The organism is Corynebacterium sp. 32222D000AT (assembly GCF_053546955.1).
The window spans coordinates 56,219-147,497 of the sequence record NZ_JBPPVW010000006.1 but is presented as its reverse complement, the minus strand read 5'-3'; the positions used below and the strand labels follow the sequence as shown (position 1 = coordinate 147,497).

The window sequence follows — 91,279 nt, the reverse complement described above, 5'->3', positions numbered from 1 at the left end:
GGGCAGGGCGGACAGGCGCCGGCCACCCAGACCGCCGAGCCCACGGCCACCCAGACCGAGACGGTAGAGCCCACGGCGGCCACCGAGACGGGTGACACGGGCCGAGGTGATACCTAGACTCGGGGTATGTCACAGAACTACCGCGTTCAGAATCCCAAGACCGACGAAATCGAGCAGACCTTCGAGTTCGCCACCGATGCCGCCATCGGGCAGGCGATCACCGACTCGACCGACGCCTTCCAGCACTGGCGCCAGACCAGCTTCGATGAGCGCGCGAAGGTCCTCAAGAACGCCGCGAACCTGCTGCGCGAGCGCGCGCCGGAGCTCGCCGAAATCGCCGCGACCGAGATGGGCAAGGAGCTGGGCTCCGGCATCGGCGAGGTGAAGTACTCCGCCAAGATCCTGGACTACTACGCCGACAACGGCGCCGCGTTCGCCCAGGACGAAAAGATCCCGCACAGCGGCGGCACCGCCATCATGCGCCGCCTGCCGGTGGGCCCGCTGCTCGGCGTCATGCCGTGGAACTTCCCGTACTACCAGGTCGCCCGGTTCGCCGCGCCGAACCTGATGGTGGGCAACACGATCCTGCTCAAGCACGCCGAAATCTGCCCGCGCTCCTCGGCGGCGTTCGCCCAGATCCTCACCGAGGCCGGGCTGCCCGAGGGCGCGTTCATTAACCTCTACGCCACCCACGACCAGGTCTCGACGATCATCGCCGACCCGCGGGTACGCGGGGTCTCCCTGACCGGCTCGGAGCGCGCCGGCTCGGCCGTGGCCGCGCAGGCCGGCAAGGCGCTGAAGAAGTGCGTGCTGGAGCTGGGCGGCACCGACGCCTACATCGTGCTGGACGCCGCCGACATCCCGGCCGCCGCCCGCCAGGCCTGGGACAAGCGCCTGGCGAACACCGGCCAGGCCTGCACCTCGAACAAGCGCATCATCGTCCTAGACGACATCTACGATGACTTCGTGGCGGAGATGGTGCGCATCGCGAAGCAGTACGAGCCTGGCGACCCGTTGGACGGGGCCGAGGGCAAGTACTACCCGCTGTCCTCGCGCGCGGCGGCCGAGACCCTGGACCAGCAGGTCAAGGAGGCCGTGGAGGCCGGCGCCACGCTGCACGTCGGCGGCGAGCTGGCCGAGGTCGGCGCCTACTACTCCCCGGCGGTGCTCACGGACGTGCCGGTCGGCTCGGAGTCCTACTACACCGAGTTTTTCGGGCCGGTGGCCGAAATCTACCGCGTCGGCAGCGAGGAGGAGGCCATCGCGCTGGCCAACGACTCCCGCTACGGCCTGGGCGGGGCCGTCTTCTCCGCGGACGAGGAGCGCGCCAAGCACGTGGCCTCCCAGATCGAGACCGGCATGATTCACGTCAACATCCCGCAGGCCTCGGCCCCGGAGCTGCCCTTCGGCGGGATCAAGAATTCCGGCTACGGGCGCGAGCTCTCGCCGCTGGCCATGGACGAGTTTGTCAACAAGCAAACCTTCTACGTGAATGAAAAGGAATAAATTCTAAGGTTGCGAAGTTTGCTCCCACATGGAGTCTTCGAATCTTTTCGCGCCCCTGGAACTCGGGCGCCACACCCTGTCCAACCGCATCACGATGGCCGCCATGACCCGCCAGCGCGCTGGGCGCAGCGGCGTGCCGACCGAGCTGCACACGCAGTACCACGCGCAGCGGGCATCGCTGGGGCTCATCGTGACCGAGGGGGTCTTCCCGTCGCTGGACTCGCGCGCCTTCCCCGGCCAGGCCGGCATCACTAACGATGCCCAGCAGGCCGGCTGGCAGCACGTCGCCGAGGCCGTCCACGCCGCCGACGGCGTGATGTTTATGCAGGTCATGCACGGCGGCCGCGTCTGCCACCCGAACCTGACCGAGGGGGCGGATCCGGTGGCCCCGTCCGCGATTTGCTCCGGCACCCAGATCCACACCTTCGACGGCAAGCAGGACGCGCTGACCCCGCGGGAGCTGGAGGCCGCGGAGCTGGAGCGCATCGTGGGCGATTTCCGGGCGGCGGCGCGCCGGGCTGTCGATGCCGGCGTCGACGGAATCGAGATCCACAACGCCAACGGCTACCTGCTGCACGAGTTCCTGGCGCCGTCGTCCAACCAGCGCACGGATGATTTCGGCGGCAGCGTGGAGGGCCGGTTGCGCTTCCCGCTGGCCGTCGCCCGGGCAGTCGTCGAGGAGATCGGCGCAGACCGCGTCGGCGTGCGCATTTCCCCGGAGCACAACGTGCAGGGCGTTATTGAAGACGATCGCGCGGACGTGGCGGAGGTCTACGGCCGCTTCGTCGACGAGCTGGCCGAGCTCGAGGTGGCCTACGTGTCCATCCTGCACGGCGACCCGGCCGACGAGCTGGTCGCCGACTTGGCTGGGCGCACCCGCCGCAACGGGCGCACGCGCGTGCTGATGAACAACGGGTTCGCCCAGCTGACCGAGCTGCCCGACGCCGAGGCCATGCAGCGGCTCGACTACGTCGATGCCGTCTCGGTGGGGCGCGAAATCATCGGCAACCCGGACATCGTGCGCCGCTGGAAGGAAGGATTGGCGCTCAACACCCCGGAGCAGGCCACCTTCTACGCCGACGGCGCCCACGGGTACACGGATTACCCCTTCGCAGACTAGCGCGTGCGGCGTGATCCGCCGCGGCTGACTCTGACGCATGGCAGGCGCATGACATCGGTCACGATCCGCTGTCCCAGCCTGCCGGCGGGCTTCCCAGGAGATAGGATAAGTTGCATTTTTATTCAGCTTATTTTCTGGGAAAGGACGCATTATGCGCACACAGCGTGGGGCAGTGGTGGCTGCCGTCATGGCCGCCACCCTGGCGGCGGGGGCCGGGCAGGCGGCTGGGGCATCGGCAGCGCCGTATGAGACCTCGGTGGACGATAGCTTCGGCATCAACGACCCGACCTGCCAGCCGACCGGCGAGGTGGACGAGCCCGTCGTGCTGCTCCACGGCACCTCGGACAACGCCAGCAACTGGGAGAGCCTCATCCCGCAGCTGCAGGACGCCGGCATGTGCGTGTGGGCCTTCGACTACGGCGCCGACGACGTCACCCTGCAAAACGCCATCCCGTCCCTGAAGGCTATCGGGGACCTAGACGCCTCCGGCCGGGAGGTCGCCGAGCAGATCCGCTACGTACGCCAGGCCACCGGCGCCGAGAAGATCAACCTCGTCGGGCACAGCCAGGGCGGGATGCACACCAAGACTTATGAGCAGATCTACGGCGACGAGGCATCGGTGGCGCGGGTGGTGGCCATCGGCGGCAATTACCACGGCACCACGCTGGGCGGGGCGCTGGACTTCCTCGGGCCGATTATCACCGCGGTGCCGAACCTGGCGCGCTTTCTGGCCTCCACGGCCGCGATTCAGCAGGTGATTGGCTCGCCGTTTATCGAAAAGCTCAACGCCCTGCCGGATTCCACCGCGGGCGTGAAATACACCTCGATTTACTCGCCGGCGGACAAGACGGTGACTCCGAACAGCTCGTCGCAGCTGGAGGCCGTTGCGGGCGCGGACGTCGTCAACGTCGACCTGGGCGAAACCTGTGGTACGACGCCGGAGCACGCGCAGCTGCCGCGCGACGAATCCGCCCGGGCGCTCATCCTGTGGGGCCTGCAGCGCGCCGACGGCGAGCAGCCCGATGCCGCTGCCTGCAGCGCATAAGCTTCAGCAGCCGGGCGACGGTACGCTGGGAAGGCATGAGTCTGCGTGAACATCTTGACCAGTGGCCCGTCGACAACGTTGCGGCGCAGGTGCTGCGCGGCGGCGAGGTCGTTGATGTGGTAGGGGATACTTCCCGGCGGTATCCGGTGGCGTCGGTGACCAAGCTCGTCGTCGCCTACGGGGTGATGCTCGCCGTCGAGGAGGGCGCAGTCGAGCTCGACCAGGCCGCCGGGCCGGAAGGCTCGACGCTGCGCCACCTGCTCGCGCACGCCTCCGGGGTGGGCTTTGACTCCCGCGAGCCGCAGAAGCCGGTGGGCGAGCGGCGCATCTATTCCTCAGCCGGCTACGAGTGGGCGGCCGAGACCGTAGGCGCGGCGGCGGAGATGGATTTCGCCGACTACCTGCGCGAGGGAGTGCTCGAGCCGCTGGGCATGCACGATACCGCGCTGGAGGGCTCGGCCGGGCACGGGCTGGTTTCTACCGTCGATGACCTGGCCGCCTTCGCGCGCGAGGTGCTCACCCCACAGCTGTTGGACCCGTCGTCCGTGGAGGAGATGCGGACGGTCCAGTTTCCGGAGCTGCGCGGCATCGTGCCCGGCTACGGGATGCACAAGCCCTGCCCGTGGGGTCTGGGCTTCGAGCTGCGGGGGACCAAGGACCCGCACTGGACCGGCGCGAACATGCCGAAGGAGACCGCCGGGCACTTCGGGATGTCGGGCACCTACCTCTGGGTGGCGGGAGAACACGCTATGGTGGCGCTGACCGACCGCGACTTCGGCGACTGGGCCAAGCCGCTGTGGGCCGAGACCAACGCGGCGATCTACGCCGAGCTGACCGGACAGCGGAACTAGACGCCGGGCGGACCGTGGGGCCGCGAAGCTGTGCCCTGAGGCCGGAGCCTGAACCCCGCGCCGGAAAGCGAGCCCAGAAGCTCGAGCCCCGCGGCGGGGACCCCGTGCCGGAGCCCCCGCAACCTGTGGGGTTCAAGTTGTACTTGAGGTTGAGTAAACGGGGGATTGAAGTAGTGGTTTAGAGTTGCTGATGTGACGGGTGTGAGGGGAGACTAAGTCAGGTAACGCATTCGAGTTCGTTGGGGAAGACGATGCTCGTCTTGCGCCACTAAACGACGCCCCGGTTGCGCGTTTCTGGCAGGAGGTTCCGCTGAGAAATTCCGCTAGGTGGTTCCGCGGGGATTTCCGGTAGGAGATTCCGCAGGGATTCCGCGAGGGATTTCCACCTGCCAGCGCGCAGCTTTTTGCACCCGGCATAGCGCAGCGGTGCGGGCGCGGCACGGCCTATCCGTGCCGGGGAGGGCGTCGGTGGCGGGGCTACTCCGCGGAGGAGATTCGGCTTTGAGTACATGCGTAACACCCACCGGCATCGCCGCATCTTCGGCGGATGCCACTACTTGGCCGGCCGGCCCCATCGGGGTCGCGCCGCGAACGGCCGCGACGTTGACTACGGTCCTGCGGATTTCGGGCATGCCCGTGCGCCTGCGGCCCGTGGTCGAGGACCTGATGGCGCGCGTCATCGAGTCCGAGTCCGAATTCGTCGTGCCCGGCGACGACCCCTTGACCGCCCAGTGGTGCACCCGCTGGCACAAGGACTACCCCGGCGACAATATCGTCGCGCTGGCCGCCGGCCGAGCCACTGGCACGCCCTGCGGGGTCGGCTGCCGGCAGGTGCTGACTGGCACCCGCGCGGAGCTGGTGGCCTTCGCCGCGGAGATGAGCCAGCTGGCGCGCGCTCACGGCTTTAGCGCGCAGCTAGAAGGGTTCGAGGACGTTTCCGGCTAGGTCGGCGACCGAGTCCTTGACCGCGGTGGGGCGGAAGGGATAGCGGGTGATTTCGGCATCGTCAGTAATGCCGGAACGCACCAACACGGTGCGCAGGCCCGCCTCGATGCCGGCCTTGACGTCGGTATCCATGCGATCGCCTACCATGACGGTGTCTTCCGAGTGGGCGCCGATGTGGTTGAGCGCCGAGCGCATCATCACCGGGTTTGGCTTGCCGACGTAGTAGGGCTCGCGGCCCGTGGCCGTCGTGATCAGCGCGGCGACCGAACCCGTGGCCGGCAGCACGCCCTGCGGGGCGGGCCCGGTCACGTCCGGGTTGGTGGCGATGAACCGGGAGCCGCCCCGGATCAGGTTGATGGCGGTGGTGATCGCCTCGAAAGAATAGGTGCGGGTCTCGCCCAGCACGACGAACTCGGGGTCCGCGTCGGTGAGGATCCAGCCGGCCTCGTGCAGGGCGGTGGTCAGCCCGGACTCGCCGATGACATAAGCGGTGCCGTCCTTGACCTGCGTGGACAGGAAGGTCGCGGTCGCGGTCGCCGAGGTCCAGATGCGCTCCGGCGGGATGCGCAGGCCCGTATTCGCCAGCCGCGCGGACAGGTCCCGCGGCGTGGACATGGAGTTGTTCGTCAGCACCATGAACTCGATGCCGTTGTCGTAGAGGGCCTGCAGAAAGCGGTCGGCGCCAGGGACCATCTCGCCTTCGCGGATGAGCACGCCGTCCATGTCAGACAGGTAAGAAATCATCGGTGTTGCTCCACATAGTTCACGAAATCGCCGACGGTCGAAAAGCCCAGCACGGTCTCTTCGTCGAGTCGGACCTTGAATTTTTCTTCGGCCTTGACGGTCAGCTCGATCATCGTCAGCGAGCGCAGGTCGACGTCCGTCAGCGGCTTATCGCGCTCGATGTCGTCGGCATCCACCCCCGTGACCGATTCGATGAGCTGGCACAGCTCGCCGTAGGTGTCGCCCGCCGGGGAAGAAGACTCCTCGGCCGGGCCGGAGGAAAAGTGCGCCTGAAGTTGCGCGGTGAGATCGTTGGCCATGGGACCTAGTCTAGTAGGTTAAACGCGGCGGTTCGGATAGGATATTTAGTCGACATGAGAAGGAGATACCAGGCCGAGATCATCGCTCGCAGTTGGGGCAAGCGGTTCCTGCCGTCCGGCCGCCGGCAGCTGCGCAAAGCCTACGAGCAACTGCACGATCACCGCACGGCGCCGGGGCTTACCCACCTGCTAGCGGAGGGGACCAGCACGGGCAACGGCATCGATATCGCCTGGTATGAGGCAGGCGCTGACGATGCCGACGTCACCGTCGTCTTCATCCACGGCTACACCCTGGCCGCCGAGAGCTTCTACGAGCAGGTCGACTACCTGCGCGAGCACTACCCGCGGGTCAAAAGCCTCCTGGTCGACCTGCGCGGGCACGGCCAGTCCGCCACGGTGCCCAGCGAGGACTGCTCGATTAGCTCGGCGGCCGACGACGTGCTCGCCGTCGTGCGCGAGCGCGCCCCGCAGGGCCGGCTGGTCATCGTCGGGCACTCCCTGGGCGGGATGGTCGCGCTCAACCTGATCCGGCGCTGCGACGAGAAGACCTACGGGCGCATCGATAGCGCATTGCTGGTCTCGACCTCCATGCGCCGCTTCTCCGCGCGCGGGGTGGCCCTGGTGCTGAACTCGGCGCTGATGCACGGGCTGTACAAGGCCTGCAACCGCCTGCCGGAGAAGATGAACATCATGCGCTACGAGGTCGCCCAGTTCGCCGCGCCCGTGCTGGCGCTGCTGGCGGCGGGATTCCCGCGGATGGAGCGCATCCAATTCCACGCCGCGATGCTGTTGGATACCCCGCTGGATTCCTTCGTCGGCTTCTTCGACGACCTGCTGGAGCACCGCGAATTCGCCGCGCAGCAGCGGCTGTCCGGCCTGCCGGGCACCGTCGTCGTCGGCGAGCTGGACATCGTGACCCCGCGCAGCCAGTCCGAGGTCATCCTGAACCACTGGCCGCAGGCCGACCTCGAGGTCGTGGACGAGTCCGGGCACATGGTCATCCTGGAAGAGCCGGAGAAGGTCGCCGAGTGCTTAGGCCGCCTCCTCGACGCCCATAGCGACTGCTAGCCTTTTACCTTTAGGCAGCACGAAGCCCCACCTCCTGCAGCGCGTTGAGGCGCTAGGAAGTGGGGCTTTGTTGGCGGTTTACTCGCTCGGGGTGGTGCTAGTCGGGTCGTCCAGCTTGAGGTCGCTGGCGGCCTTCTTCACCACGTCGCGGTCAACCTTGCCGTCGCGGGCCAGGCCCTCCAGGACAGCGACGACGATGGACTCGGCGTCGGTGTTGAAGTAGCGGCGTGCGGCCTCGCGGGTATCGGAGAAACCGAAGCCGTCCGCGCCCAGCACGATGTAGGTGCCCGGCACGTAGGGGCGAATCTGCTCCTGCAGGTCCGTGGCGAAGTCGGACACGCCGACGAACGGGCCCTCGTGGTCCTTGAGCTGCTTGGTGGCGAAAGCCTCGGTCGGCTCGCTGCCGGTGCGCAGGGCCTCCTGGTTGCGGCGGGCGCCATCGCGAGCCAGCTCGGACCAGGAGGTCACGGAGAACAGCTTGGCCTTGACGTCGTAGTCGCGGGCCAGGATCTCCTGGGCGCGCAGCGCCTCGTGCACGCCCACGCCGGAAGCCAGGATGTTGGCCGGCAGGGAGCCGTCCTCGGCGGTGTTGTAGTGGTAGATACCGCCGTGCAGGCCCTCGACGTCCAGGTCCTCCGGAGCGGCCGGCTGGTGGACCGGCTCGTTGTAGACGGTGAGGTAGTAGATGACGTTTTCGCCCTCGCCCTCGCCGTACATGCGCTCGATGCCGCGGTGGACCAGGTGGGCCACCTCGAAGCTGAACGCCGGATCGTAGGAGATGATGGCCGGGTTGGTCGAGGCCAGGATCGGGGAGTGGCCGTCCATGTGCTGCAGGCCCTCACCAGTCAGGGTGGTGCGGCCGGCGGTCGCACCGATGAGGAAGCCTCGGCCCATCTGGTCGGCGACGGCCCAGAAGGCGTCGCCAGTGCGCTGGAAGCCGAACATCGAGTAGAAGATGTACAGCGGGATCATCGGCTCACCCTGGGTGGCGTACGAGGTCGCCGCCGCGGTGAAGCTGGCGGACGCGCCGGCCTCGGAGATGCCCTCGTGCAGGATCTGGCCGTCGGTGGCCTCGCGGTAGGACAGCATCAGGTCGTGGTCCACCGGCACGTAGTTCTGGCCGCGCGGGTTCCAGATCTTCAGCGTCGGGAACCAGGAGTCCATGCCGAAGGTGCGGGCCTCGTCCGGGATGATCGGCACGACGCGCTTGCCCAGCTCCTTGTCGCGCATGAGCTCCTTGAAGGTACGCACCAGCGCCATGGTGGTGGCCACCTCCTGCTTGCCGGAGCCCTTCATCACGGACCGCAGCTTGGACAGCTCCGGCACCTTCAGCGGGGTGTAGTCCACGCGGCGCTCCGGCAGGAAGCCACCGAGCTCCTTGCGGCGCTCCAGCATGTATTTGACCTCCGGGGCGTCGTTGCCCGGGTGGAAGTACGGCGGCAGGTACGGATCCTTTTCCAGCTCCTCGTCGGAGATCGGGATGTCCTGCTTGTCGCGGAAGAGCTTCAGATCCTCCAGCGTCAGCTTCTTCATCTGGTGGGTGGCGTTGCGGCCTTCGAAGTTGTGGCCCAGGCCGTAGCCCTTAATGGTGTGGGCCAGGATGACGGTCGGCTTGCCGGTGCCGTGGTTGTCCAGCGCCTGCGCGTAGGCGGCGTAGATCTTGCGGTAGTCGTGGCCGCCGCGGCGCAGGGACCAGATCTCGTCGTCGGAGAGATCCTCGACCAGCTTCAGTGTGCGCTCGTCGCGGCCGAAGAAGTGCTCGCGGACGTAGGCGCCATCGTTAGCCTTGAAGGTCTGGTAGTCGCCGTCGGAGGTGGTGTTCATGACGTTGACCAGGGCGCCATCCTTGTCGGCCTCGAGCAGCTTGTCCCAGCCGCGGCCCCAGATGACCTTGATGACGGACCAGCCGGCGCCGCGGAAGAAGGACTCCAGCTCCTGGATGATCTGGGTGTTGCCGCGGACCGGGCCGTCCAGGCGCTGCAGGTTGCAGTTGACCACGAAGGTCAGGTTGTCCAGCTCGTAGAGCGAGGCCATCTGCAGCAGGCCGCGGGACTCGGGCTCGTCCATCTCGCCGTCGCCCAGGAAGGCCCAGACGTGCTGCTTGGAGGTGTCCTTGATGCCGCGCTGCTCCAGGTACTTGTTGAAGCGAGCCTGGTAGATGGCGTTGGCCGGGCCCAGACCCATGGACACGGTCGGGAACTCCCAGAACCAGGGCATCAGGCGCGGGTGCGGGTAGGAAGGCAGGCCCTCGCCCTTGCCGCGGGAGACCTCCTGGCGGAAGCCGTCCAGGTCCTCCTCGGACAGGCGGCCTTCCAGGTAGGCGCGGGCGTACATGCCCGGCGATGCGTGGCCTTGGAAGAAGATCTGGTCGCCGCCGGACGGATCATCCTTGCCCTTGAAGAAGTGGTTCAGGCCGACCTCGTAGAGCGGGGCCGCGCCAGCGTAGGTGGAGATGTGGCCGCCCACGCCGATGCCCGGGCGCTGCGCGCGGTGCACCATGATGGCGGCGTTCCAGCGGATCCAGCGGCGGTAGCGCTTCTCCAGCTCCTCGTCGCCCGGGAACTCCGGCTCCAGCGAGGTCGGGATGGTGTTGACGAAGTCCGTCGAGGTCAGCGCGGGCAGCTGCACGCGCTTAGCGGTGGCGCGCTCCAACAGGCGGAGCATGAGGTAGCGGGCGCGTTCCGGATCGGAAGAGTCCAGCAGGCCGTCGAGGGACTGCATCCACTCGCGGGTTTCTTCCGGGTCCTTATCGTGCAGGTAAGACGCGACGCCGTCGCGAATCAGCGGGAAGTTGGAGTCCCCCTGCAGGGCGTCCTTTTCAGCCATTAAAAGCCTCCTGAAGTAAGTTAAGCACTTTGCCGTCCAGAATACGCGCTTTATCTCCGCGCGCGCGGGCCGGGCCGTTGCAAATCCCGCCGCACCAAATATTTGCCGCGCTGTGCAGTGGGAATGGCGAAACTGTGAAGCCTGTTAAGTTCCGCGCTGGGAAGAGTGGGAAGCCGCAACTAGGGCACAATTAGGGCGACAGTGAGAAAACTGCAGTATTAAGCGGTAGAGTGCTACCTGACACAGCCTGGTGAAGCGCCAGGACCCTACACACACAGGAGGACAATTTCAGTGGCGGACGCTGCGGGCGTAACCAACGACCATGCTGACTACGCGAAGATGCTGGGCATCGACAAAGGCATGGTTGCCCTAGAGCTCGGATGGGACGAGGATTGCGATCCGGCAATCTCGGAATCCGTCGAAGACGTCATCGGGGAAGACTTCCTCGAAGAAGAAAATGACGAACTGTGTGACGCCGTCGTGCTGTGGTGGCGCGACGGCGACGGGGACCTGGTCGACGGCCTGGTGGACTCGCTGCGCCCGCTGGGCGAGGGTGGGGTCATCTGGCTGCTGACCCCGGGCGCCGGCAAGCCGGGCACCGTCGCCCCAGGCGAAATCTCCGAGTCCGCCCAGCAGGCCGGCTTGGTCCAGACCAAGGCCGAGCGCCTGGGTGACTGGCAGGGCAGCTGCCTGGTCGGCCGCGGCTACACCAAGAAATAAGGCCGCCCCGCCAGCTGGCGGGGTCAATTTGCGCTAGCTCGCGGCGGCGGGCTAGTCTTTGTAAAGCGCTTTTCGCGCATTGCGGCTTTAGCTCAGCTGGAAGAGCAATTGGTTTACACCCAATAGGTCACAGGTTCGAGCCCTGTAGGCCGCACAGAAAACAACGCCCTCCCGAACCCGGGAGGGCGTTGTTCGCGTCTGTGGGGCGGTGCCGGAACCGCGCTAGAAGCGTTCCTTGTTCCGCTTCGCGAACTTCGAGTAGAAGTCCGGCTTGGAGTCGCCGTAGCGGGCGCGCATGCGGCGCTCGTGGGCTTCGGCAGCGGCCTCGGCCTTCGAATCCGCGGTCTCCGGCTCGGCAGCTGCGGCCGACCCAGTGGCCGAGCCGGCGGCGGGGGCAGCGTGTTCCTCGGCGGCGTCGAGCTGGGCCATCTCGGCCTCCTCGTCGCGGACGCGGCGCCGCTCGCGGATTTCGGCCCAGACGAAATAGCCCAGGCCCAGCGGGGCCATGATGCCGAAGGCAATCCACTGGAAGCCGTAGGACAGGTGGTTGCCGCGGTCCATCTGCGGGATCGGGATGGGGTTGAGCACGCCCGGCTGATCTTCGGTCAGTTGGACGTAGTCGGCGCCGAGGTCGGCATCGATAAGCTCGCCGACCTGGGGCGGGTTGATGGAATAGACCTGGGGGTAGCCGTCGCGCTCGACGGGGGCGGAGGAATGCTCGGCCTCGTGCTGGCGGACCATGCCCACGACCTCCTGCGGGCCGCTAGGGGCGGGGGCGATCTCGGGCACGGCGTTGGCCTCACCGGCCGGGACCCAGCCGCGGTTGACCAAGATGGTCTGGCCGCCGTCGGTGCGGAAGGGGACCAGGGACTGGTAGGAAGGCCCGGAGGCTACCGGCCGCAGGCGCACCAGCACCTCGTCGTCGGGTATGTAGCGCCCGCGCAGGATAACGCGCGACCATTCCTCGCCGCCGGCGATGGCGCCGTTTTCGTCCAGGATCTCGTCGGCGGGGACGGGGTCCTTCTCGTAGGCGGCGGTGATGTGCTCGTTGCGCTCGACGATGTCGTCGTCCTTGCCCAGCTGCCAGGGTGCTAGCACCGTGAAGGCCAGGTAGGAAAACACGATCACGAACAGCAGCAGGAAAACCCAGCTGGGCTTGAGGAAAGTCTTCCACCACGACGTCTGCTGCCGCGCGCGCACCGGCTCGCTGTCCGGTGCAGTCTGCTTAGTCCGAGTACCCACAGATACCCAGTCTAGTCACGGGCATGGTCGCGAATCCAAGCCATGAGCCCGTCGGCGGCGGCCTCGATGGCCTGGCGGGTGCGGGCGAAATCCTCCTCGTCGCCGTAGAAGGGATCGGCCACCGAGGAATCCGGGGCGGACTCCGGGTCGAAATCGCGCAGCAGCACGACCTTGTCCGGGTCCGGCGCCTGCTGGCGCAGGGTCTCCCGGTGCCCGGTATCCAGGGCGACGATGAGATCGGCGTCCAGGTCCTCGGCGGAGAGCTGGCTGGCGCGGTGGGAGCTGCCGTCGTAGCCGCCGCGGCGCAGCTCGGCGATGGCGCGCTTGTCGGCGCCCTGGCCGACGTGCCAGCCGCCGAGGCCGCAGGAGGTGATGCGGGCGGCATCGTCAAGCCCGGCGGACTCCACGGAGTCGTGGATGATGACCTCGGCCATGGGGGAGCGGCAGATATTGCCCGTGCAGACGAAGACGATGTGGAGGCGGGGATCAGTCTCAGAAACAACCATCAGCGGGGAATTCTCACCTTTAGCTCGATTTGCGGGGGCTGCTTACACAACCGTAGAACGCAGTTAGGATATACCGTTAGGACCTGCCAACGCTAAAGGAGCATAAAAAGTATGACCACTACGGCCACCGTGGGAGAAGTCTGCCACCACCTGGATTCGGCCTACCCGCCGGCGCTGGCGGAAAAATGGGATGCCGTCGGGCTAGTCTGCGGCGACCCGGACGCGCCGGTGAGCAAGGTGGCCTTCGCGCTGGATTGCACGCTCGAGGTTGCCCAGGCGGCTGTCGATGCCGGCGCGCAGCTGCTCGTCGTCCACCACCCGCTGCTGCTGCGCGGGGTGACCTCGGTGGCCGCGAACACGCCGAAGGGCAAGGTCGTCCACACCCTGCTCAGCGGGGGCGTGGCCCTGTATGCCGCCCACACCAACGCCGACTCCGCCCGCCCCGGCGTCAACGACAAGCTGGCCGAACTGGTCGGCATTGAACCCGGCCGGCCCATCGTGGTCAAGGACCCAGACGTCATGGACAAGTGGGGCGTGCACGTGCCGGCCGGCGATGCCGACCGCGTCAAGGAGGCCCTCTTTGCCGCCGGGGCGGGCCAGATTGGCAACTACCGCGCCTGCTCCTTCGACATCGCCGGCACCGGCCAGTTCGAGCCCCTGCCGGGGGCCAACCCCACCGAAGGCGAGGTCGGCACCCTCCACCGCGGGGCCGAAACCCGCGTCGAGTTCGTCGCGCCTTCGTCCCGGCGCCGCGCCATCCAGGCCGCGCTTATCGATGCCCACCCCTACGAGGTCCCGGCCTTCGACGTCGTCGAGTCCGCCAAACCGGCGGACCTGGAACAGGCCTGCGGCCTGGGGCGGGTCGGCCGCCTGCCGGAGCCGATGACGCTGCGGGAGTTTACCCAGCAGGTGGCCAACGCCCTGCCGGAGACCGTCTGGGGCGTGCGCGCGGCCGGGGATCCGGACCAGCTCGTCCAGACCGTGGCCGTGAGCTCCGGTGCCGGCGATAGCTTCCTGGACCAGGCGGCTAAACTAGGCGTCGACGTTTACGTGACCTCGGATCTGCGGCACCACCCCGTCGACGAGCACCTGCGCGCCGGCGGCCCCGCGGTCATCGACACCGCGCACTGGGCCAGCGAGTTCCCTTGGACTTACCAGGCCCGCGACTTGGTCGCCGAGAAGACCGGGCTAGACTGCGAAGTCCTAAAAATTCGCACCGACCCGTGGACCGTGTCGCTACATTCGGAAGGAGAATAAAGGACATGAAGCTGCAACCAGAAAGCCAAGCCGTGCTGCTGAAGCTGGCCAACCTGCAGCGCGCCGTCGATTTTGGCGCCGAGGAGCGCCAGAGCCCGGAGCAGGAGGAGCTGGCCACCGCCGAGCGCGAGTACGCCCGCCTGGTGGATTCCGCCGGGTCCGCCCAGATGGCCGTGGACGATATGGAAAATGAGATCCTGCGCATCCAGGCCGACGAGCGCAAGCTGCGCGCCCGCGAGCGCGACGACCGCAAGCAGCTGTCCGCCGAGCTGGAGCCGGACAAGCGCCGCGACCTGGAGCATGACCGCTACGCGGCGAAGTCGCGCATCGCCGACTTGATGAGCGAGCTGCAGGAAGCCCACAACGAGATCCACGCCCTGCGCAACAACCGCGACTCGCAGGGAGCGCAGCGCGACGAGGCCGCCCGCAAGCTCGAGGTCGCCCGCCGCGCCGCCGAGGCCGCCCAGGCCGCGACCGCCAACCAGCCGGACCCGCGCGTCGAAATCGAGCAGCTGCGCGGTCAGCTGCCGGGCGAGGCGCTGCGGATCTTCGACGACCAGCGCGCCGAAAACAACGTCGGCGCCGCCGAGTTCAAGGCGCAGAAGTCCTGCGGCGGCTGCTTCATCGTGCTCCCGCCGGCGGACCAGTCCGCGGTGCGCAACGCGCCGGCCGACGAGGTCCCGCAGTGCCCCGAGTGCGGCACCTACCTCATCCGGCAGTCCTAGGCGGAAGCGCGCATGAAGGTAATCATCTACGCCGACGGCGGATCCCGCGGCAACCCCGGGGTGGCCGGCTCCGGCACGGTGGTCTACGCCGCCGACGGGCGCGAGGTGCTGCGCACCATCGCCTACGTGGTTGGCACGCAGTCCACGAATAACGTCGCCGAGTACAACGGCCTGCTGCGCGGGCTCGAGGCCGCCCAGGAGCTGGGCGCCAGCGAGATCGAGTTCTACATGGACTCCAAGCTCGTCGTCGAGCAAATGAACGGGCGCTGGAAAATCAAGCACCCCGACATGCAGAAGCTGGCCATGCAGGCCCACAAGCTGGTGGCCGGCCTGGAGGACTTCCAGCTGGCCTGGGTCCCGCGCGCCAAGAACAAGGTCGCCGACGCCCTGTCCAACGACGCCATGGACGCGGCGGCCGCGGGGCATGCGGTCGGCATCGTCGGCGGCAGCGGGGACGGCGCCGAGGACGGCATCAAGGGCGGCATCGAGGGCGATGCGAGTACGGATGACGACGCCGCGGGCACGACCGAGCACGGCGGGCCGGCGCCCAGGGACTGGCTGGGCGAGCGCGGGGAAACCACCCGCCTGGTGCTGCTGCGCCACGGGCAAACCAAGATGTCGGCGCTGCGGCAATACTCCGGGCACTCCAACCCGCCGCTGACCGAGCTGGGCCGCCGCCAGGCTCTGGCCGCCGCGCAGGCCCTGGCCAGCCGCTTCGGTACGGGCGAGGACTGCCAGGTCTCGGCCGTGGTGGCCTCCCCGCTGGGCCGGTGCCAGGAAACCGCGCGGGCCGTCGGCGAGGTCCTAGGCCTCGACGTGGACACCGACGACGGGCTCATCGAGCTCGACTTCGGCGCCTGGGAGAAGCTGACCTTCAGCGAGGCCCATGAGCGCGACCCGCAGCTGCACGCTAAGTGGCTGAAAGACACCGCGGTGGCCACCCCGGGCGGGGAATCCCTCCAGCAGCTGCACCGACGGGTGCGCCAGGCGCGGGAGAAACTCGTTAAGCGTTACGCGGGCAAGACCATCGTGCTGGTCAGCCACGTCAACCCGATCAAGTCGTTGGTCGCGCAGGGCCTGGGCGGCGGGCCCAGCCTGTTCGAGCGTTTCTTCCTGGACCTTGCCTCGCTGTCCGAGGCGGAGTTCTGGGACGACGGCGCGCTGGTGCGCTGCGTCAACGACGCCGGCCACCTAGCCGGGCTGGGCGCGGAGCACAGCTAATTTTCCCGCCCGCCCGCGCGCGGACTAAACTGAAGCGCGCGAATGAGTCGGCCGGGTAAACGCGGCAAATGAACCGCCCCACGCGTGGGGGCAGGCAGGCGCCGAGGAAAGTCCGGACTCCACAGAGCACGGTGGTTGCTAACAGCAACCCGGGGCAACCCGCGGGCAAGTGCAACAGAAAGTAGACCGCCTGGAGCAATCCAGGTAAGGGTGAAACGGTGCGTTAAGAGCGCACCAGCACCCCAGGTGACTGGGGTGGCTGGGTAAACCCCACCGGGAGCAAGGCATCACGGCCTGCCTTTTTAGGCAGGCCCGATCAGGTGTTTGAGGGCTGCTCGCCCGAGCCTGAAGGTAGCTGCTTGAGGCGGCCAGCAATGGTCGACCCAGATGGATGTTTACCACGCCGGGGACGGGCAACCGCCCCGCGCGGACAGAATCCGGCTCATAGGCCGGCTCATTCGCCCCATGCTTTTTAATCTCCCGTTGCTCGCACCAGCGCGCGAGAGTGGGGCGCCTGTGGAACAATGAGGCGGTATGAAGCTGTATGCTGCGCCGCTGGACTTTGGTAACGTCGCCGCGGAATTCCAGGTCTCGCGCGACTTCGACGAGCACGTCAACGACCAGGCCCGCGCGGCGGTCGATCAGTTCGCCGCCAGCCGCCGGGACGCCCGCGACCTGCCGCTCGTCACCATCGACCCGCCGGGATCCAAGGACCTAGACCAGGCCGTCTACATCACCAGCGGGACCGCGGGAGGCTACCGCGTCTACTACGCCATCGCCGACGTCGGCGCCTGGCTGGGCGGGACCGGCGAGGAAGCACCCGCGGCCGTGCACGCCGAGTCGATGGCCCGCGGGCAGACCATCTACCTGCCGGATGCGCCGGCCCGCCTGCACCCGGCCGTGCTCTCCGAGGATCGCGCCTCGCTGCTGGAAGGCGTGGACCGGCCGGCGGTGCTTTTTAGCTTCGACTTGGATACTGACGGGGAGGTCACGGACTTTTTCGTCGAGCGCGCCCTCGTTCGCTCTCGGGCGCGGCTGGACTACGACGGCGTCCACGAGGACTTGGTGCACGGGCGGATGAACTCCGCCATTCGCCTGCTGCCGGAGGTCGGCCAGCTGCGGCAGGCCTCCGCACTGCGGCGCGAGGCGATTTCCCTGCGCATCCCTTCGCAGCGGGTGGTGGAAGACGCGGAGGGGCGCTTCGAGCTGGAGATCGAGCCGCGCCACGAGGTCATGGACTACAACTCCGAGATCTCCCTGATGGCGGGCATGTGCGCGGGCCAACTCATGCACAGCCACGGCGTGGGCTTCCTGCGCACCTTGCCAGGTGCCAGCCCCGAGGCCGAGGAGGAGTTCCGCGCCGAGGCCCGCGCCCTAGGCTTCGAACTGGGGGAGCAGAGCATCTCCGAGTTTCTGCGCGGGGTGGACGCCAGCTCGCCGCGCGGGATGGCGGTCATGCGCGAGGGTCTCCGGCTGCTGCGCGGGGCGGACTACGCCCTGCTGGGGCGTGATGAGGGGCAGATCCACGCGGGCATCGGTGGCTATTACGCGCACGTGACCGCGCCCCTGCGCCGGCTCATCGATCGCTTCGGGCTGGAGGTGTGCCTGGCTATCTGCGCCGGCACCGAGATCCCCGAGTGGGTGAAAGCGGACGGGGAGGAGGCCGTGGCATCGATGCGCCGCAGTTCCCAGCTGGCCTCCCAGGTGGACAAGGCCTGCTTGCAGCTGACCGAGGCCACCGTCCTGGAACCCTGGGTGGGCACGAATTTTTCGGCGGTGGTGCTCTCCAGCAACGCCGAGCGCGAGACCGCCCGCCTCTTGGTCAACGAGCCGCCGGTCATCGGGCAGTGCGTGGGCGCGCCCGCTGTGGGCAGCGAAACCTCGGTTTCCCTGGTTACCGCGGAGCCGGCAGAGCGCGCGGTGAAATTCGCCTGGCCGGCCGACTAAAACGGCCGACTAAAACGGCCGATTAGGCGGCGGGTTCGCCGGGGTTGACCGGAACGACGAGCAGGCCGTCGTCGGCCAGATCCTGAGAGAAGTTCTGCGCGCGCTCGGCGGAAACGTAGGCGATCACCGAGTTGGCCACCCCGGCCGCGGCCGCCCGCGCTGCCACCGCGCCGCGGGCCGTGACCAGCTCGGCGACTTCGGCGGCCACCGGCAGGTGGTAGATACTGCCCAGGGCCGACTGCGACTGGTGGATTAGCGGCAGCAAGTCGGCGCCGCGGCGAGACCGCAGCGAGCGCGCGATGCCCAGGGCGCGGTCGGTCTCGGCGGCGTAGAAACCGAGCCAGCTGGCGGCATCGGCGTGCTCGGGGTGGTCCTGTTCCGGGTGCACCTCGTGGACCGCATCCAGCCAGTCCAGCACGCGCGAGGACGCGTCCGGCAGCAGGCGCAGGCTGTCCGTGCCGAAGGCGTGGCAGGCGTTGTCAACGAAGCGCTGGCGGATGCGCAGATCCACCCCGATCTGCGGATCCGGGCTCGAGTCCGGGACCGCGACGACGAAGGCGTGCAGCTTGTCGCCCAGCGGGTGCGGGGCCTGGGTCACCGAACCGTCGGCGTAGTCGATGATGGAGACCTGCCGGCCGTTGCCGCGCAGGGCTGCCGTGTGGCGGGCGCGCAGTGCCGGCAGGGCCGCGAAGGAATCGACGGCCTGGGAGCAGACCTCGGCCAGGCGGGCGCGCAGCGGGGCATCGTGGGGATCCTCGTTGCCGCCCAGCATGGCTAGGGCCACGGCGACATCGGCGGCCGCCAGCCCACCCAGGCCGGAATAGGTCGGGATGTCCGTGACCACGGTGATGTCCACGCCGGTGGTCTCGCGGGAGAGCAACTGCCGGGAGACCATCGTGCTAACCACGCCGCCGAAGCGCTCGGCCAGCCCCCCCGTCGGGAACGGCGGCGGGACCGGCTGCCCGGACTCGTCGACGCTGGGCTGCTGTGCCGCGGCCAGTTGGGACAGGGTGTCGAGCGTCGTCGATTCCTCGCGCACCTGGGGCTCGCCGGGCCCGTCGACGCGGTAGGTCACGGTGATGGTCGAATCCTCGCGCGGGCTGACGGCCGCCGCGGCGCGCAGATCGGAAAGCCCCGCGGCAACGATGCCCCCGTAGTGGTCAACGTGCTCACCGATGAGCAACCAGGTTGCCGGCGCGCTGGCCACGTGGGCGGCTTCTACGCCCACGCGTTGGTGGTGGGCGGCGCGGGCTTTATCGACAACGTGGTCGGTCGGGGCGGGCCAAAATGGCATTGCGGGGGATACTCCTTCATTCACGGTCGCACTCGCTCGCCGTCGCATCGATGGGGATTGGGCGCCGGCGCACGAGAAGTCCTAACAGAAACATTCTAGCGGCGCGGACAAGAACCGATGGGTACTGTGGGATACCGCGGGCGATAACCCGCGCTAAATCGCTTAATAAACCCCGTCAAACAAGGAGGCTTAGACCATGGCCGAGCAGGATTCGCAATGGTATTTCAACCCGTCCACCGGTGAGGTTACCCAGGGCCCGCAGGATTCCTGGGACAACCGGATGGGGCCGTACTCGTCTGAGGAAGAGGCCCGCAACGCGCTGAAGACCGCGGCGGAGCGCAACGCCGCGGCCGATGAAGCCGAGGAAGTAGAAGACGACTGGGGCAAGCCCGCCCAGTGGGACAAGTAACCTACTTCAGCTTCTTCTTCAGCGGCTTGAATGCCGACTTAGTCTGATCGAAGGACTCGGAGTAGTCCTCCAGCGCCTCCAGACCAATCTGGCGCTCGCGCTGGTACAGCAGCCCGTAGCCGAAGGTGTCTTCACCCCGGCTGCGGGCTGCTTGCGCGAGCTCTAGCAGCTTGTCGCGGGAGGTCACCGAGTCCTGGAAGTCGCCCAGTACCGACTGCATCTGCTTGCAGGCCTTGTACAGGCGCTTGGTCTTGAGCTTGGTCGCCGAGCCGGCGGCCTCAGCGGCGTAGCGCAGCTTCTTGGCGGCCTTGCGCATGTCGTGGAAGTAGTCTTCGCGCTCGTGCAGGCTGAGCTCGTCATTATCCCAGTTGATGATCGCCTTTTCGTGGCGCTTGACCAGCTTGCGGTAGGCCTTGGCCAGGTGCCGCGCCATGACGGTTTCCATGTCCTCGGGCTCAGCCGGTTCTGGCCGCTGCGGCTTTTCGGTCTCTGCCTCGGCGGGCACAGACTCAGCGGCTTCTGCGGGCGCTGTCTCCGCGCCGTCGGCCGGAGCCGGGGCATCGGTCGTGCTTGCCGGTGCCGGGGCTGCCTCGGTCTCGGTCTCCGACGCGGTTTCGGCCTGCGGCTCGGTCTCTGCCGGCTGGGCCTCCACGACGGGCGGGTGGGCCAGCAGCTGGTCTAGGTCATCGAGCAGCTCGAGGTAGCGGTCGGAGTTGAGCGCGCCGATGACGCGCCGGTGGGCGCGGCGGTAGGCGGTGCCCATGTCGTGGGCGATGTGCCGGCGGGTGTTGTCGTCCAGGGTGTTGGAGTCTTCCTCCTCCAGCAGGGACTGCCAGCGTTCCTCGACGACCTCGGCGTCGCGGGCAACGCCCAACATGGCGGCCAGTTCCTTGAGGTTGGCCTCGATCTTTTCGATCTCCGGGCCGGCCACGATCCCGTGGAAGGTCTGCAGGTGGCTGCGCAGCTCGCGGGTGGCCACGCGCATCTGGTGGACGGAATCCCACTCGTCGGCGCGGACCTTCGGGTCGTATTCGACCAGCTTGTCGCGGTTGGCCTGCAGGGCCTCGACGACGGCCGCCGCCGGGGAATCTTCCTCCACGTCCGGGGTGCGCAGGGCCGGGGGAAGCGGGGCCTGGTCCTTGGAGCGGCCGAGGGCGGACGACAGCTTCGACGGGGAGGCGGACACCCGGGCCCCGGCGCCGATGAGCAGGGAAGTAGCAGAGCGGATGATCTCGCTGCCGCGGTCGGTGCCGGCGGTTTCTGCGGCCAGCTCCAGCTCCCATTCGCGCCAGGTGGACTGCTGGCCGCTGGGCAGGAAACTCCAGGCGGTGACGTGGTCGTCGCAGAACTCGGCGACCGGGCGGCCGTCGTCGCCCAGCAGCAGGGTCTCGGTCCGGTTGTTATCAACCTGGGCGATGGGGGAGACCGGGTGGTTGCGCACGATGGCGCGGACATGGCTGAGCAGTTCTGCCGGGACGCGGTATTCGCCGTCGACGGGCTCACCGAGCTCGGCGCGGACCTCGGTGCGGCCGGTCGAGCCGGGCAGCTTGATGTGCCAGCCGTCGTCCTTGCCGCCGGTGCGGCGCCGCAGGGTGATCTTGTTGCGGGTCAGCCGCAGGTCTTCGGTGTCGTAGTAGATGGCGGATAGGGACTGTTCGGTGGATTCCCCATACCCGGCGACGTGGGCCAAGCGCGTCAGATCCGGGGTGGGGGTGGATTCCGCGACTGCGAACTTCGCCTCGATCTCGAGGAAACTGCTGGTTGCCATGGGTGCCCTTTCCTTGTAAAGACTGCTGTGCCTATTAGCTGCGATCATACCCGGCTGAATATTTATGCGTGCCGGGGCCATCACCCGCCGGCGCGGAATCCGGAAAGCGTCGGCAGCCGGTGGGCCCGCCTCTGGCCCCACGATGGGGTTAGGCGCTCAGCGCACGCTGGTGGGGCGCCAGACCGGAGGAGTCGCCGCCCAGGTGGGAGCGCTCCGCGGCGCTGGCCCCGGCGCCGGCTCCCAGCGGGTTGTTCATCGACAGGCTCGACTGGTTGGTGTGCGGGTAGACCTGCTCGAGGGCCTCCTGAGCCGCGGCCATGCGCTCAGCCAGGACGGGCAGGAGGCCGTCGCCGTCCGCGTCCCCGTCGGCGCTGGCCGCACCGGCGCGGTTGGCCTCCTCGAGGAGCTCGGAGATGCGCGCGGCATAGGACAGTCGGAAGCTGCGGCGGTAGGAGGCGGTCTGGCTGAAGTACTTGGCCATTTCGGCGTCCGCGCCGTTGCGCATGTGCCAGTCGCACTGGCGGTTGAGGTTGGCAAACAGGTCCGCGGTGTGTGCGCAGTCGTCGGGAGCGCCCACCAGCACGGCCAGGCCGCGCTTGTCCACCAGCAAGGCGGTCACCGAGTTCGCCGCGGCGATAACGCTGAGCAGCACGGCCTGGTAAGCCACCCAGGGCGCGTGCAGGTGCACGCGGTGGGCAATACAGGCGGTGGCCTGGTCGGCGCCGGCGGAGGCCTCCGCCAGGCGGTATTCCTGGCGCAGTTGCTGCGCCTTGGCGATGAGGGTTTCGGCCTCGTCCAAAAACTCGGTGGACTCGGCCTTGCGCAGCAGGGCCTCCACCTTGCCGGCGGCCTTGCGCTGCGCCGACGTCATGGCGGCCTCGGCGGCCTGAGAAGGATCCAGAAGCTCCCAGTCGGGCAGGCTGGGCAGGGACTTGAAATCCTCAAAGAGTTGGTCGATGGCCTCATCCGGGACGGTGGGATCGGTCGGCGGCCCGATGGTCAACCAGGCGTGCCGGAGCGCCGGGCTGGCTACGTGCGCCGGGATACGGGCGGCGGCGTAAAAGACCATCTGGTGGGTATAGGGCCCACAGATGTGGATGAGGTCCTCCGGCCGCCAGCCGGCGCGGGCGACAAGGATGAGGAAATCGGCTAATTGCTCAAGGCGGCGGTGGTAGCTAAAACGCATGGGGCTAAAGGTTCCTTTCGTCTAAACGGTAGTGAGTGCGTTGGGTGCTGTGGTGGCCTTATCCGACCACGCCGGGCGTGGGGCATCGGCGGCAGCTTCCCCTGCTTGCTACCCCCGCTTACTGACCGCAGGCGGGCAATGTGACCACCCTGCAATGGCCCACCGGACTGGTCCGCGACAAAGCCCACTACGGCCGGGCCGGCCTACTAAGGTGGAATCCATGAACAGCCAACATGAATTCGTGCTGCGTACCGTCGAAGAGCGGGACATCCGGTTTATCCGCCTGTGGTTCACCGATATCCTGGGCGCGCTCAAGTCCGTGGTGATGAGCCCGTCCGAGCTGGAATCCGCCTTCGAGGAGGGCGTGGGCTTCGACGGATCCTCCGTGGAAGGTTTTTCGCGCATCTCCGAATCGGACACGATCGCGCTGCCGGACCCGTCGACGTTCCAGATCATGCCCTTCGACCGCGACGAGCCGGAGCTGCAGTCCGCGCGGATGTTCTGCGACATCGCCCAGCCCGATGGGCAGCCGTCGATGGTGGACCCGCGCCACATCCTGCGCCGGCAGGTCACCGCGGCGGCCAACGAGGGCTTTACCTGCATGGCCTCGCCGGAAATCGAGTTTTACCTGCTGCAGCAGCGCCCCGAGGCAGAAGACCTGCTGCCCACCGACAACGGCGGCTATTTCGACCAGGCCACCCAGGACGCCGCCCCGCGCTTCCGCCGCCAGGCCATGCTCTACCTGGAGGAACTCGGCATCGCCACGGAGTTTAGCCACCATGAGACCGCGCCGGGCCAGCAGGAGATCGACCTGCGGCACGCGGACGTTATCACCATGGCGGATTCCATCATGACCTTCCGCTACGTCATCAAGAAGGTCGCCGCCGACCTGGGCGTGCGCGGCACCTTCATGCCTAAGCCCTTCGAGGAATACTCCGGCTCCGGCATGCACACCCACCTGTCCCTGTTTGAGGGCGAGTCCAACGCCTTCCACGACCCGGATGATGAGTTTTCGCTGTCGACGACGGCCAAGCAGTTCATCGCCGGCATCCTGGAGCACGCCAACGAGATGTCCGCGGTGACCAACCAGTGGGTCAACTCCTATAAGCGCCTGATGTTCGGCTCGGAGGCCCCGGGCTCGGCGACCTGGGGCGTGTCCAACCGCTCCGCGCTGGTCCGCGTGCCGACCTACCGGCTGACCAAGGAGGAGTCGCGCCGGGTGGAGATCCGCTCGGTGGATTCCGCGATGAACCCCTACCTGGGCTACGCCGTGCTGCTGGCCGCCGGGCTCAAGGGCATCCGGGAGGGCTACGAGATGGGAGATCCGGCCGAGGACGACGTGCACCAGCTCACCCGCCGGGAGCGCCGGGCGATGGGATATAAGGACCTGCCCATGTCGCTGGACCAGGCGCTGCGCCACCTGGAAAAGTCCGACTTCATGGCCGAGGTCATGGGCGAGCACGTCTTCGAGTTCTTCCTGCGCTCGAAGTGGGATGAGTGGCACGCCTACCAGCGCCAGATCACCTCCTTCGAGCTGCGCCACAACCTGAACTACTAAGCCTTTACCGACCCAAGCGAAAGGGGCAATTGACTGTGCGCGCGACGGTACCTTCCCCGGCCACCCTGGGGCTGACCCGGGAGAGCGCGGCCGCCGACCTGGAGTGGCTGGGCTGGAACAACGCCGAATCCACCGAGCTGCTCTGGTGCCTGGCCGCGGCCGGGGACCCGGATCTGGCGCTCAACACGGTGATGCGCCTCTACCAGGGCCTGGATGATTCCGGCCGCGAGCTGGATCAGCAGATGCGCACCAACGAGGCGCTGCGGGTGCGGCTGCTGGCGCTTCTGGGGGCATCGACGGCGCTGGGCGATCACCTGGCCGCCGAGCCGGAGCTGTGGCGCCAGCTGGCCGAGCCTTTGCCGGAGCCAGACGAGATGCTCGCGCAGCTTCTGGGCGCGGTCGATGCCCGCCCCGCGCAGTTCGCCGCCGAACTCGACCGGCCGGACACGGCGAGTGCGCAGCTGACCACCCCGGGCAGCTACGTTGCGGGCACGACGGGCCAGGACGCCACGCGGGCGCTGAAGTCGACCTACCGGACGCTGATGATGCGCGTGGCCAGCCACGACCTGGCGGGCACGTTCTATTCGCGCAAGGGGCAGTCGAGCCCGCAGCCGCGCATCGAATACTCCACGGTTACCCGGCTGACCACGGCGCTGGCGGACGCGGGGTTGACCGCGGCGCTGGCGGTGGCCACGGCGACGGTCTATGGCGAGGACCCGCTCGATAGCCAGCTGGCCGTCATCGCGATGGGCAAGTGCGGGGCCGGGGAGCTCAACTACATCTCCGACGTCGACGTCATCTTCGTGGCCGAGCCCTTGAGCGAGGAAGACGACGCCCGGCTGGGCAAGGCGACGCGGGTGGCCTCGAAGTTCATCCAGATTGGCACCAAGTGCTTCTTCGAGGTGGACGCCAACCTCCGCCCGGAGGGCAAGTCCGGGGCCCTGGTGCGCACGCTGGACTCGCACGTGAAGTACTACCAGCGCTGGGCGCACACCTGGGAGTTCCAGGCGCTGCTCAAGGCCCGCCCCCAGACCGGCTACCTGCCGTTGGGCCAGGACTACCTGGACAAAATCGGGCCGATGGTCTGGTCGGCCTCCCAGCGCGAGTCCTTCGTGGAAGACGTGCAGGCCATGCGTCGCCGGGTGCTCGACAACGTGCCCGAGGACCTGCGCACCCGGGAGCTTAAGCTGGGTGCGGGCGGCCTGCGGGACGTGGAGTTTGCCATCCAGCTGCTCCAGCTGGTCCACGGCCGCTCCGACGAGAGCCTGCGCGTGCTGTCTACCGTCGACGCCTTGGCCGCCCTGGTCAGCGCCGGCTACGTCGGCCGCGAGGACGGCAACCAGCTCATCGAGGCCTATGAATTCCTGCGGCTGCTCGAGCACCGCCTGCAGCTGGAGCGTTTCCGCCGCACCCACACCATGCCACCCAACGATGACGCGGACGCGTGGAAGTGGCTGGCCAAGATCTCCGGGTTCACGCCCACGGGCCAGCGTTCTGCCGCCCAGATGATGGCGGCGACGCTGCGCACCATCCGCCACCGGATTTCGCAGCTGCATTCGCGCCTGTTCTACCGCCCGCTGCTGCACTCGGTGGTCTCCATGAGCTCCGCGGAGCTTAAATTGTCGCCGGAGGCCGCGAAGCTGCAGCTGGCCGCCCTGGGCTATAACTACCCGGACCGCGCCTTCGAGCACCTGACCTCGCTGGCGGCGGGCAGCTCCCGCAAGGCCAAGATCCAGGCGATTTTGCTGCCGACGCTGATGGAGTGGCTGTCTGGCACCGCCGATCCGGACATGGGCCTGCTCAACTACCGCAAGCTGTCGGAGGCGGCCTTTGACCGCACCTGGTTTTTGCGGATGCTGCGGGACGAGGGCATCGTCGGCCAGCGGCTGATGAAGATCCTGGGCACCTCGCCGTACACCGCGGATCTCATCATCGCCGCGCCGGATACCGTCAAGTTGCTCTCCGACGGCGCCGCCGGGCCGAAGCTCATGGACGCCCAGCCGGAGCAGGCCTTCAAGGCGCTGGTCAACTCCACCAAGCGGCACGCCGACCCGGACAAGGCGGTGGCCGTGGCGCGTTCGCTGCGGCGGGTGGAGCTCGCCCGCATCGCCGCCGCGGACCTGCTGGGATTTATGCCGGTCGAGCAGGTCTGCCGGGACCTGTCCCTGGTCTGGGACGCGGTGCTGGAAGCCGCCCTGCGCGCCGAGATCCGCGCCTGGCTGCGCGCTCAGGAGGAAGCGGCAGCCGAAACCGCCGAGGCACCCGCCGGCACTGAGAACACTGAAAACGCTGACGATGCCGACGCTGCGCCGGCCGCGCAGCCGGTGAGCCCGCCGGCGCGAATCGCCGTTATCGGCATGGGCCGGCTGGGCGGCATGGAGCTGGGCTTCGGCTCGGACGCGGACGTGATGATAGTGGCCGAGCCCGCGCCGGGCGCGGACGAGACCGCCGCCATCAAGTGGGCAATCGGGATCGTGGACAAGATGCGGCGCCGCCTGTCCAAGCCCTCGGGCGATCCGCCCCTGGAGGTCGACCTGGGCCTGCGCCCGGAGGGCCGGTCCGGGGCGGTGGTGCGCACCATCGCCTCCTACGAGCGCTATTACGACCAGTGGGGCGAGCCCTGGGAGATGCAGGCGCTGCTGCGCGCGGCCTTCGTGGCCGGCGACAAGGACGTCGGGGAGAAATTCCTGGAGGTCATCGACCGCTTCCGGTACCCCAGTGAGGGCGTGAGCCAGTCCACCATCCGCGCTATCCGGCGGATGAAGGCCCGCGTGGACAACGAGCGCCTGCCGCGCGGGGCGGACCGCAACACCCACACCAAGCTGGGCCGCGGCGCGCTGACCGATATCGAGTGGACGGTCCAGCTGCTGACCATGATGCACGCGCACGAGTTCGCCCAGCTCCACGACCCGTCGACGCTGCGGGGACTCGACGCGCTGGAGGAGTGCGAGGTGCTTGACGCCGAGCAGGTGGCCAGCCTGAGGGAGGCGTGGCTGATGGCTACCGATGCCCGCAACGCCCTGGTCTTGGTCCGCGGCAAGCGCGTGGACCAGCTCCCGCAGCCGGGCCCGCAGCTGGCCCAGGTGGCCGGCGCGGCCGGCTGGGCGCCCGAGGACAACCAGGAATTCCTGGAGGCCTACCTAAAGCTGACCCGGCACGCCCGCCGCGTGGTCGACGAGGTCTTCTGGGGCGAGGCCGAATCCTTCGAGCACGATTAGCAGGCGGCGGCCTCCCCTTAGGGGGTCGCCCGGATTTCGCCCTGATTTTGCTGGCAAAGTCGGCTTTTGCCTAGGCAAGCCGAGTTAGTCTTCCTAGACCGGGAGGTGCCGTCCACGGTGGCTGGCCCCATATACGGCCCCACCGCGGACGCGGCACCAACGCGAACTAAACCCACCACCAGCGGACCTAGAGTAGAGGAGAAAAATAATGGCACTGCGGATTTCTTTGGATCTTTCGGCGGCTACCTTTCGCGACTTAAGCGGATTTATGGACTCGGCGCGCGCGGCTGGCGCGGGCGCGGATACGGAGCTGAAGGTAGAAGACGACAAGCTCATCATCAGCATCGAGGGACCTGCCGGGCACAACCGTCCCGAGGCGCCGCACCAGGTGGTCGACGAAGACGGCCGCGGCGTCGACGAGCGCAAGCCCAACTTCGGCCCGGTGGGCGAGCAGGCCATCCGCAGCGTGATCGATATCTTGAGCGGCCGGCAGGAGCCGCCGCGCCGCGGTGATAGCTTCGGGCACTTCTAGGCGCTAGAATTCCCGAGAGTTCAGCACTAGTATTTGTTCATTCGATTCTCTATTAGTTCAGGCAAGGGGCCAGCATGGCAGGCACAGAACCCACCTCGCCTTCGCACCACACCCCGGCGGAGCAGCCGGCGGGGACCGCGCAGGCGGTGCGCGGGCCGGCGGACGGGCATCGTCAGCAGTGGGTCGTCGCCGGGGCCGTGGCCGTCCTGGCCCTGATCTTCGCGCTGGTGGCGGTCTGGTTTATGTGGCCGCTGAACACCACGCACCAAGGCCGCACGGTCGGCGACGCCGCCTCCCTGGCCACCGGGCCGGAGACCACCGCCCCGGACGAGGAAGAGGAAGAGCCGCGCCCGGGCTACCGCCTGGTCGAGCTGGCCGAGGCACTGGGTATCCCGGAGGCCGCCATGCCCAAGCAGGCCTTCGAGGCGGGCGATAGCCGGGAGCAATCCCGCGAGGAGCTCGAGGCGGTCATGGACACCGCCGTCAGTGAGGGCCGCCTGAGCGAGGACGAGGCTGAGGCAGTGCTCAAGGCCTTCGACGAGGGGCTCATCGAGGGGCAGTCCGGCCCGCTGGTGGCCAGCAACGACGACCAGTAGCGCGGGGCCGGGCAACCGGCAGCGAGATGGCAGGAACCGGCCACCGCCCACACAGACGCGACGCTTATTCTTTCCCTTAGAAGATAACGGAAAGGTAACGTTTATGTCCTGTTCTTACACCGCCCGCCGGCGCTGGCAGACCCTCGGGATGCTGGCAATCGCACTGGGAGTGCCGATTTTAGGCGGCGTGGCCATGGCGGCCACGGTCAACGATTTCGTGGTGGCCGGGGCCGGAGCAGCCGAGACGTACCTGCCGTTTACCAGTAGGGTAGGGCTGCACCCGGCCAGCGCCTTGCCCCCTGGCAGCGCCGAGACTGGGCTGGTTGAACGGATAGCCGATGCGCTGCCTGCCCGGCTGCGCGAGCTCTACTAGGGAAGGTCGTGGCCCGACATGCTGACAACGGTGGCGTTCCGGCCCTTTGAGCAGCGCCGGCACCGCGCGAGTAGCGCCTACGTGTGGGAGCTGCCGATAACCCGTTACCTGCAGGAGTTCGGCAAAATTGACTTTCGCAGCCCGGTGACGTTCTTCGCCGGCGAAAACGGCGCCGGCAAGTCCACGCTGCTGGAGGCCATCGCCCTGAGCGCCGGTTTCAGCGGGCGGGGCGGCCCGCTGCTGCCCGAGGGGGTCAAGGGGACCAACACGGAGTCGGAGCTGTCCCACTGGCTGGCCCTGCGCTTCGATGAGGCGGTGCTGCGCGGGTACTACCTGCGCAACGAGACCCATTTTGACCTGCTGCGCGACGAGTCCGAGCGGGCCGCCAGGCGCAACAACCTCAGCCGGGGCGTGGACCTGATGAAGCGATCCCACGGCGAATCTGTCTTCGATATCCTCGGCGAATACGTCGACGGCCGCGGGCTCTACCTCATGGACGAGCCGGAGGCGGGCCTGTCGGTCATCCACCAGATGGCGCTGCTCGCCGAGATCGACCAGGCTGTCCAGCGCGGCGCCCAGTTCCTCATCGCCACGCATTCACCCATCCTGCTGGGCGTGCCCGGGGCGCAGATCTTCCAGTTCGACGACTTCGGCCTGCAGGACGTGGCCTACCGTGAGACCGACGCGTACCGGGCCACCCAGGAATTCATCGCGGAACCGGAAGCGGTCGCGGAATTTTTGACCCGCCCGGAGCTAGACGAAGAGGACAGCTGAAAAGACCCGGAAGCGGTTATTCCGGCAGGCGGGTGATGCGGATGCGCGGGCCGGGCTCGTCTTCGCCGCGGCGGAGCCAGCGGGTAAACAGGATGCCAGTGACGCCGACGGACCACACCGCCAGAATGGCCCAGGCGGCGTAGCGGAAATCGCCCCACTCGTAGGCCGCGCCCTGGGAATGGGAGTCCAGCAGGAAGGCGAAGGACTGCGCGCCCAGCATGCCGGCGATGAAGCCGCCCATATTGCCCAGGCCGGTGGCGGTGGCCACCACGTCGCGGCCCAGGTGCTCGCGGACTAGGTCGAAGCCGTAGTTCGCGGACGGGCAGCAGAGGGCGATGATGAAGGCGAAGCCTAGGGCCGCGGCCAAGCCGCGCGGTTCCGAAGTGGAAAAGAACCACGCCCAGAACAGCACGTGGAGGGTGGAAAAGCCGACGGCGATCAGGTCGCGGGCGTTGCCCGTGCGCGCGGAGATCTTGCCGTGCAGCGGGCCGATGAGCACGAGGAAGACGGAGTTGATGGTCAGCACCAGGCCGGCGGAGGCCTCCGACAGGCCCATGCCGAGCGTCATCAGGGGCACGCCCCACATCATCACCACGACGATCTGGAAGAACATGTTGGAGTAGTGGATGAAAAACGCCTGCCAGGCCACCGGGGAGGTCACCACGGATTTCAGGCGCTGGGGGATGGACAGCGCCTGGGAGTTGGGCTGGACCTCGACGACCTTTTCCTCGTAGACGCCGGCCTTCTCCGGGGAGTCGGCCACCGCGACGGCCGCGGCCAGCGCGATGATAATGCCCACCGCGCCCAGGCTGACAAACGCCGCCGTCCAGCCGGTGGCCCCCAGCAACCAGAGGAAAGGTACCGCGGAGAGGAACTGGCCCAGCTGGCCCAGGGAACCGGTGACCTGCGTGAGCATCGGCGTGCGGTGCAGCGGGAACCAGTAGGGCAAAATGCGCATGACCGACAGGAACGCGGTCGCGTCCCCGCCGCCGATGAGCACGCGGGCGCCGATGGCCACCCAGTAATTAGTGGTAAAGCCCAGGATGACTTGGCCGATCCCCATCACCACCGCGCCGACGACCAGCATGTTGCGCGGCCCGAAGCGGTCGATGGCAATGCCAGTGGGGATCTGGGCCAGGGCGTAGACGCCGACCTGGACGGAGGTGAACACCGCGATCCGGGAGGCGTCGACCCCGAAGCGCTCGATGGCGTCGACGCCGGCCACGCCGAAGGAGGTGCGCCCGGTAATCGCCACGATGTAGACCAACACCGCGGCCACCCAGACATACAGCGCCTTGGTGGTGATGACTTCCCGCGGGTTGGGGCGGTGATTCTCAGGAGTCGACATGGCCGCTTAGTTTACTACCGCGCGAATTTTTGTCGACTGGGGACCGACGGGCACGGCGCCGCGGCGGGCCCCGGCAAGGGAAGGGATAAAAGGGGCCCCGAGCACGCCCGGAACCGCTAGACTTAGCCGCGTGGATTATATTTCGACGCGTGATGTGGACCAGGTTCCGGCCAAATTTACCGATATTCTGCTGGGCGGGCTCGCCCCGGATGGCGGTCTCTACCTCCCGGAGCATTACCCGCAGCTGGATGATGAGCTGCTGACCAGCTGGCGCACCCTATCCGATAAGAAGGGCTACGCCGTGGTCGCCGCCGAGGTCTTGAAGCTGTATATCGACGATATTGACCCGGCAGACCTGGAGCAGATCGCCGCGCGCGCTTATACCTACCCGAAGTTTGCTTCCGAGGAGATCGTGCCCGTCACCGAGCTGGGCGACGGCCTTTTTATCGGCCACCTGTCGGAGGGCCCGACGGCCGCCTTCAAGGACATGGCCATGCAGCTGCTCGGTGAGCTCTTCGAATTCGAGCTGGCGCGCCGGGAAGAAACGCTGAATATTCTGGGCGCGACCTCCGGGGACACCGGCTCCTCGGCGGAATACGCCATGCGCGGCCGCCCCGGCATCCGGGTATTCATGCTGACCCCGGCCGGGCGCATGACCCCGTTCCAGCAGGCGCAGATGTTCGGACTGGATGACCCGAATATCTTCAACATCGCGCTGGACGGCGTCTTCGACGACTGCCAGGACGTGGTCAAGGCCGTCTCCGCGGACGCCCAGTTCAAGCGCGACTACCGGATCGGCGCGGTCAACTCCATCAACTGGGCCCGGCTGCTGGCCCAGGTGGTCTACTACGTCTCCTGCTGGCTGCGGGTGACCGACAACAACCAGCAGAAGGTCTCCTTCTCCGTGCCCACGGGCAACTTCGGCGACATCTGCGCCGGCCACATCGCCCGCCAGATGGGCCTGCCCATCGACACCCTGGTGGTGGCGACCAACGAGAACGACGTGCTGGACGAGTTCTTCCGCACGGGCAACTACCGCCCGCGCCCGGCCGCGGAGACCTTCAAGACCTCCTCGCCGTCGATGGATATTTCCCGCGCCTCTAACTTCGAGCGCTTCGTCTTCGACCTGACCGGCCGGGACGCCGCCCAGGTGGCCGACTGGTTCGGCACGAAGGTCAAGGAGGGCGGCTTCTCCGTGTCCCCGGAGCTTTTGGAAGACGCCCGGGAGGGGTTCGGCTTCACCTCCGCCAGCTCCACGCACGCGGACCGGCTGGCCACCATCGCGGACGTCGACGAGCGCTACGGGGTGCTCATCGATCCGCACACCGCCGACGGCGTCAAGGCCGCCCGCGCGGCCCAAGAGGCCGGCGTGGATACCCCGATCATCTGCCTGGAGACGGCCCTGCCGGTCAAGTTCGCCGACACCATCCGGGAGGCCACCGGCCGGGAGCCGGAGGTGCCCGAGCGTTTTGCCGGTATCCTGGAGGCGGAACGTACCGTGGCGGACTTGCCGAACGATGCCGCCGCGGTCAAGGACTACATCACCCGCTCGATTGACACCACGGAGGTCTAACAATGGCACAGGAACAGTTCGCTGGGCCCGAGTACCACACGGAATTCGATCCGGAGAAGTTCCTGCGTGACCTGCGGGCCCAAGCGGCCGAGGAAGAGGACGAGACCACCCCGGACGATGGTGCTTCGCAGAGCTAGCCGCGGGGTCCTCGCGGCCGCCGCGGTGGTGGCGCTGTCCAGCGCGTGCAGCCTGCCGGTAGAAGACCCGCTGGAGGAGACCAGCCAGCGCACCGCGCCCGCGACGGATCTGGGCGCGGCGGCGGAGCAGACCAAGCTCCCGCCGCGCGAAGACGAGATCCTTACCCCACAGTTCGCGCCCGTGCCGCCGGGCGCGGCCATCCACCTGTCCGCGCAGACGCCGCAGCCGGGGGAGTATTTCAGCTATCAGCTGTGTAGCGTCGCCTACTCCTTCAGCCTGCCGGACGGCCGGTCCTTTGCCGTGACGGCATCGCACTGCGGCAAGGTCGGCGACCAGGTGTGGGCCGCGGATGAGTACGGCGAGTTTTCCTACCCCGCGGAGCCGGTGGGCCAGGTGGTCTACTCGGATTTTTACGCCGCGGACACCCACCACCTGGACGTGGCCTTTATCGAACTCAACGAGGCGGGAACCTCGGGTCAGATTCCCTTCCACACCGCCGAGTCCTTGGAGACCAATATCGCCACGCAGCTGGCGCAGCTGCCGGACCAGGCCTGCAAGCTGGGCGGATCCACCCACAAGACCTGCGGGGAGGTGACCCACCTACCGGAGCTGAGCAAGCTCAATGCCGACGGCGAGCAGCTCGAATCCGAGTCCGCGCGCGCCCGCATGTGTGCGCGCACGGGCGACTCGGGCGGGCCCGTCTACGCCGAGCGCGACGGCCGGCCTGTCATCATCGGCTTGGTCTCCGGCACCACCGAGCGCATGGACGGCGGCACGACGTGCGAGGACTACCCGGACATGGAGCTCTCCTTCACCCCGGCGGTGGAGGTCCAGCGGTTGGCCGACGGGCTGTGGGGCGAGGTAGCCCGCGCCGACGCCGGCACCCCTTAAGGTCGCTGCGTGCCGTAGGCTAGGGGTATGGCAACCCCGGATTTCATTGTGTCCCTGCGTGAAAAGATCGGCCACGACCAGCTCTTCCTGCCCGCCGTGACCGCCATCATCGTGCGCGGCGTGCCGGAGGGCGCGCCTCTGTGGGAGGTACCCACCGTGCTGTTGGCGCGCCGGGCGGATAACGATAAGTGGGCCCCGGTGGCCGGCATCGCCGAGCCGGGCGAGGAGATCAGCACCACCGCCATTCGGGAGGTCGCCGAGGAAGTCGGCCTGGAGGCCCGCGTCGAGGCCCTCCTGGGCGTCGGCCAGGTCGGCCCCGTGGAATACGGCAACGGCGACAAGTGCCTGTTCATGGACACCACCCTGCGGCTCAGCGTGCCTGACGATGCCGTCCCGCACCTCGCCGACGACGAAAACACCGAGGTCGGCTGGTTCTCCGTGGCGCAGCTGCCGCAGTCGCTCACCGCCCGCCATCGGATGGTCATTGCGGACGCGGTCGCGCAAATGAAGCACCCCGCCGGCTTCCGCCCCCGGATCGGCTACGCTAAGCGCAACTAGGTGGCCCGATAAGCTCCCGCAGTTGCTCGGGGCTGTCGGCGAAGGCGAAGCTATCGATGCCGTTGTCGACCTCTTCGCGGCCATGGATTCGCCCGCAGACGACGATGTCGACCGCCCCGCGCGCCGGGGTGACCAGCAGCCGGCCGCGGGCAGCCAGCGCGTAGAACAGGCCGGCATCGCCCGCGCCCCACGCCCAGGCCGTCGCGTAGACGTCGCGGGCGCCGTCCCCCAGCCAGGACGTCTCCAGCACCAGCCCTGGGCGGGTCAGGTAAATCCCGCCGCGCTCCAAGGGCCCCAGCACCTGCCGCACCGCCGCCACGTCGGCGGTCTCCAGGGCGACGAAGGTGAGGGGGTTGGACATGGAAACGAACCTAGCACGACCGTGGAATACTAAGGTGGTGGCTTTGGCGTCAATCACGGCCGGCCGTTGGATACAGCAAAGCCGGCGCCCACGAGGGACGCCGGCTGGGGGCAGGAAAGCCTGCGGAAGGCTAGGGGACTAGCAGTCGAAGTACATTTCGTACTCGAGCGGGGTCGGGCGCAGGCGGGCCGGGGTGATTTCCTCGTCTTCCTTGAGCTTGATGTAGGACTCGATGAGGTCCTCGGTGAAGACGTCGCCCTCGGTCAGGAAGTCCATGTCGTTGCGCAGGGCCTCCAGGGAGGCCTCCAGGGAGGTCGGGGCCTGCGGGATGGAGGCGGCCTCCTCCGGCGGGAGCTCGTAGAGGTCCTTGTCGACCGGGGCGTGCGGCTCCAGGCGGTTCTTCACGCCGTCGATGCCGGCCAACATCATGGCAGCAAAGCCCAGGTACGGGTTGCCGGACGGGTCCGGGGCGCGGAACTCGATGCGCTTGGCCTTCGGGTTGGAACCGGTAATCGGGATGCGGATGGCCGCAGAACGGTTACGCTGCGAGTAGACCAGGTTGATGGGGGCCTCGAAGCCCGGCACCAGGCGGTGGTAGGAGTTCAGCGTCGGGTTGGTAAAGGCCAGGACCGCGCCAGCGTGGTGCAGGATGCCGCCGATGTAATAGCGGGCGGTATCGGACAGGCCGCCGTAGCCGGACTCGTCGTGGAAGAGCGGGGTGCCGTCCTTCCACAGGGACATGTGGGCGTGCATGCCGGAGCCGTTGTCGCCGGCCAGCGGCTTGGGCATGAAGGTAGCGGTCTTGCCGTAGGCTGCGGCGGTGTTCTTGATGATGTACTTGAAGGACTGGACATCGTCAGCCGCGTGCAGCATGGAGTTGAAGCGGTAGTTGATCTCGTTCTGACCGCCGGTGCCGACCTCGTGGTGGAAGCGCTCGACGTCGAAGCCGGCGTCCTGCAGGTTGCGGACCATGGCGTCGCGGACTTCGCCGGTCTTGTCGTACGGCGCGGTGGGGAAGTAGCCGCCCTTCACGCGGGTCTTGTAGCCGGTGTTCGGGGTGCCGTCGATGTTGGTCTCAGCGCTGCGGTTCCACCAGCCCTCGTCGGAGTCGACCTTGAAGAAACCCTCGTGGACGTCGGTGGAATAGCGCACCGAGTCGAAGATGTAGAACTCGGCCTCCGCGCCGAAGAAGCAGGTGTCAGCGATGCCAGTGGAGTTCAGGTACTCCTCGGCCTTGCGGGCGATGTTACGCGGGTCGCGGGTGAAGGGCTCGAGGGTGAACGGGTCGTGCACGAAGCACTTGATGTTCAGGGTCTTCTCGGTGCGGAACGGGTCGATCATGGCCGAGGACGGATCCGGCAGCAGGGTCATGTCGGATTCGTCGATGGAGGTGAACCCGCGGATGGAAGAGCCGTCGAAGGCTAGGCCCTCGGCGGCGGTGTCCTCGTCGAACTCGGAGGCGGGGATGCTGAAGTGGTGCTCGATGCCCGGGACATCGGTAAAGCGGATATCGACAAAGCGGACGTCTTCGTCCTGAATAAACTTTACGATGTCCTGAACGGTCTCGAAAGCCATGGTCATGCTCCTGAAAATTTTGAGATAAAAATGGGCTCTAGGTAAAGATTTTACGCGCTGCCCAAAGACATTTGAGGAATTGCCTTACCACTTTAACAAATCACCTATTGCGCGATAGATTTCGGTATTTCTGGGCGTGGCTTTCCTTCCCCGGTGTGCCCCCGCTAGATTAGTGGCTATGGCTGACAAGAAAACGTGGCTGGACGGCCCGAGCATCCCTGGTGAGTATGATTCCGCCGAGGCGGTTTCCCGGTGGCCCGGGGAGCTACTGGGCCTGCCGAAAAGCGGCTCGGGCGCGCAGGCCTCGGTCATGCGCCGCGCGGGCGGGGTGCTGATCGACTGGGTCATTAGCATGGTCCTGGCCATCATCATCACCCAGTTCACCGACGCCCTCGGTGCGGCTGCCGCGCTGGGGTATGGCATCTGGATCATCCTGGGCATCGTCTGCGGCTGGCTTTTTGCCCGTACCCCCGGCATGGCGGCGCTGGGCATGGGCGTGGCCCGCGTCGACGCTCCTGGCACCCGCGTGGGCTTCTGGCGCGCGGCCGTGCGCACGCTGCTCACGGCCGTCTTCTTCCCGGCCGCCATGGTCGACGCCGACGGGCGCGGCATGCACGACCGCGGTACCGGCACCACGGTCATCATGGCTTAATTTTTTTAGCCTGGCGTACCAAAACGGCGCCCGCCTCCCTTCCCGAGATAGTTCGGGGCCGGAGGCGGGCGCCGTTTTTATCTGGCGCGGGGACCTTATTTCTTCTTGCGGCCGGCGGCGCGGCGCATGCGGCGGTTCATGCCGGACATGTTGCGGGCCTGCTGGGGCATCGGGCCCTTGGGCACGCCCGGCATCTGGCCCGGCAGGGAATCCATGGCCTCGATGCGGCGGGCGTTGGCGTAGACCTCGTTCTTGTTGTAGTTACGCGGCAGGCGCATGATGTGGCTGCGCAGCTTGGCCAGCGGCACTTCGCCCTCGCCTTCACCGACGTAGACCTCGTAGACCGGCACGCCGGCGGCGAGCTTATCGATGCGCTTTTTCAGCTGCCCCACGGTCGCGGCCAGGCGCTTCTTGTCGCCCTCGCAGACCAGCACGACGCCCGGGTTACCGATGACGCGGTGGACCAGGTCCTGGTGGCGGGTCACCGCGATGCCCTGCTCGACCTTCCAGACGATGCCGACGGTGTTGCGCAGCTGGTTCTCCAGCGCGTAGCCGGCCACGCCCTTCTGGTCTTCGACCTTTTTGTACATGTCGCGCTCGAGGCGGCGGGTGAAGATGAACATGGCCAGCAGCACACCCAGCGCCAAGCCGATGGGCAGCATGAACCACTGCCCGTTGAAGAGCATGCCGATGAGGAAGAAGAGCAGGCCCAGGCCCAGGAAGGCCAGCAGCATCAGCGGGATAAGCGCCTTATCCTGCTTGCGCTGCATCTGGAACGCCTGCCACATCTGGCGGCGCGTCTGCTTGCCCTTTTCGCGCTTGGCTTTCTTCTCTGCCTTCTTAGCGGCCTTGAGATCGGCCTTAGTATTTCCCTGTGCCATGCCCTCTACTCTAAAGGGTTGTGCCCACAAACTGGAAACGGGGCCGCGCTTTCGCGCGGCCCCGCAACGGTTAGAAGTCAGCTAAAAGGTAGACAGGTGAGTACCTGGCGGTGGCTTAGCTCTTGACGCGAGCGGTCACCGGGGTCTCCTCGGACGGGCCGTACTTGTCCAGCAGCGTGGAGGCCTCCTGGGCGGTCGCGCCCTTCGAGGTCTCGGCCAGGTGGGACAGGTGGGCGGGCAGCTCGCGGCCGCGGGCCTCCATGGCCTGCACGTACAGGCGGCCGGCGCGGTAGGAGGAGCGGACCAGCGGGCCGGACATGACGCCGCCGAAGCCCAGGGACTTGGCCAGCTTCGAGTGGGAGACGAACTCCTCCGGGCGGACCCAGCGCTCGATGGGGTGGAAGCGCGGGCCGGGGCGCAGGTACTGCGTAATCGTGATGATGTCGCAGCCGGCCGAACGCAGGTCGCGCAGCGCCTCCTCGATCTCCTCGGCGGTCTCGCCCATGCCGAGGATGAGGTTGGACTTAGTGATCAGCCCGTAGTCGTGCGCCTGGCGGATGACATCCAAGGAGCGCTCGTAGCGGAAGGCCGGGCGGATGCGGCGGAAGATGCGCGGGACCGTCTCCAGGTTGTGGGCGAAGACCTCCGGCTCGGCCTCGAAGACCTCCTGCAACAGGTCCGGCTTGCCGGAGAAGTCCGGGGTGAGGTTTTCCACGCCGGTGTGCGGGTTCAGCTCGTGGATCTTGCGCACCACCTCGGCGTAGAGCCATGCGCCCTCGTCCGGCAGGTCGTCGCGGGTCACGCCGGTGATGGTGGTGTAGTTCAGGTCCATCTCCCGGATGTTCTCTGCCACGCGGCGCGGCTCGTCGGTATCCAGGGCGTCCGGCTTGCCGGTCTTGATATCGCAGAAATCGCAGCGGCGAGTGCAGGAGTCGCCGCCGATGAGGAAGGTGGCCTCGCGGGATTCCCAGCACTCATGAATGTTGGGGCAGCCGGCCTCCTGGCAGACCGTGTGCAGGGAGGCGCCGGCGACGCGGTTGCGCATATCTTCGTAGCCAGGGCCGGTGCGCACCTGGTTACGGATCCATCGGGGTTTCTGCTCGATCGGAGATTCCGCATTCTTTTTCTCGATGCGTAGCAGCTTCCGTCCTTCAGGCTTAATAGTCACGTTGTCTACCCTACGTTGTTGAGTTGGCGAAGTGGAAAATGTCCGGTCTTCCGGGGCATCCGGCACGCCGGGATGCCTCAGTCACAACCACTAAAGCGGTGTGATCATTCCTGGCCGGCGGCCGGGGTCGTTCGTTCGGGGGTGGCGGCCTGCTGCCGGGCGCGCCGGCGCGCCTCGTTGGCCAGCTTGGTCGGATCCGGCGCGGAACCGAAGGTGTGGTCGGCGACGACGAGGCGGCCCGAGAGGGCATCGTCAAGCGCGCTCAGCAGCGGCTCCGTGGCTTCCTCCAGGCCGACGTGGCGGCCGAGCTCGAGGGACAGGGTGGTCACGTCGGCGTCGTCGATGCCGCAGGCCACGATGTGCTCGTAGAACTCGAGGGTGTTGCAGCAGTTCAACGCCAGGCCGTGCATGGTCACCCCGCGGGTAATCCGGATGCCCAGCGCGGCGATCTTGCGGTCGCGGTGCGGGGCCTGCGGGTCCTTCGGCTGCGTGGTGGACGGCACCCAGACCCCGGAGCGGCCGTCGATGCGCCCGGCGGTGGTGACCCCCATCTGGCGCACGGTCTGGATGGTGGCTTCTTCCAGCCGGCGGACGTAGTCGACCACGTCGACGGGTTCGGCCAGGCGGATGATGGGGTAGACCACGAGCTGGCCTTCCCCGTGCCAGGTAATCCGGCCGCCGCGGTCGACGGTGATGACGGGCTGGCCGTTATCCGGCATGTCGGATTCCATGGTGCGCTTACCGGCCGTGTAGACGCTGGGGTGTTCGACCACCAGCACCGTGTCCCCGATATCGCCGCGGGCGCGTTGCTTGGCCAGGTCGGCCTGCAGGTCCCAGGCTTCCTGGTAGTCCATCCGGCCCAGGTGGCGGATGTCCAAAGGCGCGTTGTCGGCGCGAATGGAGCGGTCGGCGGGGAAGAAAGGATCGCGCGGTGCAGTCATAGATACCCATTGTAATTCGCTTGGCCCGGCAGTCCACGGGCGGCTGCCCAACTGGGTATACAAAAGCGCCCCCAGCAAGCGGTAACGCCACCGTGTAAATCCACAGGCGGGTTACCGGCCTTGCCGGGGGGCGGGCGCTGTACGGGGCCAGCGCGTCGGTTCTAGATGCCGTTGGCGGCGGCGTAGTCGGCGGCGGTCATCAGCTCGCCGGCCTCGGAGACCTCGACCTCGAAGAGCCAGCCTTCGCCGAAGGGATCGTTGTTGATGACGGAGTAGTCATCGTGCACGCCCTCGTTCACGGCGGTCACGGTGCCGGTGACCGGAGCAAACAGGTCGGAGACGGACTTGGTGGACTCGACCTCACCGCAGGAGTCGCCTGCGGTGATGGAGTCGCCGACGGCCGGCAGCTCGGCGAAGACGACCTCGCCCAGGCGCTCAGTGGCGACCGAGGTGATGCCCACGCGGACGGTCTTGCCCACGACGTCGTCCGGAGCGGCAGCCAGCCACTCGTGGTCCTCGGAGTAGGAGTAGTTATCAGGCAGGTTGGCCATGGGTAAAAGTCCTTTCTGAAAGGATCGGGCGTTATCGGGCTTTATTTTAGAACGGTTTTACTTGTCCCGCTTGTAAAACGGCAAGGCCGTTACGGTAAACGGGTAGCGCTTGCCGCGGATGTCGACCTCCACCTCGGCGCCGGGCTCGAGACCTGCGGAGGTATCCAGCAGCGCGAGGGCGACCGGGTGGCCCAGCGTCGGGGAGGGCTGGCCGGAGGTCACGGTGCCCACGTGGGTCTCGCCCACGTAGACCTCGGCGCCGGAGCGGGCCGCGCGGCGCTGGGAGGACTCCAGGCCGGTGATGACCTGCTGCGGGCCCTCAGCGGCGCGCGCACGCATGGTCTCCGCGCCCACGAAGTCCGCTTCCTTCTTGGCGAAGGCACGGGACATGCCGGCCTCGACCGGGGTGATGTCGCGGGAGAGCTCGTTGCCGTAGAGCGGCATGCCGGCCTCCAAGCGCAGGGAGTCGCGCGCGGCCAGGCCGCAGGGCTTGAGGCCGTATTCCTCGCCGGCGCACAGCAGCTCGTTCCACAGCTCCGGGGCGTCCGCGTTGTAGACGATGAGCTCGAAGCCGTCCTCGCCGGTGTAGCCGGTGCGGGCGATGATGGCGAACTTGCGGGCCACCTTGCCCATGGTGGCGGCGTAGTAGCCCAGCTCGTAGACGGCGTCCTGCTTGTTGTCCTCGACCAGCGGGACGAGGATCTCGGCGGCCTTCGGGCCCTGGACGGCGATCATCGCCACGTCCTGGGACTCGTTCTTGAGCTGCACGTCGAAGCCTTCCGAGCGCTCCTGGAAGGCCTCCCAGACCACCTGGGTGTTGCCGGCGTTCGGCACCACCAGGAACTTCTCCTCCTCGAAGCGGTAGGAGATGAGGTCATCGATGATCCCGCCGTCTTCGGCGGCGACCATGGAGTACTTGGCCTTGCCCACCTTGACGGTCTCCAGGTTGGAGATGAGCGCGTAGGTCAGGAACTTGGCCGCATCCGGGCCGGTGACCCAGATTTCGCCCATGTGCGACAGGTCGAACAGGCCGGCGGCCTCGCGCACGGCGCGGTGCTCGTCCAGCTCGTTGGCGTACTTCAGAGGCATGTTCCACGGCCCGAAGGCGGTGAAGCTGGCGCCGAGCTTTTCGTGCTCAGCGTGCAGCGGGGAATTGCGTAGATCGGACATTTAGCTCTCCTTTTCGTTGGTCATCTCGAAAGCCTCCGGCGGCGGGCAGGAGCAGACGAGGTTGCGGTCGCCGTAGGCTTCGTCCAGGCGGCGGACCGGGGCGAAGTACTTGCCGCGGCGCAGCGAGTCCACCGGCCAGGCGGCCTGCTCGCGGGTGAAGGCGTAGTCCCAGTCGTTGCTGGACACGGATAGCGCGGTGAATGGGGCGTGGGCGATGACGGAGTCGTCGTAGGCGACCTTGCCGTCGATGATCTCCTGGATCTCGGCGCGGATGGTGCGCATGGCCTCGATGAAGCGATCCAGCTCGCCCTTGTCCTCGGACTCGGTCGGCTCGACCATCAGGGTGCCGGCGACCGGGAAGGCCAGGGTGGGGGCGTGGAAGCCGAAGTCGATGAGGCGCTTGGCCACATCCGCGGCGGTCACGCCGGACTGGTCGGTCAGCTCGCGCAGGTCCAGGATGCACTCGTGCGCGACCAGGCCGGCGTTGCCGGTGTAGAGGATCGGGAAGGAATCGTGCAGCTCGTGGGCCAGGTAGTTCGCGCCCAAGATAGCGTGCGCGGAGGCCTGTTGCAGGCCCTGGGAACCAGCCATGGCGAGGTAGGCCCAGGAAATCGGCAGCACGCCGGCAGAGCCGTACTGGCTGGCCGTGATCGGCACGCCCTCGCCGACCGGGGTGGCCTCGGAGGCGTCGTGGGCCGGGTCGGCGGCGTTGGACGGCAGGAACGGGATCAGGTGCTCGGCCACGGCGACCGGGCCGATGCCCGGGCCGCCACCGCCGTGCGGGATGGTGAAGGTCTTGTGCAGGTTCAGGTGGCTGACGTCGCCGCCGAACTGTCCCGGCTGGGCCCAGCCAGTCAGCGCGTTCATGTTCGCGCCGTCGATGTAGACCTGGCCGCCGGCGGCGTGGATCTTGTCGCAGACCTCGCGGACCTCCGGGTCGAAGACGCCGTGGGTGGACGGGTAGGTGATCATGATGCCGGCGATGTGTTCGCCGTGCTGCTCGATCTTCTTGTCCAGATCGGCCAGGTCAATCGAGCCGTCGTCGGCGGTCTTGACCACGCTCACGCGCAGGTTGGCCAGGGTCGCGGAGGCGGCGTTGGTGCCGTGGGCAGACGCCGGAATCAGCACGACGTCGCGGCCGTTGTCGCCGTTGGCCACGTGGTAGCGCCGGATGGCCAGCAGGCCGGCCAGCTCGCCCTGCGAGCCCGCGTTCGGCTGGATGGAGACCTTGGCGTAGCCGGTGATCGCGGCCAGCCAGTCCTCGGTCTGGGCGATGAGCTCGCGCCAGCCGGCGGTGGTCTCCTCCGGGGCATACGGGTGGATACCCGCGAACTCAGGCCAGGAGATGGGCTCCATCGCAGCGGTCGGGTTCAACTTCATGGTGCACGAGCCCAGCGGGATCATGCTGCGGTCCAGTGCCAGGTCCTTGTCCGCCAGCTCGCGCAGGTAGCGCATCATCTGGGTCTCGGAGTGCAGGGAGTTGAAGATCTCATGCTCCAGGAAAGGGGTGGAGCGCTGGAGGGCTTCCGGCAGGGCAAAAGGCTCGGTGTCCGCGACCTCGCCGCCGAAGGCCTGCACGAGGCCTTCCACGTCGGCATCGGTAGCGGATTCGCCGAAGGAGACCGAGACCTTGTCGCTGCCGATGGCGCGGACCAGGTAGCCGGCCTCCTGCAGGGAGGACTTGATGGCGGCCGCGTCGACGCCGGTCACGGTGACGGTGTCGAAGAAGTCCTCGGCGGCCAGATCCAGGCCCTCGCCCTTGACGGCGGCGGCGAAGGTGGAGGCCAGGCCGTGCACGCGCTTGGCGATGGCCTTTAGGCCGTGCGGGCCGTGGTAGACCGCGTACATGGACGCGACGTTGGCCAGCAGCGCCTGGGCGGTGCAGATATTGGAGGTAGCGCGCTCGCGGCGGATGTGCTGCTCGCGGGTCTGCAGGGCCAGGCGGTAGGCCGGGCGGCCCTCGGCGTCCTTGGACACGCCCACGATGCGGCCGGGGATCTGGCGCTTGAGCTTGTCGGTGACGGAGATGAACGCCGCGTGCGGGCCGCCGAAGAACAGCGGCACGCCGAAGCGCTGGGAGCTACCAGTGACGATGTCGGCGCCCAGCTCGCCCGGGGCCTCCAGCAGCGTCAGGGAGAGCGGATCGGCGACCACGGCGGCCAGGGCACCGCGGGAGTGGGCCTCCTCGATGACCGCGCGCGGGTCGAAGATATCGCCCTCGGTGCCGGTGTAGGCCACGACCACGCCGACGATGTCCTCGCCGGCCAGGCCGTCAGTCAGGTCCGCGACGAGGACCTCGAGCTCGATGGCGCGGGCGCGCTCAGCGGCGACGTTGAGCACCTGCGGGTGGAGGCGCTCGTCTAGGACCACGCGGCGGCCCTTCTTGACCGCGCGGGACATCAGCCCGACCGCCTCGGCCACGGCGGAGGCCTCGTCCAGCAGGGAGGCGTTCGCAATCGGCAGGCCGGTCAGGTCCTGGATCATGGTCTGGAAGTTAAGGAGCGCTTCCAGGCGACCCTGCGAAATCTCCGGCTGGTACGGGGTATAAGCGGTGTACCACCCCGCGTCCTCTAAGAGGCCGCGGCGGATGACCGGCGGGGTGATGGTGTCGCTGTAGCCCTGACCGTAGAAGGACTTCAGCAGGTGGTTCTTGCCAGCCAGCTCGCGCAGGCGTTCCTGGGCGTCGTACTCGCTGAGCGGGGCCGGCAGGCCCGGCAGCTCCGGCCGCTCGTCGGCCCGAATCTTGGTCGGAATAGCGGCGTCGACCAAGTCTTCAACGGTGGAATAACCCACCGCCTCCAGCATCCTAGATTGTTCGGTGGCATCTGGCCCGAGGTGACGGGAGATGAATTCCATTAGCGTTACTCCTTGATTGGGTAGGCAAAACGGCCATACGGAACACCAGTATATTGTTCTGCGCCACACGCCCGGGTCGTTTTTACCCCCAACCCGAGCGCATTAATTACGCCCCGCTGCGGGGCGGGGGGCGTCGGCCCCGCGTGCGGGGTTAGTGACATCTCCAACTGGGCCGAAAAACTGTGACCACATTCGGCCCGGGAGGGGGTTACGGGGGTAGTCGGGGAAAGACGAAGCCCCCGTCTCCTTTTCCTTAAAGTCATAGGAAAAGTCAACGGGGGCTCGGGCCGGCCCGGGAAGGCCGGCAGCTCAAGGCCGTGTCTTAGAGAGCCAGGTCGGACTCGAAGTCCGCGGTCTCCAGGCGGTCCTTGATGGTGGTGATGAAGCGACCAGCGTCAGCACCGTCAACCACCTGGTGGTCGTAGGTGAACGGCAGGTAGCACATCTGGCGGATGGCGATGGCGTCCTGGCCGTCGTCGTTGACCACTACCGGGCGCTTGGTGATGGCCGCGGTACCCAGGATGCCAGCCTGCGGCGGAACCAGGATCGGGGTGTCCAGCAGGGCGCCCTCGGAGCCGATGTTGGTCACGGTGAAGGTAGCACCGGTCAGGTCGTTCGGCTTCAGCTTGTTGTTGCGGGCCTTGTCAGCCAGCTCGGCGATGGCCTGGGCGATCTCCGGCAGGGTCTTGTCCTGCGCCTTGTGGATGACCGGGGTGAGCAGGCCGCGCGGGGTGTCCACGGCGATGGCCACGTTCACGTCCGCGTGGTAGGTCATCTCCTTGGTCTCCGGGTTGTAGGAGGCGTTGACGTTCGGGTGGGAAACCAGCGCCTCGACGGTGGCCTTCACGATGAACGGCAGGTAGGACAGGTTGGCGCCGTACTTGTCGATGAACGCCTGCTTGTTCTTCTTGCGCATGTCGGCTACCGCGGTGACGTCGACTTCCTGGACGTGGGTCAGCTGCGCGGAAATCTGCAGCGCCTCGACCATCTTGGAGGCGGTGATCTCGCGGATGCGGTTGACCTTCTGGGTGGTGCCGATGAGCTCTTGCTTCTCCGGATCCACGGACTTGGTGGACCAGTTGGCGCGCCCGCCGGACTTGCCGGAGGCAGCCTTGTCGGAGCCGGACTTCGGGGCCTCGCCCTCGCCGGCAGCGGCCAGCACGTCCTGCTTGCGGATGCGGCCGCCGACGCCGGTGCCTTCCACGGAGTTCAGGTCAACGCCGTGCTTGTCAGCCAGCTTGCGCACCAGCGGGGTCACGTACGGGACGTTGTCGCCGTTGTTGACCTTCGCGGAGGTGTTCTTAGCGGAGGACTCGTCCTTCTTCGGGGCCTCGTCCTTCTTCTCCTCCTTGGAGGAGGACTCCTCGGCCTTTTCTTCCTTCTTCGGCTCTTCTTCCTTTTCCTCTTCCTTGGCCTCAGTCTTGGAGTCGGAGTCAGAGTCGGAGTCGTCGGACTTGGCCGGGGCGGAGCCGTCGCCGATGCGGGCGATGACTTCGCCGACCTCGATGGTGTCGTCTTCGTCGGCCAGGATTTCCTGCAGGGTGCCGGCGACCGGGGACGGGATTTCGGTGTCGACCTTGTCGGTGGAGACCTCGAGCAGCGGCTCGTCGACCTCGACGGTGTCGCCGACGGATTTCAGCCACTGGGTGATGGTGCCCTCGGTGACGGACTCGCCCAGCTCCGGCATCTCAACGTCGGTGGCATCCCCGGAAGCGCCGGAATCCTTGGAGGAGGACTCCTCGGCCTTTTCTTCCTTCTTCGGCTCTTCTTCCTTCTCCTCTTCCTTGGCCTCAGCCTTGGAGTCGGAGTCAGAGTCGGAGTCGTCGGACTTGGCCGGGGCGGAGCCGTCGCCGATGCGGGCGATGACTTCGCCGACCTCGATGGTGTCGTCTTCGTCGGCCAGGATTTCCTGCAGGGTGCCGGCGACCGGGGACGGGATTTCGGTGTCGACCTTGTCGGTGGAGACCTCGAGCAGCGGCTCGTCGACCTCGACGGTGTCGCCGACGGACTTCAGCCACTGGGTGATGGTGCCCTCGGTGACGGACTCGCCCAGCTCCGGCATCTCAACGTCGGTGGCATCCCCGGAGCCGCCGGACTGCTTGTCGGAGGAGGACTCCTCGGACTTGGACTCTTCTTCCTTGGACTCAGCCTCAGCCTCGGCCTCGTCCTGCTCCGCCTCGGCGGAGTCGTCCTGGGACTCGCCGGAGTCCGCGGACTCGCCCTCGTCGCCGATGGTGGCGATGACCTCGCCGACCTCGATGGTGTCGTCCTCGTCGGCCTTAATCTCCAGGAGGGTACCCGCAACCGGGGAAGGGATTTCGGTATCGACCTTGTCGGTGGAGACCTCGAGCAACGGCTCGTCGACCTCGACGGTGTCGCCCACAGACTTGAGCCACTGAGTAATAGTGCCTTCAGTTACGGATTCGCCCAGTTCGGGCATCTCAACGGAGTGCGCCATGAGAATTAAGACTCCTCGAAAGTTGGAAATAACAAACCTTTTGTCAACAGCCTACCGGTTCGGTCAATTCGTCGCGCATTATCTCACCCCTAATCCGGTGTTTCGCCCCACAGGCTGACCAGACAAGGTGTGAGTTACCAGGAAACTGTCTACACCACTAGGATAGTGTGCCGTGTTCAACCCTTTCCGCCGACGTCGCTCGAAGTCCCCGCTGAAGCCGCCCCGCGCCCCCGGGGAAACCATCCGTGAGCAGGACGCACGCGACCTGCAGGACTGGGCGCGCCCCCGCGGCTGGGTCGAGGCCTTCGTGGAACCGGAGACCATCGTCAACGAAATGTCGGTGGTCGTCGTCGACGAGGGCGGCGACTTCATCCGGCGGCGCATCGGGGGCCCGAAGGGAATCGACGCCGTGGCGCGGCTGCTGGACTGCCCGGTCTACGACGTCGAGGAGACCGGTTACCCCGAGCGGATGCGCCGCAAAATGGAGCGCGACCGCATCCTGCGCAAGCGGGAAGAACAAAAAATTCGCCGCGCCCGGTTCGAGCGCGGCGAAAATCCGGATTCTTAAGGATTAATCCTCGGTGTCGTTGGTCTCTTCATTGGCCCCGGCGGGCTCCGGGGCATCGGTGCTGCCCGCGCCGGCGACCTGCTCCAGCACGGCGATGATGGTGCGGGTCGGCACGCCGGTGGCGCGCTTGGGGGTGTAGCCGCGGGCGCCGTCGCCGTTCCAGGCCGGGCCGGCGACGTCGATGTGGGCCCAGTCGATGCCCTCGCCGACGAAGTGCTCCAGGTAGGTGCCGGCGAACTGCATGCCGCCTTCGCGCTGGGCGTTGATGTTGCGGATGTCGGCGTTATCCGACTTCAGCGACTCGTTGTGCTCTTCCAGCAGCGGCACGGCCCAGGCGTTTTCGCCCACGCGGCGGCCGATGTTCGCGACCTCGTCGCGGAATTCCTCCGTGCCCATGACGCCGGCGGTGCGCTTGCCCAGCGCGACCATCTGGGCGCCGGTCAGGGTGGCGGTGTCGATGAGGTAGTCCGGCTTGTCCTCGCTGGCGCGCGCGATGGCGTCGGCCAGCACCAGGCGGCCCTCCGCGTCGGTGTTGAGGACCTCGGAGGTGGTGCCGCCGTAGTGGGTGATGACATCGCCCGGGCGGGTGGCGGAACCAGACGGCATGTTCTCAGCCAGCGGGATGGTCGCGGTGACCGCGACGTCCAGCTTGAGGTAGGCCGCGGCCAGGGTAGCGGCGGCCACGGCGGCCGAACCGCCCATGTCCATGATCATGTCCCACATGCCAGCGCCCGGCTTGAGAGAAATGCCGCCGGTGTCGAAGGTGATGCCCTTGCCGACCAGCGCGACGTGGCGCTTGGCCTTGGACGGCTTCCAGGAAAGGCGCACCAGCCGCGGCGGGCGGACCGAGCCCTGGCCCACGGACAGGATGCCGCCGAAGCCTTCCTTCTTCAGCTGCTTCTCGTCGAGCACCTCGACGCCCAGGCCGGCGGCGGTGGCGTGGGAGGACAGGATGTCCGCGTAGACGGACGGGTAGAGCTCGTTGGACGGGCAGTTGACCAAGTCGCGGGCGAAGACGGTGGCCTGGGCGATGGCGCGGGCTGCGTTGAACTCGTTCTTGGTAGCCGCGTCCTTCTTATCCTGCAGGAGGAAGGAGACGGTCGCCGGCTTCTTATCGGCCGGCAGCTTGTCGGAGCGCAGCCCCCGGTGCACGTAGCCGCCCAGGATGGTGCCCTCGACGGCAGCGGCCAGGCCGAACTCGTGCAGGGTATTGCCCACCTTGTTCAGGCCCTGGGCGGCGCGGGCGGCGCAGCCGGCGGCTCGGCGCAGGGTCTCATCATCCAACTGTTCGGCCTCGCCGAGGCCGACCGCCACGATGGAGTCGGTGCCGACTTCCTCCGGGGCCGGGATGCGGTGGACCGAACCGGCCTTGCCGGTGGCGCCGACGGCCAGCAGCTGGTCGAGGACGGTGCGCAGGGCGTCGCCGTCAAGCGCTGCGGAGGCCGGGACCTCCACGCCGTCGTCGCTGGCGAAAATGCCGATGATAAGGGCCTGTGCCTTCTCCGGAAGCTTCTTGGCGAGCTTCACGGCCGGGACTACGCCGGCGCCCGGGATCTCGATTGGGGACTTCTTCTTAGCCACGGTTGTCATCCTCCTGTTGTAAGCAGTCAATGGTGTACCTAATTTCAGGTTATGGCCCCACTGTAGCGGCCGGCGACCCAGGCCGGGGAAGGTTTGCCCCATCGTTTTCCTATCAGGTGGGACAGAAAGTGGGGGAGTGGGGTCCTCACCCGCGGGCAGGGACGCAGCACACGCGACGGATGGCGGGCGGCCGCAAAATTCGGTAATAAAACCGGTTGGGTGACCGAAAGGCGGAGTAGAGTGTGGACATGACTTTGCTTGATTACACCGTAACCCGTACCGACCAGCCGACCAGTCCGGAAAAGATTGCCGAGATCCTCGACAACCCGGGGTTCGGCCGTTACTTCACCGACCACATGGTCACCATCGACTGGAACGAGGAAGAAGGCTGGCACGACGCCCAGGTGCGCCCCTTCGGCCCCCTGGAGATGTCGCCGGCCTCCAACGTCTTCCACTACGGCCAGGCCATCTTCGAGGGCATCAAGGCCTACCGCCAGCCGGATGGCACCGTGGCCACCTTCCGCCCGGAGCAGAACGCCGAGCGCATGATCCACTCCGCCGAGCGCTTGGCGATGCCGCCGCTGCCCGCCGAGGAATTCACCAACTCCCTGGCCCAGTTGGTCGCCGTCGATAAGGACTGGGTTCCGGCCGCCGGCGGGGAAGACTCGCTCTACCTGCGCCCGTTCATGATCTCCACGGAGGTCTCCCTGGGCGTTCACCCGGCCAAGTCCTACCGCTATATCGTCATCGCCTCCCCGGCCGGGGCCTATTTCACCGGCGGCGTGAAGCCGGTTTCGGTCTGGCTGTCTACCGACTACGTCCGCGCCGCCCCCGGCGGCACCGGTGCGGCGAAGTTCGCCGGCAACTACGCGGGCTCGCTGTTGGCCCAGGCCCAGGCCGATGAGAAGGGCTGCGACCAAGTCGTCTGGCTGGACGCGCTGGAGCGCAAGTACATCGAGGAGATGGGCGGGATGAACCTGATGTTCGTCTACGGCAGCGGCGACGACGCCAAGATCGTCACCCCGGCGCTGTCGGGCTCCCTGCTGCCCGGCATCACCCGTGATTCCCTGCTGCAGGTCGCCCGCGACGCCGGCTACGAGGTCGAGGAGCGCCGCATCTCCGCCGAGGAGTGGCACCAGGACGTCGACAGTGGCGAGATGACCGAGTCCTTCGCTTGTGGTACCGCCGCCGTTATCACCCCGGTCGGCCGCGTGCTGGGCAAGGACCTGGACTTCACCATCAACGGCAACGAGCCGGGCGAGGTCACCATGGCGCTGCGCAAGCAGCTCACCGACATCCAGCGCGGCAGCCAGCCCGACACCCACGGGTGGCTGCACACGCTGGTCTAGTCGCCCAGTGCCGTGGAGACAAGCTCCACGGCTGAATTGATAAGCGGCAGGGCAGACAGGGCCCCGAGGCCCTGGCCCGCCGCGACCGCCAGATCCAGCCAGGGCTCGTGCCCGAGATCGGCCACGGCCCGGTCAAAGGCCGGGGTGGCGGTGGAGGTCGCGACGAAGACCCACTCCTGGGTGCCGGGGCGCAGGCGCTCGGCTAGCATGGCCGCGGCCGCGCCGAAGGAGCCGTCGATGAGCACCGGAGTGCGGCGCGCGGCCGACTGCGCGATGAAGGCGACCTCCGCTGCAAACGCCGGCGAACCCAGCACGCGGATAAGCTCGGCCGGCTCGTCGGCGAGCCCGCGGCTGCGGAACATCGCGTCGCGTACGACGGTGACCTGTTGTTTCCACCGCTCCGTCGGGACCTGGGCGCCGCGCGGGACGATCGCCACCGGCTCGGTGCCGGTCACGCGGCCCACAATTGCCGCGGCTACGGTGCTGTTGCCGACGCCGATATCGGCCGGGATCACCAAGTCGTCGCCCTCGTCCGCGCTGGCGTCGGCGGCCTTGATACCGATGTCGAAGGCCTGGGCGGTCAGCTCGGCGTCCATCGCGTCGGCGCTATCAATCGGGGCGGAGGTGCCTGCTTGGATTAGCCGCACGCGGGCAGCGGCGCGCTGGGCCAAAAGCTCAATCGGCCCGGTGTGCGCGGACAGCTGCTCGACCGCGTCGTGGGTGTGGTCAGCTGGCCACTGCGAGACCGGCGCGTCCGCGCTGGCGATGCCGTTGTCGCCGGCGAAGACCACGACCCGCGGCCGGGCCACCGGCTGGGGCAGGACGCGCTGCAGGCAGCCGGCCAGCCAGACCACCGGCAGGGACATCCGCCCCAGGGCGGCGGACTGCGGATTCAGGGCAATCTTGGCCGCGAGCTCGCGCTTTTCAGCCGCGCCGATGCCGGCCGCGCTATCCGCCTGCAACTCCACCATGACTAGGCCAGAGCCTCGCCCGGCTTGACCCGCGGGCGCGGCACGCGCCACTTACGCGGCTGGGTAGCCCGCCCCACCGCGTAGCTGCCCAGGCTGAAGCCGGTAGCGGTGGTGCCGGGGAACTTCATCCGCACCGCGTTGTTGACGCGGCGGCCGTGCAGGATAGCCAGGACAGCGAAGAGCAGGATGAAGACCATGCCCACGGCGGATACCGCCGGGGAGATGCTCGGGACAAACGTGCCGACGAACATGAACAACAGCAGGGCGAGGGCACCGGGCATCGTGAAGCGCAGCGGGCTGTTGGCGACATCGACGACATCGCGGGCATAAGCCCGCTCCTTGCCGCGGTCGCGGGCCGGCAGGTAGCGTTCGTCGCCGGCGGCCATGCGCTCCTGGGTCTCGCGGTTGCGCTTGCGCTGCTCCTCGCGCTCCTTGGCCTTGTAGTCCTTCCATTCTTCCTTGGACATGGACTTCTTCAGCTCTTTGCGGTTCTGGTGCGCCTGCGCAGTAGACATGCGGTGCGGATCGCGGATAACGCCCTTGGCGATCTCCTGCTCCGCGCGCTTCGGCGTCGGCCGGCCCTTCGGCGGGGTGTAGCCCTTCGGGTAGCTCTTAGCCTCCTGGGCGGCCGAGTCCTTGCCGGCGTGCGCGGCCGACTGGTCGGCGGTGTCCGCTGCAGCGGCGTCCTGATTGTCTTTTTGCCACGGTAGTTTCACAACACCCAAGGTTACAAGGTTGCTTGTCCAAAGTGGAATAAGGCCCGCGCCCGTGCGGTTGAAGATGAATACAAGCCATAATCCCACCGCCTGGCACGTCAGCCTTTCTTGACGGTAGTGAGGCGAGTAGGGTGGTGGGGAGCACTAAATCCGACGCAACGTCGAACAATCAAGTCGAACAAGGAGTATTTATGACCGCCCCAGCATCTGCTACTGGCGTCATCCTGACTGAGGCCGCCGCCGCTAAGGCGAAGGCTCTGCTCGATCAGGAAGGCCGCGACGATTTGTCCCTGCGTATTGCTGTCCAGCCGGGCGGCTGCGCCGGCCTGCGCTACCAGCTGTACTTCGATGACCGCACCCTGGATGGCGACAAGGTCGACCAGGTCGGCGGCGTTAACCTCGTCGTGGACAAGATGTCCGTGCCGTACCTGACTGGCGCCAAGATCGACTTCGCCGACACCATCGAGCAGCAGGGCTTCACTATCGACAACCCGAACGCCGGCGGTTCCTGCGCCTGCGGTGATTCCTTCAACTAAATAGCCGTTGGTGGCGAGCCAAACAGTTCGCCGCAACGCATAAAAGCTTTGGGCTCGGCCCTCCTTCCGTAGGAGGGGCCGAGCCCAAAGCTTTAGGTTTCTTTAGCGGCGGACCTTAGTCGGCGTTAGAGCTTGACCGGGTAGTCGCGCTGTTCGATCTGCGGATCGATGCGGTCTTCGACGAAGATGCCGTGCCAGATCATGAACGACAGCACGGTCCACAGGCGGCGGGAGTGGTCGCTGACCCCGTCGCGGTGCTCCTTGAGCATCTCTAGGACGGCCTTCTTGTTGAAGATGTCCTCGGTCTGCGAGGCGTTGATCTGATCCTGGGCCCAACCGTAGAGCTCGTCGCCGGCCAGCCAGTGGCGCATAGGCACCGGGAAGCCCAGCTTCTTGCGGTGCAGCACGTGCGGCGGCACGATCTGCTCCAGCGCCTTGCGCAGCGCGTACTTGGTGGTCCCGTGGGCGATCTTCAGATCGTGCGGGATGGTCTCGGCGACCTTGAAGACCTCCTTGTCCAGGAAGGGCACGCGCAGCTCCAGGGAGTTGGCCATGTTCATCTTGTCCGCCTTGACCAGGATGTCGCCGCGCATCCAGGTAAACAGGTCCAGGTGCTGCATCCGGGCGACCGGATCGAAGTCCTGGGACTGGGCGTAGATCGGGGCGGTGACCTCCCGGTGGTCCCACTCGCGGCGAGCCCACGGCAGGACGCGCTGGAGCTGCTCGAAGTTAAAGGAGCGGGCGTTGCCGTAGTAGCGCTCCTCCATGGTCATCGAGCCGCGGTTGAGCAGGGACTTGCCCTTCATGCCCTCCGGCAGGACGCGGGAGAGCTGGCCCAGCCCGCGGCGCAGGGGAGAGGGGATCTTCTCAAACGGTGCGAGGGAGAGCGGTTCCTTATATATGGTGTAGCCGCCGAAGAGCTCGTCGGCGCCCTCACCGGAGAGCACCACCTTGACGTGCTTGCGGGCCTCCTGGGCCACGAAGTACAGCGGGACCAGCGAGGGGTCTGCGACCGGGTTGTCCAGGTACCACATGATCTTCGGCACGGCGTCGGCGTACTCCTCCGGGGAGACGATCTTGACGATGTGCTCGACGCCGATGGCCTCGGCGGACTCGGCTGCGACGTCGACCTCGGAGTAGCCCTCGCGCTCAAAGCCGGTGGTGAAGGTGAGCAGGTTCTCGTTGTGGCGCTTGGCTAGGGCGGCGATCGCCGTGGAGTCGATGCCGCCGGAGAGGAAGGAACCGACCGTGACGTCCGCGCGCATGTGCTTTTCGACGGAATCCTCCAGGGCGCGGGCGATGCGGTCGAACAGCTGCTGCTCGTCGCCCTTGGCGACCTTTTGCACCGGGAAGGTGGGGCGGAAGTAGCGGTCAGAGACGACCTCGCCGCCCGGCTTCAGGGTCACGGTGCAGCCGGATTCGACGCGGCGGATATTGGCGTGCAGGGACTCCGGCTCCGGCACGTACTGCAGGTCGACGTAGTGCTCGATGGCGCGCTTATCAAGGCTCAGGTCTAGACCGATGGTCTCGGCCATCGCCAGGATGGACTTCATTTCGGAAGCGAAGACGGTGCCCGCCTCGGTGGTGGCGTAGTACAGCGGCTTGATGCCGAACTGGTCCCGGGCGGCGAACATGGTCTTGGTCTGGGTGTCCCAGATGACGATGCCGAACATGCCGCGCAGGTGGTTGACCACGTCCGCGCCCCAGTGGTGGTAGCCGACGACGATGGGCTCGCCGTCGCCTTCCGTATTAAACGTGTAGCCGGCGGCCTGTAGCTCCTCGCGCAGCTCCAGGTAGTTGTAGATCTCGCCGTTGAAGGTCAGGGCGTAGCGGTCCGGGGCATCGGCCGGGCCCCAGCGCAGCGGCTGGTGGGAGTGCTCCAGGTCGATGATGGACAGGCGGTTGAACCCGAAGACGGCGTCGTCGTCGTGCCAGGTTCCGGCCGCGTCTGGACCGCGGTGGCGCATACAGGGCAGTCCGTCCTCAACGGCTTGGACGTAGTCCGTGGCGTTGTGATTCGCGGCTAGCAAACTCAAAAGTCCGCACATACGGGTCTCGCTCCTTGCAAAGAAAGTTTCTGAACAACTTGGCATTTTACGGGTCGCGGCCCGCAGATAGCTATTGGCGCTCCGAGGTAGCGGCTGCCGGCTGGCTGTGGGCGGCCTGTGGACGGTGGCTGGCCGCGCCGCCCGGCGGGGTAGAGGGAAAGCTTCCACCTTTAGGGGCGAACTTTCGGATGATAGCCCGCCCGCGCGTCTGTGAATTGGGTAACAGGCGAGAAATCGCAGTTAAAGGGCATAATCCACGGCAGAGGCCGATGACCATGTAACATAATCGGCCGTTACGGTCGCGGGCCAAGGGGTCCGTGCGACTGTTCTTGGGATTCGGCTAAGAAATGCGAGCTGGATCCACTATCCTAAACAGATAGGAATGCTCTGAGAGCGTTTAAGAAGTTTGTGTGGACAGAAAGGCAGAACACACGTGGGACAGCGTAATAAGCGCAACCTAGCCCGAAAGGCTGGTCTGGCGGGCGCACTGGCACTGGGTGGCAGTGCTCTCGCAGCCTGTGATGTGCAGGCTCCCGAGGCTGTAAACAAGGTCCTGGGATTCGGCTGGCCGCGGGGCATTACCCCGGAGGCAGAAGCAATGTACAACTTCTGGATCTGGGTCTGGGTTGCTGCGTGGACTATCGGTATCATCATGTGGGGCCTGTTCCTGGTGGCCATCTTCCGGTGGAGCGCCAAGCGGGCCAAGAAGCAGGGTAAGGGCGAGTTCCCGAAGCAGCTGCAGTACAACGTCCCGCTGGAGTTGGTGCTGACGGTTGTCCCGATCATCATCATTACGGCCCTGTTCTTCTTCACGGTTCAGACCCAGCAGAAGGTCACCGCCCTGGATAAGGACCCGAAGGTGACCGTGGACGTGACCGCTTACCAGTGGAACTGGAAGTTCGGCTACGCCGCCGTTGACGGCGAGCTGGCTGGCGGCCAGGACTACGACGGCACCGACGAGGAAAGCAACCGTCTGGCGGAAGAGTCCGCTATCGACCCGGAGGGCACCGAGAACGCTAACCCGATTCACGGCAAGTCCAAGGGCGACATCTCCTACCTGAACTTCAACGAGATTGAGACCGTCGGTACCACCGAAGAGGTTCCGGTTCTGGTCCTGCCGACCAACACCGCGATTGAGTTCCGCCTGGCCTCCGGCGACGTGTCGCATGGTTTCTGGATTCCGGAATTCCTGTTCAAGCGCGACGTGTACGCACACCCGGAGAACAACCAGCAGGAGCGCGCTTTCCAGGTGGAGAGCATCGATAAGGAAGGCGCCTTCGTTGGCCGTTGTGCTGAGATGTGCGGTACCTACCACGCGATGATGAACTTCGAGCTGCGTGCCGTTTCCCCGGAGAAGTTCGAGGAGTACATGCAGTACCGCATGGACAACCCGGACGCTCCGAACTCTGAGGCCCTGGCGCACATCGGTGAAGCTCCGTATGCCACCTCGACCCAGCCGTTCAACTCGCAGCGCGACACCCAGGATGGCGACAACTACGTTGACGCCAACGACAAGGCACAGGCATAAGGAGATATTGAACCATGCGTGTAGGTGCAAAAGTCTTTTACGGGATCTTCACATACCTGTTGATCTCCGAAATCGTCTACATCTTCGCCGTCAACTTCGTTAAGGACGACGGCTACCGCCACGGCCCCGAGTGGGCAGGCATGGTCGCCATGGCCCTCGCGGCCCTGCTGGCCCTGATGCTCGCGGTCTACATCCAGTTCACCGATGCCCGCTCCGACGTCCTCCCGGAGGACTGGGAAGAGGCGGAGACCGAGGATTCCGCCGGCATCCTGGGCTTCTTCTCCCCGAGCTCCATCTGGCCGTTCATGATGACCATGGCCATCGCAGTCCTGGGTCTGGGCATCATCTTCATGTACTACTGGATGATCGTTCTGGGCGCCATCATGCTGGTGTGGGCTACCACCAAGCTCTCGCTGCAGTACGGCCTGCCGAAGGAAAAGCACTAGCTTTCAACTGCGCGCCGTAATCGCCCCGCAGCTTCTTAGACGACAAGGCCCCGGGCCTTCCTGAAAAGGGAGGTTCGGGGCCTTCGTCGTATCCAGTTCCAAAAAGTTCCCGCAGTATCCGAAAAACTTTCCCGAGCCGGCGAAAAGCCTGGGATTTGCCGTCGATACCGCGGGGCGGGTGGGGCCTATCAACCGGTTGACGGCGTTAAAACCCCTTGTTATAGCGATTTTCAGCTGGGGGTAATACGAAAGTTGCAAGCCTGCGGTTTTGCCGCCCGGGAAACGTGAATTATCTCTCATCCGCATTTCGGCGAAAATGGTTGCAAGCCGCGCGGGTATCCATCTCGCGAAATATTGGTCGCCTCTAAGCCTGTGGGGGCGGCGGGGAATAAGGGTGGTGACCTGCGGGGATGGCGAGTTTTTGGAAAGTAGTGGCCGGCGAACATGGGGCGGTTAGGCAGGATTGCGGCCGGATTCTGTGTTTTTGCTGACGAAGCCCGGAAAAATTCATAGCGAAAGCGGGGGGAACTAGATGAATTCGGGTCGAGAAACGGCCATACTAATAGGCGTGACGAGCGCAGTTTCTAATCAAGGTATGGCAGCACCACGTGTTGCCGCGCTGAACCGACCCAATATGGTCAGCGTGGGCACCATCGTGTTCCTGTCGCAGGAGTTAATGTTCTTCGCCGGACTGTTCGCGATGTGGTTCACATCCCGAGCTAACGGTCAGGAAGGCGATTGGGCGGAGCACACCGCCCACATCAACGTGCCTATGGGCTTCCTCATTACGGGCGTCCTGGTGCTTTCCTCCGTGACCTCGCAGTTCGGTGTCTTCGCCGCAGAAAGGGGTGACGTATTCAAGCTTCGGCTCTGGTACTCGGTGACCATCCTCCTGGGCGTTTTGTTCCTGGGCATTATGGCCTTCGAGTGGTACGAGCTGATTCACCACGGTGTTACCGTCCAGGCGAGCGTGTTCGGTTCGGTCTTCTACATTCTGACCGGCTTCCACGCGGCCCACGTGACCGGTGGCCTGTTGAGCTTCGTGGTGATTTTGCTTCGCATTGCTAAGTCCAAGTTCACGCCGGCCCAGGCAACCGCTGCAATGGCGGTGTCTTACTACTGGCACTTTGTGGACGTCGTGTGGATCGGCGTTTTCGTCGTTATCTACCTCGTCCAGTAGGCCGTAGATAGCCGAGTCATCTCGGTCTACAGCCATTCATTTCCGGACACCAGTAACACAAAAGGAAAATGATGGATACCAATCCCAACAACAACGCTTCACCGGTGGGGGAGACCACCCCGGCGGCTGCGGCGAAGAAGACTCGCCGCCGGCGCAAGATGAAGCGCACCCTCGCGGGCGCTTTCGCGCTGACCGTCGGTCTGACGGGTGCTGGCGTTCTGGCCACCGCCCTGACGCCGGACGCTCAGGTCGCCACCGCCCAGAAGGATGACCAAGCCCTGATCCAGGAAGGCAAGGACATCTACGATGTCGCTTGTATCACCTGCCACGGTGCCAACCTGCAGGGCGTCGAGAAGCGCGGCCCGTCGCTCATCGGCGTCGGTGCCGGCTCGGTCTACTTCCAGGTTCACTCCGGCCGTATGCCGATGATGTCTAACGATGCCCAGGCGGAGCGCAAGACCCCGCGCTACACCGAGCAGCAGACCCTGGCCCTGGCTGCCTACGTTGCGGCCAACGGTGGGGGACCGGACATCGTCTACAAAGAAGACGGCACGATTGCTATGGAGTCCCTGCGCGGCGCCAACTACAACGGCCAGATTCAGGCCGAGGACGTCGCCAAGGGTTCTGAGCTGTTCCGCATGAACTGCGCTTCCTGCCACAACTTCACCGGCCAGGGTGGCGCACTGTCCTCCGGTAAGTACGCACCGGCCCTGGATCCCGCCAACGAGCAGGAGATCTACCAGGCCATGCTGACCGGCCCGCAGAACATGCCGAAGTTCTCCGATCGCCAGCTGACCGCTGACGAGAAGAAGGACATCATCGCCTACATCAAGTCTGCTAACGAGACCCCGTCTCCGGCAGGCTGGGACCTGGGCGGTCTCGGCCCGGTCTCTGAAGGCCTGGCAATGTGGATTATCGGCATCACCGCGCTGTGCGCGGCCGCTATGTGGATGGGATCGCGCTCATGAGCAACGTAAATCACAACTACACCGACGCTCAGCTGAAGGGCATGAGCAACGACGAGCTCGCTGCCCTCGGTACTGAGCTGGACGACGTCACCGTCGCTTTCCGTAAGGAACGCTTCCCGGTTGAGGGTGACCCGGCTGAGAAGCGCGCGGCCACCGGCATTGGTATCTGGCTGACGATTTCCATCATCTCGGCCATCGCCTTTTTGGGCGTGTACCTGTTCTGGCCGTGGCAGTTCAAGACCCTGGGTGAAGACGGCCTCATCTGGCACACTCTCTACACCCCGCTGCTGGGTCTGTTCTCCGGTCTGGCAATCATCTGCCTGGGCGTCGCTATTATTCAGTACGTCAAGAAGATCATTCCGGAAGAGATTTCGGTCCAGCGTCGCCACGACGGTCCTTCCGACGAGGTTGACCGCCGCACCCTGACCGCCCTGCTGAACGACTCGTGGAAGACCTCCACCCTGGGTCGCCGCAAGACCCTGATGGGCCTGCTCGGCGGCGCCGGCGTCCTCTTCGGCCTGTCGGTCATCGCCCCGCTGGGCGGCGCCATCAAGAACCCGTGGAAGGTTCGTCACGAGATGAACTACATGGGTGACGGCACCCTGTGGACCTCGGGTTGGACCCTGCACGAGAAGGGCGTCAAGCTCTACCTCGCTCGTGACACCAGCACCATCGCTGAGATGCACGAGGGTGAGTCCGGCAGCCACTACACCACGAAGGGCCTGGCGCGCCTGGTCCGCGTCCGTCCGGAGGACCTGGCTGCCGGCGGTATGGAGACCGTGTTCCCGTTGGCTGAGTCCGACGTCAACGACGGCGACCTGTACGATCCGCAGAAGGATGTCTACGAAAACCACATGCACTCGATCCACGGCAACCGCAACGCGGTCATGCTGATTCGCCTGCGCCACGCAGACGCACAGCGCGCCATCGAGCGCAAGGGTCAGGAAGACTTCCACCACGGTGACTACTACGCCTTCTCCAAGATTTGTACTCACATCGGTTGCCCGACCTCGCTGTACGAGGCTCAGACCAACCGAATCCTGTGCCCGTGCCACCAGTCGCAGTTCGACGCCCTGGAGTACGGCAAGCCGGTCTTCGGCCCGGCCGCCCGTGCTCTGCCGCAGCTGCCGATCACCGTGGACGAAGACGGCTACCTCGTCGCGCAGGGTAACTTCATTGAGCCTGTCGGCCCGGCATTCTGGGAGCGTAAGTCATAATGAGCAATAAACTCGCTGAAATCGGTAACAACATTGATTCGCGGTACACTGCCTCCGGCATGATCCGCACTCAGATCAACAAGGTCTTCCCGACCCACTGGTCCTTCATGCTGGGCGAAATGGCGCTGTACAGCTTCATCATCCTGCTGCTGACCGGTATTTACCTGGCGCTGTTCTTCGACCCGTCGATCAGCAAGGTCATCTACGACGGCGCCTACACCCCGCTCAACGGCGTGGAGATGTCGCGTGCTTACGCGACGGCCCTGGACCTGTCCTTCGAGGTACGCGGCGGCCTCTTCGTCCGCCAGATGCACCACTGGGCAGCCCTGATGTTCATGATGTCCATGGTCGCGCACATGCTGCGCATCTTCTTCACCGGTGCGTTCCGCCGCCCGCGTGAGGCAAACTGGATCATCGGCTGCGCGCTGATTCTGCTGGGCATGGTCGAGGGCTTCCTCGGCTACTCCCTGCCGGACGACCTGCTCTCCGGCGTTGGTCTGCGCATTATGTCCGCCATCATCCTGGGCCTGCCGATCATCGGTACCTGGTTGCACTGGGCCATCTTCGACGGCGACTTCCCGTCCGACCTGATGCTGGATCGTTTCTACATCCTGCACGTCCTGGTCATCCCGGGCATCATCCTGGGCCTGATTGCCGCCCACCTCATCCTGGTCTGGTACCAGAAGCACACCCAGTTCCCGGGGCCGGGCCGCGCCGAGAACAACGTCGTTGGCGTCCGCATCATGCCGGTCTTCGCCACCAAGGCGATTGGCATGGGCCTGATGGTTGCCGGCGTCTTGGCTCTGATGTCTGGTCTGCTGACCATTAACGCCATCTGGAACCTGGGGCCGTACAACCCGTCGCAGGTCTCCGCTGGTTCCCAGCCGGATATCTACATGCTGTGGACTGACGGTGTCGCTCGTATTATGCCGGCCTGGGAGCTCTACCTGGGCAGCTACACCATCCCGAGCGCCTTCTGGGTAGCCCTGCTCTGTGGCCTGATGGTCGTCCTGCTGTTCGCCTACCCGTTCATCGAGAAGAAGATGACCGGCGACGACGCCCACCACAACCTGCTGCAGCGTCCGCGCGACGTTCCGGTCCGCTCCGGCATCGGTGCCATGGCCATCACCTTCTTCCTGCTGGTGACCATGTCCGGTGGTAACGACCACGTCGCTCACTTCTTCCAGATCTCGCTGAACGCGATGACCTGGCTGGGCCGTATCGGCCTGCTGGTCCTGCCGCCGCTGGCTTACGTCATCACCTACAAGATTTGCGTGAGCCTGCAGCGCTCCGACCGCGAGGTCTTGGAGCACGGCATCGAGACCGGTGTCATCAAGCAGCTGCCGAACGGTGCCTTCATCGAGGTTCACCAGCCGCTGGGCCCGGTCGACGAGCACGGCCACGCCGTCCCGCTCAAGTACGCCGGCGCCAAGGTCCCGAAGCAGCTCAACGAGCTGGGCCTGGCCGACGCCGAGACCCAGGGCATCTTCTCCTCCGACGAAGAGGGTGTGGTCAAGCGTGTGCACCAGCACCACGCTGACAACGCCGCCGAGGAAGCGGAGATGTTCCGCCGCCTCAACGAGGCCAACCGTCGCGACGACGAGGAGAACGGCCGCTACTAACAGCTGGCCATCCTTTAACTAGCGCTCACGAAGCCCGCCGCTCCCACTGGGAGTCCGGCGGGCTTTTGTTATGCCACCGGCTAACGATGCCCCCGCGCCCGCAGCCCCCACGGAGTCAACAGTCCTCCCGATGCGCACGGTGCCCACGGGCGCCACTGTGCCCGTCTTGGGCGCCGGGGGAGCGGCCAGCGGCCGCGGGGCCCGCCGCTGCGGCGTATCACGCACTGTGGCAGCCCCACCGCCGTCTCTCTTGCGCCAGGAGCGCGTGGGCTCGGTAGGGCTCGTATACGCCTTCCTATATAGATCCGTATATAGAAGAATGGTCGCGCGGTGGTGGAGTGGTGGGCGGCGGGGTAGAGGCGGCGCAGGGGAGCGCAGTAGCTACTGGGCTGTCTCCTTTTATATTGGAGACTTTGGGGAGCCGTGGTGCCGGAGTGAACGGTGAGGCGCGGTATTGCACCTTCGGTGGGCCGGTTTTGGGCCTGGGGAGGCCCTCTAAGGGGCCTAAAATTCGGAAAAATTCGCCGAAATTTGGGTGTGTGATTAAGCTAACAATTAAAAAGTGTCCTGATCGCCTTCATGTGGTCGGGAAGAACTTGCTGAGAATTGGGGGTGTTGCGTGATTTTGGTGTTGCCGCTGGTCATGGTATTCTTGTTCGGGTCGCTTGGCGTTGAGGGGTGCGCGCCGGAGTGAGAAAACCTGAGAGCGTCTCAGTCCGATAAACGGGGTATAACGAAACGGTTACAACGCGACACGCTTTGGTCAATTAGACATCTTTCGTGATTGTTTCGTAACCTATTCGAGACACAGCGTTGCTCACCGAGCAGCCAGTCCCGAACTAAAGAATTTTTCAAGCGCCGTATCTGGCCGCTCCCACGAAGAGGGTTGTGGCCGAACGGAGGCCGGCGGTGTCACCACTGCCGGCCGACGAACGTTAGGCCCGTCCCCTGGGCCAGAGCCTTGCCGATGTAGAAGGAAACTCGGCAGGGTAGGCGCTAAACAAGATTTGGAGTTTATTTTCGTGGCTAAGCACCGTCGTCAGACCGCAACCATGACCCGTCGTATCGCGACCACCGCCGTAGTGGCTGCATCCGCTACCGTCGCCGTCCCGGGCGTTGCGAACGCTACCGAGGTAGTTATCCCGAACACCAACTACTCTTTCGATGTCCAGGGCCTGGACCAGATCCCGAACATTGAGAAGGTTCCGAACATCCAGACCTACGTCCCGTCCCTGGGCGAGGCTCAGAACGTCAACTACAACGCCGCTGCACAGGTTGCTCCGGCACCGGCTAAGTCCGAGGGCCAGAAGGTCGTCGACGCGGCTCGCTCCGTCATCGGCGCACCGTACGGCTGGGGCGCTGCCGGCCCGAACTCCTTCGACTGCTCCGGCCTGACCTCCTGGGCCTACGGACAGGTTGGCAAGTCCATCCCGCGTACCTCCCAGGCGCAGGCCGCCCAGGGCACCCCGGTCGCCCTGGACCAGCTGCAGCCGGGCGACATCGTTGCCTACTACGGTGGCGCTTCCCACGTCGGTATCTACACCGGCAACGGCACCATCATCGATGCCCTGAACTCCGGCACCCCGGTTCAGGAGCGTCCGCTGGACTACATGCCGATCCACTCGGCCGTCCGTTTCTAGGACTTTCCGCAGCCCCTCAAGGGCTCGCCCCGATCCGCGCTAGCGGGTCGGGGTTTTCTCTTTAATCACACCCGTTTCAAGTTCGCCAGTTTCCCGCCTGAGGTGGGAAAACAACTTCGCGTCCGACTGGTAAACACCCGCGGGATGCTCTATAGTTCATTAAGTTAGTTCACTCGTTTTTTAACACTGAAGAAAGAGTCCTCGTGCTTGAATATTCTGCGCGGCGCACCCGTTCCATGCGCCGCATCTCCGGCGGCTGGTTGGCTGCCACCACGGCCGTTGTTCTGGGCGCAGCGGCACTGAACCCCGTAGCGGGCGCGCAGGAGACCGACGGCGCGGAGCAGCCCGCCGTCGCTCCGGCTGGCGACGACGTTGATTCTCTGCTGCACGAGATGGGCGAGGTCGCGCAGAAGGTCTCCGCGAAGAGCGAAAAGGTCAAGGAGGCCGAGGACAAGCTCGCCGAGGCGGAGAAGGACACGCAGCGCTCGGCGGAGCACGCCCGCCACGCTCAGGAAGAGGCAGACGCTGCCGATGCCGCCGTTAACGACCAGCGCGGCAACGTCAACGACATCGCCAAGTCGCGCTACCGCGGCGTGAACATGGACCGCTTCACCGCCACCTTGGCCAGCGGCGACCCCCAGGCCGCCGTGGAGCGCCTCGGCTACCTGGGCGCTATTTCCCGCGACGCCCAGCGCAACCTCGAGACCATGTCGACCAACGCGGACGCCGCCAAGTCCAAGCGGGACGCCGCCGACGCCGCCGTCAAGGAGGCAGAGCGCAAGACCCGCGAGCTGCAGGAGCAGAAGGACCGCCTCGTCCGCGAGCAGGAGGAGCTGGAGAAGCAGAAGGCCTCCATCGAGGAGCGCGTCGACGCGCTGTCCGGCGAGGACCGCGCCCGCTGGGAGGCCCAGTTTGGCGGCTCTTCGTTGTCGCCGGAGGACATCGCCGGCCTGTCCGGCAAGGGCGGCGACGCCGTGGCCGCGGCCCTGTCGAAGATCGGCAGCCCCTACGGCTGGGGCGCCGCCGGCCCCACCGAGTTCGACTGCTCCGGCCTGATGTTCTGGGCCTACCAGCAAAAGGGCGTGAGCATCCCGCGTACCTCCCAGGCGCAGATCGCCGGTGGCACCAGCGTGAGCATCAACGACCTGCAGCCGGGCGATATCGTCGGCTACTACCCGGGCGTTACCCACGTCGGCATGTACATCGGCGACGGCCAGGTGGTCCACGCCTCGACCTACGGCGTGCCGGTCCAGGTCGTGCCGGTCGACTCCATGCCCATCCAGGGCGCTTCCCGTTACTAAACGCGCGCGGGCTATAGGTACAGTTGGTGCCTATGGTCCGCGTTTTGCTTGTTACCAATGATTTCCCGCCCACCATCGGCGGGATCCAGTCCTACCTGCGGGATTTCCTCGGCACCCTGCCCCCGGACCAGGTCATGGTCTTCGCCTCGACCCAAAACGCCGACGATGCCGCCTCCTACGACCGCGACCTGCCCTACCGGGTAGTGCGCTGGCCCCGCCGGGTCATGCTGCCCACGCCGGCGACGGCGCGCGCCATGCAGGAGATCATCCGCCGCGAGGGCATCGACACGGTCTGGTTCGGCGCCGCCGCCCCGCTCGGGCTCCTCGGCAAGGCCGCCCGGGCTGCCGGCGCCACCCGCGTCATCGTCACCACCCACGGCCACGAGGTCGGCTGGTCGATGCTCCCCGGCGCCCGCCAGGCCCTCCGCCTCATCGGCGCCTCGGCCACGGCCGCGACCTATATCTCTGGCTACACCCTGCGCCGCCTGCGCCCGGCCTTCGGCTCCCAGCTGGACTGGGTACACCTGCCCTCGGCCGTCAACACGGACGATTTCCACCCCGTGGACGCCGCGGCGGCCACCGCCGCCCGCCGCCGCTACGGGCTGCGGGAGGATGGCCCCGTCGTCGTCTGTATTTCCCGCCTGGTCCCGCGCAAGGGCCAGGACCAGCTCATCCGCGCCTTCGGCCGGCTCCAGCACAACCACCCGGACGCCCAGCTGCTCATCGTTGGCCGCGGCCGCTACCGCGCCAGCCTCGAGACGCTGGCCGGCATCTACTTCCTGGACACCCACTTCGCCGAGGCTGCCGATACCGCCGACCTGAACGCCGCCTTGGCCGCCGCCGATATCTTCGCCATGCCGGCCCGCACCCGCGGTGGCGGGCTCGACGTGGAGGGGCTGGGCATCGTCTACCTCGAGGCTCAGGCAGCTGGCCTGCCCGTCATCGCCGGCGACTCCGGCGGCGCGCCGGAGACCGTCACGCAAGACACGGGCATCGTCGTGCGCGGGTCGAGCGTGGATGAGCTGACCCGCGCCCTGGATGCTTTGTTGTCAGATCCCCAGTGCCGGCAGGAGATGGGCCGGGCCGGGCGCGCATACGTGCAGCAGGAATGGACCTGGGCGGTCATGGGCGCCCGTCTGCGCGGCCTCCTTCGATGTGACCGCTAAGGGGGAGGGGGTATATCCTAGACTGCATGTCGAAAGCCTTCCCCACCCCCTCGTCTGCAGAGATGGAGTCCTCGCAGCCGTTGACTATCGGCATGGATATTGGGGGCACCAACCTGCGCGCCGGCGTGATTACCACCGACGGGCAGCTCATCGATAGCGTCAGCGTCCCCACCCCCAGTACCGCAGAGGCACTCGAGGACGCGCTTGTCGATGCCGTCCGCCGCCTCCAGGGCACCTACCGCATCCAGGCCGTGGGGCTGGCCGTGGCCGGGTTTATCGACCCGGACTGTGAGGTGGTGCGCTTCGCGCCGCACTTGCCGTGGCGCAACGCCCCCGTCCGCCGGCGGGTGGAGGAGCGCCTGGGCCTGCCGGTGCGGCTTGAGCACGACGCGAACTCCGCGGCCTGGGGCGAGTGGCGCTTCGGGGCCGGGCAGCACGCCCGCGACTGGGTGTTTTTCTCCGTGGGCACCGGGATCGGCGCGACGCTGATGACGCAAGAGACCATCTACCGCGGCGCTTTTGGCACCGCCCCGGAATTCGGCCACCTCGTGGTCGTGCCGGGCGGGCGCCAGTGCTCGTGCGGTAAGCGCGGCTGCCTGGAGCGCTACGCCTCGGGTACCGCGCTGACCGACACCGCCAACGAGCTGCGCCCGAACTATTCCACCACGCTGCCGGCCAACCCCTCCGGCGAGGAGATCGCCGACGCCGCCCGCGCGGGCGACGCCCTGGGGATCGCCGTCATGGAGGACCTGGGCAGCTGGCTCGGCCAGGGCCTGTCGATCGTGACCGACGTCCTCGACCCGGAGCTCATCGTGCTGGGCGGGGGAGTCAGCAAGGACGCTGATCTCTACCTCGACACGGCGCGCGAGTTCATGGCCCGCGACATCGTCGGCGCGGGGCACCGCCCCGTGGCGGAGGTCGTTACCGCCAGCCTGGGATCGGCAGCAGGTATGATCGGGGTGGGAGATTTGGCCCTGCGCCAGGCAGACATGGTTCACGAGGAAAGTTAGACGATGCACAATAAATGGTATTGGGCCTTTAAGAATATTTTCTTCGGCCCGGCGCTGCGGCTATGGAACCGACCCTGGTCGCGCGGCATGGACAACATCCCGGCCACCGGGTCCGCCATCTTGGCGTCCACCCACCAAGCCGTGATGGATTCCTTCTACTTTCCGCTGCTGTGCCCGCGGCAGATTATCTTTCTCGCCAAATCGGAATACTTCACCACGCCCGGGCTGGTCGGCCGCGTGCAGAAGTGGTTCTTCAGCTCGGTGGGGCAGGTGCCCATCGAGCGCAACGCCGAGTCCGCTAGCGCGGGCATGCTAATTTCTGCCAAGCGGATCCTCGGCAACGGCGACCTGTTTGGCATCTACCCGGAGGGCACGCGCTCGCCGGACGGCCGCGTGTACAAGGGGCGCACCGGCATGGCCCGGGTGGCCATGGCCACCGGCGAGCCGGTTATCCCGATCGGCATGATCGGCAGCCGCGACGCCAACCCCATCGGCACATGGATCCCGCGGCCCAAGCGCGTCGGCATGGTGGTGGGCGAGCCCATCGACCCCATCGCCTGGGCCCGGGATAACGACCTGGACCCCGAGTCCCACGAGGCCGCCCGCGCCTTCACCGACTTCATCATGCACCGCCTGGCGGAGATGGTGGACCAGCCCTACGTCGACGTCTACGCCTCCGAGGTCAAGGAATCCCTGGCCGCCGGAAACGGCTACCCGGAGGGCGCGGAGCCTTCGTCGCCGCAGTCGGGGGTGGCTTAGAAGTTTTGCCTTCTTCCGCCGCCTCCCAAAGGCTGGCCTGGCCCGATGTCGCGAAGGGGCTCTCGATCATCGGCGTGGTGGTACTGCATATCTCCATCAGCGTCCCGGATGCCCACCTGACCTGGCTCTTTACCGCAAACACCTGGCTGGACCCGCTGCGTATGCCGCTGTTTTTCTTGGTCAGCGGCTACTTTTCGAAAAAGATCTTCCACTACAGCCTGTGGGAGCTGTTCAGCCGTCGCCTCTGGTTTTTCATCGTGCCCTATTGCATCTGGGTACCCGTCGAGCTGTGGACCAACAGCGTCCACTACGCAATAGTCTTCGGCGACGAGCCGCGCACCTTCGCCGACTACGCCAGCTCCCTGGTGCTAGGCCACAACATGGGTTGGTTCCTACACGCGCTGGTGCTGTTTAACCTCTACCTGTGGGCGGTTCGCCGCCTGCCGCGCTGGGCCGCCATTGCTGGCTCGCTTATTCCCATCCTCTTTTTGGGCTGGCACGAGGAGGTCTACTTCGTAGGCAAGGCGCTGATGTACCTGCCCATCTTCGTCATCGGCGCGTTCTGCCGCCAGTGGATCACCGCCTTCGCCGAGCTCATCGATGCCCCCTTAAGCCACGCCTTCACCGCCCGCGTGCGCCCACCCAAGTACGCGGTTCTCAAGGCCATCGCGCCGTTGCTCGGCAGCGCCGGCGGCTTCGTGGCTGGCTACAGCCTGGTCCGCTGGTGGAATGGCATCAAGGACTCGGACATCGTGGTGGATTGGTACCTACCCGGGGCCGAGTGGCTCGGCGGGGCGGAGCTGTGGTCGCTGGTGCGTCTAGGCCAGCACCTGCTGATGTTCCCGGCCGCCATCGCGGGCGCGGTCCTGTTGTCCTACGTTCCGGGTGTATCCCACCTCTTGCGCTTTACCGGGCGGCACACGCTGCCGGTCTACCTGGGCCACCCCATCGCACTGACCCTGGGCTTCGGGCTGCTGACCGCTTACCACCCGGTCGAGATCATGATCGACGGCGCGTGGCCGTGGGAGAACACCTGGTTCTGGATTCTTTACTGCTTGGGCATCTCCGCCGTCGGGGCGCTGGCGCTGTGGGCCTTGAGCAAGGTGCCCGTGCTGGGCTGGTCGATGAAACCGCCGCAGATATACCGCGGCGCCACCAGCGCGCACAGCACGACCACCCAGGACAGCCAGAAATAGTCGTTGCCGGGGATGGCCTGCCACAGGCTCCATTCCAGCTCCTGGTTCTGGGTGTAGGGAACCAGCCAGTGCCCGCGGGCGAACAGCACCAGCCACAGCAGCCCGGCCAGCCAGACGCTCCGCGGTAGGAGCGCGGTGACGTAGGCCGCCAGCAGCACCAGCCACACGTAGTGGTGGGACCAGGACACCGGCGAGGCCAGCAGGGACAGCTGGGCCGCAATCAGGATCATCGGCACCACGCCGCCGGCGCGGACGCGGTAGACCGCCGCCCCACAGGCCAGGATGATGACGACGACGCCCGCCAGCCACCAGTCGCCGGCCCCAACGCGTTCGAGGAAGCCGCGCAGCGACTGGTTCGACGAATACGCCAGGCCGCCGATGCGCTCCGAGTCCTGCAGCGTCGACAGCCAGTAGTCCCGCGAGCTCGCCGGGGCGGCGACAAAGCCCACCCCGACCCAGGCGATGGAGGCCCCCGCGGTGGTCGCTAGCGCGCGCCACTCCCGCCGGGCGAAGTAGACCAGCACGAAGACCGCGGGGGTCAGCTTGATGCTAATCGCCAGGCCTAGAAGCACGCCGCGCAGGCGGCGGGGCAGGACCAGAAAGTCCACCAGGACGATGAGGGCGAGCAGGATGTTGATTTGGCCGAAGCTGAAGGTCTCGGTGATGGGCTCGGCCAGCGCCGCGGGCACCATGCACCAGGCGGCCCACGTCGCCGCCGCGTCTTTTTTGAGCGGCCGCAGCACCAGCCACAGGCACGCCCACAGCCCGGCCCACGATGCCACCGTCCAGGTCACCGAGACCACCGGCAGGCTGGCCACGCTGAGAGACGAAAAGAGCACCGCCGCCAGTGGCGGGTACGTAAAGGGCAGGATCATCCCGCTGGTGACCTGATAGTCCTGCGCGTAGAGGTGCTCGCCGGCCAGCCAAGCCTGGCCGCCGGCGCGGTAGACGTCGAGATCGATGTGGTAATACGGCCGCAGGATGCCTTCGGTGAGGAATAAGGGGGCATCGATAAGCCAGACGATGCTTACAGCAAACGACACAAGGAGCGGGATCCAGGCGGGAACGCGCCGTACGACTGAAGCGAGCACGGAAGTAGTCTACCCCGCGCGAGGGCCCGCCCAGCCACCGGCTAGAATCAATGACCGTGCGATACTTCTACGACACCGAATTCATTGAGGACGGCCGGACGATAGAACTGGTCTCCATCGGGATTGTCGCGGAAGACGGGCGCGAGTACTACGCCGTGTCGACGGAGTTCGACCCCCAGCTGGCCAACGCCTGGGTGCGCGAGAACGTCCTCGACAAATTGCCCTCGCCCCACGATGCCGTGTGGAAGCCCATCCACACCATCCGGGAGGAAGTCTACGGATTTTTATGCAGCGCCAAAACGCCGCCCGAATTGTGGGCCTGGGTGGGCGCCTACGATCACGTGGTGCTGGCGCAGCTGTGGGGCGACATGGCCGGGCTGCCGAAGCGGCTGCCGCGTTATACCCGCGAACTCAAGCAGTACTGGGAGTTTGCCGGTCGCCCGAAGCTGCCGGCCGTGCCGGCCGGCAACCACGACGCCTTGGTGGACGCGCGCCACAACCTAGCCAAGTTCAACATTTGCCAAAAGGCACTGCCGCTGAGCAAGGGCAATCGGATTACTAAGTAACCCGTAACTATCATCCGACCGATGAACGTGGTTAAATCAGGGTGTGAGTTGGACAATTGATATCCCTAATGAAGCCCTGCCCGATCTTCCTCCGTTGCCGGATGGCATCGAGGAGAAGTTTCGGGACGTCGTAGACCGCCCTGCCAAGCAGCAGCCGTCCTGGGACCAGAACCAGGCGGACAACGTGCGCAAGATCTTGGAGTCGGTCCCGCCGATCGTCGTGCCGCCGGAGATTGAATCTCTCAAGCGCAAGCTCGCGGCGGTGGCCACCGGCAAGGCCTTTTTGCTCCAGGGCGGCGACTGCGCCGAGACCTTCGAGTCCAACACCGAGCCGCATATCCGCGGCAACATCAAGACCCTCCTGCAGATGGCCGTGGTGCTGACCTACGGTGCGTCGACGCCGGTGGTGAAGCTCGCGCGTATTGCGGGCCAGTACGCCAAGCCGCGGTCCGCGGACCGCGACGGTAACGGGTTGCTGAATTACCGCGGCGACATCGTCAATGGCGTGGAGCCGACCGAGGAGGCCCGTCGTCACGATCCGGCCCGCATGGTGCGTGCCTACGCCAACTCTTCGGCCGCGATGAACCTGGTGCGCGCGTTGACCTCCTCGGGCACGGCGGACCTGTACTCGCTGCACGAGTGGAACCGCGAGTTCGTCTCCAACTCCCGCGCCGGCGCCCGCTACGAGGCCCTGGCCAACGAGATCGAGGCCGGCCTGAACTTCATGAGCGCCTGCGGCGTCAACGATGACACCCTGCGCTCGGCCGACATCTACTGCTCCCACGAGGCCCTGCTCAAGGACTACGAGCGCGGCATGCTGCGCCTGGGACAGGACGATCGCGGCCACACCAAGCTCTACGACCTGTCGGCCCACCAGCTGTGGGTCGGCGAGCGCACCCGCGGGCGGGAGGACTTCCACGTCAACTTCGCGGCGCTTATCGGCAACCCGGTCGGCATTAAGCTGGGCCCGGGGATCACGCCGGAGGAGGCCGTGGAATACGCGGAGAAGCTCGACCCGCTGCGCGAGCCGGGCCACCTGACCATGATCGCCCGCATGGGCCACGACAAGGTGCGCAGCGTGCTGCCGCCGGTCATCAAGGCCGTCGAGGAGTCCGGGCACAAGGTCGTCTGGCAGTCCGACCCGATGCACGGCAACACCTTCACCGCGTCCAACGGCTACAAGACCCGCCACTTCGACAAGATTCTGGACGAGGTGCAGGGCTTTTTCGAGGTGCACCGCGAGCTCGGCACTCACCCGGGCGGCATCCACCTGGAGTTCACCGGCGAGGATGTTACCGAGTGCCTGGGTGGCGCCGAGGACATCACCGACGTCGACCTGCCGGGCCGCTACGAGTCCGCCGTGGACCCGCGCCTGAACACGCAGCAGTCGCTGGAGCTATCCTTCTTGGTCGCGGAGATGCTGCGTAACCAGGATCGGCATCGCTAGTAGGTGCGCCAGAAAATCGGGGTGCCGGCGTAGTAGCCGGACCCGAACCACCAGGCCGCCAGCCCGACGCCGCCGGCGAGCACAGCAGCGACGATAAGAAATAGCGTCAACGGAACCCACGAACGGTTGGTCAGCAGCCGCTCGGTGGGTTCTTCTTCTGCCGTGCGGGCCATCGGGGCAGCCTGGGGGCGCTGCTGCGGCACCGGCGCCGGTTGCGCCGGCTGCATGGGCTGCGCCGGCTGGGGCGCGGGCATCGGCTGCGGGGCGTGGTCGACGCGGGTCTCGAAGCTGAGCGGCGCGCGGCGGTACTGCTCGGTCTCTGCCTCTGCCGCGGGGTCGCTCACGATGCGCGTTTCCGCCTCCGTGTCCGAGACATCGAGGTCCTCGGGCGGCTCGGATTTTTCGAAGACCCCGGTGGCGGCGAAGACCGCCGTGCCGGACATGTCCGTCGGCTGGGCCGCGGTGCGGGCGGCGGCGGAATCCTGCGGGACGGGCACGGTGTAGGTTTGTAGGCCCAGTTCGTGGGAGACATCGTCAAGCGCGGCGAGGAATTCGCCGGCGTCGGCGAAGCGGCCCTGCGGATCCCGGGCGGTGGCGGAGGCGACGAGGGCATCGAAAAGCGGGGGAATGCCAGCGATGCGCTCGCTCGGCGCCACCACGTCCTCTTGGAGGCGGGCCAGGGCGTGCGCCAGAGCGGTCTCGCCCTGGAAGGGGACGGTGCCGGTCAGCAGCTCAAAAAGAACGATGCCCGCCGAGTAGACGTCCGTGGCGGGCGTGATGCGGGATCCGTCGACCTGCTCGGGGGCCAGGTAAGAGACCGTGCCGACGATTTTGTCGGAGGTCGCCTGCTGCGCGCTGGTGGAGCGGACCAGGCCGAAATCGCCGAGCATCACGCGGTGATCCGAGTTGATGAGTACGTTGTCAGGCTTGATGTCGCGGTGAATCAGGCCCTTGTTGTGGACGGCGTTCAGGCCCGCCAGCACGGCGCGCATGACGCTGGCCGCCGCATAGGGCGGCAGGGGGCCGCGCTCGGCGAGCAACTCGCGCAGCGTGCCGCCGGTGATGAGCTCCATGATGAGGAACATGGGGTCGCCGTCGGCGGAGAAGTCGTACACGCCGACCAGGTTCGGGTGGGCGAGCTGGGCCATCGCCTTGGCCTCGCGCTCGAAGCGGCGGGTAAAGACGGGGTCGTCCACGAACTCCGCGTGCATGACCTTGGCGGCTACGGCACGGCCCAGGCGCAGATCTACGCAGCGGTAGACCGTGGACATTCCCCCGCGGGCGATGGGGCGGTCCACCCGGTACCGGTTCTCCAGCACGTCACCAATTTCTAACCGACTCATGGATTCCAGTATGGCCGAAATCCCAGAGAAAGTGCACACCGGCTACAGTAGAGTGCCGTGACTAGTATGGATGAATCTCTGGAAACCCTGCTCCGCGACGAACCGATGCTGACCCTGCCGCAGGTTGCCGACAAGCTCGGCATCGCGGTGACGCGCGTGCACGACCTGCTGAATGCGAAGAAGATCATCGCCTGGCGTAGCGGCGATAAGAAGCTGGTCCCCGCGGCCTTCTTCAACGACAAGGACGCCATTAGCAAGTTCGTTTCGGGCGCTATCACCGTGCTGTCCGATGGCGGTTACAGCGAGGACGAGATCCTTCGCCACCTCTTCACCGAGGACGAGTCTCTGCCGGGGCGCCCCATCGATGGCCTGCACGGGCACCTCGCGCGCGAGGTAATCCGCCGCGCGCAGGCTTCGGCCTTCTAAGGCACGCCGAGTAGGCGCTACGGACGTGGTCCGTGGCGCCTTTTCGCGTATTTCGCTGGGTTTGCCCCTTGGGGTGTCTCCTCGCAGCCTGGTCTTGCGGTTCTGCTCTCGTTCCTTGTACCTCGGCTGACCCCGTGTCAGCCGTTAGGTCCCGCCGCTCCAGGGCGGATCCCACGTCACCCTGCCATCGCGGCGGTTTATCCTGCCGTGTCTGGGGTAGGCCGGGTCGTCGTCGTTCCAGGAATTGTGGAACTCGCACAACAAGGTCAGATTCTCTTGGTTGGTTTCTCCGCCGTCTACCCAGGGGTGGATGTGGTGGACCTGGCACTCATCGGCTGGCTTCCCACAGTTCGGCCAGGCACACGTCGTGGTCTCGGCCTTGGCCATGTCCTTCTGCTTCGGTGAAGCATGGCGCTGGTAGCGGTACTGGTTGACCGGACCCCGCCTCGGGTCCACCAGCGTGGCCAGACCCGCATCCAACAAACATTGGCGGACGTATTCGGCGCCCGTCATGGTGGTCCCGTTGGTCAGTTGCAGGGTGATCTCATCCCCATCACCGGCAAGGATTTGGACCCAGTCGGGCAGGGAGATGACCACGTGCGTGGCCTTGGGCTGCTTGTTCAGTCCGCCGCTGAACAAGGCCTCGACGTCGGGGATGGTTTTAATACTGGCCCAGAGGTTTTCCACCAACTCCGGGTCACCGGTAACAGAAAAAGTACTCGGTCCGTCTTTGCGGCGGGTCACCCGCACGCCTTCGGCTGGTGGGGCCGGGCGGTTAAGCTCCAGGACCTTTTTGTTAGCCAGTCTGCGTAGTTGTTTGGTGGTGCCGGGTGTGTTGCACAGTTCGATGAGCATGGCCCAGGCGTGGCCTTTGTGTCGGACCCGCCGGAAGGCATTGTCCAACACCAGCAAAGTATCTAAGTGGTGTCCGGATTCCGCGGCGCCTTTCCTCGCATCGGCTTGCTTGCGCGTATACGTGGTGTGCCCGAAGAACGTCTGGCAGGCACGGTAGTGGGCGGCCGCGGCAACGTCCGACATGACAGCCTTCAAAGCGGGCAGGCTCAACTCGCGGCACAGGCCCAAGTAGGAGATCCCGTCCGCGAAGATAGAGTGCGCTGCTTTCAAAGTGTCCATGGCTGTCGTTGCTGTCATGACCCACACGCTAAGCCCGCCCGTCAACCCCGACAAGCAGAAAAACCTGAACCTGTGGATAACTCGCCCAAAAACGCCATTTTTGATGACGCGTCAACGCGGGTGCCTGTGGATAACCCCGACTTTGGCGCCGCGGGAGTTGAACCCGTCACACTTCAGCGCGGGTGCCTGTGGATAACTCCCGCCGCGGGCGGGCCGGGAAGACCCATTCGGCGAGCAGCCAGGACACGACGATGGAGCCGATGACCCACCACCAGTTGTAGAGCTGGTGGTTGCCGTCGCTGGAAAACGACACAGCCACGAAGACGGAGGCGCCGGTGGCGAGCTTGATGACCCACATCGGCGGCCGCGCCACGCCCACCAGCGAGATGACGGAGGCGTAGTACCACGGCAGCGTCACGGAATTGAGGATGAAGGCGACTTGGTAGGCGCCGGCGGTGCCCAGGATGGCATCGCGAATGTTGCGGCGGGACAGCCACCACACGAGGACGAGGCCGAGCAGCATGAGGACCATCGACAGCGTACGCATGATGCTCAGCACGCTGTTGTAGGAGATGTCCGGGTTGAAGATCTGCACCAGCGGGGCGATGACGTCGGTGACCAGCGTCGGGCCCGCCAGCGGGTTGATGACCTTGGCGTTTCCGGTAATCTCCGACAGCCAGCCCCACGAGGAACCAGAGGCCCAGGTAATGACGGCCACGACGGCGACGGTCTCGACGACCATCACGGCGCCGGCCGCGACGAAGACACCGAAGCGCTTAGCCAGACTGGAGGACTCGCGCGGGGCGAAGTGGTGGACCATGATCCAGACGACGAAGGGCATCGCGATGAACGCGGTCGCCTTCAGAGCCACGGCGGCGGCGATAAGGGCCAGCCCGGCCAGGAATTTGCGGCGCAGGGCCGGCAGCAGGCCCACGGAGACCAGGCCGACCATGACGGATTCGTTGTGCATGCCGGCGACGAGGTGGAGCAGCATGACGGGGTTGGCCACGCCGAGCCAGAGCGCCATCGTGGGCGAGCCGCCGAGCTCGCGCGCGATCCGCGGGACCGACCAGGCAATCGCGGCGAAGCCCGCCAGCGAGATGAGCTTGTAGACGAAGATGCCCACGGCGACGTTGTCGCCGACCAGGGAAGTCACCCCGTCGCCAATCCACAGGTGCAGCGGGCCGTACGGGGTGGTGGTGTTGCGCCAGTCCTGGGAGACCTCGAGCAGGAAGGGGCCGGGGTTGACCACCGGGCCTTCGGAATAGGGATCGAAGCCGTCGCGGACCATGGCGCCTTGCATGAGGTAGGAATAGACGTCGCGCGAGGCCAGCGGCGCGGCGACGATCAGCGGCACGATCCACCAGGTCAGCGTCCGGCGTACGGTGCCCAGCGCCCCCTTGCGGGCGGGCGCTACGGTTTCGCGGCCGAGGAGAATCCACGCGCCGACGAGGCAGAAGATGCCGATCCAGAACACCGCCATGCCGAGGTTTCGGCCGTGGCCGTAGGCGAGGAAGCTCAGGTTGAGCGCCTCCAGCAGCCCGCCGCGGTTGCGGGTGGCGCCGCCGGAAAAGGACGCGAGGGCGAGCAGGATGGTCCCGGCGAGCCCGAGGCTCAGCGGTCGGGGTAGGCGGATAGTCAGTGGGGTCGTGGCCATGGCGGGGCGCTACTTCTGCCGGGCGGTGGCGCGGATGGCCAGGTCGTGCAGGGCGGAGGTGACCTTCTCGTCCACGCCGGCGGCGTGCAGGTGCCCCAGGCCGGATTCGGTCAGGGCGTCGATGCGCTCTTCGATGGCCTCGACCGCGCCGGAGTCCTGGATGATCTGCGACATCGTCGCGATATCGGCGGGGTCTTCGGTGGTGCCGACTAGGCGGCGCAGAGTGGCGGCCGCGGCGGGATCGGCCTGATCGGCGCGCTCTAGGGCCGTGGCCAGCAGGACGGTGCGCTTGCCCTCGCGTAGGTCGTCGCCGGCCGGCTTGCCGGTGACTGAAGGGTCGCCGAAAACGCCCAGCTGGTCGTCGCGCAGCTGGAATGCGATGCCGATGTCGCGGCCGTAACCGCGGAAGGCATCGATAAGCGTGGGCGAAGCGCCGGCAATGGCAGCGCCCAGGTGGAGGGGACGCTCGATGGTGTAGGCGGCGGTCTTGTAGCGGTTGACGGCATCGGCGAGTTCGACCGACTCGGAACCGGTGGCCTCCAGGGTGATGTCGAGCAGCTGGCCGCCGATGACCTCAGTGCGCATGGCGCGCCACGGCTCGCGGGTACGGGCCAGGGCGACGGCGCTTAAGCCGGAGTCCTGCAGCATGTCCTCGGCCCAGGCCAGGGCCATGTCGCCGACGAGGATGGCGACGGACTCGCCGAAGAAGCCGGCATCGCCGTGCCACTGCGCTTGGCGATGCCGCCCCGCCACCGCGCGGTGCACCGTCGGCTTGCCGCGACGGGTGCTGGAGGCGTCGATGATGTCATCGTGGATGAGCGCGCAGGCCTGGATGAACTCCAGGGAAGAGGCGGCGCGGAGGACGGCCTGCGGATCCTCGTCGCCGTCCAGCCCGCCGGCGCCGATGAAACCGGCCCAGGCGTAGAGCGGGCGGATGCGCTTGCCGCCGCCAAGGACGAAATCCTCGAGGTAGGCGATGGAGCGGGTCACCGGCTCGCCGATGGAGCTGACTGCCGGCCGGCGCTCGGCCAAGAATTCCGCGAGGGCAGCGCGGGCGGCGTCGGGGATCTGTTCTATCTGGGGAATATTGTCTGCGGTCACGCCTAGGTATCTTACCGGTCCCGGGTGCTGGTCCCGGGTTGCGCAACCGCCGGCAGCGGTAGTGGGGCGTAGAGGAGCGCAAACGGCCGGGAGTCGCCGGGGTAGCGGTGATGGCGCAACGCGTCCCGAAAGCCCAGCGACCGGTAGAGGCCGAAGGCGGAATTTCCCTCCTGGGGCACCTCCGGCGTCGATAGCGCGACGTAGTCGGCGGGCACGTTCCAGAGCAGTTCCGTAATCAGCCGGCGCCCGATGCCGTGGTTTTGCATGCCGGGGCGCACGTGCACCTCGGCCAGCTCGAAATAGCTGCGCAGGAGCGCCCACTGCTGCTCGGTAGGCCCGCCCTTTTCGTAGAAACCGCGGCGCAGCTGCCGGTCCCACCAGGTATCCGGCGAGCCGAGGAAGCCGTAGGCCAGGCCGACGATGCCGCTGTCGGCAGTTGCTATCACCGCGCTGAAGCCCGGGTGGGAAATCTCCCGGCGCCAGGCCTGGGTGCGGCTTACGCGTAGGGAGTCGTTGTAGTCCATCGCCTCGATATAGATCTCGACGAGTTGGGGCGCGAGGAGGGAGAACTCTTGCGGGCTAAGGCGACGGATGGCGATGTTCACGAATCTATCGAAACATGTTTGGCCCCGCGGCGGGTCAATTAGCCTAATTAAAGGTGTTCGAGATAGTTGACGAGTGTTCGAAAAGAAGGTTTCAGTGCTGGCTAGGGGCTTGCGTTAATCGAACAAACGAGCTATTTTTAAACGTGTAAGTCGGAGGCGTTCCTAGAGTAAAAGACAACAACGACAGGGCTCCCGTAAGCGGCGGCTGCGGAGGGAAGGTGAACGGAAATGGCACACGTAATCTCGGCAACTACACAGGCAACTAAGCGCGCGTCCCGGACCAGCGGCGTGGCAAAGCAGCAGCATTTCCTGCGCCAGGCGCGGATGCTAATCGAGCAGGCGCGGGAATACGCGGCCGACGGGCGTCTGGAGGAGGCCCTCGAGGTCGCTTACCAGGCGGGTTTGCGTACGGCCGGCGCGCGGATCGCGGTCTCGGTGGTGGCGCGCCGCAAGCGCAAGCCGTCGAGCGCCTGGGAGCAGCTGGCGCTCGTGAGTGTAGAGGGCAAGGAGTGGGCGCAGGAGTTTGGCCGGTATTCGAAGCTGCGCTCTCGGGTGTCCCTGGGGCTGGAGGACACGGTGGACGCGGAGACCGTGTTCGAGCTGATGGGCTTGGCCGCGCGCTTCATGGCGGCCACCCACGCGGCCGCGGTGGAATCCGATTTCGCCGCCTAGGGCTACCCCTTAGGGCTCTAGGGGCTTAAGTTGGGCGTTGTCTTTACGTTAGAATGGGGGAGGAATTGAGCCGGCGGGAACTAATTGTTTGGCGCTCGCGTTGAACACAGTGAAAGGCCGTCGTGAAGGGCCGTTTTAAGGCAGCGATCCCTGAGGTTTATTGGAGGTACAGTGTCTCTTTCGGAGCAGGAACAGCGCGCGCTACGGGAGCTCGAGCAGCAGCTGTTGGCTGAGGACCCCAAGTTTGGTGCCTCTGTAGCCCAGGCCTCAGCCGGTTCCCCGAGCGGGGCCGTGACCCTGCGCGGCGTGGCGCTCGTGGTCGTCGGGCTGGTCATGCTGGTGGGCGGCGTGGCCCTGGCGCAGAACAGCCTGTGGTTCGTGGTTCTGTCGATCCTGGGCTTCCTCGTCATGTTCAGCGCGGGCATCTGGATGCTCCGCGGTGGCGGGTCCACCGGCTCGAAGTCGGGCAAGAAGAAGTCGGGCTCCGGCCGGGGCCGCGCGGGGGCGTCGCACTCCGGTGGCAGCTCGATGGGTAACAAGCTGGAAGAGAACTTCCGCCGTCGTTTCGAGGGCAACTAACGGTAACTAGAGAGCTGGTCGAAGCGGCCTAGCTTTTCAGCCCCTGGGAGAGATCCCGGGGGCTTTTCCTGTGCCTCCACACAATTCCCCACTTTCCCCCACGTTTGTCCCCACGGTGCCCGGCGAGGGGAGGGGAGCCTAGCGGCGGCTAGGCGGACGGGGTGGAAGGCGTGTCATTGGGCCAGCTAACGGGCCCCAACGTGGAGCCGCGTTTCTAGTGGTACTAAAGAATCCTGTGCTAAAGGAGGTACTCAAGTGGCGTATGAGGCCTAAAAAACGCCGCGGCTGGGGATTTCTCCCCACTATTTTTATGGCCTCTGACCAGCATATATGTGGAAAGTGGGCGAAGGGTGGGGCGCGGTGGGTGTTGAAAGTGGGGGAAAGTGGGGTAAAGTGGGGCGCAGCGGTGGAGAAGTGGAACTTTGAGACCGTGGAGAAATGTCGGAGTTATCGAGCCAAGGAAGGTGGACGCCGGGATGTTTCTCGGAACCTACACTCCGAAGCTTGATGACAAAGGACGCCTAACGCTTCCGGCTAAGTTTCGGGATGAGCTAGCTGGCGGACTGATGGTGACCAAGGGACAGGACCACTCACTAGCGGTTTACCCGCGCGAGGAGTTTGCGGAACGAGCTCGAAAAGCAGCGGCCGTGTCCCGGACGAACCCAACCGCCCGCGCGTTCATCCGTAACTTGGCAGCGAGCGCCGATGAGCAACGCCCGGATGGGCATGGCCGTATTACGTTGTCCGCTGGACACCGCGAATACGCCAACCTTTCCAAAGAGTGCGTGGTTGTCGGGTCGGTGGATTTTCTCGAGATTTGGGACGCAGCCGCGTGGGCTGAGTACCAAGAGCAAACTGAAGACGCCTACTCGGCGGCGGACGCGGACGATGTCCTGTCCGGCTTGCTGTAGAAGGCAGTTCACAACTCAACAGAGTGCGTGTACGGACTCTGTCCGAAGTGGAGTAGCTGGTGTACTTCCCCGACATCAGAACCCATTTCGGGCAGGGCCCTATACGCACTTAATTTTTCCCGACAACCACCGCGGCCAACTCCAAGCAACTTCGTTTACGGAAAGGGGGCACCATGGGCTCGACTGAACAGAACAATCACGGCCACGTGCCCGTGATGCGTGAACGCATGGCTGAGCTTTTGGCGCCCGCGGTGGAAAAGGCCGAAGCGAAGGCCCCGGCCGGGGCCGTCCTGGTGGACGGCACGCTGGGGGCGGGTGGCCACACGGAATACTTCCTGGAGACTTTCCCGGAGGTGTCGGTAATCGGCGTGGACCGGGATGGGGCATCGTTGGCTGCGGCCCGCGAGCGCCTGGCCCGGTTCGGCGACCGTTTCGTGGGCGTGCAGGCGCGCTTCGACGAGGTCGGCAGCACGATCGCCCGACCGGCCACCGAGCACGCGGTTTTGGACAAGGCGCGGGAGGGCGGCATCGCGGGCGCGTTGTTCGACCTGGGAGTTTCTTCCATGCAGCTGGACCAGGCCGAGCGCGGCTTCGCCTACAGCCAGAACGCGCCGCTGGACATGCGGATGGATCCTAGCCAGGGGATAACCGCCGCGGACGTGCTCAATACCTACGACCACGGCAACCTGGCGCGCATCCTCAAGACCTACGGTGACGAGCGCTTCGCCGGCAAGATTGCCAGCGCCGTCGTGCGCGAGCGGGAAAAAGAACCCTTCCGTGACTCGGCGCGGCTCGTCGACCTGCTCTACGCCACCATCCCGGCGGCGACCCGGCGCACGGGCGGCCACCCGGCCAAGCGCACCTTCCAGGCACTGCGCGTGGAAGTCAACCGAGAGCTCGAGGCCATTGAGCAGGTCCTGCCGGTCATCACCGCGGCGCTGCGCGTCGGCGGCCGCGCGGTCTTTATGAGCTACCAGTCCCTGGAGGACCGCCTGGTCAAGCAGTACTTCAAGGAGCAGTCGACGTCGTCGACCCCGGAGGGGCTGCCGATGGACCTGCCGGGGACCGAACCGGACTACCGGGTGATCACCCGCGGGGCAGAGAAAGCCTCGCAGGCGGAGATCGCGGAGAACCCGCGGGCCGCCTCGGTGCGGGTGCGGGCGTTGGAGCGAATAGCCGGCACCCCGCAGCTGCTTTCCCCTGGAGGCACACCATGACCCAGACCACGCGACGCACCACCCGCCCATACTCGACGAAGGGACACCGCTCCATGGGAGCTAGCCGAGATTTCACCACCGGAGAAGACACCGGAGCGGCCACCGCGCTGCTCGAGCGGGATAACCGCCGCGGCACCCAGCGCACCGCCCGCACGCGCACCCCGGAACGCCGGGAGGTGCGCCCGCGGCGCAGCACCCACGGCACCACCAGCCCGCACGGGCCGCGCTACCAGCGCCTAGGCTCGCAGCAGGTGGTCTCCCAGCGCGGCCGCCGCCTGACGCCCATCAAGAAGAACTCGCTGTTCGCCCGCCTGTCGGCGGTGGCCATCGTGCTGCTCATCGGCGGGGTGTGCCTGGCGATGTGGCTGTCCGGCCTGTCGACCTCCCAGACCTTCAAGATCCAGCAGCTCTCCGCGCAGGAATCGCAGCTGAGCAACCAGATTGAGACGCTGAACCGCGACCTGGAAAACGTCCGCTCCACCGCGGACGTGGCCCGCCGTGCCGCGGACGCGAACATGGGCGTGCCCACCAACCCGGGCGTCGTCGAGGTCGCCGAGGACGGCAAGGTGGAAGAAAAGCGCGCGGCGACGGATGAGCAGGAAGCCATCATTGACGTCAACGGCACGGCAATCCGCCCGGGCCGCGCCTCCAGCAACCCGGACGACACGGAAGGCATGTCCGATAGTCTCAACGCGACGCCGGACGGGCATCGTTCGCCGCAGGCTGATTCCCAGCGCCAGGGCGAGGACCGCCAGCAGAACGCGGAATCGAATGCACCACGCGCGGACGAGTTACCGGATCTGCCGGTCCGCGCCCCGTATTCTGGAGCCGGGAATTAGCAGTTGCTTTGGGCAGCCGGGTGGTTGCCCCAAAGGAAATGAATAAGGCAGGTGACTTACCACCGTGACGTCACGGAATCCGGGATCGCGCCCGCACCGGCGGTATCGCGATACCGGCGCGCGGGTGGGGCAATCGGGCCGTCAGCCGCGCGCTGGCGGTCGCAGCTACGCTACCGCCGCGGAGAACACGCGGCCGGCTAGCACCCAACCGCAGGTAAAGAAGCTCTACAAGAATTCGCACATGATGTCCAAGCGCCTGCGGCTCATCATGGCTTTCCTGTTGGTAGGCATGCTGTTGCTGGTGGGGCGCCTGGCATGGGTGCAGGTGGTCTGGGGGCCGGATCTGTCGGCCAAGGCCATGGAGCAGCGCTCCCGCGTCTACGTGGAGCCGGCCCGCCGCGGCGAGATCACCGATAGCGACGGGCAGCGCCTGGCCTATACCATGCAGGCCCGCTCCCTGACGGTCTCGCCGACGCGCCTGCGCAAGGAGCTGGAAGAGCAGTTCACCAACGAGCTGAGCGCCGAAGGCGCCAGCGGCGAGGACCTGGAGAAGAAGGCCGGCGAGGCCGTCGATAACCGGCTGAAGGAGATGTCCAAGGGCATCCCGAAGATGATCAAGGACGCCGGCGCGGAGGTCGGCAGCGTCGACGACAAGGAGATCCTCGACAACCTGAAGGCGGACACCCAGTACGAGGTGCTGGTGCGCAACGTCGATCCGGACGTGGCCGTCGAAATCGCCGAGGAATACCACGGTGTGGCCGCCGACCACCAGGACATCCGCCAGTACCCGAACGGGGCCATCGCCGAGAACGTGATCGGCAAGGTTTCCATGGACGGCCAGGGCCAGTTCGGCCTGGAGGCGTCCGGGGACTCGACGCTCACGGGCATCGACGGGCGCAAGACCGAGGACGTGTCCACCGACGGGCAGCCCATCCCGGGCACCCTGCGCGATGAGGTCAACGCCGTCGACGGCGCCAACGTCCACCTGACGCTGGATCTGGACCTGCAGACCTTCGTGCAGCAGAAGCTGGAGAAGGCCAAGGCCAATTCGCAGGCCAAGTCCGCCGAGGCCGTGGTGCTGGATTCGGCCACCGGCGAGGTGCTCGCCATGGCGAACACGGACACCATCGACCCGAACGAGGACATCGAAAAGCAGGTCAAGGCCGGCAAGGGCTTCGAAAACCCGTCGATCTCGCACCCCTACGAGCCGGGCTCGGTGGCCAAGATTGTCACCGCCGCCGCGGCGATCGAGGAGGGCGTAACCACCCCGGAGGAAGTCCACCAGGTCCCCGGCTCCATCGACATGGCCGGCGTGACGGTCAACGACGCCTGGCAGCACGGCGTCGAGCCGTACACCACGGCCGGCATCTTCGGTAAGTCCTCGAACGTCGGCACGCTGATGCTCGCGGAGAAGCTGGGGGACAAGACCTTCTCGAAGTACCTCGAGGCCTTCGGGCTGGGCAACACCAGCGGCATCGAGCTGCCGAACGAGTCCGGCGGCCTGGTACCGGCCTTCGAGCAGTGGTCCGGCGGTACCTTCGCCAACCTGCCGATCGGCCAGGGCATGTCCTGGACGACGCTGCAGATGGCCAGCGTCTACCAGACCATCGCCAACGAGGGCGAGCGCATTACCCCGCGCATTATCCAGGACATCGAGGGCGAAGCCGGCGAGGACCGCATCCACTCCGAGCCGGAGAAGACCCAGGTCATCAGCCCGGCCGCGGCGAAGACCACCCTGGACATGTTCCGGGCGGTCTTCCAGGAGGACCCGGCGGGCGTGCAGTCCGGCACGGCGCAGGGCGCGGGCATCGACGGCTACCAGCTGTCGGGCAAGACCGGCACGGCTCAGAAGGTCGACCCTAATACTGGGGCGTATTCTAATTCCGCCTACTGGATTACCTTCGCGGGCGTGGCCCCGGCGGACGATCCGCGCTTCGTGGTCGCCATCATGCTGGACGAGCCGAAATCCGGCGTCAACGACGACGGCTCCGGCGGGCAGTCTGCCGCGCCGGTGTTTAGCGACATCGCCAGCTGGCTGCTGAACCGAGACAACATACCCACCTCTCCGGAGGGCAAGAACCTTAAACTGCGGGCGGAATAGGAGAACAACACCATGGCACGTACGCTAGCGCGACTGGCGCAGTTGGCCGGCGGGAACCTGAGCGGCTCGCCGGAGACGGAAGTTAGCAGCATCGGACTGGACTCGCGCTCCATCGCCCCGGGCGGGATGTTCGCGGCCCTGCCCGGCCTGCACGCCCACGGCGCCCGTTTCGCCGCCGACACCCCAGCCGCGGCCGTGCTTACCGATGCCGCCGGCGCGGAGATCCTCGACGCGGCCGGCGACACGCGCCCCCGCCTGGTGGTCGAGGACATCCGCGCGGTGCTGGGAACTATCTCCGCCGAGATCTACGACCACCCCTCGGCCGACCTGACCATCCTGGGAGTTACCGGCACCTCCGGCAAGACCACCACCAGCTACCTGCTGGAGGCCGGGCTGCTGGCGGCCGGCTACCAGGTAGGCCTTATCGGAACGACCGGCACGCGCATCAACCGCACCCCGGTGCCGACGTCCCTGACCACCCCGGAGGCTCCTAAGCTTCAAGAACTTTTCGCGCAGATGCGCGACCAGGGTGTTACCCACGTCGTCATGGAGGTCTCCTCCCACGCCCTGGCCTTGGGCCGCGTCCAAGGCACCCAGTTCGCAGTCGGCGGGTTCACCAACCTGTCGCAGGACCACCTGGACTTCCACCCGACGATGGAAGACTATTTCCTGACCAAGGCGCGCCTGTTTAACGGGCCCGAGGCCGCCGCGTCCGCCGTCATCTGCGTCGACGACTCCTGGGGCCAGCGCCTGGTGGAACTGTCGCGGGCGGCGGGCACGCCCACCGCGGAGGTCGCGACGGCCGAGTCGGCCGTAACGACCAACGCCGGGAAAATCGTCACCGCCCACCACACCGCGGTCGAGCCGACGGGCGAGCAGCACGGCGTGCTGAGCCTGGAGGGCAAGGACTACGAATTCACGGTCCCGCTGCCCGGCAAGTTCAACGTGGCCAACGCCGCGCTGGCGGCCGGGATGGCCGCCGCGGCCGGGGTGGACGTGGAAACCTTCCTGGAAGGCGTGGCCGGCGTCGCGGTACCCGGCCGCATGCAGCGCGTGGACTGCGGGCAGGATTTCGTCGCCGTGGTCGACTACGCCCACAAGCCGGCGGCCGTGGCCGCGGTCTTGGACACCCTGCGTGAGCAGATCCGGACCTCCGAGCGCCCGGAGGGGCGCATCGGCATCGTCATCGGCGCCGGTGGCGACCGCGACTCCTCGAAGCGCCCGCTGATGGGGCAGGCGGCGGCCAGCCGCGCCGACTACGTGGCGGTCACCGACGACAACCCCCGCACCGAGGACCCGGCCCCCATCCGCGCGGCCGTGCTGGCTGGCGCCCGGGAGGCCGCCGCCGAGCGCGACGACGAAGTCACCCTGGCCGAATACCCCTCCCGCGCCGCGGCCATCGACGCGGCCATCCAGTGGGCACAGCCGGGCGATGCGATTATCGTGGTAGGCAAAGGCCACGAAGTCGGCCAGATCGTGGGGGACACGGTCCACCACTTTGACGACCGGGAAGAGGTACAGCGCGCACTGGAAACTAAGACCTCCGGCAGCAGGCCGGCGGGGAAGGAAGAAGCATGATTGAGCTAACGCTAAAAGAGATAGCCGAGATAACCGGCGGCTACCTGGACGAGGTCGATGACCCGCAGGCTCAGGTCACCAGCTTCGTCGAATTTGATTCGCGCAAGATCACCCCGGGCGGGCTGTTTTTGGCCCTGCCCGGCGCCCGCGTCGATGGGCACGATTACGCCCGCGCGGCCGTCGACCAGGGCGCGGTGGCCGTGCTGGCCGCCCGCCCGGTGGGCGTTCCGGCGATCGTCGTCGAACCCACCGACCGCGTCGAGGGCGACGGCGCCAACGCCGATATCTACGCCCACGACTCCGACGGTTCCGCCGCCGCCGTCGTCCGCGCCCTCTCGGCGCTGGCGCAGGCGGTCACTCGCCGGCTGGCCGACAACGGCAACCTGACCATCGTCGGGGTCACCGGTTCCGCCGGCAAGACCTCGACCAAGGACCTGATGGCGGCCATCTTCCACTGCGCGGGCGAGACCGTCGCCCCGCCCGGCTCCTTCAACAACGAGGTCGGCCACCCCTACACCGCGCTGCGGTGCGACTGGCAGACCAAGTACCTGGTCGCGGAGATGTCGGCGCGCGGCATCGGCCACATCCGCCACCTGGCCGACATCGCCCGGCCGACCATCGGCGCGGTGCTTAACGTCGGCTCGGCCCACCTGGGAGAATTCGGCTCCCGGGAGAACATCGCGCAGGCCAAGGGCGAGCTGGTCGAGGCCCTGCCGGCCGCCGCCGAGGGCGGGGTAGCGGTGCTCAACGCCGACGACTCCTTCGTCGCCGCGATGGCTTCGCGCACCGAGGCCAAGGTCGTCTACTACTCCGCGGCCAACCCGCCGGCGCCGGAGGCGGACTACACCGCCACCGACGTAGAGCTGGACGATGTCGCGCGCGCCGCTTTTACCCTCCACTCGCCGAACGCCGCCCCGCAGCGAATCAAGCTGCAGGTCTTCGGCGTCCACCAGGTCTCCAACGCTCTGGCGGCCGCCGCCTCGGCCATCGAGTCGGGGATCCCGGCAGAAAAGGTAGCCGCGGCCCTGAGTGGGCACCGGAATGCCTCGGCGAACCGGATGGACGTCTATAGCCGCCCGGACGGGGTCACCATCATCAACGACTCCTACAACGCCAACCCGGACTCCATGCGCGCGGCCATCGCGGCGCTGGGCTACACCACGGCCGCCCGGCCGGACGCGCGGGCCATCGCGGTGCTCGGCGAGATGGGCGAGCTCGGCGCGGAAGCCGAGCAGGCCCACCAGCAGTTGGGCGCGGAGCTGGCGAAGTACAACGTCGACCGGCTCATCGTCGTCGGCGACACCCCGGCCTGCCGGGCCCTGGCCGCCGCGGCTGCCGACCGCGGGATCACCACGACCGTCGGGGCGGACCACGCGCAGGCCGCCCAGCTGGTCGAGGAAACCCTGCGGACCCCGCCCGCCGGGGTGGAGCAGTGGTCGCAGCGCGCGGCGAAGGACGTGGTGCTCATCAAGGCCTCGAACGCCCAGCAGCTGTGGCGGGTAGCCGCAACCTTAAAGGGCGAGGGCTAGAACCGCCTCGCTAAAATAAGCTCGCGCAGAATTTCTTCAGACTGCTCTTTGTTGTATTAGAAGGACCACGTTCACAGTGACCCAGATTATTGTCTCCGGCGTAATTAGCTTTATCGTCGCGATTTTCTTCACCCCCTGGCTGATTCGGTATTTCTCCCACGCCGGCAAGGGGCAGGAGATCCGCGAAGACGGCCCCAAGTCGCACCTGCGCAAACGCGGGACCCCGACCATGGGCGGGCTGGCGATCCTGGCCGGCATCGTCGTGGCCTACCTGACCACGGGCCTCTACGGGCTCATCTCCGGCAAGGGCGGGTTCACTGTCTCCGGAGTCTTGGTCCTGGGCTTGACCCTGGGGCTGGGCGGCCTGGGCTTCGCGGATGACTTCATCAAACTGTTCAAGGCCCGCAACCTGGGCCTGAACAAGAAGGCCAAGCTCATCGGGCAGCTCGCACTGGCCCTGGCCTTCGGCTTCCTGGCGCTGCAGTTCCCGAACGAGAACGGGCTGACCCCGGCGTCGACGAAGCTGTCGATGTTCCGCGAGATCGACACCTTCGATATCGCCGTCGGCGGCGCCGTCATCGGCACCATCGTCTTCCTGGTCTTCATGTATATCCTCATCGCGGCCTGGTCGAACGCGGTCAACCTGACCGACGGTCTGGACGGGCTCGCGGCCGGCACGACCGCCTTCGTGATGGGCGCCTACAGCCTGATCACCTTCTGGCAGTTCCGCAACGCCTGCGGTGCCGAACACGCCGCCGGCTGCTACGAGGTCCGCGACCCGCTGGACCTGGCCATCTTGGCCGCGGCCGGGCTGGGCGGCTGCCTGGGTTTCCTGTGGTGGAACGCGGCGCCGGCCAAGATCTTCATGGGTGACACCGGCTCCCTGGCGCTCGGCGGCCTGGTCGCGGGTATTTCCGTAACCACCCACACCGAGCTGCTGATGATCATCATCGGCTCCCTGTTCGTCGTGGAGGCGGCCTCCGTGGTCATCCAGGTCGCCGTCTTCAAGACCACCGGCAAGCGCTTTTTCCGCATGGCGCCCATCCACCACCACTTCGAAAACGGCGGCTGGCCGGAGACCTCCGTGGTCATCCGCTTCTGGCTGCTGGCCGGCATGGCCGCCATGCTCGGCGTGGCCCTGTTCTACGCGGACTGGCTGACCGCCGCGGGCATCGGAATCTAGCGACTAAGACAGCAAAGAGTAGGAGTCTTCGACAACACCATGACTGAGCACACGGCGCGTAGTCTGCCCGCGGACCTGGCCCAGGCCCGCCGGGTGCTGGTAGCGGGCGCGGGCGTATCCGGGCGCGGGTGCGCCCGAGTCCTGGACCGCCTGAACTTCGCGGTCACAATCGCCGACGACAATCCGCAGGCGCGACAGACCGCGCTGGACGATTGCGGGGCGAGGGCGGCCGGGCTCAGCACCGAGCAGGCCATGGCCGTCGCCGGCGACGGCCAGATCGACCTGGTGGTAACCTCCCCGGGCTGGCGACCGGACTCACCGCTGCTGGAGGCCTACCGGGCCGCCGGCGTCGAGGTCATCGGGGACGTCGAGCTGGCCTACCGCCTGGACGCGGCCGGCACCTTCGGGCCGGCCCGCCAGTGGCTGGTCATCACCGGCACTAACGGCAAGACCACGACCACCGGCATGCTGGCGGCCATCATGCAGGCAGATACTAACCGCACCGGGCGCCGCGCGGTGCCGGTGGGCAACATCGGCGTCTCCGTCTTCGACGCCATCCAGGACAACGATCGCGTCGACGTGCTGGTCGCCGAGCTGTCTTCCTTCCAGCTGCACTGGGCCAGCCAGCTGCGCCCGGAGGTGGGCGTTTTGCTCAACCTGGCCGAGGACCACCTCGACTGGCACGGCAGCTTCGACAATTACGCCGCCGATAAGGCCAAGGTCATGCACGGCGGCATCGCCATTGCCGGCACGGACGACGCGCACGTGATGGAACTGGTCTCCCGGGCCCGCCAAGCCGGGGACCTGGCGCCGCAGGTCTATTCCTTTAGCTCCCAGACCCCGCAGGCCGGGCAGGTCGGCGTGGAAGGCGGGCGGATCATTGCCCGCCTGGACGGCGAGGACCTCGACCTGGTCTCGGCCGATGGGGTAGAGCCGGCCGGTCTGGCCGGCGTCCTGGACGCTTGTGCTGCCGCCGCGGCCGGGCTGGCCGCCGGGGCGAGCCGCGAGGCCGTCCAGGCGGGCCTGGCGGCCTACCACGTCGCCGGACACCGCGGCGCGGTCGTCCACCGCCACGGCGGGGTCAGCTTCATCGACAACTCCAAGGCCACCAACCCGCACGCCGCGGACGCCGCCCTGGAAGGCCTCGACCGGGTCATCTGGCTGGCCGGCGGGCAGCTCAAGGGAGCAGATGTCAGCGAGCTGGTTGCCACCCACGCCGACCAGCTCAAGGCCGCGGTCGTGCTGGGCAAGGACCGGGAGCTGGTGGCTCAGGCGCTCCAAGCCCACGCCCCGCAGGTTCCCGTAACCGTCCTAGACGAGCAGGATCCGCAGGCGGCCATGGAGACCGCGGTGGCCGCGGCCTGGCAACACGCCGAAGCGGGGGATACCGTACTTTTGGCCCCGGCTGCGGCATCGTTAGACATGTACACCGGGATGGCACAGCGCGGCGATTTCTTCGCCGCGGCGGCGCGTGCGGTCACGGAAAAATCGGATCACCGTCCCGCGCCGGATGCCGGAGAAGATAACGAGGAGAAGCCAGCGCAATGACCTCCACAACGCAGAAGTCAGCCAAGCCCGGGCAGCGGGTGGCCAATTTCCTCGAGCGCCGCCACGAGCAGATGAACAAGTGGTCGGGGCTGGACTATCTGATGTTGCGGATCATCATCTTCCTGCTCGTCGGTATCGGCGTGACGATGGTCTTTTCCTCCTCCATGGCCGAGTCCCTTGTGGAATCCGGCCTGGTCTGGGGCCAGGCGCTGCGCCAGTCCGCGATGGTCCTGGTCGGCCTGCTGGCCTTTTGGTTGGCGCTGAAGATCCCGCCGCGCGCCATGCGCTGGGCCATCCCGTGGATCCTCTTGCTGTCCATCGTGCTGCTGATCCTGGTGCTCATCCCGGGGGTTGGTACCGGCCGCGCGGAGGTTGGCTCCCAGTCGTGGATCATCTTGGGCCCGATTTCCCTGCAGCCCTCGGAGCTCGCCCGCGTAGCCATCGGCCTCTTCGGCGCCTCGGCGCTGGCCAATAAGCAGCACCGCCCGAAGGACCTGCTGGATCCGTTCATGGTCTACTCGGCCATCGCGGGCCTGATGTTCCTGCTGATTATCCTGCAGGGCGACCTGGGTATGGCCATGTCGTTTGCCGTGGTCGTCGTGTTTACCCTGTTCTTCGCCGGCGTGGACTGGCGCGTGGTCGCCTCCATTATCGGGCTGGCCGTGGCGGGCGTGATCTTCGTCTTCCTGTCGGGCGGCTTCCGCTCGCACCGTTTCCACACCTACTTCGACGCGTTGGTGGGCAACATCCAGGACACCCAGGGCACCGGCTTCCAGGCCTACCAGGGCTTCCTCTCGCTGGCCGACGGCGGCATCGCCGGCGTGGGCATCGGCCAGTCCCGCGCCAAGTGGTTCTACCTGCCGGAGGCGAAAAACGACTTCATCTTCGCCGTGGTGGGCGAGGAGCTCGGCCTGTGGGGCGGCGCGCTGGTCATCGTGCTCTTCGCCCTGCTCGGGTTCTTCGGCATCCGCACCGCGCTGCGCGCGCAGAACCAGTTCCACGCCCTCATGGCCGCGACCCTGACCACCGGCGTCGTTGCGCAGGCCTACTTCAACATCGGCTACGTCGTCGGCCTCCTGCCGGTGACCGGCATCCAGCT

The 91,279-nt window shown here is 66.5% G+C and carries 78 protein-coding genes, 1 tRNA gene, 1 other RNA gene and 2 pseudogenes (1 of these 82 only partly in view); 54 read left to right on the top strand and 28 right to left on the bottom strand.

Translation table 11 applies throughout. The features are described from left to right. Window positions 1-126 precede the first annotated feature (126 nt). From ACEE23_RS05670 to ACEE23_RS05650, 5 genes are all read left to right on the top strand, one after another. Window positions 127-1,506, top strand: coding sequence for an NAD-dependent succinate-semialdehyde dehydrogenase (locus ACEE23_RS05670; protein WP_368518966.1), 1,380 nt, complete (start codon window positions 127-129; stop codon window positions 1,504-1,506). Between the two features lie 28 nt (window positions 1,507-1,534). Then, complete coding sequence (locus ACEE23_RS05665; protein ID WP_368518967.1) at window positions 1,535-2,626, top strand: alkene reductase; 1,092 nt, start codon at window positions 1,535-1,537, stop codon at window positions 2,624-2,626. Between the two features lie 151 nt (window positions 2,627-2,777). Continuing rightward, the gene (locus ACEE23_RS05660; protein WP_448871367.1) at window positions 2,778-3,671 is read left to right on the top strand and encodes a lipase family alpha/beta hydrolase; all 894 of its coding nucleotides are present in this window, start codon (window positions 2,778-2,780) and stop codon (window positions 3,669-3,671) included. Between the two features lie 35 nt (window positions 3,672-3,706). Continuing rightward, window positions 3,707-4,522 (top strand): serine hydrolase domain-containing protein, encoded by an 816-nt coding sequence (locus tag ACEE23_RS05655; protein ID WP_368518969.1) that lies wholly within the window; start codon window positions 3,707-3,709, stop codon window positions 4,520-4,522. 501 nt (window positions 4,523-5,023) lie between these two features. Beyond that, window positions 5,024-5,467, top strand: a complete 444-nt coding sequence (locus ACEE23_RS05650) for a hypothetical protein (protein WP_368518970.1) — start codon at window positions 5,024-5,026, stop codon at window positions 5,465-5,467. Here the strand turns inward: ACEE23_RS05650 and ACEE23_RS05645 are convergent. Further along, on the bottom strand, window positions 5,438-6,211 hold the full coding sequence (locus tag ACEE23_RS05645) for an HAD-IIA family hydrolase (protein ID WP_368518971.1): 774 nt from the start codon (window positions 6,209-6,211) through the stop codon (window positions 5,438-5,440). The genes ACEE23_RS05650 and ACEE23_RS05645 overlap by 30 nt on opposite strands. Further along, window positions 6,208-6,510: an acyl carrier protein gene (locus tag ACEE23_RS05640; RefSeq protein ID WP_368518972.1), complete on the bottom strand. Its 303-nt coding sequence runs from the start codon at window positions 6,508-6,510 to the stop codon at window positions 6,208-6,210. The genes ACEE23_RS05645 and ACEE23_RS05640 overlap by 4 nt, the downstream gene beginning before the upstream one ends. Before the next feature lie 54 nt (window positions 6,511-6,564). Between ACEE23_RS05640 and ACEE23_RS05635 the strand changes: the two genes are divergently transcribed. Then, on the top strand, window positions 6,565-7,578 hold the full coding sequence (locus ACEE23_RS05635; protein ID WP_368518973.1) for an alpha/beta fold hydrolase: 1,014 nt from the start codon (window positions 6,565-6,567) through the stop codon (window positions 7,576-7,578). Between the two features lie 78 nt (window positions 7,579-7,656). Here ACEE23_RS05635 and aceE read toward each other — a convergent pair whose 3' ends face one another. Next, window positions 7,657-10,404 carry a pyruvate dehydrogenase (acetyl-transferring), homodimeric type gene (gene aceE / locus ACEE23_RS05630; RefSeq protein WP_368518974.1) on the bottom strand — a complete coding sequence of 916 codons (2,748 nt, stop codon included), beginning with the start codon at window positions 10,402-10,404 and terminating at the stop codon, window positions 7,657-7,659. Between the two features lie 291 nt (window positions 10,405-10,695). Between aceE and ACEE23_RS05625 the strand changes: the two genes are divergently transcribed. Together ACEE23_RS05625 and ACEE23_RS05620 are read left to right on the top strand one after the other, a co-directional pair. After that, window positions 10,696-11,124 carry a DUF3052 domain-containing protein gene (locus tag ACEE23_RS05625; protein WP_409338167.1) on the top strand — a complete coding sequence of 143 codons (429 nt, stop codon included), beginning with the start codon at window positions 10,696-10,698 and terminating at the stop codon, window positions 11,122-11,124. Between the two features lie 81 nt (window positions 11,125-11,205). Continuing rightward, a tRNA-Val gene (locus tag ACEE23_RS05620) sits at window positions 11,206-11,278 on the top strand. Between the two features lie 68 nt (window positions 11,279-11,346). Here the strand turns inward: ACEE23_RS05620 and ACEE23_RS05615 are convergent. Then, window positions 11,347-12,324 (bottom strand): SURF1 family cytochrome oxidase biogenesis protein, encoded by a 978-nt coding sequence (locus ACEE23_RS05615; RefSeq protein WP_368519405.1) that lies wholly within the window; start codon window positions 12,322-12,324, stop codon window positions 11,347-11,349. Window positions 12,325-12,377: 53 nt separating this feature from the next. Further along, complete coding sequence (locus tag ACEE23_RS05610; RefSeq protein ID WP_368518975.1) at window positions 12,378-12,872, bottom strand: low molecular weight protein-tyrosine-phosphatase; 495 nt, start codon at window positions 12,870-12,872, stop codon at window positions 12,378-12,380. 111 nt (window positions 12,873-12,983) lie between these two features. Here ACEE23_RS05610 and ACEE23_RS05605 point away from each other — a divergent pair, with 111 nt between their 5' ends. From ACEE23_RS05605 to ACEE23_RS05585, 5 genes are all read left to right on the top strand, one after another. Further along, window positions 12,984-14,129 (top strand): Nif3-like dinuclear metal center hexameric protein, encoded by a 1,146-nt coding sequence (locus ACEE23_RS05605; RefSeq protein ID WP_368518976.1) that lies wholly within the window; start codon window positions 12,984-12,986, stop codon window positions 14,127-14,129. Between the two features lie 5 nt (window positions 14,130-14,134). Further along, window positions 14,135-14,854, top strand: coding sequence for a zinc ribbon domain-containing protein (locus tag ACEE23_RS05600; RefSeq protein ID WP_368518977.1), 720 nt, complete (start codon window positions 14,135-14,137; stop codon window positions 14,852-14,854). A 12-nt stretch (window positions 14,855-14,866) separates the two neighbouring features. Next, complete coding sequence (locus tag ACEE23_RS05595; protein ID WP_368518978.1) at window positions 14,867-16,075, top strand: bifunctional RNase H/acid phosphatase; 1,209 nt, start codon at window positions 14,867-14,869, stop codon at window positions 16,073-16,075. Window positions 16,076-16,118: 43 nt separating this feature from the next. Continuing rightward, an RNA gene (gene rnpB / locus ACEE23_RS05590) (RNase P RNA component class A) lies at window positions 16,119-16,536 on the top strand. 73 nt (window positions 16,537-16,609) lie between these two features. Next, entirely contained in the window at window positions 16,610-18,022 is a 1,413-nt protein-coding gene (locus tag ACEE23_RS05585; RefSeq protein ID WP_368521571.1) for an RNB domain-containing ribonuclease, read from the top strand. 22 nt (window positions 18,023-18,044) lie between these two features. Here ACEE23_RS05585 and ACEE23_RS05580 read toward each other — a convergent pair whose 3' ends face one another. Continuing rightward, entirely contained in the window at window positions 18,045-19,316 is a 1,272-nt protein-coding gene (locus ACEE23_RS05580) for a galactokinase family protein (protein WP_368518979.1), read from the bottom strand. Window positions 19,317-19,512: 196 nt separating this feature from the next. Here ACEE23_RS05580 and ACEE23_RS05575 point away from each other — a divergent pair, with 196 nt between their 5' ends. Further along, window positions 19,513-19,725 carry a hypothetical protein gene (locus ACEE23_RS05575; RefSeq protein ID WP_368518980.1) on the top strand — a complete coding sequence of 71 codons (213 nt, stop codon included), beginning with the start codon at window positions 19,513-19,515 and terminating at the stop codon, window positions 19,723-19,725. A 1-nt stretch (window position 19,726) separates the two neighbouring features. On the opposite strand, the gene ACEE23_RS05570 is transcribed toward ACEE23_RS05575, so the two are convergent. Continuing rightward, entirely contained in the window at window positions 19,727-21,493 is a 1,767-nt protein-coding gene (locus ACEE23_RS05570) for a CYTH and CHAD domain-containing protein (protein WP_448871375.1), read from the bottom strand. 148 nt (window positions 21,494-21,641) lie between these two features. Then, window positions 21,642-22,679 carry a DUF2786 domain-containing protein gene (locus tag ACEE23_RS05565; protein WP_368518982.1) on the bottom strand — a complete coding sequence of 346 codons (1,038 nt, stop codon included), beginning with the start codon at window positions 22,677-22,679 and terminating at the stop codon, window positions 21,642-21,644. Between the two features lie 220 nt (window positions 22,680-22,899). Here ACEE23_RS05565 and ACEE23_RS05560 point away from each other — a divergent pair, with 220 nt between their 5' ends. The 6 genes and pseudogenes from ACEE23_RS05560 to ACEE23_RS05535 all read left to right on the top strand — a co-directional run. Beyond that, window positions 22,900-24,237: a glutamine synthetase family protein gene (locus ACEE23_RS05560; RefSeq protein WP_368518983.1), complete on the top strand. Its 1,338-nt coding sequence runs from the start codon at window positions 22,900-22,902 to the stop codon at window positions 24,235-24,237. A 35-nt stretch (window positions 24,238-24,272) separates the two neighbouring features. Beyond that, the gene (locus ACEE23_RS05555; RefSeq protein WP_368518984.1) at window positions 24,273-27,455 is read left to right on the top strand and encodes a bifunctional [glutamine synthetase] adenylyltransferase/[glutamine synthetase]-adenylyl-L-tyrosine phosphorylase; all 3,183 of its coding nucleotides are present in this window, start codon (window positions 24,273-24,275) and stop codon (window positions 27,453-27,455) included. Between the two features lie 208 nt (window positions 27,456-27,663). Then, window positions 27,664-27,987, top strand: a complete 324-nt coding sequence (locus ACEE23_RS05550; RefSeq protein ID WP_368518985.1) for a hypothetical protein — start codon at window positions 27,664-27,666, stop codon at window positions 27,985-27,987. A 74-nt stretch (window positions 27,988-28,061) separates the two neighbouring features. Beyond that, the gene (locus ACEE23_RS05545; protein WP_368518986.1) at window positions 28,062-28,583 is read left to right on the top strand and encodes a hypothetical protein; all 522 of its coding nucleotides are present in this window, start codon (window positions 28,062-28,064) and stop codon (window positions 28,581-28,583) included. Between the two features lie 103 nt (window positions 28,584-28,686). After that, a complete protein-coding gene (locus tag ACEE23_RS05540) occupies window positions 28,687-28,956 on the top strand; it encodes a hypothetical protein (RefSeq protein ID WP_368518987.1) in 270 nt (89 codons plus the stop codon). Between the two features lie 18 nt (window positions 28,957-28,974). Then, window positions 28,975-29,208 (top strand): annotated as a pseudogene (locus ACEE23_RS05535) (AAA family ATPase); the annotation flags it as partial. Between the two features lie 538 nt (window positions 29,209-29,746). On the opposite strand, the gene ACEE23_RS05530 reads toward ACEE23_RS05535, so the two are convergent. Next, window positions 29,747-31,078 (bottom strand): MFS transporter, encoded by a 1,332-nt coding sequence (locus tag ACEE23_RS05530; protein WP_368518989.1) that lies wholly within the window; start codon window positions 31,076-31,078, stop codon window positions 29,747-29,749. A gap of 130 nt (window positions 31,079-31,208) precedes the next feature. On the opposite strand from ACEE23_RS05530, the gene thrC reads away from it, so the two are divergent. Genes thrC through ACEE23_RS05510 form a run of 4 tightly spaced genes read left to right on the top strand, consistent with a single transcriptional unit; the run spans window position 31,209 to window position 34,238 of the window. Then, complete coding sequence (thrC, locus tag ACEE23_RS05525) at window positions 31,209-32,651, top strand: threonine synthase (RefSeq protein WP_448871379.1); 1,443 nt, start codon at window positions 31,209-31,211, stop codon at window positions 32,649-32,651. Window positions 32,652-32,653: 2 nt separating this feature from the next. Beyond that, on the top strand, window positions 32,654-32,788 hold the full coding sequence (locus ACEE23_RS05520; RefSeq protein ID WP_290222556.1) for a hypothetical protein: 135 nt from the start codon (window positions 32,654-32,656) through the stop codon (window positions 32,786-32,788). Continuing rightward, a complete protein-coding gene (locus tag ACEE23_RS05515) occupies window positions 32,769-33,680 on the top strand; it encodes a trypsin-like serine protease (protein ID WP_368521568.1) in 912 nt (303 codons plus the stop codon). Before ACEE23_RS05520 ends, ACEE23_RS05515 begins: the two co-directional genes overlap by 20 nt. A gap of 27 nt (window positions 33,681-33,707) precedes the next feature. After that, entirely contained in the window at window positions 33,708-34,238 is a 531-nt protein-coding gene (locus ACEE23_RS05510; RefSeq protein WP_368518992.1) for an NUDIX hydrolase, read from the top strand. Here ACEE23_RS05510 and ACEE23_RS05505 read toward each other — a convergent pair. Further along, the gene (locus ACEE23_RS05505) at window positions 34,225-34,599 is read right to left on the bottom strand and encodes a hypothetical protein (RefSeq protein WP_368518993.1); all 375 of its coding nucleotides are present in this window, start codon (window positions 34,597-34,599) and stop codon (window positions 34,225-34,227) included. The genes ACEE23_RS05510 and ACEE23_RS05505 overlap by 14 nt on opposite strands. A 138-nt stretch (window positions 34,600-34,737) precedes the next feature. Next, entirely contained in the window at window positions 34,738-36,174 is a 1,437-nt protein-coding gene (gene glnA, locus ACEE23_RS05500) for a type I glutamate--ammonia ligase (RefSeq protein ID WP_368518994.1), read from the bottom strand. A gap of 178 nt (window positions 36,175-36,352) precedes the next feature. On the opposite strand from glnA, the gene ACEE23_RS05495 reads away from it, so the two are divergent. Next, window positions 36,353-36,826: an RDD family protein gene (locus ACEE23_RS05495; protein WP_368518995.1), complete on the top strand. Its 474-nt coding sequence runs from the start codon at window positions 36,353-36,355 to the stop codon at window positions 36,824-36,826. A 95-nt stretch (window positions 36,827-36,921) separates the two neighbouring features. Here ACEE23_RS05495 and ACEE23_RS05490 read toward each other — a convergent pair whose 3' ends face one another. The 7 genes from ACEE23_RS05490 to sucB all read right to left on the bottom strand — a co-directional run bounded on the left by ACEE23_RS05490 (window position 36,922) and on the right by sucB (window position 46,851). Beyond that, window positions 36,922-37,707: a DUF4191 domain-containing protein gene (locus ACEE23_RS05490; protein WP_368518996.1), complete on the bottom strand. Its 786-nt coding sequence runs from the start codon at window positions 37,705-37,707 to the stop codon at window positions 36,922-36,924. Between the two features lie 115 nt (window positions 37,708-37,822). Then, window positions 37,823-38,875 (bottom strand): lipoyl synthase, encoded by a 1,053-nt coding sequence (gene lipA, locus ACEE23_RS05485; RefSeq protein WP_290222535.1) that lies wholly within the window; start codon window positions 38,873-38,875, stop codon window positions 37,823-37,825. A 104-nt stretch (window positions 38,876-38,979) separates the two neighbouring features. Continuing rightward, the gene (gene lipB, locus ACEE23_RS05480; protein ID WP_368518997.1) at window positions 38,980-39,816 is read right to left on the bottom strand and encodes a lipoyl(octanoyl) transferase LipB; all 837 of its coding nucleotides are present in this window, start codon (window positions 39,814-39,816) and stop codon (window positions 38,980-38,982) included. Window positions 39,817-39,977: 161 nt separating this feature from the next. Further along, on the bottom strand, window positions 39,978-40,367 hold the full coding sequence (gene gcvH, locus ACEE23_RS05475; protein ID WP_290222530.1) for a glycine cleavage system protein GcvH: 390 nt from the start codon (window positions 40,365-40,367) through the stop codon (window positions 39,978-39,980). A gap of 57 nt (window positions 40,368-40,424) precedes the next feature. Then, window positions 40,425-41,537 (bottom strand): glycine cleavage system aminomethyltransferase GcvT, encoded by a 1,113-nt coding sequence (gcvT, locus tag ACEE23_RS05470; RefSeq protein WP_368521462.1) that lies wholly within the window; start codon window positions 41,535-41,537, stop codon window positions 40,425-40,427. After that, entirely contained in the window at window positions 41,538-44,393 is a 2,856-nt protein-coding gene (gene gcvP / locus ACEE23_RS05465) for an aminomethyl-transferring glycine dehydrogenase (protein WP_368518999.1), read from the bottom strand. 322 nt (window positions 44,394-44,715) lie between these two features. Further along, window positions 44,716-46,851 (bottom strand): 2-oxoglutarate dehydrogenase, E2 component, dihydrolipoamide succinyltransferase, encoded by a 2,136-nt coding sequence (gene sucB, locus ACEE23_RS05460; RefSeq protein ID WP_368521464.1) that lies wholly within the window; start codon window positions 46,849-46,851, stop codon window positions 44,716-44,718. Between the two features lie 172 nt (window positions 46,852-47,023). Between sucB and ACEE23_RS05455 the strand changes: the two genes are divergently transcribed. Beyond that, window positions 47,024-47,419 (top strand): oxidoreductase, encoded by a 396-nt coding sequence (locus ACEE23_RS05455; protein WP_290222522.1) that lies wholly within the window; start codon window positions 47,024-47,026, stop codon window positions 47,417-47,419. A gap of 3 nt (window positions 47,420-47,422) precedes the next feature. Here the strand turns inward: ACEE23_RS05455 and ACEE23_RS05450 are convergent, their stop codons facing one another. Beyond that, entirely contained in the window at window positions 47,423-49,009 is a 1,587-nt protein-coding gene (locus tag ACEE23_RS05450) for a leucyl aminopeptidase (protein WP_409338339.1), read from the bottom strand. Between the two features lie 239 nt (window positions 49,010-49,248). Between ACEE23_RS05450 and ACEE23_RS05445 the strand changes: the two genes are divergently transcribed. Next, window positions 49,249-50,349 (top strand): branched-chain amino acid aminotransferase, encoded by a 1,101-nt coding sequence (locus tag ACEE23_RS05445; protein WP_368519002.1) that lies wholly within the window; start codon window positions 49,249-49,251, stop codon window positions 50,347-50,349. Here ACEE23_RS05445 and ACEE23_RS05440 read toward each other — a convergent pair. Together ACEE23_RS05440 and ACEE23_RS05435 are read right to left on the bottom strand one after the other, a co-directional pair. Beyond that, entirely contained in the window at window positions 50,346-51,320 is a 975-nt protein-coding gene (locus ACEE23_RS05440; protein WP_368521466.1) for a nicotinate-nucleotide--dimethylbenzimidazole phosphoribosyltransferase, read from the bottom strand. The two genes, ACEE23_RS05445 and ACEE23_RS05440, sit on opposite strands and share 4 nt — an antisense overlap. A gap of 2 nt (window positions 51,321-51,322) precedes the next feature. Then, the gene (locus ACEE23_RS05435; protein ID WP_368519004.1) at window positions 51,323-52,036 is read right to left on the bottom strand and encodes a DUF3043 domain-containing protein; all 714 of its coding nucleotides are present in this window, start codon (window positions 52,034-52,036) and stop codon (window positions 51,323-51,325) included. 191 nt (window positions 52,037-52,227) lie between these two features. Here ACEE23_RS05435 and ACEE23_RS05430 point away from each other — a divergent pair, with 191 nt between their 5' ends. Beyond that, entirely contained in the window at window positions 52,228-52,572 is a 345-nt protein-coding gene (locus ACEE23_RS05430) for a HesB/IscA family protein (protein WP_070769617.1), read from the top strand. Between the two features lie 125 nt (window positions 52,573-52,697). On the opposite strand, the gene asnB is transcribed toward ACEE23_RS05430, so the two are convergent. Then, on the bottom strand, window positions 52,698-54,620 hold the full coding sequence (gene asnB / locus ACEE23_RS05425; protein WP_368519005.1) for an asparagine synthase (glutamine-hydrolyzing): 1,923 nt from the start codon (window positions 54,618-54,620) through the stop codon (window positions 52,698-52,700). A 433-nt stretch (window positions 54,621-55,053) separates the two neighbouring features. Here asnB and ctaC point away from each other — a divergent pair, with 433 nt between their 5' ends. The 12 genes and pseudogenes from ctaC to ACEE23_RS05365 all read left to right on the top strand — a co-directional run. Then, window positions 55,054-56,148 (top strand): aa3-type cytochrome oxidase subunit II, encoded by a 1,095-nt coding sequence (gene ctaC / locus ACEE23_RS05420; RefSeq protein ID WP_368519006.1) that lies wholly within the window; start codon window positions 55,054-55,056, stop codon window positions 56,146-56,148. A 14-nt stretch (window positions 56,149-56,162) separates the two neighbouring features. Then, window positions 56,163-56,594: an aa3-type cytochrome oxidase subunit IV gene (gene ctaF, locus ACEE23_RS05415; RefSeq protein WP_368519007.1), complete on the top strand. Its 432-nt coding sequence runs from the start codon at window positions 56,163-56,165 to the stop codon at window positions 56,592-56,594. 568 nt (window positions 56,595-57,162) lie between these two features. After that, window positions 57,163-57,774, top strand: a complete 612-nt coding sequence (gene ctaE / locus ACEE23_RS05410) for an aa3-type cytochrome oxidase subunit III (RefSeq protein ID WP_448232861.1) — start codon at window positions 57,163-57,165, stop codon at window positions 57,772-57,774. Window positions 57,775-57,842: 68 nt separating this feature from the next. Continuing rightward, window positions 57,843-58,742 carry a cytochrome bc1 complex diheme cytochrome c subunit gene (qcrC, locus tag ACEE23_RS05405; protein ID WP_368519008.1) on the top strand — a complete coding sequence of 300 codons (900 nt, stop codon included), beginning with the start codon at window positions 57,843-57,845 and terminating at the stop codon, window positions 58,740-58,742. Continuing rightward, entirely contained in the window at window positions 58,739-59,959 is a 1,221-nt protein-coding gene (gene qcrA, locus ACEE23_RS05400; protein ID WP_368519009.1) for a cytochrome bc1 complex Rieske iron-sulfur subunit, read from the top strand. Before qcrC ends, qcrA begins: the two co-directional genes overlap by 4 nt. Continuing rightward, window positions 59,959-61,581 (top strand): cytochrome bc1 complex cytochrome b subunit, encoded by a 1,623-nt coding sequence (gene qcrB / locus ACEE23_RS05395; RefSeq protein WP_368519010.1) that lies wholly within the window; start codon window positions 59,959-59,961, stop codon window positions 61,579-61,581. The genes qcrA and qcrB overlap by 1 nt, the downstream gene beginning before the upstream one ends. A 1,022-nt stretch (window positions 61,582-62,603) precedes the next feature. After that, entirely contained in the window at window positions 62,604-63,221 is a 618-nt protein-coding gene (locus ACEE23_RS05390; protein ID WP_368519011.1) for a C40 family peptidase, read from the top strand. Between the two features lie 203 nt (window positions 63,222-63,424). Then, entirely contained in the window at window positions 63,425-64,522 is a 1,098-nt protein-coding gene (locus ACEE23_RS05385; RefSeq protein WP_368519012.1) for a C40 family peptidase, read from the top strand. Between the two features lie 32 nt (window positions 64,523-64,554). Beyond that, a complete protein-coding gene (locus tag ACEE23_RS05380) occupies window positions 64,555-65,688 on the top strand; it encodes a glycosyltransferase family 4 protein (protein ID WP_368519013.1) in 1,134 nt (377 codons plus the stop codon). Between the two features lie 26 nt (window positions 65,689-65,714). After that, complete coding sequence (locus tag ACEE23_RS05375) at window positions 65,715-66,698, top strand: ROK family protein (protein WP_368519014.1); 984 nt, start codon at window positions 65,715-65,717, stop codon at window positions 66,696-66,698. A gap of 3 nt (window positions 66,699-66,701) precedes the next feature. Beyond that, window positions 66,702-67,457, top strand: coding sequence for a lysophospholipid acyltransferase family protein (locus ACEE23_RS05370; RefSeq protein ID WP_368519015.1), 756 nt, complete (start codon window positions 66,702-66,704; stop codon window positions 67,455-67,457). A gap of 74 nt (window positions 67,458-67,531) precedes the next feature. Continuing rightward, window positions 67,532-68,479 (top strand): annotated as a pseudogene (locus ACEE23_RS05365) (hypothetical protein); the annotation flags it as partial. Window positions 68,480-68,505: 26 nt separating this feature from the next. On the opposite strand, the gene ACEE23_RS05360 reads toward ACEE23_RS05365, so the two are convergent. Further along, on the bottom strand, window positions 68,506-69,696 hold the full coding sequence (locus tag ACEE23_RS05360) for a glycosyltransferase 87 family protein (protein ID WP_368519016.1): 1,191 nt from the start codon (window positions 69,694-69,696) through the stop codon (window positions 68,506-68,508). 104 nt (window positions 69,697-69,800) lie between these two features. Here ACEE23_RS05360 and ACEE23_RS05355 point away from each other — a divergent pair, with 104 nt between their 5' ends. Then, complete coding sequence (locus ACEE23_RS05355; protein ID WP_368519406.1) at window positions 69,801-70,310, top strand: polyadenylate-specific 3'-exoribonuclease AS; 510 nt, start codon at window positions 69,801-69,803, stop codon at window positions 70,308-70,310. Window positions 70,311-70,353: 43 nt separating this feature from the next. Further along, window positions 70,354-71,757 carry a class II 3-deoxy-7-phosphoheptulonate synthase gene (locus ACEE23_RS05350; protein WP_368519017.1) on the top strand — a complete coding sequence of 468 codons (1,404 nt, stop codon included), beginning with the start codon at window positions 70,354-70,356 and terminating at the stop codon, window positions 71,755-71,757. Here ACEE23_RS05350 and ACEE23_RS05345 read toward each other — a convergent pair. Beyond that, entirely contained in the window at window positions 71,754-73,100 is a 1,347-nt protein-coding gene (locus tag ACEE23_RS05345; protein WP_448871391.1) for a protein kinase domain-containing protein, read from the bottom strand. The genes ACEE23_RS05350 and ACEE23_RS05345 overlap by 4 nt on opposite strands. Window positions 73,101-73,166: 66 nt before the next feature. Between ACEE23_RS05345 and ACEE23_RS05340 the strand changes: the two genes are divergently transcribed. After that, window positions 73,167-73,526 carry an Rv2175c family DNA-binding protein gene (locus tag ACEE23_RS05340; RefSeq protein WP_290226356.1) on the top strand — a complete coding sequence of 120 codons (360 nt, stop codon included), beginning with the start codon at window positions 73,167-73,169 and terminating at the stop codon, window positions 73,524-73,526. Between the two features lie 144 nt (window positions 73,527-73,670). Here ACEE23_RS05340 and ACEE23_RS05335 read toward each other — a convergent pair whose 3' ends face one another. The 4 genes from ACEE23_RS05335 to ACEE23_RS05320 all read right to left on the bottom strand — a co-directional run bounded on the left by ACEE23_RS05335 (window position 73,671) and on the right by ACEE23_RS05320 (window position 78,023). Beyond that, window positions 73,671-74,678, bottom strand: a complete 1,008-nt coding sequence (locus tag ACEE23_RS05335; protein ID WP_368519019.1) for an HNH endonuclease signature motif containing protein — start codon at window positions 74,676-74,678, stop codon at window positions 73,671-73,673. 148 nt (window positions 74,679-74,826) lie between these two features. Beyond that, window positions 74,827-76,317, bottom strand: coding sequence for an alpha-(1->6)-mannopyranosyltransferase A (locus ACEE23_RS05330; RefSeq protein ID WP_368521468.1), 1,491 nt, complete (start codon window positions 76,315-76,317; stop codon window positions 74,827-74,829). A 9-nt stretch (window positions 76,318-76,326) separates the two neighbouring features. Then, window positions 76,327-77,418 carry a polyprenyl synthetase family protein gene (locus ACEE23_RS05325; protein WP_368519021.1) on the bottom strand — a complete coding sequence of 364 codons (1,092 nt, stop codon included), beginning with the start codon at window positions 77,416-77,418 and terminating at the stop codon, window positions 76,327-76,329. A gap of 11 nt (window positions 77,419-77,429) precedes the next feature. Then, window positions 77,430-78,023 carry a GNAT family N-acetyltransferase gene (locus ACEE23_RS05320; protein ID WP_368519022.1) on the bottom strand — a complete coding sequence of 198 codons (594 nt, stop codon included), beginning with the start codon at window positions 78,021-78,023 and terminating at the stop codon, window positions 77,430-77,432. Window positions 78,024-78,251: 228 nt separating this feature from the next. Between ACEE23_RS05320 and ACEE23_RS05315 the strand changes: the two genes are divergently transcribed. The 11 genes from ACEE23_RS05315 to ACEE23_RS05265 all read left to right on the top strand — a co-directional run. After that, window positions 78,252-78,695 carry an SAV_6107 family HEPN domain-containing protein gene (locus ACEE23_RS05315; RefSeq protein WP_368519023.1) on the top strand — a complete coding sequence of 148 codons (444 nt, stop codon included), beginning with the start codon at window positions 78,252-78,254 and terminating at the stop codon, window positions 78,693-78,695. A 171-nt stretch (window positions 78,696-78,866) separates the two neighbouring features. Continuing rightward, window positions 78,867-79,274, top strand: a complete 408-nt coding sequence (locus ACEE23_RS05310) for a DUF3040 domain-containing protein (protein ID WP_368519024.1) — start codon at window positions 78,867-78,869, stop codon at window positions 79,272-79,274. A 476-nt stretch (window positions 79,275-79,750) separates the two neighbouring features. Then, window positions 79,751-80,185 carry a division/cell wall cluster transcriptional repressor MraZ gene (gene mraZ / locus ACEE23_RS05305; protein ID WP_296205687.1) on the top strand — a complete coding sequence of 145 codons (435 nt, stop codon included), beginning with the start codon at window positions 79,751-79,753 and terminating at the stop codon, window positions 80,183-80,185. 173 nt (window positions 80,186-80,358) lie between these two features. Beyond that, a complete protein-coding gene (gene rsmH / locus ACEE23_RS05300; protein WP_368521469.1) occupies window positions 80,359-81,402 on the top strand; it encodes a 16S rRNA (cytosine(1402)-N(4))-methyltransferase RsmH in 1,044 nt (347 codons plus the stop codon). Further along, window positions 81,399-82,241: a hypothetical protein gene (locus ACEE23_RS05295; RefSeq protein WP_368519026.1), complete on the top strand. Its 843-nt coding sequence runs from the start codon at window positions 81,399-81,401 to the stop codon at window positions 82,239-82,241. The genes rsmH and ACEE23_RS05295 overlap by 4 nt, the downstream gene beginning before the upstream one ends. Window positions 82,242-82,485: 244 nt before the next feature. After that, complete coding sequence (locus ACEE23_RS05290) at window positions 82,486-84,342, top strand: peptidoglycan D,D-transpeptidase FtsI family protein (RefSeq protein ID WP_448871402.1); 1,857 nt, start codon at window positions 82,486-82,488, stop codon at window positions 84,340-84,342. Between the two features lie 12 nt (window positions 84,343-84,354). Further along, window positions 84,355-85,920 (top strand): UDP-N-acetylmuramoyl-L-alanyl-D-glutamate--2,6-diaminopimelate ligase, encoded by a 1,566-nt coding sequence (locus ACEE23_RS05285; RefSeq protein WP_368519027.1) that lies wholly within the window; start codon window positions 84,355-84,357, stop codon window positions 85,918-85,920. Next, window positions 85,917-87,449 carry a UDP-N-acetylmuramoyl-tripeptide--D-alanyl-D-alanine ligase gene (locus ACEE23_RS05280; RefSeq protein ID WP_368521471.1) on the top strand — a complete coding sequence of 511 codons (1,533 nt, stop codon included), beginning with the start codon at window positions 85,917-85,919 and terminating at the stop codon, window positions 87,447-87,449. The genes ACEE23_RS05285 and ACEE23_RS05280 overlap by 4 nt, the downstream gene beginning before the upstream one ends. 76 nt (window positions 87,450-87,525) lie before the next feature. Continuing rightward, a complete protein-coding gene (gene mraY, locus ACEE23_RS05275) occupies window positions 87,526-88,632 on the top strand; it encodes a phospho-N-acetylmuramoyl-pentapeptide-transferase (RefSeq protein ID WP_368519029.1) in 1,107 nt (368 codons plus the stop codon). A gap of 39 nt (window positions 88,633-88,671) precedes the next feature. After that, window positions 88,672-90,180 carry a UDP-N-acetylmuramoyl-L-alanine--D-glutamate ligase gene (murD, locus tag ACEE23_RS05270; RefSeq protein ID WP_368519030.1) on the top strand — a complete coding sequence of 503 codons (1,509 nt, stop codon included), beginning with the start codon at window positions 88,672-88,674 and terminating at the stop codon, window positions 90,178-90,180. After that, window positions 90,177-91,279: the 5' portion of an FtsW/RodA/SpoVE family cell cycle protein gene (locus tag ACEE23_RS05265; protein ID WP_368519031.1), read on the top strand. Its footprint extends 400 nt past the window's final position; 1,103 of the gene's 1,503 nt are visible here — the first part of the coding sequence; its start codon is at window positions 90,177-90,179; its stop codon lies off the right edge, out of view. Before murD ends, ACEE23_RS05265 begins: the two co-directional genes overlap by 4 nt.

What these genes read in the sequence shown, in the direction of transcription:
- ACEE23_RS05670 (WP_368518966.1), top strand. Translation starts at nt 127, where the DNA reads ATGTCACAGAACTACCGCGTTCAGAATCCCAAGACCGACGAAATCGAG.
- ACEE23_RS05665 (WP_368518967.1), top strand. Translation starts at nt 1,535, where the DNA reads ATGGAGTCTTCGAATCTTTTCGCGCCCCTGGAACTCGGGCGCCACACC.
- ACEE23_RS05660 (WP_448871367.1), top strand. Translation starts at nt 2,778, where the DNA reads ATGCGCACACAGCGTGGGGCAGTGGTGGCTGCCGTCATGGCCGCCACC.
- ACEE23_RS05655 (WP_368518969.1), top strand. Translation starts at nt 3,707, where the DNA reads ATGAGTCTGCGTGAACATCTTGACCAGTGGCCCGTCGACAACGTTGCG.
- ACEE23_RS05645 (WP_368518971.1), bottom strand. Translation starts at nt 6,211, where the DNA reads ATGATTTCTTACCTGTCTGACATGGACGGCGTGCTCATCCGCGAAGGC.
- ACEE23_RS05640 (WP_368518972.1), bottom strand. Translation starts at nt 6,510, where the DNA reads ATGGCCAACGATCTCACCGCGCAACTTCAGGCGCACTTTTCCTCCGGC.
- ACEE23_RS05635 (WP_368518973.1), top strand. Translation starts at nt 6,565, where the DNA reads ATGAGAAGGAGATACCAGGCCGAGATCATCGCTCGCAGTTGGGGCAAG.
- aceE (WP_368518974.1), bottom strand. Translation starts at nt 10,404, where the DNA reads ATGGCTGAAAAGGACGCCCTGCAGGGGGACTCCAACTTCCCGCTGATT.
- ACEE23_RS05610 (WP_368518975.1), bottom strand. Translation starts at nt 12,872, where the DNA reads ATGGTTGTTTCTGAGACTGATCCCCGCCTCCACATCGTCTTCGTCTGC.
- ACEE23_RS05605 (WP_368518976.1), top strand. Translation starts at nt 12,984, where the DNA reads ATGACCACTACGGCCACCGTGGGAGAAGTCTGCCACCACCTGGATTCG.
- ACEE23_RS05600 (WP_368518977.1), top strand. Translation starts at nt 14,135, where the DNA reads ATGAAGCTGCAACCAGAAAGCCAAGCCGTGCTGCTGAAGCTGGCCAAC.
- ACEE23_RS05595 (WP_368518978.1), top strand. Translation starts at nt 14,867, where the DNA reads ATGAAGGTAATCATCTACGCCGACGGCGGATCCCGCGGCAACCCCGGG.
- ACEE23_RS05585 (WP_368521571.1), top strand. Translation starts at nt 16,610, where the DNA reads ATGAAGCTGTATGCTGCGCCGCTGGACTTTGGTAACGTCGCCGCGGAA.
- ACEE23_RS05580 (WP_368518979.1), bottom strand. Translation starts at nt 19,316, where the DNA reads ATGCCATTTTGGCCCGCCCCGACCGACCACGTTGTCGATAAAGCCCGC.
- ACEE23_RS05575 (WP_368518980.1), top strand. Translation starts at nt 19,513, where the DNA reads ATGGCCGAGCAGGATTCGCAATGGTATTTCAACCCGTCCACCGGTGAG.
- ACEE23_RS05570 (WP_448871375.1), bottom strand. Translation starts at nt 21,493, where the DNA reads ATGGCAACCAGCAGTTTCCTCGAGATCGAGGCGAAGTTCGCAGTCGCG.
- ACEE23_RS05565 (WP_368518982.1), bottom strand. Translation starts at nt 22,679, where the DNA reads ATGCGTTTTAGCTACCACCGCCGCCTTGAGCAATTAGCCGATTTCCTC.
- ACEE23_RS05560 (WP_368518983.1), top strand. Translation starts at nt 22,900, where the DNA reads ATGAACAGCCAACATGAATTCGTGCTGCGTACCGTCGAAGAGCGGGAC.
- ACEE23_RS05550 (WP_368518985.1), top strand. Translation starts at nt 27,664, where the DNA reads ATGGCACTGCGGATTTCTTTGGATCTTTCGGCGGCTACCTTTCGCGAC.
- ACEE23_RS05545 (WP_368518986.1), top strand. Translation starts at nt 28,062, where the DNA reads ATGGCAGGCACAGAACCCACCTCGCCTTCGCACCACACCCCGGCGGAG.
- ACEE23_RS05540 (WP_368518987.1), top strand. Translation starts at nt 28,687, where the DNA reads ATGTCCTGTTCTTACACCGCCCGCCGGCGCTGGCAGACCCTCGGGATG.
- ACEE23_RS05530 (WP_368518989.1), bottom strand. Translation starts at nt 31,078, where the DNA reads ATGTCGACTCCTGAGAATCACCGCCCCAACCCGCGGGAAGTCATCACC.
- ACEE23_RS05520 (WP_290222556.1), top strand. Translation starts at nt 32,654, where the DNA reads ATGGCACAGGAACAGTTCGCTGGGCCCGAGTACCACACGGAATTCGAT.
- ACEE23_RS05515 (WP_368521568.1), top strand. Translation starts at nt 32,769, where the DNA reads ATGGTGCTTCGCAGAGCTAGCCGCGGGGTCCTCGCGGCCGCCGCGGTG.
- ACEE23_RS05510 (WP_368518992.1), top strand. Translation starts at nt 33,708, where the DNA reads ATGGCAACCCCGGATTTCATTGTGTCCCTGCGTGAAAAGATCGGCCAC.
- ACEE23_RS05505 (WP_368518993.1), bottom strand. Translation starts at nt 34,599, where the DNA reads ATGTCCAACCCCCTCACCTTCGTCGCCCTGGAGACCGCCGACGTGGCG.
- glnA (WP_368518994.1), bottom strand. Translation starts at nt 36,174, where the DNA reads ATGGCTTTCGAGACCGTTCAGGACATCGTAAAGTTTATTCAGGACGAA.
- ACEE23_RS05495 (WP_368518995.1), top strand. Translation starts at nt 36,353, where the DNA reads ATGGCTGACAAGAAAACGTGGCTGGACGGCCCGAGCATCCCTGGTGAG.
- ACEE23_RS05490 (WP_368518996.1), bottom strand. Translation starts at nt 37,707, where the DNA reads ATGGCACAGGGAAATACTAAGGCCGATCTCAAGGCCGCTAAGAAGGCA.
- lipB (WP_368518997.1), bottom strand. Translation starts at nt 39,816, where the DNA reads ATGACTGCACCGCGCGATCCTTTCTTCCCCGCCGACCGCTCCATTCGC.
- gcvH (WP_290222530.1), bottom strand. Translation starts at nt 40,367, where the DNA reads ATGGCCAACCTGCCTGATAACTACTCCTACTCCGAGGACCACGAGTGG.
- gcvT (WP_368521462.1), bottom strand. Translation starts at nt 41,537, where the DNA reads ATGTCCGATCTACGCAATTCCCCGCTGCACGCTGAGCACGAAAAGCTC.
- gcvP (WP_368518999.1), bottom strand. Translation starts at nt 44,393, where the DNA reads ATGGAATTCATCTCCCGTCACCTCGGGCCAGATGCCACCGAACAATCT.
- sucB (WP_368521464.1), bottom strand. Translation starts at nt 46,851, where the DNA reads ATGGCGCACTCCGTTGAGATGCCCGAACTGGGCGAATCCGTAACTGAA.
- ACEE23_RS05450 (WP_409338339.1), bottom strand. Translation starts at nt 49,009, where the DNA reads ATGACAACCGTGGCTAAGAAGAAGTCCCCAATCGAGATCCCGGGCGCC.
- ACEE23_RS05445 (WP_368519002.1), top strand. Translation starts at nt 49,249, where the DNA reads ATGACTTTGCTTGATTACACCGTAACCCGTACCGACCAGCCGACCAGT.
- ACEE23_RS05440 (WP_368521466.1), bottom strand. Translation starts at nt 51,320, where the DNA reads ATGGTGGAGTTGCAGGCGGATAGCGCGGCCGGCATCGGCGCGGCTGAA.
- ACEE23_RS05430 (WP_070769617.1), top strand. Translation starts at nt 52,228, where the DNA reads ATGACCGCCCCAGCATCTGCTACTGGCGTCATCCTGACTGAGGCCGCC.
- asnB (WP_368519005.1), bottom strand. Translation starts at nt 54,620, where the DNA reads ATGTGCGGACTTTTGAGTTTGCTAGCCGCGAATCACAACGCCACGGAC.
- ctaF (WP_368519007.1), top strand. Translation starts at nt 56,163, where the DNA reads ATGCGTGTAGGTGCAAAAGTCTTTTACGGGATCTTCACATACCTGTTG.
- qcrC (WP_368519008.1), top strand. Translation starts at nt 57,843, where the DNA reads ATGATGGATACCAATCCCAACAACAACGCTTCACCGGTGGGGGAGACC.
- qcrA (WP_368519009.1), top strand. Translation starts at nt 58,739, where the DNA reads ATGAGCAACGTAAATCACAACTACACCGACGCTCAGCTGAAGGGCATG.
- qcrB (WP_368519010.1), top strand. Translation starts at nt 59,959, where the DNA reads ATGAGCAATAAACTCGCTGAAATCGGTAACAACATTGATTCGCGGTAC.
- ACEE23_RS05380 (WP_368519013.1), top strand. Translation starts at nt 64,555, where the DNA reads ATGGTCCGCGTTTTGCTTGTTACCAATGATTTCCCGCCCACCATCGGC.
- ACEE23_RS05375 (WP_368519014.1), top strand. Translation starts at nt 65,715, where the DNA reads ATGTCGAAAGCCTTCCCCACCCCCTCGTCTGCAGAGATGGAGTCCTCG.
- ACEE23_RS05370 (WP_368519015.1), top strand. Translation starts at nt 66,702, where the DNA reads ATGCACAATAAATGGTATTGGGCCTTTAAGAATATTTTCTTCGGCCCG.
- ACEE23_RS05345 (WP_448871391.1), bottom strand. Translation starts at nt 73,100, where the DNA reads ATGAGTCGGTTAGAAATTGGTGACGTGCTGGAGAACCGGTACCGGGTG.
- ACEE23_RS05340 (WP_290226356.1), top strand. Translation starts at nt 73,167, where the DNA reads ATGGATGAATCTCTGGAAACCCTGCTCCGCGACGAACCGATGCTGACC.
- ACEE23_RS05335 (WP_368519019.1), bottom strand. Translation starts at nt 74,678, where the DNA reads ATGACAGCAACGACAGCCATGGACACTTTGAAAGCAGCGCACTCTATC.
- ACEE23_RS05330 (WP_368521468.1), bottom strand. Translation starts at nt 76,317, where the DNA reads ATGGCCACGACCCCACTGACTATCCGCCTACCCCGACCGCTGAGCCTC.
- ACEE23_RS05315 (WP_368519023.1), top strand. Translation starts at nt 78,252, where the DNA reads ATGGCACACGTAATCTCGGCAACTACACAGGCAACTAAGCGCGCGTCC.
- mraZ (WP_296205687.1), top strand. Translation starts at nt 79,751, where the DNA reads ATGTTTCTCGGAACCTACACTCCGAAGCTTGATGACAAAGGACGCCTA.
- rsmH (WP_368521469.1), top strand. Translation starts at nt 80,359, where the DNA reads ATGGGCTCGACTGAACAGAACAATCACGGCCACGTGCCCGTGATGCGT.
- ACEE23_RS05295 (WP_368519026.1), top strand. Translation starts at nt 81,399, where the DNA reads ATGACCCAGACCACGCGACGCACCACCCGCCCATACTCGACGAAGGGA.
- ACEE23_RS05290 (WP_448871402.1), top strand. Translation starts at nt 82,486, where the DNA reads ATGTCCAAGCGCCTGCGGCTCATCATGGCTTTCCTGTTGGTAGGCATG.
- ACEE23_RS05285 (WP_368519027.1), top strand. Translation starts at nt 84,355, where the DNA reads ATGGCACGTACGCTAGCGCGACTGGCGCAGTTGGCCGGCGGGAACCTG.
- ACEE23_RS05280 (WP_368521471.1), top strand. Translation starts at nt 85,917, where the DNA reads ATGATTGAGCTAACGCTAAAAGAGATAGCCGAGATAACCGGCGGCTAC.
- murD (WP_368519030.1), top strand. Translation starts at nt 88,672, where the DNA reads ATGACTGAGCACACGGCGCGTAGTCTGCCCGCGGACCTGGCCCAGGCC.